108 protein-coding genes and 2 pseudogenes (1 of these 110 cut by a window edge) are annotated in these 112,165 nt (G+C 67.0%); 40 read left to right on the top strand and 70 right to left on the bottom strand.

The genetic code is table 11. The features are described 5' to 3' along the window. From CQW49_RS00550 to CQW49_RS00510, 9 genes are all read right to left on the bottom strand, one after another. A protein-coding gene (locus CQW49_RS00550; protein ID WP_003611171.1) for a F0F1 ATP synthase subunit alpha crosses the window boundary here: on the bottom strand, positions 1–397 show its 5' end (the start). It extends 1,127 nt beyond the left edge of the window; the window shows 397 of its 1,524 coding nt (coding positions 1–397); it begins with the start codon at positions 395–397; its stop codon lies beyond the left edge, outside the window. Continuing rightward, positions 387–1,133, bottom strand: a complete 747-nt coding sequence (locus CQW49_RS00545) for a F0F1 ATP synthase subunit delta (RefSeq protein ID WP_003611172.1) — start codon at positions 1,131–1,133, stop codon at positions 387–389. The genes CQW49_RS00550 and CQW49_RS00545 overlap by 11 nt, the downstream gene beginning before the upstream one ends. 13 nt (positions 1,134–1,146) lie before the next feature. Next, complete coding sequence (locus tag CQW49_RS00540; protein WP_003611173.1) at positions 1,147–1,392, bottom strand: F0F1 ATP synthase subunit C; 246 nt, start codon at positions 1,390–1,392, stop codon at positions 1,147–1,149. Between the two features lie 118 nt (positions 1,393–1,510). Further along, the gene (locus CQW49_RS00535) at positions 1,511–2,191 is read right to left on the bottom strand and encodes a F0F1 ATP synthase subunit A (protein WP_003611174.1); all 681 of its coding nucleotides are present in this window, start codon (positions 2,189–2,191) and stop codon (positions 1,511–1,513) included. Continuing rightward, positions 2,188–2,469 carry an N-ATPase subunit AtpR gene (locus tag CQW49_RS00530; RefSeq protein WP_003611176.1) on the bottom strand — a complete coding sequence of 94 codons (282 nt, stop codon included), beginning with the start codon at positions 2,467–2,469 and terminating at the stop codon, positions 2,188–2,190. Before CQW49_RS00530 ends, CQW49_RS00535 begins: the two co-directional genes overlap by 4 nt. Next, the gene (locus tag CQW49_RS00525) at positions 2,466–2,756 is read right to left on the bottom strand and encodes an AtpZ/AtpI family protein (protein ID WP_003611178.1); all 291 of its coding nucleotides are present in this window, start codon (positions 2,754–2,756) and stop codon (positions 2,466–2,468) included. The genes CQW49_RS00530 and CQW49_RS00525 overlap by 4 nt, the downstream gene beginning before the upstream one ends. Continuing rightward, positions 2,753–3,199, bottom strand: a complete 447-nt coding sequence (locus tag CQW49_RS00520; RefSeq protein ID WP_003611180.1) for a F0F1 ATP synthase subunit epsilon — start codon at positions 3,197–3,199, stop codon at positions 2,753–2,755. The genes CQW49_RS00525 and CQW49_RS00520 overlap by 4 nt, the downstream gene beginning before the upstream one ends. Then, positions 3,196–4,656, bottom strand: a complete 1,461-nt coding sequence (gene atpD, locus CQW49_RS00515; RefSeq protein WP_003611181.1) for a F0F1 ATP synthase subunit beta — start codon at positions 4,654–4,656, stop codon at positions 3,196–3,198. Before atpD (CQW49_RS00515) ends, CQW49_RS00520 begins: the two co-directional genes overlap by 4 nt. A gap of 49 nt (positions 4,657–4,705) precedes the next feature. Further along, positions 4,706–5,428 carry an SIMPL domain-containing protein gene (locus tag CQW49_RS00510; protein WP_003611183.1) on the bottom strand — a complete coding sequence of 241 codons (723 nt, stop codon included), beginning with the start codon at positions 5,426–5,428 and terminating at the stop codon, positions 4,706–4,708. A gap of 190 nt (positions 5,429–5,618) precedes the next feature. Here CQW49_RS00510 and CQW49_RS00505 point away from each other — a divergent pair, with 190 nt between their 5' ends. After that, complete coding sequence (locus CQW49_RS00505) at positions 5,619–5,852, top strand: hypothetical protein (RefSeq protein ID WP_003611185.1); 234 nt, start codon at positions 5,619–5,621, stop codon at positions 5,850–5,852. Between the two features lie 44 nt (positions 5,853–5,896). Then, a complete protein-coding gene (gene ung, locus CQW49_RS00500; RefSeq protein ID WP_003611187.1) occupies positions 5,897–6,565 on the top strand; it encodes a uracil-DNA glycosylase in 669 nt (222 codons plus the stop codon). Positions 6,566–6,600: 35 nt separating this feature from the next. Here the strand turns inward: ung and CQW49_RS25325 are convergent, their stop codons facing one another. From CQW49_RS25325 to CQW49_RS00435, 14 genes are all read right to left on the bottom strand, one after another. After that, the gene (locus CQW49_RS25325) at positions 6,601–6,900 is read right to left on the bottom strand and encodes an SGNH/GDSL hydrolase family protein (protein WP_244593393.1); all 300 of its coding nucleotides are present in this window, start codon (positions 6,898–6,900) and stop codon (positions 6,601–6,603) included. Continuing rightward, positions 6,897–7,397, bottom strand: a complete 501-nt coding sequence (locus tag CQW49_RS25320; RefSeq protein WP_244593392.1) for an SGNH/GDSL hydrolase family protein — start codon at positions 7,395–7,397, stop codon at positions 6,897–6,899. The genes CQW49_RS25325 and CQW49_RS25320 overlap by 4 nt, the downstream gene beginning before the upstream one ends. Then, a complete protein-coding gene (locus CQW49_RS00490) occupies positions 7,349–8,452 on the bottom strand; it encodes an OpgC family protein (RefSeq protein ID WP_003611190.1) in 1,104 nt (367 codons plus the stop codon). Before CQW49_RS00490 ends, CQW49_RS25320 begins: the two co-directional genes overlap by 49 nt. A gap of 153 nt (positions 8,453–8,605) precedes the next feature. Continuing rightward, a complete protein-coding gene (lpxB, locus tag CQW49_RS00485; protein WP_420845625.1) occupies positions 8,606–9,769 on the bottom strand; it encodes a lipid-A-disaccharide synthase in 1,164 nt (387 codons plus the stop codon). Positions 9,770–9,828: 59 nt separating this feature from the next. Beyond that, the gene (gene lpxA, locus CQW49_RS00480; RefSeq protein ID WP_003611194.1) at positions 9,829–10,638 is read right to left on the bottom strand and encodes an acyl-ACP--UDP-N-acetylglucosamine O-acyltransferase; all 810 of its coding nucleotides are present in this window, start codon (positions 10,636–10,638) and stop codon (positions 9,829–9,831) included. Positions 10,639–10,663: 25 nt separating this feature from the next. Further along, the gene (gene fabZ, locus CQW49_RS00475) at positions 10,664–11,122 is read right to left on the bottom strand and encodes a 3-hydroxyacyl-ACP dehydratase FabZ (RefSeq protein ID WP_003611195.1); all 459 of its coding nucleotides are present in this window, start codon (positions 11,120–11,122) and stop codon (positions 10,664–10,666) included. Positions 11,123–11,190: 68 nt separating this feature from the next. Then, positions 11,191–12,243 (bottom strand): UDP-3-O-(3-hydroxymyristoyl)glucosamine N-acyltransferase, encoded by a 1,053-nt coding sequence (gene lpxD, locus CQW49_RS00470; protein WP_003611196.1) that lies wholly within the window; start codon positions 12,241–12,243, stop codon positions 11,191–11,193. A gap of 165 nt (positions 12,244–12,408) precedes the next feature. After that, the gene (gene bamA / locus CQW49_RS00465; protein ID WP_003611197.1) at positions 12,409–14,898 is read right to left on the bottom strand and encodes an outer membrane protein assembly factor BamA; all 2,490 of its coding nucleotides are present in this window, start codon (positions 14,896–14,898) and stop codon (positions 12,409–12,411) included. Positions 14,899–15,262: 364 nt separating this feature from the next. Continuing rightward, positions 15,263–16,405 (bottom strand): RIP metalloprotease RseP, encoded by a 1,143-nt coding sequence (gene rseP, locus CQW49_RS00460; protein ID WP_003611198.1) that lies wholly within the window; start codon positions 16,403–16,405, stop codon positions 15,263–15,265. A gap of 79 nt (positions 16,406–16,484) precedes the next feature. Further along, a complete protein-coding gene (dxr, locus tag CQW49_RS00455) occupies positions 16,485–17,729 on the bottom strand; it encodes a 1-deoxy-D-xylulose-5-phosphate reductoisomerase (RefSeq protein WP_003611199.1) in 1,245 nt (414 codons plus the stop codon). 7 nt (positions 17,730–17,736) lie between these two features. Further along, positions 17,737–18,603, bottom strand: coding sequence for a phosphatidate cytidylyltransferase (locus CQW49_RS00450; RefSeq protein ID WP_003611200.1), 867 nt, complete (start codon positions 18,601–18,603; stop codon positions 17,737–17,739). Next, positions 18,600–19,379 carry an isoprenyl transferase gene (locus tag CQW49_RS00445; protein ID WP_003611202.1) on the bottom strand — a complete coding sequence of 260 codons (780 nt, stop codon included), beginning with the start codon at positions 19,377–19,379 and terminating at the stop codon, positions 18,600–18,602. Before CQW49_RS00445 ends, CQW49_RS00450 begins: the two co-directional genes overlap by 4 nt. A 117-nt stretch (positions 19,380–19,496) precedes the next feature. Continuing rightward, positions 19,497–20,057, bottom strand: a complete 561-nt coding sequence (frr, locus tag CQW49_RS00440) for a ribosome recycling factor (protein ID WP_003611204.1) — start codon at positions 20,055–20,057, stop codon at positions 19,497–19,499. A gap of 392 nt (positions 20,058–20,449) precedes the next feature. Next, positions 20,450–21,316 (bottom strand): heme-binding protein, encoded by an 867-nt coding sequence (locus tag CQW49_RS00435; RefSeq protein ID WP_003611206.1) that lies wholly within the window; start codon positions 21,314–21,316, stop codon positions 20,450–20,452. Positions 21,317–21,816: 500 nt separating this feature from the next. On the opposite strand from CQW49_RS00435, the gene gspG reads away from it, so the two are divergent. Together gspG and CQW49_RS00420 are read left to right on the top strand one after the other, a co-directional pair. Then, the gene (gene gspG / locus CQW49_RS00425) at positions 21,817–22,308 is read left to right on the top strand and encodes a type II secretion system major pseudopilin GspG (RefSeq protein WP_003611208.1); all 492 of its coding nucleotides are present in this window, start codon (positions 21,817–21,819) and stop codon (positions 22,306–22,308) included. A 17-nt stretch (positions 22,309–22,325) separates the two neighbouring features. Further along, entirely contained in the window at positions 22,326–23,273 is a 948-nt protein-coding gene (locus tag CQW49_RS00420; protein WP_003611210.1) for a type II secretion system minor pseudopilin, read from the top strand. 94 nt (positions 23,274–23,367) lie between these two features. On the opposite strand, the gene gspD is transcribed toward CQW49_RS00420, so the two are convergent. The 5 genes from gspD to CQW49_RS00395 all read right to left on the bottom strand — a co-directional run bounded on the left by gspD (position 23,368) and on the right by CQW49_RS00395 (position 29,237). Next, on the bottom strand, positions 23,368–25,725 hold the full coding sequence (gene gspD / locus CQW49_RS00415) for a type II secretion system secretin GspD (protein WP_003611212.1): 2,358 nt from the start codon (positions 25,723–25,725) through the stop codon (positions 23,368–23,370). Positions 25,726–25,821: 96 nt separating this feature from the next. Continuing rightward, entirely contained in the window at positions 25,822–26,529 is a 708-nt protein-coding gene (locus tag CQW49_RS00410) for a hypothetical protein (RefSeq protein WP_003611213.1), read from the bottom strand. Beyond that, the gene (gspM, locus tag CQW49_RS00405; protein WP_003611215.1) at positions 26,526–27,134 is read right to left on the bottom strand and encodes a type II secretion system protein GspM; all 609 of its coding nucleotides are present in this window, start codon (positions 27,132–27,134) and stop codon (positions 26,526–26,528) included. Before gspM ends, CQW49_RS00410 begins: the two co-directional genes overlap by 4 nt. 13 nt (positions 27,135–27,147) lie before the next feature. Continuing rightward, complete coding sequence (locus CQW49_RS00400) at positions 27,148–28,380, bottom strand: PilN domain-containing protein (protein ID WP_003611217.1); 1,233 nt, start codon at positions 28,378–28,380, stop codon at positions 27,148–27,150. Between the two features lie 212 nt (positions 28,381–28,592). Next, positions 28,593–29,237 carry a hypothetical protein gene (locus CQW49_RS00395; protein ID WP_003611219.1) on the bottom strand — a complete coding sequence of 215 codons (645 nt, stop codon included), beginning with the start codon at positions 29,235–29,237 and terminating at the stop codon, positions 28,593–28,595. 206 nt (positions 29,238–29,443) lie between these two features. Here CQW49_RS00395 and CQW49_RS00390 point away from each other — a divergent pair, with 206 nt between their 5' ends. The 5 genes from CQW49_RS00390 to CQW49_RS00370 are packed head-to-tail and all read left to right on the top strand — an operon-like array spanning position 29,444 to position 33,930. Then, on the top strand, positions 29,444–31,186 hold the full coding sequence (locus CQW49_RS00390; RefSeq protein WP_003611221.1) for a GspE/PulE family protein: 1,743 nt from the start codon (positions 29,444–29,446) through the stop codon (positions 31,184–31,186). Between the two features lie 3 nt (positions 31,187–31,189). Next, positions 31,190–32,407 (top strand): type II secretion system F family protein, encoded by a 1,218-nt coding sequence (locus tag CQW49_RS00385; protein ID WP_003611223.1) that lies wholly within the window; start codon positions 31,190–31,192, stop codon positions 32,405–32,407. Then, positions 32,404–32,868 (top strand): prepilin-type N-terminal cleavage/methylation domain-containing protein, encoded by a 465-nt coding sequence (locus CQW49_RS00380; protein WP_003611225.1) that lies wholly within the window; start codon positions 32,404–32,406, stop codon positions 32,866–32,868. Before CQW49_RS00385 ends, CQW49_RS00380 begins: the two co-directional genes overlap by 4 nt. Next, on the top strand, positions 32,853–33,305 hold the full coding sequence (locus CQW49_RS00375) for a type IV pilus modification PilV family protein (RefSeq protein ID WP_003611227.1): 453 nt from the start codon (positions 32,853–32,855) through the stop codon (positions 33,303–33,305). Before CQW49_RS00380 ends, CQW49_RS00375 begins: the two co-directional genes overlap by 16 nt. A 13-nt stretch (positions 33,306–33,318) precedes the next feature. Continuing rightward, positions 33,319–33,930 (top strand): PulJ/GspJ family protein, encoded by a 612-nt coding sequence (locus tag CQW49_RS00370; RefSeq protein WP_003611229.1) that lies wholly within the window; start codon positions 33,319–33,321, stop codon positions 33,928–33,930. 44 nt (positions 33,931–33,974) lie between these two features. On the opposite strand, the gene CQW49_RS00365 is transcribed toward CQW49_RS00370, so the two are convergent. The 9 genes from CQW49_RS00365 to CQW49_RS00325 all read right to left on the bottom strand — a co-directional run bounded on the left by CQW49_RS00365 (position 33,975) and on the right by CQW49_RS00325 (position 41,384). After that, complete coding sequence (locus CQW49_RS00365; RefSeq protein WP_024749413.1) at positions 33,975–34,586, bottom strand: prepilin peptidase; 612 nt, start codon at positions 34,584–34,586, stop codon at positions 33,975–33,977. A 9-nt stretch (positions 34,587–34,595) separates the two neighbouring features. Continuing rightward, complete coding sequence (locus CQW49_RS00360) at positions 34,596–34,973, bottom strand: hypothetical protein (protein WP_003611233.1); 378 nt, start codon at positions 34,971–34,973, stop codon at positions 34,596–34,598. Positions 34,974–35,268: 295 nt separating this feature from the next. Then, entirely contained in the window at positions 35,269–36,882 is a 1,614-nt protein-coding gene (cysN, locus tag CQW49_RS00355; RefSeq protein WP_003611234.1) for a sulfate adenylyltransferase subunit CysN, read from the bottom strand. After that, positions 36,882–37,799 carry a sulfate adenylyltransferase subunit CysD gene (gene cysD / locus CQW49_RS00350; RefSeq protein WP_003611235.1) on the bottom strand — a complete coding sequence of 306 codons (918 nt, stop codon included), beginning with the start codon at positions 37,797–37,799 and terminating at the stop codon, positions 36,882–36,884. Before cysD ends, cysN begins: the two co-directional genes overlap by 1 nt. Next, a complete protein-coding gene (locus CQW49_RS00345) occupies positions 37,796–38,545 on the bottom strand; it encodes a phosphoadenylyl-sulfate reductase (protein WP_003611237.1) in 750 nt (249 codons plus the stop codon). The genes cysD and CQW49_RS00345 overlap by 4 nt, the downstream gene beginning before the upstream one ends. After that, a complete protein-coding gene (locus CQW49_RS00340) occupies positions 38,542–39,042 on the bottom strand; it encodes a DUF934 domain-containing protein (protein ID WP_003611239.1) in 501 nt (166 codons plus the stop codon). Before CQW49_RS00340 ends, CQW49_RS00345 begins: the two co-directional genes overlap by 4 nt. After that, a complete protein-coding gene (locus CQW49_RS00335; RefSeq protein WP_003611240.1) occupies positions 39,026–40,750 on the bottom strand; it encodes a nitrite/sulfite reductase in 1,725 nt (574 codons plus the stop codon). Before CQW49_RS00335 ends, CQW49_RS00340 begins: the two co-directional genes overlap by 17 nt. Then, a complete protein-coding gene (locus CQW49_RS00330) occupies positions 40,747–41,070 on the bottom strand; it encodes a DUF2849 domain-containing protein (protein WP_003611241.1) in 324 nt (107 codons plus the stop codon). Before CQW49_RS00330 ends, CQW49_RS00335 begins: the two co-directional genes overlap by 4 nt. Further along, a complete protein-coding gene (locus tag CQW49_RS00325) occupies positions 41,070–41,384 on the bottom strand; it encodes a 2Fe-2S iron-sulfur cluster-binding family protein (protein ID WP_003611242.1) in 315 nt (104 codons plus the stop codon). The genes CQW49_RS00330 and CQW49_RS00325 overlap by 1 nt, the downstream gene beginning before the upstream one ends. A 252-nt stretch (positions 41,385–41,636) precedes the next feature. On the opposite strand from CQW49_RS00325, the gene CQW49_RS00320 reads away from it, so the two are divergent. Together CQW49_RS00320 and CQW49_RS00315 are read left to right on the top strand one after the other, a co-directional pair. Next, a complete protein-coding gene (locus tag CQW49_RS00320) occupies positions 41,637–42,461 on the top strand; it encodes a P-loop NTPase family protein (protein WP_003611243.1) in 825 nt (274 codons plus the stop codon). A 46-nt stretch (positions 42,462–42,507) separates the two neighbouring features. Continuing rightward, the gene (locus tag CQW49_RS00315; RefSeq protein ID WP_003611244.1) at positions 42,508–43,221 is read left to right on the top strand and encodes a hypothetical protein; all 714 of its coding nucleotides are present in this window, start codon (positions 42,508–42,510) and stop codon (positions 43,219–43,221) included. A gap of 213 nt (positions 43,222–43,434) precedes the next feature. On the opposite strand, the gene CQW49_RS00310 is transcribed toward CQW49_RS00315, so the two are convergent. The 6 genes and pseudogenes from CQW49_RS00310 to CQW49_RS00285 all read right to left on the bottom strand — a co-directional run bounded on the left by CQW49_RS00310 (position 43,435) and on the right by CQW49_RS00285 (position 49,073). Beyond that, a complete protein-coding gene (locus CQW49_RS00310; protein WP_003611245.1) occupies positions 43,435–43,833 on the bottom strand; it encodes a F0F1 ATP synthase subunit epsilon in 399 nt (132 codons plus the stop codon). Between the two features lie 30 nt (positions 43,834–43,863). Then, positions 43,864–45,279: pseudogene (gene atpD / locus CQW49_RS00305) on the bottom strand (F0F1 ATP synthase subunit beta); the annotation flags it as partial. Between the two features lie 52 nt (positions 45,280–45,331). Then, complete coding sequence (locus CQW49_RS00300) at positions 45,332–46,213, bottom strand: F0F1 ATP synthase subunit gamma (protein WP_003611247.1); 882 nt, start codon at positions 46,211–46,213, stop codon at positions 45,332–45,334. Between the two features lie 147 nt (positions 46,214–46,360). After that, the gene (atpA, locus tag CQW49_RS00295) at positions 46,361–47,890 is read right to left on the bottom strand and encodes a F0F1 ATP synthase subunit alpha (protein WP_003611249.1); all 1,530 of its coding nucleotides are present in this window, start codon (positions 47,888–47,890) and stop codon (positions 46,361–46,363) included. Further along, a complete protein-coding gene (locus tag CQW49_RS00290) occupies positions 47,890–48,453 on the bottom strand; it encodes a F0F1 ATP synthase subunit delta (RefSeq protein ID WP_003611251.1) in 564 nt (187 codons plus the stop codon). Before CQW49_RS00290 ends, atpA begins: the two co-directional genes overlap by 1 nt. A 263-nt stretch (positions 48,454–48,716) precedes the next feature. Continuing rightward, the gene (locus tag CQW49_RS00285; protein WP_003611252.1) at positions 48,717–49,073 is read right to left on the bottom strand and encodes a hypothetical protein; all 357 of its coding nucleotides are present in this window, start codon (positions 49,071–49,073) and stop codon (positions 48,717–48,719) included. Positions 49,074–49,240: 167 nt separating this feature from the next. On the opposite strand from CQW49_RS00285, the gene CQW49_RS00280 reads away from it, so the two are divergent. The 8 genes from CQW49_RS00280 (at position 49,241) to CQW49_RS00245 (ending at position 56,581) form a co-directional block, all read left to right on the top strand. After that, complete coding sequence (locus tag CQW49_RS00280; protein WP_003611253.1) at positions 49,241–50,122, top strand: S-methyl-5'-thioadenosine phosphorylase; 882 nt, start codon at positions 49,241–49,243, stop codon at positions 50,120–50,122. Between the two features lie 44 nt (positions 50,123–50,166). After that, positions 50,167–50,892 carry an SIMPL domain-containing protein gene (locus CQW49_RS00275; RefSeq protein WP_003611255.1) on the top strand — a complete coding sequence of 242 codons (726 nt, stop codon included), beginning with the start codon at positions 50,167–50,169 and terminating at the stop codon, positions 50,890–50,892. A 172-nt stretch (positions 50,893–51,064) separates the two neighbouring features. Next, positions 51,065–51,592 (top strand): adenine phosphoribosyltransferase, encoded by a 528-nt coding sequence (locus tag CQW49_RS00270; RefSeq protein WP_003611256.1) that lies wholly within the window; start codon positions 51,065–51,067, stop codon positions 51,590–51,592. Between the two features lie 146 nt (positions 51,593–51,738). After that, entirely contained in the window at positions 51,739–52,902 is a 1,164-nt protein-coding gene (locus CQW49_RS00265) for a L,D-transpeptidase family protein (RefSeq protein ID WP_003611257.1), read from the top strand. A gap of 84 nt (positions 52,903–52,986) precedes the next feature. Next, a complete protein-coding gene (locus CQW49_RS00260) occupies positions 52,987–53,307 on the top strand; it encodes a rhodanese-like domain-containing protein (RefSeq protein WP_003611258.1) in 321 nt (106 codons plus the stop codon). 495 nt (positions 53,308–53,802) lie between these two features. Next, a complete protein-coding gene (gene pdxR / locus CQW49_RS00255) occupies positions 53,803–55,311 on the top strand; it encodes a MocR-like pyridoxine biosynthesis transcription factor PdxR (protein ID WP_003611260.1) in 1,509 nt (502 codons plus the stop codon). Positions 55,312–55,338: 27 nt separating this feature from the next. Continuing rightward, positions 55,339–56,211: a serine O-acetyltransferase gene (cysE, locus tag CQW49_RS00250; protein WP_003611261.1), complete on the top strand. Its 873-nt coding sequence runs from the start codon at positions 55,339–55,341 to the stop codon at positions 56,209–56,211. A 16-nt stretch (positions 56,212–56,227) separates the two neighbouring features. After that, positions 56,228–56,581 (top strand): DUF2200 domain-containing protein, encoded by a 354-nt coding sequence (locus CQW49_RS00245; RefSeq protein ID WP_003611262.1) that lies wholly within the window; start codon positions 56,228–56,230, stop codon positions 56,579–56,581. Between the two features lie 308 nt (positions 56,582–56,889). Here the strand turns inward: CQW49_RS00245 and CQW49_RS00240 are convergent, their stop codons facing one another. The 3 genes from CQW49_RS00240 to dapF are packed head-to-tail and all read right to left on the bottom strand — an operon-like array spanning position 56,890 to position 59,287. Further along, the gene (locus CQW49_RS00240) at positions 56,890–57,189 is read right to left on the bottom strand and encodes a hypothetical protein (protein ID WP_003611264.1); all 300 of its coding nucleotides are present in this window, start codon (positions 57,187–57,189) and stop codon (positions 56,890–56,892) included. 32 nt (positions 57,190–57,221) lie between these two features. Next, positions 57,222–58,424 carry a MiaB/RimO family radical SAM methylthiotransferase gene (locus CQW49_RS00235; protein WP_003611266.1) on the bottom strand — a complete coding sequence of 401 codons (1,203 nt, stop codon included), beginning with the start codon at positions 58,422–58,424 and terminating at the stop codon, positions 57,222–57,224. Continuing rightward, a complete protein-coding gene (gene dapF, locus CQW49_RS00230) occupies positions 58,421–59,287 on the bottom strand; it encodes a diaminopimelate epimerase (protein ID WP_003611267.1) in 867 nt (288 codons plus the stop codon). The genes CQW49_RS00235 and dapF overlap by 4 nt, the downstream gene beginning before the upstream one ends. Positions 59,288–59,425: 138 nt before the next feature. Between dapF and CQW49_RS00225 the strand changes: the two genes are divergently transcribed. From CQW49_RS00225 to CQW49_RS00210, 4 genes are all read left to right on the top strand, one after another. Beyond that, a complete protein-coding gene (locus tag CQW49_RS00225) occupies positions 59,426–60,142 on the top strand; it encodes a GyrI-like domain-containing protein (protein ID WP_003611268.1) in 717 nt (238 codons plus the stop codon). A gap of 111 nt (positions 60,143–60,253) precedes the next feature. Then, complete coding sequence (locus tag CQW49_RS00220) at positions 60,254–60,955, top strand: TerC family protein (protein ID WP_003611269.1); 702 nt, start codon at positions 60,254–60,256, stop codon at positions 60,953–60,955. A 4-nt stretch (positions 60,956–60,959) separates the two neighbouring features. Beyond that, positions 60,960–61,787 carry an alpha/beta hydrolase gene (locus tag CQW49_RS00215; RefSeq protein WP_003611271.1) on the top strand — a complete coding sequence of 276 codons (828 nt, stop codon included), beginning with the start codon at positions 60,960–60,962 and terminating at the stop codon, positions 61,785–61,787. 154 nt (positions 61,788–61,941) lie between these two features. After that, on the top strand, positions 61,942–63,288 hold the full coding sequence (locus CQW49_RS00210; protein ID WP_024749416.1) for an IS4 family transposase: 1,347 nt from the start codon (positions 61,942–61,944) through the stop codon (positions 63,286–63,288). Positions 63,289–63,377: 89 nt separating this feature from the next. Here CQW49_RS00210 and CQW49_RS00205 read toward each other — a convergent pair whose 3' ends face one another. Next, positions 63,378–64,235 carry a tetratricopeptide repeat protein gene (locus tag CQW49_RS00205; RefSeq protein ID WP_003615424.1) on the bottom strand — a complete coding sequence of 286 codons (858 nt, stop codon included), beginning with the start codon at positions 64,233–64,235 and terminating at the stop codon, positions 63,378–63,380. Positions 64,236–64,322: 87 nt separating this feature from the next. After that, complete coding sequence (rpsU, locus tag CQW49_RS00200) at positions 64,323–64,562, bottom strand: 30S ribosomal protein S21 (protein ID WP_003615425.1); 240 nt, start codon at positions 64,560–64,562, stop codon at positions 64,323–64,325. A 292-nt stretch (positions 64,563–64,854) separates the two neighbouring features. On the opposite strand from rpsU, the gene CQW49_RS00195 reads away from it, so the two are divergent. Continuing rightward, positions 64,855–65,682, top strand: coding sequence for an RNA methyltransferase (locus CQW49_RS00195; RefSeq protein ID WP_003615427.1), 828 nt, complete (start codon positions 64,855–64,857; stop codon positions 65,680–65,682). Between the two features lie 20 nt (positions 65,683–65,702). Here CQW49_RS00195 and CQW49_RS00190 read toward each other — a convergent pair whose 3' ends face one another. Then, positions 65,703–66,743 (bottom strand): amino acid ABC transporter substrate-binding protein, encoded by a 1,041-nt coding sequence (locus tag CQW49_RS00190; protein WP_024749417.1) that lies wholly within the window; start codon positions 66,741–66,743, stop codon positions 65,703–65,705. 141 nt (positions 66,744–66,884) lie between these two features. Here CQW49_RS00190 and metC point away from each other — a divergent pair, with 141 nt between their 5' ends. The 3 genes from metC (at position 66,885) to CQW49_RS00175 (ending at position 68,759) form a co-directional block, all read left to right on the top strand. Further along, positions 66,885–68,057, top strand: a complete 1,173-nt coding sequence (metC, locus tag CQW49_RS00185) for a cystathionine beta-lyase (protein WP_003615430.1) — start codon at positions 66,885–66,887, stop codon at positions 68,055–68,057. 115 nt (positions 68,058–68,172) lie between these two features. After that, on the top strand, positions 68,173–68,442 hold the full coding sequence (locus tag CQW49_RS00180; protein ID WP_003615432.1) for a hypothetical protein: 270 nt from the start codon (positions 68,173–68,175) through the stop codon (positions 68,440–68,442). A 65-nt stretch (positions 68,443–68,507) separates the two neighbouring features. Further along, the gene (locus CQW49_RS00175; protein ID WP_338065191.1) at positions 68,508–68,759 is read left to right on the top strand and encodes a CCDC90 family protein; all 252 of its coding nucleotides are present in this window, start codon (positions 68,508–68,510) and stop codon (positions 68,757–68,759) included. 461 nt (positions 68,760–69,220) lie between these two features. Here the strand turns inward: CQW49_RS00175 and CQW49_RS00165 are convergent, their stop codons facing one another. The 9 genes and pseudogenes from CQW49_RS00165 to CQW49_RS00130 form a co-directional block, all read right to left on the bottom strand. Next, the gene (locus tag CQW49_RS00165) at positions 69,221–69,511 is read right to left on the bottom strand and encodes a hypothetical protein (protein WP_003615436.1); all 291 of its coding nucleotides are present in this window, start codon (positions 69,509–69,511) and stop codon (positions 69,221–69,223) included. Next, positions 69,508–69,843, bottom strand: coding sequence for a hypothetical protein (locus CQW49_RS00160; RefSeq protein ID WP_024749420.1), 336 nt, complete (start codon positions 69,841–69,843; stop codon positions 69,508–69,510). Before CQW49_RS00160 ends, CQW49_RS00165 begins: the two co-directional genes overlap by 4 nt. A gap of 24 nt (positions 69,844–69,867) precedes the next feature. Beyond that, positions 69,868–70,011, bottom strand: coding sequence for a TonB-dependent receptor plug domain-containing protein (locus CQW49_RS25995; protein ID WP_003615439.1), 144 nt, complete (start codon positions 70,009–70,011; stop codon positions 69,868–69,870). Between the two features lie 80 nt (positions 70,012–70,091). Further along, positions 70,092–70,199 (bottom strand): annotated as a pseudogene (locus CQW49_RS26240) (TonB-dependent receptor plug domain-containing protein); the annotation flags it as partial. Positions 70,200–70,661: 462 nt separating this feature from the next. After that, on the bottom strand, positions 70,662–71,957 hold the full coding sequence (locus CQW49_RS00150; RefSeq protein WP_040566318.1) for a glycosyltransferase family 4 protein: 1,296 nt from the start codon (positions 71,955–71,957) through the stop codon (positions 70,662–70,664). Further along, complete coding sequence (locus tag CQW49_RS00145) at positions 71,945–72,265, bottom strand: hypothetical protein (protein ID WP_003615443.1); 321 nt, start codon at positions 72,263–72,265, stop codon at positions 71,945–71,947. Before CQW49_RS00145 ends, CQW49_RS00150 begins: the two co-directional genes overlap by 13 nt. A gap of 101 nt (positions 72,266–72,366) precedes the next feature. Then, positions 72,367–73,419, bottom strand: a complete 1,053-nt coding sequence (gene hpnA, locus CQW49_RS00140) for a hopanoid-associated sugar epimerase (RefSeq protein WP_003615445.1) — start codon at positions 73,417–73,419, stop codon at positions 72,367–72,369. A 169-nt stretch (positions 73,420–73,588) separates the two neighbouring features. Beyond that, on the bottom strand, positions 73,589–74,317 hold the full coding sequence (locus tag CQW49_RS00135; RefSeq protein ID WP_244441268.1) for a CDP-alcohol phosphatidyltransferase family protein: 729 nt from the start codon (positions 74,315–74,317) through the stop codon (positions 73,589–73,591). Positions 74,318–74,683: 366 nt separating this feature from the next. After that, the gene (locus CQW49_RS00130) at positions 74,684–75,841 is read right to left on the bottom strand and encodes a polysaccharide biosynthesis/export family protein (RefSeq protein ID WP_003614431.1); all 1,158 of its coding nucleotides are present in this window, start codon (positions 75,839–75,841) and stop codon (positions 74,684–74,686) included. Between the two features lie 368 nt (positions 75,842–76,209). Here CQW49_RS00130 and CQW49_RS00125 point away from each other — a divergent pair, with 368 nt between their 5' ends. Continuing rightward, the gene (locus tag CQW49_RS00125; protein WP_003614432.1) at positions 76,210–76,881 is read left to right on the top strand and encodes a CDP-alcohol phosphatidyltransferase family protein; all 672 of its coding nucleotides are present in this window, start codon (positions 76,210–76,212) and stop codon (positions 76,879–76,881) included. Between the two features lie 195 nt (positions 76,882–77,076). After that, a complete protein-coding gene (locus CQW49_RS00120) occupies positions 77,077–78,183 on the top strand; it encodes a GGDEF domain-containing protein (protein WP_003614433.1) in 1,107 nt (368 codons plus the stop codon). Here CQW49_RS00120 and CQW49_RS00115 read toward each other — a convergent pair. Beyond that, positions 78,167–78,628 (bottom strand): VanZ family protein, encoded by a 462-nt coding sequence (locus tag CQW49_RS00115; RefSeq protein ID WP_003614434.1) that lies wholly within the window; start codon positions 78,626–78,628, stop codon positions 78,167–78,169. The two genes, CQW49_RS00120 and CQW49_RS00115, sit on opposite strands and share 17 nt — an antisense overlap. A 156-nt stretch (positions 78,629–78,784) precedes the next feature. Between CQW49_RS00115 and CQW49_RS00110 the strand changes: the two genes are divergently transcribed. Then, on the top strand, positions 78,785–79,636 hold the full coding sequence (locus CQW49_RS00110; protein ID WP_003614435.1) for a CmcJ/NvfI family oxidoreductase: 852 nt from the start codon (positions 78,785–78,787) through the stop codon (positions 79,634–79,636). A gap of 12 nt (positions 79,637–79,648) precedes the next feature. Then, the gene (locus CQW49_RS00105) at positions 79,649–80,341 is read left to right on the top strand and encodes an SDR family NAD(P)-dependent oxidoreductase (protein ID WP_003614436.1); all 693 of its coding nucleotides are present in this window, start codon (positions 79,649–79,651) and stop codon (positions 80,339–80,341) included. A 348-nt stretch (positions 80,342–80,689) separates the two neighbouring features. Here the strand turns inward: CQW49_RS00105 and CQW49_RS00100 are convergent, their stop codons facing one another. Both CQW49_RS00100 and CQW49_RS00090 read right to left on the bottom strand, forming a co-directional pair. After that, on the bottom strand, positions 80,690–81,742 hold the full coding sequence (locus tag CQW49_RS00100) for an acyltransferase family protein (protein WP_003614437.1): 1,053 nt from the start codon (positions 81,740–81,742) through the stop codon (positions 80,690–80,692). A gap of 643 nt (positions 81,743–82,385) precedes the next feature. Beyond that, positions 82,386–84,416, bottom strand: coding sequence for an NAD(+) synthase (locus CQW49_RS00090; RefSeq protein WP_003614438.1), 2,031 nt, complete (start codon positions 84,414–84,416; stop codon positions 82,386–82,388). A 225-nt stretch (positions 84,417–84,641) separates the two neighbouring features. Here CQW49_RS00090 and CQW49_RS00085 point away from each other — a divergent pair, with 225 nt between their 5' ends. Next, positions 84,642–85,391, top strand: coding sequence for a L,D-transpeptidase (locus tag CQW49_RS00085; RefSeq protein WP_003614440.1), 750 nt, complete (start codon positions 84,642–84,644; stop codon positions 85,389–85,391). A 41-nt stretch (positions 85,392–85,432) separates the two neighbouring features. On the opposite strand, the gene CQW49_RS00080 is transcribed toward CQW49_RS00085, so the two are convergent. Then, on the bottom strand, positions 85,433–85,687 hold the full coding sequence (locus CQW49_RS00080) for a phosphopantetheine-binding protein (RefSeq protein WP_003614441.1): 255 nt from the start codon (positions 85,685–85,687) through the stop codon (positions 85,433–85,435). A 176-nt stretch (positions 85,688–85,863) separates the two neighbouring features. On the opposite strand from CQW49_RS00080, the gene egtB reads away from it, so the two are divergent. Genes egtB through CQW49_RS00065 form a run of 3 tightly spaced genes read left to right on the top strand, consistent with a single transcriptional unit; the run spans position 85,864 to position 88,400 of the window. Beyond that, entirely contained in the window at positions 85,864–87,156 is a 1,293-nt protein-coding gene (gene egtB / locus CQW49_RS00075) for an ergothioneine biosynthesis protein EgtB (protein ID WP_003614442.1), read from the top strand. Next, positions 87,156–88,103 (top strand): L-histidine N(alpha)-methyltransferase, encoded by a 948-nt coding sequence (gene egtD, locus CQW49_RS00070; protein ID WP_003614443.1) that lies wholly within the window; start codon positions 87,156–87,158, stop codon positions 88,101–88,103. The genes egtB and egtD overlap by 1 nt, the downstream gene beginning before the upstream one ends. A gap of 51 nt (positions 88,104–88,154) precedes the next feature. After that, on the top strand, positions 88,155–88,400 hold the full coding sequence (locus tag CQW49_RS00065; protein WP_003614444.1) for a FitA-like ribbon-helix-helix domain-containing protein: 246 nt from the start codon (positions 88,155–88,157) through the stop codon (positions 88,398–88,400). Positions 88,401–88,590: 190 nt separating this feature from the next. Here the strand turns inward: CQW49_RS00065 and CQW49_RS00060 are convergent, their stop codons facing one another. From CQW49_RS00060 to petA, 3 genes are read right to left on the bottom strand one after another with little or no spacing between them, the layout of a single operon-like run. Next, positions 88,591–89,442, bottom strand: coding sequence for a cytochrome c1 (locus CQW49_RS00060; protein WP_024749425.1), 852 nt, complete (start codon positions 89,440–89,442; stop codon positions 88,591–88,593). 19 nt (positions 89,443–89,461) lie between these two features. Continuing rightward, a complete protein-coding gene (locus CQW49_RS00055; protein WP_003614446.1) occupies positions 89,462–90,715 on the bottom strand; it encodes a cytochrome b in 1,254 nt (417 codons plus the stop codon). A gap of 44 nt (positions 90,716–90,759) precedes the next feature. Continuing rightward, on the bottom strand, positions 90,760–91,278 hold the full coding sequence (gene petA, locus CQW49_RS00050; protein WP_003614447.1) for a ubiquinol-cytochrome c reductase iron-sulfur subunit: 519 nt from the start codon (positions 91,276–91,278) through the stop codon (positions 90,760–90,762). Between the two features lie 529 nt (positions 91,279–91,807). Between petA and CQW49_RS00045 the strand changes: the two genes are divergently transcribed. Then, entirely contained in the window at positions 91,808–92,713 is a 906-nt protein-coding gene (locus tag CQW49_RS00045) for a hypothetical protein (RefSeq protein ID WP_003614448.1), read from the top strand. 261 nt (positions 92,714–92,974) lie between these two features. Here the strand turns inward: CQW49_RS00045 and CQW49_RS00040 are convergent, their stop codons facing one another. Next, on the bottom strand, positions 92,975–93,373 hold the full coding sequence (locus CQW49_RS00040; RefSeq protein ID WP_003614449.1) for a YidH family protein: 399 nt from the start codon (positions 93,371–93,373) through the stop codon (positions 92,975–92,977). 143 nt (positions 93,374–93,516) lie between these two features. Here CQW49_RS00040 and CQW49_RS00035 point away from each other — a divergent pair, with 143 nt between their 5' ends. After that, on the top strand, positions 93,517–93,777 hold the full coding sequence (locus CQW49_RS00035) for a hypothetical protein (protein ID WP_003614452.1): 261 nt from the start codon (positions 93,517–93,519) through the stop codon (positions 93,775–93,777). 17 nt (positions 93,778–93,794) lie between these two features. On the opposite strand, the gene ada is transcribed toward CQW49_RS00035, so the two are convergent. The 3 genes from ada to CQW49_RS00025 all read right to left on the bottom strand — a co-directional run bounded on the left by ada (position 93,795) and on the right by CQW49_RS00025 (position 95,793). Further along, the gene (ada, locus tag CQW49_RS00030; protein WP_003614453.1) at positions 93,795–94,853 is read right to left on the bottom strand and encodes a bifunctional DNA-binding transcriptional regulator/O6-methylguanine-DNA methyltransferase Ada; all 1,059 of its coding nucleotides are present in this window, start codon (positions 94,851–94,853) and stop codon (positions 93,795–93,797) included. A 50-nt stretch (positions 94,854–94,903) separates the two neighbouring features. Further along, positions 94,904–95,026 carry a hypothetical protein gene (locus CQW49_RS25990; RefSeq protein WP_003614454.1) on the bottom strand — a complete coding sequence of 41 codons (123 nt, stop codon included), beginning with the start codon at positions 95,024–95,026 and terminating at the stop codon, positions 94,904–94,906. Positions 95,027–95,106: 80 nt separating this feature from the next. Continuing rightward, positions 95,107–95,793 (bottom strand): flavin reductase family protein, encoded by a 687-nt coding sequence (locus tag CQW49_RS00025; protein ID WP_003614455.1) that lies wholly within the window; start codon positions 95,791–95,793, stop codon positions 95,107–95,109. Positions 95,794–95,943: 150 nt separating this feature from the next. On the opposite strand from CQW49_RS00025, the gene CQW49_RS00020 reads away from it, so the two are divergent. The 3 genes from CQW49_RS00020 (at position 95,944) to CQW49_RS00010 (ending at position 110,580) form a co-directional block, all read left to right on the top strand. Then, positions 95,944–97,998 (top strand): M3 family metallopeptidase, encoded by a 2,055-nt coding sequence (locus CQW49_RS00020; RefSeq protein WP_003614456.1) that lies wholly within the window; start codon positions 95,944–95,946, stop codon positions 97,996–97,998. A 396-nt stretch (positions 97,999–98,394) separates the two neighbouring features. After that, positions 98,395–108,447 (top strand): beta strand repeat-containing protein, encoded by a 10,053-nt coding sequence (locus tag CQW49_RS00015; protein ID WP_099831717.1) that lies wholly within the window; start codon positions 98,395–98,397, stop codon positions 108,445–108,447. Between the two features lie 102 nt (positions 108,448–108,549). Continuing rightward, entirely contained in the window at positions 108,550–110,580 is a 2,031-nt protein-coding gene (locus CQW49_RS00010; RefSeq protein WP_003614545.1) for an O-linked N-acetylglucosamine transferase, SPINDLY family protein, read from the top strand. 91 nt (positions 110,581–110,671) lie between these two features. On the opposite strand, the gene dnaA is transcribed toward CQW49_RS00010, so the two are convergent. Continuing rightward, on the bottom strand, positions 110,672–112,165 hold the full coding sequence (gene dnaA / locus CQW49_RS00005) for a chromosomal replication initiator protein DnaA (protein WP_003614546.1): 1,494 nt from the start codon (positions 112,163–112,165) through the stop codon (positions 110,672–110,674).

The following is a 112,165-nucleotide window of genomic DNA, read 5'->3' as shown; positions in this document are numbered from 1 at the left end:
GCTCGACGGGATGAAAGGCCACGGCGGCGATCGGCTCGCCGCCGTCGAGCGGGCGGCCCAGCGGATCGACGACGCGCCCGAGCAGCCCCTCCCCGACCGGCGTGCGCGCCACCTCACCGGTCGCGAAAACGCGCGCGCCGGCTTCGATCGCGTCGCCCGGATCGAGCAGCACCACGGCGACCCGATCCGCCTCGAGCGCGCGCGCGAATCCGAGCTGGCCGGTCTCGAAACGCAGCAGCTCGTCGAGCGCGACCTGCGGCAGGCCGGAGACGAAGGCGATTCCATCGGCATAGCTCTCGACGCGTCCGACCGTCTCGACCTTGGGCCCGAGATCGATCCTCGCGACGGCCGCGCGGCCGCGCGCGAGCCATTCGGCGACGGCCGGCTCATCGCTCATTTTCCGGCTCCGTCAGCAAGGTCGCGGAGATTTGCTCGAGATCGGCGCGCAGGCTGTTGCGAATGCTGGTGTGGGCGTTCTCCAATTCGAGGCCGGCGAGCAATGTCGGATCAACGCGAAGCGCGAATTTCAGCGGGCGGCCCAGGGCGCTTTCGAGCCTGCCGCGGCATAGCGCGTCCTCCTCGGCGGTGAGCGGACGCGGCGCGGTCAGAGTGGGCTCGCCTCGCGCGGCGAAATCGGCGCGCGCGGCTTCCGGCAGGGCCGCGATCGCGTCCGCGAGGCCGTCGATGAAGCCGGCGACGCGGGACGAGGCCGGCAAACGTTCGAGCAGACGCCGCGCAATGTCGACGGCGAGCAGGCTCGCGCGCTCGGCTTCGGCGCGACGGGCCGATCGTTCCGCGCGCTCTATTTCCGCCCGCATGTCCGCTCGCATGCGATCGGCGTCGGCCTTGGCGGCCTCGAGCAGCTGGTCTCGCGCGTCCTTCGCCTCCGTCGTGGCGGCGTGGATCGTCGCCGCGCGATCGGCCGCCATCGCGTCGACGGCGGCGCGCGCCCGTTCCTCCAGAGTCAGGGCGGAGGCTTTGGCGGCGGCGGCGTCCTCCAGCAGCCGCCGGGCCGTCGCTTCGCGCTCGGCGAGGATCGATGCGATGGGGCGGAAAAGGAAGCGGGAAAGCAGCCAGATCAACACGAGGGCGTTGACGGTCTGCAAACCGAGCGTCCACCAGTCGATCTGCATGCCTGCGAACGCCCTATTTGACGAAAGGATTGGCGAAGAGAAGCAGAAGCGCGATCACGAGACAGTAGATCGCCATGGTCTCGATCATCGCGAGGCCGACGAAAAGGGTGCGCGACAGGACGCCGGCGGCCTCCGGCTGACGCGCGATCGCCTCCATGGCGGCCGCGACAGCCTTGCCTTCCGCAAGAGCGGGACCGATCGCTCCGAAGGATACGGCGACGGCGGCGGCGATCACGCTGATATATTGGATGTCGTCCATTCTTCCTCGCTCTCGTCTAGAGCGCTATCCGATCCGATTGGATCGGATAGCGCTCTAGAATTCTTTCGTTCGAGCGAATTCTGATCGATCGAACGACTCCGTTCGATCGGAAAGCGCTCTAGCCGCCCACCCGCGCGCCGTGCCCGTCGACCGCCGAGCCGATGAACACCATGGCGAGCGTCGCAAAAATGTAGGCCTGAACCGCTCCGGTCAGCAAATCGAGCGCCATCAGCGGAATCGGCACGAGCAAACCCGCCAGCGACAGAACGACGCCGATGACGAACACGCCGCTCATGATGTTCCCGAACAAGCGGACGATCAGAGAGAAGGTCCGCGTGACCTGCTCGACGAGATTGAGCGGAAACATGATGATGCTCGGCTCGGCGAATGTCGCGAGATAGCCGAGCGGACCGCGCGTGCGCAGGCCGTGATAGATGGTCGCGAAGAAGACGATCAGAGCCAGCGCCGCATCGGTTTCGAGCCGCGCCGTCGGCGGCTCCACGCCGGGAACGAGCGACGACCAATTGGCGACGAGCACGAAGAGGAAGATCGTTCCGATCACGGCGCGATAGGGGGCGGGATCCGCTCCGATCGTGTCTCTCATCTGGTCGTCGAGCGTCTCGACGAAAAGCTCGAGCGCGGATTGTCCGGTTCCCGGCTGCAGCGAAAGCCGCCGCGTTACGAGAAAGCTCGCGAGAACGAGCGCCGCCATCAGCGCCCAAGTGACGATGACGGGCTTGCTGACGGGCACGGGTCCGAGCTGAAAGCCGGGCTCGAGCGCGAGCGGCGAGGATTTCATTCGAGGCCCCCCAGACGACGCAGGACGATGCGGCGCGCCGCGAGCAGTCCCAGCGCGCCGCAGAGCAGAGCGAGGGCGCCGATCTTCGCGAGGGCCGCGAGCGCCGCCGCGAGCGCCGCGAAGCGCGCAATGAGCAAAAGGACGGCCTTCGGCGTCACGCCCTGCTCGAAGAGATCGACATTCCAACGCAAGGCCCAGAAATAAGCGAGGCCCGCGGCGAATCCCGCACCCGCGCCGAGGGCGAGCTGGAGAGCGAGCGCGGCGGCGGAAATGGTCATTGGCGCGACATCCATTTCCATGCGAGCCAGAGGCCGGCTCCGGCCCCGATCATGACGAGAGGCGCCGAGAAGAAGACGCCCATGTCGTACGTCTTATCCAGCCAGCGTCCGACGAACAGCCCCGCGAGCGCCGGCAGGACGATGGTCCAGCCGAGGACGCCGATCTGCCCCAGTCGGCGTCCGAGCGAGGGCTCGGCGTTCTCGCGCTGCATTTCGCGCCGCTCGGCGGCCAGCCGCGCCGCCTCCGCCATCGCATCGCGCTCCCGCTCGGGGCCGGCCACGTTCATGGCGCGTCCTTTCCGTCGCCGAGCAATTCCGAGGCGCCGGACGGACGCAGATAGCGGACGAGGCGACGCACGGCGCTGACATGCAGCCGCGTCTCCTCGACGCGCGCGCGCGCCGCCGCGTCCTTCTCCGCCGCGCGCGCGGCGCGCACCTCGGCGTCGAGCTTGCGCAGATCGCGACCGAGAAGTCCCTCGCGGCAGGCGACCGACACGCTCTCTCCGCCCCTGACGGTCAGCACGCCGCCTCGGATCGCGCAATAGCGCTCGGCGCCGTCGGCGGATCGCCAGCGCAGGACGGACGGCGGCAGCACCGTCAGCAGATCGGCGTGGCCCGGCAACAAGCCGAAACCGCCGCTCTCGTCCTCGGCGCGGACCGATCGCACGCCGGCTTCGTCGAGCAGCACGGCGTTCGGCGTGGTGATGGCGAGCCGCAACGCTCTGCTCACGGCCCGCCTCCCGTCGTCTCGGCGTCGATGCGCGCGGCGGCCTTCTCCTTTTGCTCCGCCTCGTCGATGGTCCCGACCATATAGAAGGAGCTCTCTCGCCAATCGTCGCAGGCGCCGGAGAGAATCGCGCGGCAGCCCGCGAGCGTGTCGGCGAGCGGCACCGAGCGGCCGGGCGCTCCGGTGAAGGCCTCGGTGACGGCGAAAGGCTGGGTCAGGAAGCGCTGAAGGCGCCGCGCGCGCCCGACGATCTTGCGGTCCTCGGCTGCGAGCTCCTCGACGCCGAGCAAGGCGATGACGTCCTGCAGCTCGAGATAATGCTCGATCACTCGGCGGACCTCCGTCGCGACTTCGGCATGCGCCTCGCCGACGACCAGAGGATCGAGCAGCACGGAGGAGGAAGCGATCGGATCGATCGCCGGATACATTCCCTCGGCCGCCATTTGGCGGGAGAGCACGATCATGCTGTCGATGTGGGTGGCGATCGTCGTCACCGCAGGATCGGTGAAATCATCCGCGGGAACATAGACCGCCTCGATCGCCGTCACGCCGACCCCGCCGACCGAGGCGATCCGCTCGTGCAGGGCCGCCACTTCGCTCGCCAGCGTCGGCTGATAGCCGACGCGCGACGGCGATCGTCCCAGCAGACCCGAGACTTCGGCCCCGGCCTGGACGAAGCGGAAGATATTGTCCATCAGCAGCAGCACGTTCTGGCGTTTCTCGTCGCGGAAATATTCTGCGATGGTGAGAGCGGCGAGCGGCGCCCGCCAGCGCGCGCCGGGGGGTTCGTTCATCTGGCCATACACCAGGACCGTGCGCTCGAGCACGCCGGAGCGGGCCATGTCGAGCAAAAGCTCATGGCCCTCGCGCGAACGCTCGCCGACGCCGGCGAACACCGATACGCCCCGATAGCCCGACACCATCGCGTGAATGAGCTCCATCACGAGCACGGTCTTGCCGACGCCGGCTCCGCCGAACATGGCGGCCTTGCCGCCCTGCGCGATCGGCGTCAGCAGGTCGATGATCTTGATCCCCGTCGCGAAAATCTCTCCGCCGCCCGGCCTCTGGGCCAGCGGCGGGGGCGCGCGATGGATCGGCCGGCGCGGCGCGTCCGCCGGCAGCGGCGGCCCATTGTCGCCGATCGCTCCCGTCACGTCGATCAGCCGTCCGAGCGTCGCGTCGCCGACCGGAATCGCGATCGGCCCACCAGTCGCCCTCACCCGGCGTCCGCGCGACAGGCCGACCGTCGATTGCAGAGCGATAGCCTGAACGCTGCTCCGGTCGAGGTGAGCCTGCACCTCGGCGTAGATTTCACGTCCGCCGCCGGCATCGACGAGCAAGGCGTCCTCGATCGCCGGCAATTCGCCCATCTCGAACCGCACGTCGATCACGGCGCCGCGAACGGCTAAGACCGTTCCGTGACGCGCCGCGCTCGCGTGAGAAGTAGCCGCCTCGTTCATTTGCACGCCGATCGAGCATTCTCGCCGATTGGTTGGAATCCCGCGCACTCTAGCGCGAAAGCGCCCATGTCGCCGACACCCTGGCGGTGAGCCGTCGCGCGCCGGGCCGAAGAGGCAGAAACGCCGCTCCACTCGCGGAGGCCGAAGGCTCGGCTCGGCCGTCGGCTTCTGTCGCCGCAGTCTCCTCCTGATGATCGATTTCGATGATACGGCCGAGCTTGCCGCCCACGGCCTCGACATAGTTTCTCGCCCGCTGTTCTGCATCTTTCACGGCCGCGATCCGCAGTCGTTCGAGGCGCGTCCTTTCGTCGCTGACGATGAATTCCACGCCGCGAACGTCGTTCGAGTCGGCGTCGATCGCGCGAGACAGCAAAGACGCGGCCTCATCGAGCGAAGCGACCGTCACGCTCAACTCGCTTCGCGCCCGAAACCCCTTGGAGACGCGCTTTCCACGCGCGCTGCGCGGCGCGGCCTCCTCCGTCGAGACCGACTGAAGCGTCGCCCCGACGACGCGAATGCCGTCGATCGGCACGCCTCGTCGGACGAGATCGTCAGAGACGGAGCGAGTCTTGCGCTCGTTCTCGGCCACGGCCTCGGTCGCGGTGGGCCGATCCGCGACAATGTCCAGGCGAAGGATGGCTCGGTCGGGAAGCGCCTCCTCCGAAGCCGCTCCCGTCACGGAAATATGGGGGAGAGTGTCCTTCAATGTCTCGGCCGAAGCGCTCGCGAGAAGGAGCGCGCTCGACAAGGCCGTAGCGAGTATTCGGGTCATCGACTTGCCTCGCTCGACGCCGCTGGCGGCGAAATCGCACGCTCCCGCTTCCGGCTTCCCTCGACTCGGCGCACCGAAGCCTCGGCGACTGGCGCAGCGTGGACTTTATCACGGCACATATCACCCGCAGCTTCACACAACGACGAAAAAGCAAGAGAATGTCGCTCGAGCGGCCCCCAGCGGAATTGTCATGGCGAAATCGGCGTGGATCTTTCTCGGCTCGTTCATCGGACTGGCGATCGGCGCCGCCGCGGCGGTCGCGTTCGCCGTCCTCGCCGCTCATCTCTTCGATATTTCACAAGCCGAGGGCGCTTATGCGATGGCCGTGGCGTTCTTCTACGCCCCGGCCGGCGCGATCGTCGGAGCAATCGCTGGCGCGGTCTGGGCCGCGTCGCGTCGCGTCGATAGACGCGCAGCGCAATAGCGCCGTCCTCGCTCCTTCCGCGCGCCCGTGATAGCCTCGCACGCATGAACAAGCCGGTTCGCCTGGACGAAAGCTGGAAAGCCCGCCTCACCGGCGAGCTCGACCAACCCTATTTCGCGGAGCTGCGCCGTTTCGTGCGTGCGGAATATGAGAGAGGTCCGGTGTATCCGCCGGCCAAGCAGATTTTTCGCGCCTTCGACGAATGCCCGTTCGACGCGGTCGAGGCGGTCATTCTCGGCCAGGACCCCTATCATGGCGCCGGGCAGGCCAACGGGCTCTGCTTCGCTGTCGAGCGCACGGTCGCGCCGCCGCCGTCATTGCAAAATATCTTCAAGGAGATCGAGAACGACCTCGGCCGCCCCGTGTCGCGCGATCCCGATCTCTCGCGCTGGGCGCGCCAGGGCGTGCTGCTGCTCAACGCCACTCTGACGGTGCGGGAGGGCGCCGCCGGCTCGCATCAGGGCAAGGGCTGGGAGCGCTTCACCGACGCCGCCGTCGCGGCGCTCTCGCGCGAGCGCGAGGGTATCGTGTTCCTACTCTGGGGCGCCTATGCGCGGCAGAAGGGAGCCGGCGTCGACCGCCGCCGCCATCTGGTGCTCGAATGCGCGCACCCCTCCCCGCTCTCGGCCCGCAACGGCTTCTTCGGCTGCCGGCACTTTTCCAAGGCGAACGCTTATCTCGAGGCGAGAGGCGCGGCGCCGATCGAGTGGTGAGGCAAGCCTGAAAGATGCGCGCGCCGAGGCGCGCGTCAGTTCGTCGGCGGACGCCGCTTGGCGAAGAGCCCGACGATCACCGCGCGGGCGATATGCTCGGCCATGCATTGATAGCCGAGATCGTTGAGGTGAAAATTGTCGCGCGCCATCAATTGCAGATTGGCGCGGTTCTGCGCGATGAAGCGCATCGCGTCGTAGCGGCGCACATAAGCGATGTTCTCCGCGGCGGCGACCCGCTGCAGCGCGTCGCGAATGGCGAAATATTCGCTGTCGCGCGAGAAGCGCGAGGAATATTGCAGGCCGACCAGAACCGTGTCGATCTCATTGTCCTTCAACCAGCGGATGTCGAGCGCACTGTCGCCTCGAACTCCTCCGGCGCGATGCGCACGAGCGCGTCATTGGTGCCGAGCTGCCAGAGCAGGAGATCGGGCTTCTCGACGGCAATCTCGCTCTTGATGCGCTCGGCGGTGACCGACGCGACCTCGCCCGACACGCCGCGATTGACGATCACCACGTCCACATTGGAGAGCGCACCCTCGAGGATCGCCTCGAGCTGCGCCGGATAGGTCTTCGCCTCAGAGGAAGCGCCGACGCCGGCGGTCGACGACGAGCCGATCGCCAGGACGCGCAGCCGGCCACGCCGCAGCGCCGCGGTCACATGCGGCAGCTGGGCGGGGGCGGCGATGTCGCCGGCGGGCGCCTCGCAGGCCGGCGACAGCGGCGGCGGCGTCACGGGGATGGCGCTCTCCTGCGCGCAGCCGGCCGCGACGCCTGCGCCGATCACTAGGCCGCAGAGGCTTTCGAGGATTTTACGCGCAATCTGTTTCGCCATTCAGAGGCCCATGCCACGGCGCCCAGGGAACCGACGCCGAAGATAACGATAGCGGCGTCGATGACAATACCGCTGCCGGAGACGAAGCGAATGATCTGCCCCGCGAGGCTGAGCAGCGAGCCGGCGCAGAACACATTGAGCGAGTTGCGTCCGAGCAGCGAGAGGAAATCGCAGCATCGCGGCGCCCATCGGGCGAATGTGGGGTAGAGGCCGGCGAAAAGAGCGACGAGAGCCAGGCTGTGCAGCAGCCGCGCCGGCGACAAATAGGTCTTGTCGAAGACGAAGAACAGCTTGGGCTCGGGCAAGTCGATCGGGTCCGGCGAAAAATGGAGGCGCGCCGCGATGACGCCGAATGTGAGAACGGGAATGGCGGCGAGGCGCAGCAGCCGCAGATTCCGGCGGGCGAATCCGCCGAGGCCGTCCGCGCCGGCGAGCAGAAAGCCGAGCACATAGATCATCTGCCAGCACAGTGGATCGAAGAACCACACGCCCTCGCTCGGCCAGGTGGAGAAATTGGCTCCGGAGACGAGCGCGCCCACATAGATCGCGAGAGCGACGAGCGGCAGAGCCTGCGGCGCATACCGATGCGCCAGCGCGATCAGCGGCGACACCAGCAGCAGCACGACGTAGAGCGGCAGAATGTTGAAGTAGCCGAGCTGATAGCTCAGTGTGACGAGCCCGATATGCGCGCGCACGGGATCGTAGAAAATGCTCGAGGCATTGTGCCAGTCGAGCAGAAAAGGCGCGTCGAGCCGAAAGGAGACGGCGGCGAGCAGCGCGATGGCCGCTTCTGTGATGGCGAGCTGCGCGACATAGACGGTGAAGGCGCGGCCCTCGAGCCGGAAGAACAGCCAGCGCGCCGAGAGGCTCGCGGCCGAGCCGTCGGTCAGCTTGCGCAGCCCCCATCCGGCCAGGAAGACGAAGAGCTCGGCCGAGTCGGAGAGCGACACATTGCGGAAGGTGAAGTGCTCGAAGAAGATCCCGGGGACATGATTGACGAAAATGGTGACGAGCGCGAAGCCCCGCCAAAAATCGATCTCGTTCGGCTCCCGCATGCGCTTTTCGGCGCTCTATTGTTTCTCTTGCCCGCCGGCGCGCGCGGCGCCGCCTCGCCGCTTCTGCGGCAAGCCCTTGCGCGCTACCCGAATCGGCCGCCCCGGCGAGGGTGACCCTGTGTGCGCCAATTGTCGATTTTTTGGCGACGCGAGTCATCGGGGCGCCACGCGCAAATGAGCGAGCACGCGCGCAGCCGCGGCGGCGCTCGGGCTCGGGCCGGCGGAGAGCACAAGCGCGCGCGCGCGCTCGAGGCCGCGGCGCTGGGCCTCGCGTTCCGCCCCGCCGCCCAGAAGCGGCGCCAGAGCCGCGGCCAGAGCCTGCGGCGTCGCCTGCTCTTGCAAGAACTCCGGCGCGATCCGCTCGCCGAGCACGAGATTGGGCAGAGCGAAACTGTCGACCCGAACCAGAAATTTCAGCAGCGCCTCGACCGCCGCCACCTTATAGGCGACAACCATGGGCGTTCCGGCCAGCGCCAGCTCCAGAGTGACGACGCCGGAAACCGCGAGCGCGGCGCGGGCGCGGCGGAACTCGGTGTATTTTTCCGCCTGGGTCGCGAGGCGCGGACGAATCGGCCACGACGCGAGCGCCGCATGGATGTCCGCCTCGACCTGCGGCACGACCGGCAGAACGACCTCGAAGGAGAAGCGGCGCGCCAGAATCGCCAGCGCCTCGCCGAAGACCGGCATGAGCCGCGCCACCTCGGCGCGGCGCGAGCCGGGCAGGACCAGAAGCAGCGGCGGCGACGCCTCTCTCCGCGTCTCCTCCTCGGCCGAGGGCGTCAGCTCGGCGAGCCGGTCGACGAGCGGATGGCCGACATAGGCGCAGGGCGGTCCGCCGAGCCGTCGGAACGCCGCCGGCTCGAAGGGCAGGACCGCCAGCGCCTCGTCGATATGAGTGCGCATGGCGCGCGCGCGCCAGGGCCGCCAGGCCCAGACCGTCGGCGCGACATAATCGATAATGGGAAGCTGCGGCCGCGCCCGCCTGACCCGCTGCGCCACGCGATGGGTGAAATCGGGCGCGTCGATCAGCACCAGAACATCCGGCGCTGCGGCCAGCACGGCGCGCGCGGTCTCCTCTATGCGTTGAATGAGCAGCGGCAGACGGCGCAGCACCGGAGCGAGGCCCATGACGGCGATGTCGCTCATCGCGAAGAGGCTCGCGAGCCCCTCCTCCGCCATCGCCTCGCCGCCGACGCCGCAGAAGCGGGCCGAGGGCTCGGCGGCGCGCAGCGCCCGCATCAGCAGCGCGCCGAGCAGATCGCCGGAGGGCTCGCCGGCAATGAGAAAGAACAGCGAGCCTGAAGGCTCGAGGTCCAGCAGCGCGCCCGGACCGCGAGCCTTCAGGCTCGCTCTTCGCGCCAGGCCCACATCCGCCACTAGCCCCTCCGCCGCGGCGCGCACAGCGGCCGCTCGCGCTCGGCGCGCAGAAAGGCGAGCACGGCCTCGACATCGGCGTCGTCCGAAAAATCGCGCGCGGCGCGCTCGATCCGCTCGGCGAGCACCCCCTGCTCCGGCGCCTCGTCCGAGAACAGCAGCCGAAACGCGGCGCGCAAGCGCGAGAGCCGCTCCTCGGCGAAGCCGCGGCGTTTCAGCCCGATGAGATTGAGGCCGAAGAGATGCGCGCGATTGCCGCCGGCGAGGCCGAAGGGCGCGAGATCGCCCTCGAGCCCCGAGAGCCCGCCGACATAAGCGTGAGCGCCGATGCGCACATTCTGATGCACGACGCTGGCGCCGCCGATCGCCGCATGATCGCCGATGCGCACATGGCCGCCGAGCAGCACCTGATTGGCGAGCACGACGCCGTCGCCGAGCCGGCAGTCGTGCCCGACATGCGCGTGAGCGAGAAAGGCGCAGCCGTCGCCGATCCTGGTCTCGCCGCCGCCGGCGGGCGTGCCGGCGTTGAGCGTCACACCTTCTCGGATCACGCAATCGGCGCCGACGACGAGCGCGCCGGCGGCGCCCTTGGCTTTCAAATCCTGCGCCGCCGCGCCGATCGCGGCGAAGGGATGGACGATGGTTCGCGCGCCGATGCGCGTGCGCCCGGCGACGACGACATGCGAGAGCAGCGTGACGCCCTCGGCGAGCTCGGCGCCGGCACAAATATAGCAGAATGGGCCGACCGCCACGCCGTCGCCGAGACGGGCGCCGCTCTCCACGATCGCTGTCGCGTGAACTCGCGCTTTCACATCATCCCGCCCATGACGCGCCGCCTCAATCGCCGAGCTTGGCGCTGACCTCGGCCTCGCAGACCAGCGCGCCATCGACGAGCGCTCGGCCAGAATACCAGACGATGTCTCGCCGCTGCGCCGTCTTGGTCATATGGAGTTCGACGCGGTCGCCGGGCTGCACGGGTCGGCGGAACTTGGCCTTGTCGATGGTGACGAAGAAGACGCTGCCCGGGCGCTCCCGCGCGCGCGCATTGAGCGCGATCGCGCCGGCCGTCTGCGCCATCGCCTCGATCAGCAGCACGCCCGGAAAGATCGGCCGCTCGGGAAAATGGCCCTGAAACTGCGGCTCGTTGACCGTCACATTCTTGACGCCGACGCCGAAACGGTCGCCGTCGACGTCGATGACGCGGTCGATCAGCAGAAAGGGATAGCGATGCGGCAGCAGCTGCATGATCCGCGCGATGTCGATCGTCGCGCCAGCGCGCGCTGTGGTGTCGTCCATTGATGTCCTCCCTGCGGGCGTCGGCGTCTTGCGGCCGACTTCGCCCGATCTCTCTTCGCGCGCGTCCCTCAGCACGGCGGCTCGCCGTCGCGCCGCGCCAGTCGGTCGAGCAGCAGCTCGCCGCGCAAATGGCGACGCACGGGCCGAGCGGGAACGCCGCTCAGCCGCGCCATCGACGGCGCGTCCCGTGTAACGCCGGACTTGGCCGCGATCCGCGCGCCTTCGCCGATCGTCAGATGGCCGCCGATCGCCGATTGGCCGCCGAGCGCGACGAAATCGCCGATCTCACAGGAACCGGCGAGGCCCGATTGCGCGACAATGACGCAGCCGCGCCCGATCACCACGTTGTGGCCGATCTGCACGAGATTGTCGATCTTCGTTCCCTCACCGATGATCGTGTCGCGCGTCGCGCCGCGGTCGATCGTCGTATTGGCGCCGATCTCCACATCGTCCTGGACGATGACGCGGCCGATTTGCGGCGATTTGACGTGGCCCTGGCGCGAGAGGACGAAGCCGAAGCCGTCCTGCCCGAGCCGTGCGCCCGGGTGGATGATGACGCGGTCGCCGATCAGCGCGCAGAGCAGGCTGGCGCCGGCGCCGATCGAGCAGCCGCGGCCGATACGCACATCGGGGCCGATCACCGCCTGCGGCCCGATGACGCTGCCCGCTCCGATCTCCGCGCGCGGTCCGATGACGGCGCCTGGATCGACGATGACGCCGGGCTCGAGCCGCGCCGACGGATGCACCACGGCGCCGGGCGAGACGCCCGACGAGGCGAACAGCGATTGCGGCCGCAGCGCCTCGGGGAACAGCGCCGCCATGATTCTGGCCATGGCCGCGTGCGGGTCCGACGCGATCAGCGCGGCGACGCCGGGCGGCAGAGCGGGAAGGTCGCGCGCGCGTAGAAGACAGGCGGTGGCGCGGCAGAGGCGCAGCCCCGCCGCATAGCGGGGCCGATCGTAGAAGGAGAGATCGCCGGCGTGCGCGCGATCGAGCGCGGCGACGCCGATGATGACCACTCCCTCCTCCGCGACCGGCGCCGCGAGCCGCGCGCCGCCGATCTCGGCGGCCTCCGCCAAGCTCAAAGGTCGGTCGAGACGGAAGAATCCGCCAGCGCTCATCATGCGGCCTCCCGAATGGGACGAAGACGCTCCGGATCGGCGGCGCGTCGGGCGCCCGCCTCCGCGCGCCATCCCACGAAGAAAATCCCCGGGCCGTCCCTCTCGGGCGCCCGGGGATCAGGATAAGTTTATCCCGCGCGAAGAGCGCGTGAAAGCGGCCTTCGGTCAGAAATTCGCGCCGCCGGAGAAGCGGAACCGCTGCGTGACGTCGCCATAGGCCTTGGACAGCACCACCGCATAGTCGAAGCGGATCGGGCCGAGCGGCGACTGCCACAGCGCCGAGGCGCCGACCGAGGAGCGGATCTGCGCCTGGTCGCCGGAGACGATGATGCAGGTGCCTTGGCCGTAGTTCGACGCCGCCGTGTAAGGATAGGTGCAGGTCGGGTTGTAGGAGCCGGTCAGCACTTGGCTGAAGTTGGTCCGCCCGTCATAGCCCCACAGCGTGCCGGCGTCGGCGAACAGGGCGCCGCGCAGGCCGATGTCCTTGGGCAGGCCCCAGATCGGGAACTGCACTTCGAGCGAGGCGCCGACATAATTCGTGCCGCCGAGCGAGTTGCCGTAAGTGCTGGTCCAGTTCGAGATGTCGCGCGGTCCGAGGCCGCCCGGCGCGAAGCCGCGCACCAAGGTCGGGCCGAGGTTGAAATTATCGACCACGCGGAACTTGTAGTCGCCGAGGCCGAACATGTTGCCGCCCTGCACGCGGGCGATGCCGACCACATCGTCGATAAACGGCAGCTCGTGGAAGTAGCGGATGTCAGCGGTCGTGCGCACATAGCGGCTGACGCCGCCGAGGCCCGCGACATCCTGCGACAGCTGGGCATGCACGCCGTTCTTCGGATTACGGATATTGTCGAGCGTGTTGTAGGACAGCGAGTAGCCGATCATCGAGGTGAGGCGCGAGCCCACCGTCTCCTTGATGGCGAGCGACGCCTCGCCATTGCTTTGACAATTGTAATAGAGGCTCACGTCGGACGGGGTCGGCGCGTAGATATAGCCGAAGCCCGGCGTGTAGCCCCAGATCGGATTTTGACAGTCGTTATAGGGACGGCTGCTGTCGTTGGGGATCGAGATGTGCGTGTTGTAGATCGAATAGCGCGGCGAGATGCTGATCTCGTCGGTGATCGGCACGCCGAGGCGCAGCGTGCCGCCGACCGAGGTCGTGTTGTAGTAGGAATAGTAATAGGCGTTCGAGGCCTTGGCGAAGAGGTCGAAACCCGCAGAGAGCCGCTGGTCGAGAAAATAGGGCTCGGTGAAGCTGAAGCTGACGCCGCGGGCGCGCTGACCGACCTCGACCGAGGCGCGCGCCGCCTGCCCCCTGCCCATGAAGTTGCTCTCCGACACCGAGACTTCGCCCATGAAGCCTTGCACGGTCGAATATCCGCCCGAGACGCCGAAATTGCCGGTCGCCTGATCCTCGACGTCGACATTGATGACGACGCGGTCGGAGGACGAGCCCGGCTCGTTGGTGACGCGCACCTTCTTGAAGAAGCCGAGGCCGTTGAGGCGACGCTCGGCGCGGTCGATCAGCACGCGATTATAGGCGTCGCCCTCGCCGATCTCGAACTCGCGGCGAATCACATAGTCGCGCGTGCGCGTGTTGCCGCGGATGTTGATGCGCTCGATGTAGACGCGCGGGCCCTCGTCGATGACGAAGCGGATGGCCACCGTCTGCGCCGCCGGATTGCGTTCGCCGCGCGGCCGCGCCTGCGAGAAGGCGTAGCCCTTCTTGGCGATCTCGCGCGTCAGCGCCTCGACCGTCTTCTCGACGGCGTCGCCATTATAGACGTCGCCGGCCTCGATGCGCAGATCGCCGCGCAGCGATTGCGGATCGATATCGGGCAGATGCGATTCGATGTCGACGGAAGAGACGCGATATTCCGGCCCCTCCTCGACGACGATGTTGACGATATAGCCGCCCTGCGCCGGATCGAACACGGCGTCGGAGCTGACGACATGGAAGTCGGCGTAGCCGTTCTTCAGATAGAAGCGGCGAACCAGCTCGAGGTCGGAAGCGATGCGGTCCGGATCATAGACGTCGCTCGTTTTCAGGAACGACAGGAAGTTCATCTCCGTCGTCTCCATCAGCTCGACGAGACGCCCGGTCGAATAGACATTGTTGCCGACGAATTTGATCTCCTTGACGCCGGTCTTCTCGCCTTCCTCGACGTTGAACACCACATCGATGCGGCCGTTCGGCAATTCGATGGTGCGATAGGTGATCTTCGCGCCGGCGCGGCCGGAGCGCTTGTAGATCTCGAGGAGGCGCGCGATGTCCTGATCGATGACGGCCTTGTTGAAGGAGCCGTGCGCGCGCGTGCGCACCTCAGAGGTCAGCGTGTCGGTCTTGACCTTGCTGTTGCCCTCGAAGACGACGCGATTGATGAGATTGCTCTCGGACACGTGGATCACCAGGCGACCATGCTCACGCGTCGCCGACACATTGGAGAACCGGCCGCTGTTGCGCAGCGCCTGCAGCCCTTGCTCGACATCTTCCGGGCTGGTGCCGGAGAAATAGGAGCGGATCATTTCCGCGTCGCCGCGCGTGTTGCCGACGACGACGATCTCCTCCGCAAAGGCGGGAGGGGACAGAACGAGGACGACCGCCATCGCGGCCAGAACACAGGAACGTTTCCAGAAAGCCTCGATGGACTGCATCATAAATCCTAAGTCCTCGTCGCCGCGTCTGCCGCCGGAAAGCGGCGCGGCTCACGTGCCGGGACGACGCACGCACGCCGCGCATCACGCCATCCGATCCGATCATCAACCTTCTACAAGGTTTACCGACTACTGCAAATCCCGATCATGTCACGGTCCTTCGATTTGTCCCGCAGGTGGCGAACAAGCCACAAATCATGGTGATCGCGGCGTTAACGACACGGGCCGCCCGACACGCGAAGGACCCCGGCGATGTCCGCCGGGGTCCTTCGATCGTCGTCAGAAAGATGGCGAAATCCAGTCGAATCGTCCCCCTTCGACAGAATCTCAGAAGTTTTCCTGATGCGATGAATACGCAGGCCGATCAGTTATCGCCCGCGCCGGTCAACTTGCGCAGGAGCCGCGCGACGTCGTTGTAGGTCGAAAACACCATCAGCGTCGTCACCATGGCGAGGCCCAGTCGGAACGCATATTCCTGCGTGCGTTCGGCGAGCGCGCGTCCCCGCGCCGCCTCTATCGCGTAGAACATCAGATGGCCGCCGTCGAGCAGCGGCACGGGCATCAGATTGAGCAGGCCGATCGAGATCGACAGGATCGCGATGAGGTTGAACAGCGGCGTCAGGCCGACCTTGTCGATCGCCTTGGCCATCTGGCCGGAGACCTGGGCGATGCCGATCGGGCCGGACAATTGGTCGGCGCCCTCGCGTCCGGCGATCAGCCCGCCGAGATATGCGCCGGTGCGCTCGACGATCATCCAGGTTTCGCCGGCGGCGAGCAGAACGGAGCGACCGAGGCCGAAGCGCTCCTCGCGCAGGTCGGCCGGATTATTGCTCGCCTGCAGGCCGAGCATGCCGACTCTCGTCTTGCCGAGCGCCGTCTCGATCTCGCGCAATTGCGGCGTCGCCGTCAAAGTCTCCTCACGCTCGGCGCGGCGCACCACTATGGTCAACGGCTTGCCGGTCGAGGTGGCGACGATCTCCTGCATGCGGGCGAAGCTATCGATCGGCTGATCGTCGATCGATAGGACGAGATCGCCGGGCTGGAAGCCGGCCTCGGCCGCGGCGCTCGCCGGCGTGACCGTGGCGACGCGCGGCGTCAGCACATTGCGTCCGACTGTCGCGAACAGGACGGTGAAGATGGCGAGCGCCAGGACGAAATTGGCGACCGGGCCGGCGAGCACGATGGCCATGCGCTTCCACACCGGCTGGGCGGCGAAGGCGACCTTGCGCTCTTCCTCCGGCATGGCCGCGATTCGCTCGGGATCGGGGACGCTCGCGCCATTGGCGTCGCCGTGGAACTTCACATAGCCGCCGAGCGGGATGGCGGCGACGCGCCAGCGCGTGCCGCGCCGGTCCTCGCGGCCCCAGAGCTCGGGGCCGAAGCCGATCGAGAAGGCGTCGATCTTGACGCCGCACCAGCGTCCGACCAGGAAATGGCCGAGCTCGTGGAAGAAGACCACGACGGTCAGCACGAAGATGAAGGGGACGATATAGGTGAGGATCGACATGACGAGGTCCAGCAAAGCGATACTCCCGGCAAACGCGTGACGGCACCAAGAGTTTCGCCCGTCCGGGCCGCCGTCTTGGTTACGTAAGCGTTAACATGCCCGAAGCCGCGGGCATCGCCAAGGCGGCCCGCGACCTTTCTCTGACGATATGGTCAATATCGAGCGCTTCTTCCACACTCCCCGGCTCGCGCGCCGTGCCGTCCTTGAGCGCGGCCTCGCAGGCGGCGGCCACATGGCGGTGGATTCCCTCGAAGCCGATGCGCCGCGACAGAAAGCCCTCGACGGCGATCTCATTGGCGGCGTTGAGCACGGTCGGCAGCCCCCCGCCCTCCCCGAGCGCGTCGAGCGCCAGCCGCAGCGCCGGAAAGCGCTCGAAATCCGGGCGCTCGAAGGTGAGCTGGCCGATCGCCGCGAGGTCGAGACGCCGCGCGGGCGTCGTCAGCCGATCGGGAAAAGCGAGGCAATGGGCGATCGGCACGCGCATGTCGGGAACGGCGAGCCCGGCCGTCACCGAGCCGTCGGAGAAGGAGACGAGGCCGTGGACGATCGACTGCGGATGCACCACCACATCGAGCCGCGCCGCCGGGACGCCGAACAAATGATGCGCCTCGATCAGCTCGAGGCCTTTGTTCATCATGCCGGCGCAGTCGATCGTGATCTTCGGACCCATGGCCCAATTGGGATGGGCGAGCGCCTGCTCCGGCGTCGCCTCGGCGATCGCCGTGCGGGTCCAGGTGCGGAACGGCCCGCCCGAGGCGGTCAGGGTCATGCGCTCGATGGTCGCCGGATCGGCCCCGCCCAGCGCCTGGAAGATGGCGTTGTGCTCGCTGTCCATCGGCAGCAGCCGGGCCCCGGCCTTCTCGGCCTCGCGCATGAAGGGCGCGCCGGCGCAGACGAGGCATTCCTTGTTGGCGAGGGCGACGTCGCGCCCGAGCCGCAGCGCCGCGTGGGTGGGAACGACGCCGGCGGCGCCGACGATGGCGCTGACGACGAGATCGGCCTCGCGCTCGGCGGCCTCGACCACGGCCGCAGGGCCGGCGCCTACCTCGATCCCGCTGCCGGAGAGCGCCTGCTTCAGAGCCCCGAGCGCATCGGGATCGGCGATGGCGGCGAACTCGGCCCGAACGGCGCGGGCGACGCGGGCCAGAGCCTCGACATCGCGGCCGCCGGCGACCGCCGCGACCTCGAAGCCGCGTGGATCGCGCTCCAGCAGGTCGACGGTCGAGCGGCCGATCGACCCCGTCGCGCCGAGCAGCACGATGCGCCGCGGGCGCGAGCGCCCGGCCGGAATGGAAAAATCGTCGCTTCGGATGCCTGTCGCCATGACGCGCCTACCAGATGAAAAGTCCAGCGGCCAGGGATTCCTGACCGCGCAATCCGCCGAGCAGCGCCGCGAAGGCGCTGGCGAAGATGAAGCCGTCGACGCGATCCATCACGCCGCCGTGGCCGGGGATGAGCCGGCTCGAATCCTTGACGCCGAAGCGGCGCTTGATCCACGACTCGAACAGATCGCCGAGCTGGGCCAGCGCCGCCGCGACCAGCCCCACCCCCAAGAGTTCGGGCGAGGCCGCCTGCGGCCAAGGGCCGAAAACGGCGAGCGCGAGGCCGAAAAACGCGCCGCTGACGAGGCCGACGATCGCGCCGGACCAGGTCTTGCCCGGCGAGACCTTCGGCCACAGCTTGGGGCCGCCGATCAGCCGGCCGCCGAAATAAGCCATCACATCGGCGCCCCAGACGACGGCGAACAGCCAGGCGATGGAGAGCGCGCCGAAATCGGGCGAGCGGCGCAGCACATTCGCCGACACCACCAGCGAGCCGGCGTAGACGAGGCCGAGCGGCGCCCAGAAGCGGCGCTCCGGCCCCGCCAGCACCGCGAACAAAATGGCGAAGGCGCCGAGCGAGGCGAGCGCCAGCGGCCCCGCTCCATGCGCCGCGAAGGCCGTGGCGGCGGCGAGCGAGGCGCCGCCGAGCGCGGTGCGCGCGAGACCGAGCGCGCCGCCGACGATCCCCTGCCACTCCCAGGACACGGCGAAAGCCGCCAGCAGCCAGAACAAAGCGAAGACGTCGCCGCCGAGATAGAGAGCGAGGACCGCCGTCGCGATCAACGCCGCCGCCGAAAGCAGGCGCGGACCGAGATCCCCGAATTTTCCGCTTCTGCCGCCCGCGAGGGCGGGGCCTGACCGCAGTGGTTCGCTCATGAAGCTGTCTTCGCACGCCTTCCGACTGGCGCGAGCCCGCCGAAGCGTCGGTCGCGATGCGCGTAATCGTCGATCGCCGCCTCGAAATCCGCCCGATCGAAATCGGGCCAATGCACCGGCACGAACAATAGCTCGGCATAGGCCGCCTGCCAGAGCATGAAGTTCGACAGGCGCTGCTCGCCGGAGGTGCGGATGATGAGATCCGGGTCCGGAATGCCGGCCGTGTCCAGCCGCGCCGAGATCGCATCGGCGTCGATATCGCCGGGCCGCAGCCGGCCGGCCGCGACCTCCTCGGCGAGCGCGCGCGCGGCCGCCGCGATCTCCTGACGCGCCCCATAATTGAAGGCGACGATCAAAGTCAGCCCGGTGTTGGCCGCCGTCGTCTCCTCCGCCTCGCGCAGCAGAGCCGCGATGTCGTCGGAAAGGTCGATGCGGTCGCCGATCACCCTCACCCGCACATTGTTGGAGCGCAGCTCGCCGATATCGTTGCGAATGAAGCGATGCAGCAGCGCGAGCAGGCTCTGGACCTCCTCGGGGGGGCGCGACCAGTTCTCGACGGAGAAGGAATAGACCGTGAGATAGTCGACGCCGAGCTCGATCGCAGCGCGCACCGTCTTGCGCAGCGCCTCGACGCCGCGCCTGTGCCCCTCGAAGCGGGGCAGTCCGCGCGCCGCCGCCCAGCGGCCGTTGCCGTCCATGATCAGCGCGACATGACGCGGCGCAGACCGCGGCGCGAGGGCCGCCGCGCCGAATTCGAGAACTCCGCCGTCTCCCATCGTTTCGATCCACACCATGGCTGTCGTGGAAAAAAAAATCACTACTACTCTCAACGCGAAACGCCCGCTCGCGCCGGTTCCCGGACAGGGTCCGGGGGACGCGGTCGCGATAAAATCTCAAACTTGCAGGATCTCTTTTTCTTTCTGCGCCAGCGCGGCGTCGATGTCGCGCACGGCCTCGTCGGTCGCCTTCTGCACCTCGGTCTCGTGACGCTTGGCGTCGTCCTCGGGCAGAGCGTGGTCCTTCTGCAGCTTCTTCAAAATATCGATGCCGTCGCGGCGCACATGACGCACCGAGACGCGCGCCTCCTCCGCATATTTATGCGCGACCTTGACGAGCTCCTTGCGGCGCTGCTCGTTGAGCTCGGGCGTGCGGATGCGCAGCACCTGGCCCTCGATCGTCGGCATGAGGCCGAGATTGGAATCGCGAATCGCCTTGTCGACGGCCGAGACGAGCCCCTTGTCCCACACCTGCACGGACAGCAGGCGCGGCTCCGGGACGCTGATCGTCGCGACCTGATTGAGCGGCGTGGATTGTCCATAGGCCTCGACATGGATCGGCTCGAGCAGTCCGGCCGAAGCGCGCCCGGTGCGCAGCCCCCCGAGCTCGTGCTTGAGCGTCGCCATCGCGCCCTGCATACGGCGTTTCAATTCGGGCAGATCGAAAGTCTGGCTCATGAGTAGGAATCGCCTGTCTGATCCGCCGTCGGTCGCGGGCGACGCCGCGCCGCCGGACAGCATCGCCTCCCATAGACCAAAACCGGCCCCAGGGGAAATCCCGCACCTCGCCGGCGCGGCGGTTTTTCGCCGCCGCGGCGACGCGAAAGAGCGGCGGGATCGGCTAGCCCTCTGCAATTCGAGGAGTTGGAGCCCCGCGCGCCGCGCATGTCAGGATATTCCCGCGGTAAGGTTCCGATCGGCCGGCGAGCGAGGGGCGCCGAATCGAAAAAGCGCGCCGCGACGATCGAGATGCGCGCCGAACGAGCGACGACGCGCGAGCGGCGCGGATGACGCGAAACGCCGCCGGGAGCGACCGAGGGGCGCGTCTCCCGGCGGCGGCGAAGCGAATATCAGTTCTGAACGACCGGAAGCCGATTGGCGAAGCCGGTCGAAACGGCGTTGCTGTTGCCGGCGCAAGGCGGATGGCCCCAGCCGCCCGCGCTCAGGCCCGTGCCGCCGGTGGGATTGGCGGCGATGTCGAAGACGATATTGTCGGGGCGCGTCGGGTCGCCTGAAACGCCGCCGACCGTGCCGAGGTGATCGAGGCCGAGATTGTTGCGCACGCGCCAGGCGATGAGATGGTCGGTGCAGGAAGTGTCGCCGCTGACGCCGACGCCGCCCGTCTTCACGCCGCCGGCGGCATAGAGGCCGAGGCCGCCGCCGAACACATTGACGCCGCCGATGACGAGGCCGATCATCGGATCATTATCCGAGCCGTAGGTCGCCGTGTCGGTGGGACCGACCGGGACGCCGCCGACGATCTTGTCGCCATAGGCCTCGGGGGCGGCGACGGGATTGCTCTCCTGCAGGCCGAACAGGCTTCCGCCGGGCTGAACCGCCGAATAGAGATTGGCGGTCGACAGAGCGAGCTTGCCCGTGGCGAGGCCCGTCGTCGAGCCGGAATCCGGCGTCAGCCCGAGGCTCAGCGACACCGCGGTGAAGGCCTTCTGCGCGGAAATCGCGCGACTGGCCAGCCATTGGCCCTGAATGGGATCGCCGCTCGAATTGGTGACGACGCACACGCGTCCATCCGGCGCGACGATCGTCGCCCACATGTTGAGACCGAGGCCGAGCTTGCCACGCGTGTCGTGGACAGCCTTCTTCAGAGCGAGCCGGAGCTGGGCGCGCGTGACATTGGGGCAGGCGGAATTCGCCGCATAGGCCCCAGTCGAGAACACACAGGCGGCGACCGCCGCGACCATCATCTTACGAAACATGAAAGCCCCTCCCCTGGGAATGACGATTTCGTTCCGCCATTCCGACAAGCGATGTCACTGTTGAAAAAAGTGCAACGAAATGTTGCTGGAGAAATCAATCATAACTCGGTCCCTCACGCAACTCGGCTCACCGCGCCGGACGATCGAATACGATCGCGCGGCGAATTCTGTGAGACACGCGCGCCGGTAGAAAGTTCATCGACGACAAGACGCGGCGTGAAGACGCGCCGTTTCGCGCCGACGATTATTTTGCAGCGCACGCTCTTATCGGCTTTGTCTCGACGCCGACGCGCACATCTCGGCGACGACCCCGTGGAGTCGATTTCTATGAAGCGCGTATGACGAAGCCACGATAAAATCTTCCGCCGCGCGCCGCTCCAGCGCCGGGTCGCGCCGCACGAAATGTTGATGTCGAGGCGCGACTGGTCCAAAATGCGCGCGCCTCGCATCGACCCCCGGTCGAGGCGACACGCCTCCACGATGACATTCGAGAGCATGACATGACGCGCAGCACCCGGCCCTTGTCGACCTCCATCGCCGCGCCCGCGCGCCTTCGCCGCGTGGCGCGAGCCTCCGACCGGCGCGCCGGCTTCACGCTCGTCGAAATGCTGGTGGTGCTGGCGATCATCGGATCGATCGTCGGCCTCGTCGGACCGCGCGTCCTCAACTATCTCTCCGAATCCAAGGTGAAGACCGCGCAAATTCAAATGGAGAACATCTCCAGCGCGCTCGATCTCTTCTATCTCGACACCGGCCGCTATCCCGCGACCGAAGAAGGGCTCGGCGCGCTGGCGCGCCGCCCGTCGGGAGTCTCGGTGTGGAACGGCCCCTATCTGAAATCGAACGGCGTCCCCAAAGATCCGTGGGGGCACGACTATCTCTATCGCGCTCCCGGTCAGAACGGCCCCTTCGACCTCGGCTCGCTCGGCCCCGAGGGACGACCGGGCGGCGCCGCGACGGTGACGCGCAATCGCGACTCCGCAGCGCGCTGAGAGCGGGCGGCGTTCGCGTGGCGCGCGCGCGCCGTTCCGCGCGACGAGGCTTCGCGCTTCTCGTCGTCATCTGGGGCGTCGGCGTCGTCACGATGCTGATCGTCTCCTTCATGACGACGGCGCGCTCGCGCCTGCAGGCGGCGTTCAACGGCGCCGGCGCGACGCAGACGCAGCTCCTCGCCGACGCGGCGAGCAATCTCGCGATCATGACGCTGTTGTCGGAACAGTCGTCGCCGGCGACGACGACGATCGAGCGTCCCCCGCATGACGGCGCGCCCGCCTTCTGCTCCCTCGCCGGCGCCGGCGTCGCGGTCGCGGTGGAGGACGAGGAAGGCAAGGTCGATCTCAACACCGCCTCGGAGCAGATGCTGAAAGCGATGATGATCGGCTTCGGCGTCGAATCCCGCGACGCCGACAAGATCACGCACGCCATCATCGATTTTCGCGAGCAGCCGTCCAACGACATCGAGGCCGGCTCCGGCGCGCCGTCCTATGCCGATCGGCCGTTCGGCCCGAAGCGCGCGCCATTTCAGACCGCGCTGGAGCTCGATCAAGTCGACGGCTTCGAGCCGGCGCTGACTCGCCGCCTGCTTCCCTTCGTCACCGTGCACTCGCGCAGCCCGACCATCGACACCAAGGTCGCGCCGCCCGCGCTCTTCGCCGCTCTCGCGAAATATCGCGCCGATGTCGTGCGCGACCTCGCCGCCCATCCCGACCCGAGCGCGATCGACCGCCGCGACCCGCGCTTTCCGACGGAATTCGCGCAGGAAGGCGCGCATGCCGGCGCTTATCTTGTCCATGTGGAGGTGTTGCAGGCGAGCGGTCACGCCAGCGCGGAGGACATTTTCGTCCGCATCGGCGCCGCCGGCGCCGAGCCTTTCACGATTCTCGAGCGGCGCCGCGGCGAATCGCGTGAGCGCGCAAAGCTGCGCGCGATGGTCGGCCGCGGCCTGCCGCCCTGCTGAGCGGCGCCGCGCTCTCAGAACGTTGGACCGGATAACGCGTAACATTCTTTCGTGCGAAAGCGATCGAACGATTCGGTTCGATCGGAAGGCGCTCCTAGCGGTCGTCGAGCAGCATTCGCCGCGCGGTGTTGTCCCAGCTGTGCGGCCGCACGATGGCCTTGGTGGAGATGTGCAGCATCTTGCGCTTGAACTCGTCGGTGATGTCGCGCGCCTCGGCCAGCGTGCGCACCACATGCGGCGTGATCATGATCAGCAGCTCGGTCTTGCCGGCGGAGTTGGTCTTGCTCTTGAAAGCGTTGCCGAATAGCGGAATGTCGCCGATGACCGGAATCTGACTGGAGCCGCGGGAACTCGAATCCTGGATCAAGCCGCCGAGCATCAGGGATTCGCTGTCATTGACGACCACCTGCGTCTTGACGCGCCGCTGCTTGATCGTCGGCGTCGTCGAGGTCGCGCTCGTTCCCGACGCGACATTGGAGACCTCCTGTTCGAGCTCCAGCATCACACGGCCGCTCTCGTTGATATGCGGCGTGATCGACAATATGACGCCCGTGTCGCGATAATTGACCGAATTGAACGTCGTCACGCCGCCATTGGTGTTGGCGCCCGTGAGCGTGGTGACCGGCACCTGATCGCCGACCTGCAGCACCGCCTGACGATTGTCGAGCACGGTGAGCGAGGGCGTCGAGATGATGTTGACATTGGTGATCTGGTTGAGCGCGCTCAAGGTGACTTGCGTATTGGCGGCGCGCACCGCGTAGGCGAAGCCGGGGAACGCCGCGCCCACCGCGGCGCCGAGAAGATTGTTGCCGAGCGTGTCATTGGCCGCGGGCGTGCCGGTGTCGCCGTCGGAGAAGGCGCCCATCGAAGCGTTTTTCTGCAGGAACCAGCGCACACCGAAAGAGAGATCGTCGTTCAGCGTCACTTCGGCGATGGTCGCCTCGATGAACACCTGATTGGGCAGCACGTCGAGCGTCTCCACGACCTTGAGCACCCGCTTGTAGTCCTCCGGCGTCGCCAGCACGACGATGGCGTTCTTCGCGTCGTCGACGGCAAATTTGTAGCGTCCGTCGTCGCTGACCGCCGAGTCCTGACCGGAGCCCGACTGCGAGCCATTCTGGTCGCTGGAGGAGGAGGAGCCGGCCGAGCCGAACTTCGAGGAGCTCGAGCTCGCCGAGCCGCTGGAGTTCCCGAGGCTGCTCGAGCCCGAGCCGAGCCCGCCGGATGAGCCGCTAGAGTTGGAGCTGGAACCCAGTGAGCCGAGCGCGCTCGACGATCCGCTGGAGCCGCTCGAGCCGAGGCCACTCTGCGAGAGGGCGCCGCCCAAGGACGCCGATGATTGGCCGAAGCGAGGCGAGGCGTCATTGCCCGAGGCGCCGTTGTCGCGCCCGAACATCGCGGAGAGCACGCGCACGAGCTCCTTGGCCGGTCGGTTCTGCACGCGATAGCTGAAGAATTGCTTCTCCGTGCTCTCGGCGCGCGCGTCGAGCCGCTCGATCCAGGCGCGCGCGCGGGAGAGATAGGCGCGCTGCGACGAGATCACCAGAATGGCGGCGAGATGCTTGTTGCCGACGAACTGGATCATTCCGTTCATCGGCCCTTCCTTCTCGGAGCCGAAGACCTTGCGCAAATCTTCCGACAGTGTGTCGGGATCGGCGCTGCGCACCGGAACCATCGCGAAGGACATGCCGCGCATGGCGTCCACATCGAAGATCGAGATCGCCTCCTCGAGCGCGGCGACCTCCTGCGCAGTTCCGCCCAGCGTCAGCATGCGGCGGCTCTCGTCGGCCTGCACGATGCCGCCGCGCTGGGAGATCGGCTCCAGCACGCGTTTCATCTCGGCGGCCGAGACATAGTGCAGCTGCACGACGCGCACGCCGCTGCCAATCTGCTCCGCGCGCGCCGCAGGCGCCGCGCCGACGGAGAGCCGCGCGCCCGAGGTCGCCGCCTGATCGGCCGGAACGATCTTATAGACGCCGTCGGTGTCGACGATCAACGCGCCGGCGACGCGCAACGACGATTGAAACAGATCGATCGCGGCGGCTTTTTTCACCGGCTTCGAGGTGTGGACCGTCACCTTGCCCTCGAGCCGGGGATCGACGACGTAATCGGCCCCGACGATATCGCCCAGCACCACTTTGGCGGCGTCGGAAATCGGCAGATTGACGAGATTGAGCGTGACGCCATCTTCGTCGGCGGCGTCATCCGCTTTCTTTCGCGCGCGCGAAGAGCCGACGAAACGCCCGCTCCCCAGAATTGTCTCCGCCCGCCCGGCGCGGCCGCCGAGCCGCAAACCGCTATGGCCGGAGCCGTGGCCGTTCTGCGCATCGCGGCGAACGTCATCGGGACGAAGGGGAGCGCGGCTCCATTCGGAAACCGGCGGGTCGCCGGCGCTATTGCAACCAGCGACGGCGACGGCGACACTCGTCAGCAGAACTCGACGGATAAACACGTTCACTCCGACTCAACTCGAGCAACGCCTCAAGCTACGCTGTCACTGAGGCACTATCATGATCGAAGGCGCGACGCCACTTCGCCCGCGCCGCTTTTACTCTCCCGTTTCGTTCACAGGCGGTCCTTTCAGCGGGCCGTGCAGCGCCGGCGGTTGTTTCTCCGGCGATGTCGGATCGGGTGGCGGTTCTTGTTCGGGGGGCTCGAGCGGCTCGGCGGCGACGGCCGGCTTCTCCGACCCATTCTCGGGAGCCCTCTGCGTGGCTCGGGAATAGAGCCGCAGACGCGAGGATTGGGCGCCGTCGGTGATCGTGACCTCGAAACGGTCGATCTCCTCGATCGTCCAGCCCTCGATCGACTCGCCCTGCTCCAGCCAGCGTCCGTCGGAACCGCCCGGACCGATCAAGAAGGCGCGCGACCGCTCGCCGACCTTGACGACGCCGCCGAGCGTGACGCCGCTCACCGAGGTCGCGGCCTGCGCGGCCGCATCGCCCTTGCGCGCATTGCGCGGCGGCGGCGCACGACGCGAGCGCCAGAAGATCGGTCGCGACATGGTGGCCCGCTCGTCGCCAGAAAGGCCGGCCCGCTCCTCGGGAGGAGCGAGCAGCTGCGGCGGGCGCCATTGGCTCTTGGGCTCCACCGCCGTCTCGGCGGAACCGACGACCGCGCCGATGGCGAAGGCCAGCGCCGCGAAATCCACCGCCGCGAGCAGCGCCAATCGCAGGGCCGAGAGCGGCGACAGGCCGAAGGCGTTGGCGGCGGCGCGCCAGCGCGTCGCGGCGAGCTCGGTGATGCGGCCTCTCATGAATGGTCCTTCGAGGCGCCGCCGAAAACGTCGAACTGACCTTCCAGCGTGTTGTCGCCGGCGCCCGCGGCGGCGCCTTCGGCCGGATCGCTCCACGCGCCCGACTGCTTGCGCACCGAGGCGGCGAGCACCAGCAGCAGCGGAGGATCGCTCTCGAGCGAGCGCGCGAGCTGGCTCAAGGCCTCGAGCGGCCCGGTCACGTCGAGCCGCGCGCCGACCAGCGATTGGCCGCTCACCACCTTGGCCGGCAGGGCCTGGAGCGAGACGACGGTCGCGCCGGCCTCTCCGGCGAGCGCTTTGAGGCGCGCCTGCAGATTGGCGTTGACGACGCCCTCGCTCTCTCCGGTCAAGAGCTCGCCGCGCGAATTGCTCTCCTCCACCTGCCGCGCATAATCCTTCACCGCCTGCTCCTGGGCGGCGATGGATTCATAGCCGGCGAGAGTGGCGCGACGCTCGGCGAGCGCCTGCGAGCCCTCGCCCAGCAGACCGAGCAGCGGCTCCACCGCCACCAGATAAACAACGAGGAGAAAGGCCAGATTGGCGCCGAGGAACAGCGCCCGTCGCTTCGTCTGCGGATCGAAGATCGCGGCGGCGTTCAGGGACATCGATCCGTTCCCGTCATTTCGAGCTGCGAATATTGGCTTGCAGCGAGAAGCTCTCGCGCTTCTCCACCGGATCGGGCGTGATCGGCGCAGTGAGCTTGGCGTCGGAGAACAGCGTCGAGCGATCGAGCAGCGCCGGCAGGCTCGCGGCCGAATCCGCAAAGCCGGTGAGCTCGATCGAGCGGCCGCCTTCGCGCCTTTCGGTGAGGCGCAGCTCGGCCGCATAGGCGCCGTCCGGCAGAATGCGCGAGACCTCCTCCCACACCTCGGCGAAGGTCGGATTTTTCGCGCGCTCCTCGCGCAGAGTGGCGAGCAGCCGGCTGTCGGTCGCAGCGCGGTCGGCGATCTGCCGCGCGCCCGCCGCGCGCGTCGACGCCGCCGTGATCGCCTCCTCGAGCGCCGCGGACTCCTCCTGCTGGCGCCAGACCGCGATTCCGATCCCGGCGGCGAACAACGTCACGGCGACGACCGCCGCCGCGAGCGCGATACGCCCCTCGAGATCGGGCCCCGCCGCCACGGCGACGCGCACCGGCATGGAGGGAGGCGGCGTCAGTTCGTCCTGCGGCCACCGCGGCTGCACGAGATCGACATCCTCGACTTGAAGACCCGAGCCCTCGATGGCGCGCGCCAGCAGATCGCGGCGCAGGATCCATTGCTCGACCGAGATTTTTTCGGCGCCGGTCGGCGAGGCGCCGGCGCGCGGCGCGATCACATGGCCATGCAGCACATCGGCGGGCCTGAACGGCGTCTTGCGCTCGAGCTCCATGCTCAGCAGGCGCGGCAGGTCGACGAGCGCAGCCGCCGGCGCGTCGAAACGACGAACGAAGAAGGCTTCGCGCGGCAGCTCCACGATGATCTTGGTCGCCGTGCGCTTCACCCCCCGCGCGGCGAGAACCGCATCGAGCGACGAAGCGGCGATCTCGTCGGGCGTGATCGGCGGCTCGGGCTCGTCGCCCTTGGCGGCGAGGAGATGCAGAGCGATCGGCGTCTCGCCGACGCGAAGCGCGAGGCGGCGCTCGCCGCGATCGAGCAGAAACATCAAGGTCGCCGGCGAGAACAGCGCGTAGAACTCGCCGCGCCACCACGCCCATAGGCGGGCCGCCGCTTCCGCGGTGGAGCCCTCGAACAGTTCCTTGCGCCAAATCGACGACGACATCGAGCCCTTTGCGCGCGCGGCGCGGATAGATTGGTTCGGCGCCGAGGCGCCCTCCGGCGCGCCGCGCTCGCAAGCGCCGCGCGCGAATGTCATTTGCGCCTATGAGCGTCGCCGACGCGCGCTTTCTCCATCCCCAGTGCTACAATTCGATGACGACGCCGCGCATTGCGCGCGCTCGACCCGGTGGTCTGCTTCATCGAAATCGACGAGCCTAGAGAGCGAGCCTTCAGGCTCGCTCTTTGCAACCCCGACGGATTGGCTCGAACAGACCACTAGCATGTCTCCGCTCCCGTCTCCAATGCGCGCTACTGAACGAAGGGCGCCGAGCGCAGGCGCTCGCGCCGCGCGCTCTCCGATTCTCGCGTCGCCGGCCGGGCCGGCTGCGGCGCCTCCACCTCGCCCTCCAGCCCATCGAGCGCGTCGGCGCTCGCGGTCTCGCGCAGGGGAGCGCCGATGCGAAAACGGCCCGTCGCCAGGATCGGCGTCCAGGATTCCGTCAAAGGCTCGATCAGCCGGGAGATGGGACGATTGGCGAACAGACGCGGCGTATCGACGCCGAGAACGGGCGCGGCCGCCCAATTGTTGTGTCCCCCGCCGATGATCTCGACGCCGAGCAGCGCCGCCCGGAAGGCGCCGTCGTCATCCTTCTCGCACAGGCGATAGCGCGCCTCGCAGCGGCCGCGCGAGGAGAAGGCCTCGGTCCGCGCCCGCACATCCGTCTGCGCATTGGTGAAGGCGATCCCGCATTCGCGCCGTCGGAAGATTCCCGAGGATGCGCAGGCGTGCGGAGTCGCGTACAGAAAGGTCCCGGCGGCTTCGGCAGGCGCCGACCCCGCCCATGCGGCGGCGGCGAGGGTCGCGAGCAGATGCGCGACGCCGGCGCCCTTGCGGACGCGTCCTGCGGCCTTTCCCTCGCCTGAAAAAGGCGATATGCGTCGCCTCGCACGCACTCCGCCACTCCTACTCGAAGACAAGCAGCGCAATTGCGCCCAACGATCCGCACGGTTACCATTCGCCGACCGGAAGCGCCAGTGAAAAGCTGCGCGCTGTGAGCAGCGGCCAGCATCGGCCGGCCTGTCTCTTTCGTTCGAGCGGATTCTGATCGATCGAGCGAGTCCGTTCGATCGGCAAGCGCTCCAGCCGAGAGTTCGTCTCAATGACACATGTCGATCCGTCGCCGCGGCAGGAGGTGGAGCAGAAAGGGGCCGATGCGCGCAGCGGCGCCTTTCTGCAGCAGTTCGGCGCCTATCTCGTGCAGGAGAAGGCGATCGACGAGCTCGCCCTGCAGCGCTCGCAACGCGCGGCGCGCCAGAGCGGCGAGCGCTTCGACCGCGTGCTCACCAAGCTCGGCCTCGTCTCCGAGAACGATCTTTCCGCCCATCTCGGCAAGTTCTTGGCGATTCCGGTGATCGCCCCCGCCGATCTGCCGGAGGAAGTGGCCCTCGCCGAGCAGATTCCGCAGAAGTTCCTGCGCGCAAACGGCATTCTGCCGCTCGCCGCCAATGAGAGCGCGCTCACTCTCGCCGTCACCGATCCGCTCGATCTCGGCCCGGTCGAGGCGCTCGCCTATTCGACCGGCCTCTCGATCGATCTGCGCATCGTCACCCCTGCCCTATTCGAGAAGGCCTGGGCCAGCCTCTATGGCCAGAAGGCCGAAGGCGTCGCGCTCGTCGACGACGACCGCGCGCACGACGCCAGCGATTACGACCTGCAGCGCCTGCGCGACATCGCCAATGAGGCGCCGGTCATTCGCCGCGTCAATCAGATCGTCGGCGACGCCATCGAGGCGCACGCCTCCGACATCCACATCGAGCCCGGGCTCGACGCCGTGCTGGTGCGCTATCGCATCGACGGCGTGCTGCGCACCTCGGACACTCTGCCGCCCGGCCTCAAGGCCGCCATCACCTCGCGCATAAAAATCATGGCGCGTCTCGACATCGCCGAGCGGCGCCTGCCGCAGGACGGACGCGTGAAGATGGCCGTGCGCGGCGTCGACATCGATTTTCGCGTGTCCACCATTCCGACGGCGCATGGCGAGAGCATCGTGCTGCGCATTCTCGACCGCAGCCAGGTGTCGCTCGATTTCGACGCGCTCGGCTTCGAGCCCGAGACGATCGCGACGCTGCGCCATCTAATGCATAATCCGAACGGCATCGTTTTGGTGACGGGCCCGACCGGCAGCGGCAAGACCACGACGCTCTACACGGCGCTGCGCGAGCTCTCCAATCCGGATGTGAAGGTCTTCACCGTCGAGGACCCGATCGAATATCAGCTCGCCGGCGTCAATCAGGTGCAGGTGCAGCCGGCAATCGGCATGGATTTTCCGGCGAGCCTGCGCGCCATGCTGCGCCAGGACCCGGACATCATCATGATCGGCGAGATTCGCGACGCCGCGACGGCGAAGATCGCCATTCAATCCTCGCTCACCGGCCATCTCGTCTTCTCGACCCTGCACACCAATAGCGCGGTCGGCTCGATCACCCGCCTCATCGACATGGGCGTCGAGCCTTATCTCATCGCCTCGACGGTGAAGGGCGTGCTGGCCCAGCGCCTCGTGCGGCGCCTCTGCCCGCATTGCGCCAAGCCGATGGATGCGCGCCGGCAATGGCGCGAGCGCCTCGCCGGCGAAGCTTTCGCGCATGGGCCCGATCGCCTCAGCGCGCCGGTCGGCTGCGGCCATTGCCGAAACTCCGGCTATTCCGGCCGCTCCACGATCGCCGAGCTGCTCATCCTCGACGAGCCGCTGCGCCGGCTCGTCTGCGAATCGGCGCCCGACGGCGTGATGGCGGCGGCGGCGAAGGAAGCGGGAATGATGACGATGTATCAATGCGGCATGGCCAAGGCCTGGCGCGGCGAGACCACGGTCGACGAAGTGCTGCGCGTCACACGAGTGGATTAGCCCATGTCGATGTTCAGCTATCGCGCCTATTCGGCCGAGGGCGATCTCGTCGAGGGCGAGATCGAGGCGCGCTCGCGCGAAGAGGCCGAGGAGCAGCTGTGGGGCCGCGGCGTCACGCCCTTCACCGTGCAGGAGAAGCGCGCCGCGACCAATTTCTCGCTCGGCGGCCTCTTCTCCAAATCCGGTCCGTCGGCGGCCGAGATCGCCTCCTTCACGCGCGAGTTCGCGACGCTCGAGGAAGCCGATCTGCCGCTCGACAACAGCCTGCGCATATTGGCGCAGCAGAGCGCCTCGCCCGCGGTCCGCGCGCTGGCGGAGGAGATCCTGCGCCGCGTCGTCGACGGCGCCTCGCTCTCCGACGCGCTGAACGCCCGCGCCGAGCTGTTCGGCGCCGATTATCTCAACATCATTCGCGCCGGCGAGACGATGGGCAATGTGGCGCAGTCGCTCATCGACATCGCCGACATGCTGGAGCGGCGCCTCGAGATGCGCGCGAAAATTCAGAGCGGTCTCGTCTATCCGGCGCTGCTGATCGTGCTCGCCATCGGCTCCACCGGCGTCGTCATCGGCACTCTGGTGCCGAGCATCGCGCCGATCTTCGCCGACAATGGCAAGCCCATGCCCAAGGGTTTGCAATTCATCATCGACCTGCAAGGCGCCTGGCCGCTGATCCTCGGCGGCGTCGTCGCGCTCGGCGCCGGCCTCTACGGCCTGAAGCGCTATGCGGCGGCCAATCCGCCGCTGCAGATCAAATTGGATCGCGCTCTGCTCGACCTCCCCTATGCCGGCGACATTATCGCGAAATTCCAAGCCGCGCGCTTCGCACGCACGCTCGGCGCCATGTCGCGCGCCGGCGTGCCGCTGCTGCAAGGCCTCGAGAGCGCGCGCGCGGTCGTCTCCAACGCGCATTTTCGCGCCGAGCTCGCCGGCGCCATCGAATCGGTGCGCAGCGGCGGCGCGCTCAGCTCGGCGCTGGAGCAGATCGACGCCTTTCCGCTCGCGGCGGCGCAGATGACGCGCATCGGCGAGGAGGTGGCCAAGCTCGACGAGCTGCTGCTGCGTCTCGCGACCATGTTCGAGCGCCAGACGCAGCGCGGCATCGAGCGCGCGGTCGGCCTCATTACGCCGATCCTCACCATTCTCATCGCCGCCGTCGTCGGCGGGCTGGTGATGACGGTGATGGACGCCGTGCTCGGGATCAACGAGCTGGCCGGCCAATGAGCCGCCGAGCGCCGACAGGCTCGAGCGCGCGCGCGGGATTTTCGCTGATCGAGATGCTCGCAGCGCTCGCCATACTCGCGCTCGTCGCCGGCCTCGCCACGCAGCTCGGCCGCCGCCCCTCCCCGCGCCTGCGCGTCGAGAGCGCGGCGCGCTCGCTCTGCGCGGCGCTGCGCCAGACGCGCATGCGCGCCATCGCCGCCAATGAGGAGATGGCGCTGACGGTCGATCTGCGCCGCAAAACCTTCTTCTCGCCCACCGTCGGGGAGAAGCCGCTGCCCAATGACGCGCAGATCAATCTCACCGTATCGGCGATCGAGCGTCGCAGCCGCGACAAGGCCGATTTCGCCTTTTATCCGAGCGGCGGCTCGTCGGGCGGCGAGATGTCGATCGCGCTCCCCGGCGTGCGCGCGCAGATCGCGGTGAACTGGCTGACCGGAGCGACGCGATGCGCCGTGTTCTGACGGCCTGCCTCGCGGGAATTGCGAGCCTGAAGGCTCGCCGCGGGCGCCGCGGCGGCTTCACCCTCATCGAATCCCTGGTCGCCTTCGTGATCCTCACTCTCGCCATGGGCGCGCTGATGCAGGGTCTCGGCGGCGGCGCGCGCAACGAGTCGCGCGGCGATTTCCTGCTGCGCGCAGCGCGGCAGGGCCGCTCGCAGCTCGAGGCGCTCGGAGCCGCGACGCCGCTCGCGGCGGGCGAAACCTCCGGCCGCTATGGCGATGGGCTCGTCTGGCGCCTCGTCGTCTCGCCCGTCCGCTCGGTCGCCGCGGCCGATGGCAATGGCCGCACCACCGCTTTTCTCGCGCGCCTCACCGTGCGGCGTCCCGGCGGCGCGCCCGGACAGGACCAGCTGACCTTGACGACGATCAAACTCGCCGTCGCCAAGCCCCGCCAATGAGGACTGACGGCACATGAAAATCGCGCGCCGGAGGGCCGGCTTCTCCTTGCTCGAGGTGCTGCTCGCGGTCACTCTGCTCGCGATGATCACCGCCGCGATTCTCGGCGGCCTGCATCTCGGCAAGCGCGCCTGGGAGACAGGCCGCGATTACGAGAGCGTCGGCGAGGTCGAGGAAGCGGCGAATGCGATCGCCGCCATTCTCGCGCGCGCCATTCCCCTCCCCGTGGCGCAGAACGATCAGGATCAGATGGTGACCATCCGCGGGAGCGGCGACCATCTGCGTCTCGTGACGGTCTATGAAGGCGGCGCGAGCTGGGCGGGGCTGATGCTGACGGAAATCGGGCTTTCCGGCCACGATCTCTCGATCTGGACCAATGTGTTTCGCGCGCAGAGCTGGCGCGGGTCGGAGCGCGGGCGGCCGGTCAAGGCGCTCGCCGGCGTCGAGACCTTCGAACTCTCCTATTTCGGCGCGGCTACGGCCGACGCGCCGCCGCGCTGGACCAATAGCTGGATCGACCAGCACACCGCGCCGCAGCTCATCGCCGTGAAGCTCGTCGCTCTACGCAATCGCAAGCGCATCGACGCATCCTTCACCGTCGCAATTCGCCAGCATCCGGATTCGTGACGTCGAAGGGCGAGCCCGAAGGCTCGCTCTCCAGAGCCCTCGCGTCAAGTCGAGCCGAGCTCGAACGGCCCGACGCACCAGGACATCCAAAACCCGAGCGCGAGATGCGGCCCGAAGGGAAAGGGCTCGCGCGCGTCGACGAGCGCGCGCCTTTCGAGAAGCACCGAGATCAGCGCCGAGCCGCAGGCGATGAGAAGGCAGCCGGGCAGCGCCGCGAGGCCGAGCCACAGTCCCGCGAGCGCGAACAGGCGGGAGTCCGCGGGACCGAGCCCGGCATGGCCGCGTAAACGCGCATAGACGAGATCGGCGCCGCGCAGCGCCGCATAGCCGGCGCCGGCCGCGGCGAGCCGGTCCAGAATGGCGCTCATCTCGAGAAAGGGCAGCAGGGCGACGCCCCACAGCAGAAGCGCCAGCAGCGGCCCATCGGGGATCAGCAGATAGCGCGCGTCGAACAGCGCGACGAGCGCGAGAGCGGCGAGCAGCGCCAACGTCGGCAGGCCCCACCAGCCGAGCGATCCGGCGTCGACGAGCAGCAGTCCCGCGCCGGCGAGCGCGATCCAGGCGACATGAGCGAGCGAGCGCCCGTCTCCCTGCGCGAGAAGGATCATGCGCGCGGGCGCGCCGAGCCGCGCGCAGCGGCGAAGCTGTCGCCGCATCGCCGCCGCTTACAGGTCCTCGTTGATGTCGCATCCATATTCGGAGACGGGGCGGAAGGCCTCGTCGGCGATGCGGTTCCAGCAACGTCCAATGCCGCCGGCGATGCGCCGATAGAGGAACACGCCGTTATATTCCTCGACGCGCTCGTCGCGGACGCCGCGACGGCCGAGATAGTTGAAATAGGAAATGGCGATGTCGCCGTGACAGCGATAGATGCGATACCGGTCCATCAGTACGACGGCGCGATTGTCCTGCGCCTCGCCGACGCAGAAGGAATAATGCTGGAGCGCGTGCGGGTCCATGCTCACATCGGCGCGCGCCGGGCGCGCGGGGCCGGACGCGGCCATGAGAACCAGACCGAGCCCGAACAATGTTCCACCGCGCATGCGACCCACTCCGCTCTGTCGATGAGCGGCAACTTAGCCGACGCGGCTTTTTCAGGCAATGTAGATCGCCTGGAAACCAGACCCATCGGGTAAACGACTAAATCCCCAACCCACGCCCTGAGAAGCCCGCGAAGCGGGCCTCTCGAAGGGCGGCGACGGGGAGAAACCTAAAGATTTCGCCCCACCGCCGCCCTTCGAGACGCCGCCTGCGGCGGCTCCTCGAGGACGAGGGTCGCGGATCTTATCCTTCACCCGATTGACCTGTCGGCGCGAGCCTTCCCGCTCGCGCGCGATCTTACAGGCCTGCGTCATCCGTCGGCTTCATGCCGAGGCGAAAGCGCGTCCACACTCTCTCATGCAGATAATAGAGCCCGATCTTGCAGACGATCTCGGTTCCGGTGATCGCCGCCGAGACGCGCAAATCCTCGGTGAAGGCGAAAGCCGCGCCGAAAGTGATGAGGCTGCCCGGCACGCGCCAGGACAGCGCCTTGACGAGGCTGCGCAGCGGCGTCGGGCCCGCCAGGCGCGGCGGCGTCGGCACGCCCTCCATCGAGGCATAGCTCGCCTCGACGCCATTGCGCGCGCCGCGTTCGGCCCAGGCCGAATGGCGCACCATGCCGACGGCGACCGTCTCATTGGTCACGCGATCGATGAGGATGAAGCCGCCGGTCTCGCGATTCTCCTCGTAAGGATCGCAGACGACGGCGGTGTCGAGCGCGAGCTCCGCCTCGCCGATCTCATTGAAGGCGAGCGTCGCGCCCGTGGCGGCCGGCTCGGCGAGCCCGCTCTCGATACGGATGTGCGAGGACACGGTCTTCACCGCGGCTGGCGTCGTCTTCGCGCCGAGCTTCAACAGATAGCTCTTGTCGAGCGCGAGCGGCTCGCGCACTAGCCATAACAGCTTGGCCGAGAGACGATCGCCGATCTTGGCCGGCGAGACCGGCGACACCAGCATGTCGCCGCGCGAGACGTCGATCTCCTCGGTCAGCGTCAGCGTCACCGACTGGCCGGCGACCGCATGAGCGAGATCGCCATCCGCGGTGACGATGCGCGCGATGCGCGTGTCGCGTCCGGTCGGCAGAATGCGGACGATGTCGCCCGGCATCACATTGCCGCCGGCGATGAAACCGGAGAAGCCGCGGAAGTCGTGGCTCGGCCGATTCACCCATTGCACGGGGAAGCGAAACGGCAGCACGCGCGCATTGTCGTCGAGCGCGACGCTCTCGAGATAGCCGAGCAGCGGCGGCCCCTGATACCAGCCCATCTTGTCGCTGGCGCGCACGAGATTGTCGCCGTCCTTGGCGACGAGCGGAATGAGCGTGATCGACAGAAAGCGCAAGGGTGCGGCGAAGGCGCGGAAGTCGCGCTCGATCGCGTCGAAGATCTCCTGCGAATAGGCGACGAGATCCATCTTGTTGACGGCGACGACGACATGGCGCACGCCGAGCATCGAGACGATCATGCTGTGTCGGCGCGTCTGATCGAGTAGGCCCTTGCGCGCGTCGACCAGCAGCACGGCGAGCTCCGCGGTCGAGGCGCCGGTCGCCATATTGCGCGTATATTGCTCATGGCCGGGCGTGTCGGCGACGATGAACTTGCGCTTTTGCGTTGCGAAATAGCGATAGGCGACATCGATGGTGATGCCCTGCTCGCGCTCGGCGGCGAGGCCGTCGACCAGCAGAGCGAAATCGAGATCGTCGCCCTGCGTTCCATGCTTCTTCGAATCGCGCTCGAGCGCCGCGATGAGATCGTCGGGCGCGAGATCGGCGTCATAGAGCAGCCGACCGATCAGCGTCGATTTTCCATCGTCGACCGATCCGCAGGTGATGAAGCGCAGCAGCGGCTTGTCCGCAGGCGAAGGCCCGCCGGTCGAGCGCGGCGGCGAAGGCGAAGCGAGGCCGCCATGCATCAAAAATATCCCTCCTGCTTCTTCTGCTCCATCGAGGAGGAGCCGTCATGATCGATGACGCGTCCCTGACGCTCGGAGGAGCGGCTCGCGCGCATTTCGGCGATGATCTCCTCGAGCGTCGCCGCCGCGCTCTCTATGGCGCCGGTCAGCGGATAGCAGCCGAGGGTGCGGAACCGAACCATTCTCTGCTGAATCGTCTCGCCCTCGCGGAGCTTCAACCGCTCGTCGTCGACCATGATCAGCATGCCGTCGCGCTCGATGACGGGCCGCTCCTTCGCAAAATAGAGCGGCACCACATCAATGCCTTCACGTGCGATATAATCCCACACATCCGCCTCGGTCCAATTGGAGAGCGGAAACACGCGCAGGCTCTCGCCCGGACCTTTGCGCGCATTGTAGAGCCGCCAGAACTCGGGCCGCTGCGCCTTGGGGTCCCAGCGATGCTGGGCGTTGCGGAAGGAGAGCACGCGCTCCTTGGCGCGGGATTTTTCTTCGTCGCGCCGCGCGCCGCCGAAGGCCGCGTCGAACTTCCATTTGTCCAGCGCCTGCTTCAACGCGTCGGTCTTCATGATCTGCGTATGCAACTGCGATCCATGCACGGTCGGATCGATGTTCATCTCGCGCCCTTGCGGGTTCGTGTAGACGAGCAGCTCGAGCCCGGTCTCCGCCGCGCGCCGATCGCGAAAAGCGATCATCTCGCGAAACTTCCAGGTCGTGTCGACATGCAGCAGCGGGAAAGGCGGCTTCGACGGATAGAAGGCCTTCATCGCGAGATGAAGCATCACCGCCGAATCCTTGCCGATCGAATAGAGCATCACCGGCCGCTCGCATTCGGCGACCACCTCGCGCATGATATGGATGCTCTCGGCCTCGAGCTTGTCGAGATGGCCGAGAGTCTTGACCGACGGCGCGTTCATCGCTCCCCCTCCGGCGCCGAGCCGCGCGTGAGGCGGCCGTCGGGCCCGACATGCAGCCCGCATTCCTTCTTCTGGTCCTCTTCCCACCACCAGCGGCCGGCGCGCTCGCTCTCGCCGGGCTCGAGCGCGCGCGTGCAGGGCGCGCAGCCGATGGAGAGAAAGCCCTTCGCATGCAGCGCGTTCACCGGCACGCTGAATTCCTCGATCTTCTCGACGATGATCTCGCGCGTGTAATCGGCGAGCGGATTGAGCTTCACCAGCTTGCGCGCGGCGTCGAGCTCGGCGAGTCGTACGCCCTCGCGCGCCTGCGATTGATCGGCGCGCAGGCCCGTGACCCAGGCCGAGGCGCCGGCGAGCAGGCGGCCGAGCGGCTCGACCTTGCGAATCTCGCAGCACGCCTTACGATGCTCGACCGAGCGATAAAAGGCGTTGATGCCGTGCTCGGCGACGAAATCTGCGAGCGGCTCCGGCTGTGGATAGACGGGGCGGATGTGGCGCGCATAGCGCGCCTCGGTGCGCTCCCACAGCTCGACCGTCTCCTCGAACAAGCGGCCGGTGTCGATGGTCACGACATCGATCTCGAGGCCCTGCGTGAAGATCGAATGGGTGACGAGCTGATCCTCTATGCCGAAGCTGGTGGTGAAGACCATGCGGCCCGGAATGACCTCGCGCGCCAGCTTCAGCCGATGATCGAGATCGAGCGCGGCGAGGCGCGGCTGCAGAATTTCGACGATGGACGGCTTCATGCCGCGCCCTTTCTGCGTCGCTCGAGGATCGACGCCCCGCCGGCATGGCCGCGTTGATAGGAGAGGCTGCGGGCGCGCAACGCCTTCGCCCAATTGGCTTCGCCATGGCGCGCCGCGAGATCGTCCGGTATCTCGATCCGATCCACGCCACAGCCGATCGCATGCAGATATTGATCCGGCGTCAATCGCCCGCTCGCGCGCAATTCGCCAGAAAATCCCGCGCGCCGCAACAGGCGCGCGAGCGAGAAGCCGCGCCCGTCGGTGAAGGCGGGAAAGGCGATGTCGATAAGCGCCAGCCGCGCCAGAAACGGCGCGAGCGCCTGCGGATCGATCGTATTGGCGACATAGACGCCGACACCCGAGAGCCGCGCCTCGGCCAGCGCCGCAGCGACACGCTCCAGCGAGACGATCACCTTGCCCGCGGCGGGAAGCGATTCCTCATCGGCGAGACGACGCCAGTCGTCGGCGATGAAAGCGCCGTCAGATACCAGAGCCATCCTCGCCCTCCCGGCGCGCCGATTCCTTGAAACGCTTATGGCCGATGCGCCGACATGTGTCGATGAAGCGCTCGGCCTCTTGCCGCTCGGCGAGATAGAGCTCGACGAGATTTTCGATCACGTCGGGAACCTCCTCCGCCGAGACGCCGGGGCCGATCAGCTCGCCGATCGCAGCGTCGAGCGTCGGATCGCCGCCGAGCGTGATCTGATAGGATTCGACGCCCTTTTTCTCGAGGCCGAGAATGCCGATCGCGCCGACGTGATGATGGCCGCAGGCGTTGATGCAGCCGGAGATTTTTATACCCAGCGGACCAATCTGGCGTTGGCGCTCGAGGTCGGAGAAGCGCTTCGAGATCGCCTGCGCGATCGGAATGGAGCGCGCCGTCGCCAGCGCGCAATAATCGAGTCCGGGACAAGAAATGATGTCGCTGACGAGCCCGGCGTTGGCGGTGGCGAGGCCGGCCGCGTCGAGATCGCGCCACAGCGCGAGGAGATCGTCCTTCTTCACATGCGGAAGAATAATGTTCTGCTCATGGCTGACGCGCAGCTCGCCGAATCCGTAAGTATCGGCGGCGTCCGCCAGCGCGCGCATCTGCGCCGATGTGGCGTCGCCTGGAATGCCGCCGATCGGCTTCAGCGACACAGTGACGATCGCATAGCCGGCCTGCCGATGCGGCGCGACATTGACCGCAGCGAAAGCGGCGAAGGCGGCGCTCTCGGCCTTGGCCTTCTCGAGCGCCTCGGAGCGCTCGGGCAGATCCTCATAAGGCGGCGTTCCGAAGAAACCGGCGACGCGCGCGAATTCCTCGCCGTCATAGGCGAAGGGCGCGCGATCCATCGCGGCGAATTCCGCCTCCACTTGAGCGCGGATTTCGTCGATCCCGGTCTCATGCACGAGGATCTTGATGCGCGCCTTATATTTGTTGTCGCGCCGGCCGAAGCGATTGTAGACGCGCAGGACCGCCTCGAGAAAGGCCAGCAGATCGGCGCGCGGCAAAAATTCGCGCAGCACCTTGCCGATGAAGGGCGTGCGGCCGAGCCCGCCGCCGACGATCACCTCATAGCCGATCTCGCCGGCGTCGTTCGTCACGATGCGCAGCCCGATGTCATGCACCTTCACCGCGGCGCGATCATGCTCGGCGCCGGTGACGGCGATCTTGAACTTGCGCGGCAGGAAGCTGAACTCGGCGTGAGCGCTCGACCATTGACGCAGAAACTCCGCGGTGGCGCGCGGATCCTCGATCTCGTCGGCGGCCACGCCGGCGAAATGATCGGCGGTCACATTGCGGATGCAATTTCCCGATGTCTGAATGGCGTGCATGTCGACATCGGCGAGCGCCTCGAGAATATCGGGAACATCGACGAGCTTGGGCCAGTTGTACTGCAGATTCTGCCGCGTGGTGAAATGGCCATAGCCCTTGTCCCAGCGGTCGGCGATTTCGGCGAGACGGCGCATCTGCCGCGAAGTCAGCGTGCCATAGGGGATGGCGACGCGCAGCATATAGGCGTGCAGCTGCAAATAGAGCCCGTTCATCAGGCGGAACGGACGAAACTCCTCCTCGGTGAGCGCGCCGGCGAGACGACGCTCCACCTGCCCGCGGAACTCGGCGACCCGCTCGCGCACGAAGGCGCGGTCGTGCTCGTCATAGGCGTAGCCGATCGGCGCGGCGTTGGGGCGCGGCGGCAGAGTCGGATCATGCGCGGTCATCTGCCGTCTCCCTCGCTGCGCGCCGCCTGCTTGCCGAGATCGGGCCGCACGCTCGGCCCCACGAATCGGAATTTCTCACGAAAGTGCAAGGGCGTCGGCGTCCCATCCGCGACGGCGACATCGACGAGGTAGAAGTCGACGACGCGATTGGCGGCGGCCTCCGCCTTGGCGACAGCCTCCAAAGCGGCCGCCTCGGCGCCGTCATAAGCAATTTTCGCGCTCGCGACGTCGCGCTCCCAGCCCGAGGCGCCGAGCACGACCACATCGCCCAGCGAGAGATCGCTCGCGACGAGAATTTGCGGATGACGATGCGCGGCCATCACGCCTCCTTCACGAGAGTGAGTCTCAGCCCGTCGAGCTCGTCGGACCAGATGATTTGGCAGGAGAGCCGCGATGTGTCGTGCAGGAAGGGAAGCTCGTCGAGCTTCTCGAGCTCGTCGTCGCGCGGCGGCGGCACTTTGTCCGCCCATTGCGGATCGAGCACGATATGACAAGCGGCGCAGGTCACGGAGCCGCCGCAGCAACCCTCCATGCCCATGCCGTAGTCGCGCAAAATCTCCATCAACCGCCAGCCCTCGACGGGCTCGAGATCGTGAACGACGCCGTCGGCGTCTTCGACCCGTATCACGCTCATCCCCTTCTCCGCGCCTGTCTCGCGGACGCCCGAATGAAATTCGCGGTCTACTTAGCCGTCGGCGCGCGAATGTCAATTCACTTTAGAATGAAGGCGCCCGTCACGAAACTACATTATTATACTGTTGTTTTGTCGCGATCGCTTCCGGCGCACGCGCGGCGAGAAAAGGCTCGGCGCATGCAAATCATAAATGCTAGAAGGTTCAGGTTGCTCCAGCCCGGACCCGGGCGTCGTCGCTATAGGTGCTAGGCCATGGCTCAAAGACCATCCAGAGACGCGAAGCGTGACGAGAGAAGCCTTTCCGCACGGGAGAAGGCGCCGCCAGCGCTCGCCGGACAGAGGGTGAGGCCCGCGGTCATCCTCGTCGGCGCCGACAAGGGCGGCGTGGGCAAGACCACGATCGCGCGCGCGCTGCTCGACTATCTCGCCGCCAACAACGTGCTGACGCGCGCCTTCGACACGGAGACGCCGCGCGGCACGCTTCGCCGCTTCCATCCCGATCTCACCACCATCGTCGATCTCACCTCGACCTCCGATCAAATGCGGATCATCGACACGCTGGGCACGGCGGAGGTCAAGGTCAGCGTGATCGACATTCGCGCCGGCGGGCTCGAGCCGGCGCTGCTGGCGTTGCAGGACACCGGCTTTCTCGACGCGGTGCGAGAGGGCGAGGTCACCTTCATCCTGTTTCATGTCCTCGGCTCCTCCATCGCCTCGCTCGACGAGATCGCCGAGATCGCGCCCTATGTCGAGGATGCGGACTATTTCCTCGTCAAGAACCATGTCAACGACACCACCTTTTTCGAATGGGACCCGGTGACGCACCGCCGCTATTTCGACAAGGTGCAGACGGCCGGGGAGATCACGATTCCCAAGCTGAACGAATTGTCCTACGAGCAGGTCGAGCTCGCCGGCACGCCCTTCTCGACCTTCGTCTCCAATCGAACGGCCGAGGGCGATCCCGCCGATCACTCTTTCGTGCTGCGCGGCTATGTCCGCACCTGGCAGAACAAGATCGCCGAGGAATTCGATCGCATCCGCCTTCTGGAGTTGATCTCCGGCAAGGACGGGCGCTGATTGCAAGGCGACGCGCGGCGGAGCGCGGCGCGACGAGAGTGGAGAGATGAGACGACGCAGCTTCGTGTTCGTCGCCTGTTCGCCGCATCCTCGCACGGGCGTTTCGACGACCGCGAGGCTGCTGACGGACTTCCATCTCTCGCGCCATGCGCCGGTCGAAGGATTCGACACCGATCCGCACGCCTCCCGCTATGCGGATCTGTTTCCGGCGCAAGTGCGCATCATCGACGCGACCGAGATCAAGGGACAGATCTCGCTGTTCGATCGGCTGCTCGTCAATGACGAGACCCCAAAGATCATCGATGTGTGGTCGCGCAGCTATGATCGGTTTTTCGCGACCGTGCGGGAGATCGGCTTCGTCGAGGAGGCGCGCCGCAACGACGTCGAGCCGGTGCTGCTGTTTCACGCCGATCCTACCGAGGCGGGCCTCGCGCGCGCCTTCGCGCTGCGTGCGGCTTTCAGCGACGTGCCGATGATCGTCGTCCATAATGAGGGCGCTTCGCCGCTCGGCGTCGGCGCGCAGGAAATTCTCGCGCATTATCCGGCGTCGCGGAAATTCGTCATCGCGCCGCTCGACGCCGCCATCGCGCGCGCGCTCGAGACGCCGGCGCTGTCATTGAGCGGATTTCTGGTCGCGCCGCCGCCCGACATGTCGATCGTCGTGCGCGCCGCTCTGAAGGCCTGGTTGGCGCCGATCTTCACGCAATTCCGCAGCTTCGAGCTACGGCAGCAATTGAATGGGGCGGAATTCTTGAAATAAAGGGCGGGACGTCGACGAAGGGCTCTCCTTACTCCCACTCGTGGGAGAAGGTGGCCCGGCGAAGCCGGGTCGGATGAGGGTCCGCCCAACTGCGCCTGCCTCGAAAGTGACATTCGACTCGCAAAATCGTAGGCGCCCTCATCCGACCCTCGCTGACGCGAGGGCCACCTTCTCCCGCAGAGCGGGAGAAGGAGAGAACGTCCAAATTCTAGCTTACAGCCCCAGAGCCGCTTTCAGCTCTTTCAGCTGATCCAGCTTCTCGGCCGCGAGGCGGCGCGCCTCGTCGGTCTTGGCGTCGGCGACATCCTCGCCAGCGTTCTTGATATCCGCGTCGATCTTTGCGGCGTCGAGCTCGGCCACCGGAATCGCATATTCGGCGAGAATGGTGAAACCGCTCAGCCCGACATCGGCGAAACCGCCGCGCACGAACAGCCGATCCTTCTTGCCGGCGTCGTCGATCTCGACGACGCCCGGCTTCAGCACCGTCATCAACGGCGCATGATCTTTCAACACGGTGAACTGGCCGTCGGCGCCGGGCGCGACGACCGCCTCGACCTCTCCCGCGAAGAGAAGCTTCTCGGGAGAGACGAGCTCGAAGTGGAACGTGGCCATGGCGGCGTCCTGCCCCTGTCAGTTGTCAGATCAAGCCGCTTCCTTGGCGAGCTTGGCGGCCTTCTCGACAGCCTCCTCGATGGTGCCGACCATGTAGAAGGCGGCCTCCGGGAGATGGTCGTACTGGCCCTCGACGAGGCCCTTGAAGCCCTTGATGGTGTCCGCGAGCGCGACCAGCTTGCCCGGCGCGCCGGTGAACACTTCGGCGACGTGGAAGGGCTGCGACAGGAAGCGCTCGATCTTGCGGGCGCGCGCCACCGTCAGCTTGTCCTCTTCCGAGAGCTCGTCCATGCCCAGAATGGCGATGATGTCCTGCAGCGACTTATAGCGCTGCAGCGTCGACTGCACCTTGCGGGCGACGTCGTAATGCTCCTCGCCGACGATCGCCGGCGACAGCATGCGCGAGGTCGAGTCGAGCGGATCGACCGCCGGATAAATGCCCTTCTCGGCGATGGCGCGGTTGAGCACCGTCGTCGCGTCGAGATGGGCGAAGGAGGCGGCCGGCGCCGGGTCAGTCAGATCGTCGGCCGGCACGTAAATGGCCTGCACCGAGGTGATCGAGCCTTTGGTCGTCGTGGTGATGCGCTCCTGCAGCGCGCCCATGTCGGTGGCGAGCGTCGGCTGATAGCCCACCGCCGAAGGAATGCGGCCGAGCAGAGCCGAAACTTCCGAGCCCGCCTGGGTGAAGCGGAAGATGTTGTCGACGAAGAACAGCACGTCCTGGCCCTTGTCGCGGAAGTCCTCGGCGACGGTGAGGCCGGTCAGAGCGACGCGGGCGCGGGCTCCCGGGGGCTCGTTCATCTGGCCATAGACCAGCGCGGCCTTGGAGCCGGCGGCGGAGCCGTTCTCGGGCTTCTTGTTGACGCCGCCCTCGATCATCTCGTGATAGAGGTCGTTGCCCTCACGCGTGCGCTCGCCGACGCCGGCGAAGACGGAATAGCCGCCGTGCGCCTTGGCGATATTGTTGATGAGCTCCATGATGATGACGGTCTTGCCGACGCCCGCGCCGCCGAACAGGCCGATCTTGCCGCCCTTGGCGTAAGGCGCGAGCAGGTCGACGACCTTGATGCCCGTCTCGAGGATCTGCGCCTCGGTCGCCTGCTCGGCGTAGGACGGCGCCGGCTGATGGATGGCGCGGCGCGCCGTCGTCTGGATCGGGCCCGCCTCGTCGACCGGCTCGCCGATCACATTGATGATGCGGCCGAGCATCTCGTCGCCGACCGGAACCGAGATCGGCGCGCCGGTGTCGGTCACCGCCTGGCCGCGCACGAGTCCTTCGGTCGAGTCCATGGCGATGGTGCGCACGGAATTCTCGCCGAGGTGCTGCGCGACTTCGAGCACGAGGCGCGCGCCCTGATTGGTGGTCTCCAGCGCGTTCAGGATTTCCGGCAGGTGATCGTCGAACTTCACGTCGACGACAGCGCCGATCACCTGCGTGATGTGACCCGTGCTCGTGGGGGTAGCCATTGTCTCGTCCTCTCGACTGTTGTTCTCGACGTCAGAGCGCCTCGGCGCCCGAGATGATCTCGATGAGTTCCTTGGTGATGATCGCCTGGCGCGAACGATTGTAGAGCGTCGTCTGCTTTTTGATCATGTCGCCGGCGTTGCGCGTGGCGTTGTCCATCGCGCTCATGCGCGCGCCCTGCTCGGACGCGGCGTTCTCGAGCAATGCGCGGAAAATCTGCACCGATATGTTGCGCGGCAGCAGAACGGTCAGAATCTCGTCCTGGCCGGGCTCATATTCATAGGACGGCTGCGGACCGCTCGTCGCCGCCAGATTCTCATTCGTCGGAATCTGCGCCGGAATGAGCTGCAGCGCCGTCGGGATCTGCTGAATCACCGATTTGAACTGCGAGAAGAACAGCGTCGCGACGTCGAACTCGCCGCTCTCGAACAATTCGATCACCTTGCGGCCGATCGCGTCGCCGCTGTCGAAGCCGATCTGGCGCAGGCCGCGCAGCTCGACGAGCTCGATGATGTTTTTCTCATAATTGCGGCGGAGCTGATCATAGCCCTTCTTGCCGACGCAGAGTATCTTGACCGTCTTGCCCTGCCCCTGCAGACGGTTGATGTGCTCACGAGCGAGACGCACGATCGAGGAGTTGAACGCGCCGCAGAGTCCGCGCTCGGCGGTGGCGACGATCAGGAGATGCGTCTCGTCGCGGCCATTGCCGGTGAGCAGCAGCGGCGCCCCTGAGGCGACGCCGCCGGCAAGATTGGCCAGCACCTTCTCGATGCGTTCCGCATAGGGCCGCGCCGCCTCGGCGGCGGCCTGGGCGCGGCGCAGCTTGGCGGCCGCGACCATTTGCATGGCCTTGGTGATCTTCTGCGTCGCCTTGACGGAAGATATGCGGTTTCGAAGATCCTTCAACGAGGGCATGAGAGAACCCGTCTCATTGCGACCAGAACGACGCCGTCATTGCGAGGAGCCGAGCGACGAAGCAACCGACGAGTCGCCTCGCGGCTCAGGATTGCTTCGCTTCGCTCGCAATGACGGGCCAATGTTTCCGGTCCTAGGTTGCGGCGCTCAGGCGAAGGATTTGGAGAAGGCGTCGAGGACGCTCTTCAGCTCGGCCGCCGTGGCGTCCGGCAAATCCTTCGTCGTGCGGATCGACTCGAGGATATGCGCATATTGCGTGCGCAGCAGGCTCAGCAGACCATCCTCGAAGGCGCGCACGCGGCCGACCGGCAGCGGATCGAGATAGCCGTTGACGCCGGCGTAGATCACGCAGGTCTGCTCTTCCATCTTCAGCGGCGAGAACTGCGGCTGCTTGAGCAGCTCGGTGAGCCGCGCGCCGCGGTTGAGCAGGCGCTGCGTCACCGCGTCGAGATCGGAGCCGAACTGCGCGAAGGCGGCCATCTCGCGATACTGAGCGAGCTCGCCCTTGATCTTGCCGGCGACCTTCTTCGTCGCCTTGGTCTGCGCGGCGGAGCCGACGCGCGACACCGAGAGGCCGACGTTCACCGCCGGACGAACACCCTGATAGAAGAGGTCCGTCTCGAGGAAGATCTGGCCGTCGGTGATCGAGATCACATTGGTCGGGATATAGGCCGACACGTCGTTGGCCTGCGTCTCGATGACCGGCAGAGCAGTCAGCGAGCCGGCGCCGCGATCGTCGTTGAGCTTGGCGGCGCGCTCGAGCAGACGGGAGTGCAGATAGAACACGTCGCCCGGATAGGCCTCGCGTCCGGGGGGACGGCGCAGCAGCAGCGACATCTGGCGATAGGCGACGGCCTGCTTGGAAAGGTCGTCATAGACGATCACGGCGTGCAGGCCGTTGTCGCGGAAATACTCGCCCATGGCGCAGCCGGCGAAGGGCGCGAGGAACTGCATCGGCGCCGGATCGGAGGCCGTGGCGGCGATGACGATCGAATAATCGAGAGCGCCGCGCTCCTCCAGCACCTTCACGAATTGCGCGACGGTCGAGCGCTTCTGGCCCACGGCGACATAGACGCAGTAGAGCTTGGCCTTCTCGTCGTCGCCGTCGTTCAGCGACTTCTGGTTCAGGATGGTGTCGAGCGCCACCGCGGTCTTGCCGGTCTGGCGGTCGCCGATGATCAGCTCGCGCTGGCCGCGGCCGATCGGGATCAGCGCGTCGATGGCCTTGAGGCCGGTCGCCATCGGCTCATGCACCGACTTGCGCGGAATAATGCCGGGCGCCTTCACGTCCACGCGCGAGCGCGACTCGTAGAACACCGGACCCTTGCCGTCGATCGGATTGCCGAGCGCGTCCACGACGCGGCCGAGCAGCCCTTTGCCGACCGGAACGTCGACGATCGCGCCCGTGCGCTTGACGGTCTGGCCTTCCTTGATGTCGCGGTCGGAGCCGAAGATCACGACGCCGACATTGTCGCTCTCGAGGTTGAGCGCCATTCCAGTGACGCCGTTCTCGAACTGCACCATCTCGCCGGCCTGGACATTGTCGAGGCCGTAGACGCGGGCGATGCCGTCGCCGACGGAGAGGACCTGACCGACCTCGGTGACTTCGGCCTCATTGCCGAAATTAGCGATCTCGTTCTTGAGGATCGCGGAAATCTCTGCGGCGCGGATAGCCATCAGCCGACCTCTTTCATGCGTGTGCGAATGGAATTGAGCTTGGTCTTCAGCGAGGCGTCGACCATGCGGGAGCCGAGCTTGACGACGAGTCCGCCGATGATCGACGGATCGACCTTCACGTCGAGATCCACGGTCTTGCCGCCGGTGACGCCGGCGAGCGCCTCGCGCAGCGCGCTCTCGTGATGATCGGCGAGCGGCGCCGCGACCGTCACCTCGGCGCGCACGAGCCCCTTGGAGGCGTCGTGCAGCTTCTTATAGGCGACGATCATGTCGGGGAGGACGAACAGGCGGCGCTTGGAGGCGACGAGCCGGATGAAATTGGCGGCGATGCCGGAGATCTCGGCGCCGGCGAGAACGGGGCCGAGGGCCTTGATCTGAGTCTCGGCGGAGAACACCGGGCTCTTCACGAGGCGCTTCAGATCGGCGCTCTCCTCGATCAGCGCGCCGAAACCGGCGAGCGCCGCGGCGACCTCGTCGGCCGAGCCCTGCTCCGTCGCGAGATCGAACAGGGCCGACGCATATCGGCCCGCTACTCCGGATAGATCGTCTCCGCCTGAAGCCACTTCAGTCTCGCTCTCGGATCGACGTTGCTCGAGGCTTCTCGCGCGCGTTGCGCGCGATACGGTGGCGTCCCGCAATGGCCTCGAGCAACTTGATTATCGGGGGAAGGAGCAAAGGCGGCGACGCCAGAGCTCCAAAGGCGCCCGTCCCCTAACACGGACCATTTTGCAGCGCAACCCTGCGGCGACCGCAGCGCGAGCAGTTTCCAAGACCGCCTAAAAAAGCGCCATCCGGCGACTCTCGGCGCGGAGCCGGGCGCACCGGCTCACGGCAACGCCTTCAGTTCCAAATTCATGCGCGAATGCAGCCGATACAGCTTCAGGAGCTGCTGAACACGCTCCGACCCGCAGCCGTTTCTTGCAATGTCGGCTTTGACATTCTGCCGCACACCGTCGACGACGAGCTCCACGCGCTTCGTCAGTTCATTGTCCGCGAGCAGCGGGTTACGCTCCTTTAGCGCTATCGCCGCCCGCAACGAGACGCCCTGCATCGTCGTTAAAAACTGCGTCTCGGTCGCCGGATCGACGCCGTCGCAATCGAGCGCGGCGACGCGGCTCGCGAGAAAATTCTGCCAAATCCGCACGATATCGAATTGCCCCGGACAAAGGCTCGCGGACCCCATGAGAACGATCGCGAACGAGAGGAAAGTCCGATGAGGGAAGCACCGGCGATGGAGACGTCGACAAATCATAGCGAAAGAACCATTCGTAATCTCGTGGCGTTCAGGTAAACTGAAACGAGGTCCGCGACAAGGCGCGGATAGCGGGACGAGCGAAAGAGGCTTTCTGTATGACGCGCGCAGTGGTCGGCATCATCGGAGGATCGGGCGTCTATCATTTGCCCGGGCTGCGCAACATTCGCGAGGAGCGGGTCGCGACCCCCTGGGGCGATCCGTCCGACGCGCTGCATTTCGGCGAGGTCGGCGAGACGCCGGTGGTCTTCCTGCCGCGCCATGGACGCGGCCATGTGCTGTCGCCGTCGGGCATCAATTACCGCGCCAATATCTTCGCGCTGAAGCAGGCGGGGGTCACCGATCTCGTCTCGGTCTCGGCCTGCGGCTCGTTCAAGTCGGAGCTCTATCCGGGCCTGTTCGTACTGCCGGATCAATTCGTCGACCGCACCTTCGGCCGGCAATCCTCCTTCTTCGGCAATGGCTGCGTCGCGCATGTGTCGATGGCGCATCCGGTCGCGCCTCTGCTGGCGGCGCGGATCGCCGCCGCGGCGGAGGCGGAGAGCATCGGCGTCGTGAAGGGCGGAACCTATGTGTGCATGGAGGGTCCGCAATTCTCGTCCTATGCGGAATCGTTGAGCTACAAGGGCGCGGGCTATGACGTGATCGGCATGACGGCAATGCCGGAAGCCAAGCTCGCGCGCGAGGCCGAGCTCTCCTACGCGACCATCGCCATGGTGACCGATTTCGATTGCTGGCATCCCGAGCATGACGACGTCGATGTGGCGGCCGTGATCGCGGTGGTGCGCTCCAACGCCGACAAGGCCAGCCGTCTGCTGGCGCGGCTGCTCGCCGATTTCCCAAAAGCGCACGAGCCCTGCCCCATCGGCTCGGATCGCGCGCTCGACACCGCCATTCTCACAGCGCCGGAGGCGCGCGATCCGCAGCTCCTCGCCAAGCTCGGCGTCATTCTCGCGCGCGCCGGCGGCGCCCCGAAATGACGCCGCGCTCCTGCGCGAGCCTCGCTCGAACTCGGGAGATCGTCGTGCGAACCGTCCCATTGCTCGCCGGCCTGATGCTGGCGGCGCCGGCGCTCGCGCAGAGCGGCAAGCCGCTGCGCGATTATCCCGTGGTCGAGGTCGCCGGAACGGCGGTCGAGCATGTGGAGCCCGATCGCGCCGACGTCACGCTCGGCGTCTTCGCCGAGAAGCCGACGGCGGCGGAAGCGACCGCCGCGCTGGCGCGCCAGTCCACGGGGCTGATGCAGCAGATCGACGCCACCGGAATCGCGCGCAAGGATATGCGGACGACCAGCGTCGATGTGACGCCGATCTACGCCGAGGCGCGCGAGCCGAAGACGCAGATCGTCAAGCAGACGCTCACCGGCTTTCGCGCCTCGACCCGGCTCGTCGTCGCCACCGGCGACATCGAGCATGTGGGCGAGCTGGTCGCCAAGCTCCTCGCCACCCACGCCAATCAGCTCGAGGGCGTAGAGTTTCGCATCAGCGACCGCGCCGAGCGCGAGGATGCGCTGCTCGGCAAGGCCGTCGCCAATGCGCAGAAGCGCGCGCGGCTGCTCGCCGAAGGCGCCGCGATGAAGCTCGGAGAGCTCGTCGAGATCGACGCCGGGCAGAGCGCGCCGATGGCCTATGCGTCCGCCAAATCGGCTCGCGGCATGGCGGCGGAAGCCGCAGCCTCCGTCGCCATTCGGCCGGGAGAAGAGCGCCTCGAGGCGCATGTGCGCACGCTCTGGCGCCTGCTGCCGAAGTAGCGTCAGGTGCAATATTCGTAGAAGCGCCGGAGACATACCGGTTTGTCCGATAATGGCGCAGTTGCAGCTAGCGGACAAGCTAGCCGCAGACCGCCTGCGATGGGCGAAGGATGCGCTTTCGCTCGGAATGCGGTAAGGAGAGGCTGAACAAACCATCAGCGAGCATTCCGACATGCCTCTCGCCTCCGCGATCCGCACCATTCCCGACTATCCCAAGCCCGGCATCATGTTCCGCGACATCACGACGCTGCTCGGCGACGCCAGAGCGTTCCGCCGCGCCGTGGACGAATTGGTGCAGCCCTGGGCCGGAACCAAGATCGACAAGGTGGCGGGCATGGAGGCGCGCGGATTCATTCTGGGCGGCGCCGTGGCGCATCAATTGTCGGCTGGCTTCGTGCCGGTGCGCAAGAAGGGCAAGCTGCCGCACACGACCGTTCGCATCGCCTATTCGCTCGAATACGGAGTCGACGAGATGGAGGTGCACGAGGACGCCGTCGTCAAGGGCGAGCGCGTCATTCTCGTCGACGATCTCATCGCCACCGGCGGCACGGCGGAGGGCGCGATCAAGCTGCTGCAGCAGATCGGCGCCGAGGTCGTCGCCGCCTGCTTCGTGATCGACCTGCCCGATCTCGGCGGCGCCAAGAAGATCGAAGCGCTCGGCGTGCCGGTGCGCAAGCTCGTCTCCTTCGAGGGCCATTGACGCGGGAGAGCGCTTTCCGATCGAACGGAATTCGCTCGAACGAAAGAGCGCTGGGGCGATTCACCGCCCCGCATTAGCCTTTTGTTTGCCTTGTTCGGGTTCTGTAATGGCTCGTCTCGCTCGCGTTCCGTCGTAAACGGGTTCCCATGAGGACCAGCAAGCCGCGCTTCTTTCTGCTGGCCGCCGCTCTGTCGTTCGGCCTCGTCGAAGCGTGCATGTTCGCGGCCCTCGCCTGGAACGCGCCGACCGCGGACACAGGCGTCGCCGTCGTCCCGCGATCATCGCCAGAGACTGCGCTCGCGACGTCTCGCCTCGTCGGCGCGCCCGCTGGCGCCCTGTTGCAGAATCTCGCATCGCGGCGGCCGACGCCCACGCCCCTCGAGCAGCCGCAAACGGCCGTCGCCGCGCTCGCCCGCGTCGATGCGCCCACCGACGTCGCCGCGCCTCTGCCGCCGCCTCGCCCTATGGAATATGCGTCACTGGGCGCCATAGAGGTCATCGCGCCGGAGCCGCCCCTGCGTCCGCGCGAATTCGGCCCGGCCAGCTCCGCTCCGTTCGCCGAAGCCGCGCCGCCGCAAGAGGCGGCCGCCGCGCCGGCGCCGACGATCTCGCTCGCGTCGCTGCTGCCGACGAGCGATTCGCCGGGGCCGCTGCAACGTCGCGAGGACGGCAATTTTCGCCTCGGCGCCGCCGCCTATGTGCGCATCTTCAAGAAAGAGGGCGAGCTCGAATTATGGCTGAAGCGGGACGGCCGCTATTCGCTCTACAAAACCTATCCGATCTGCAAATGGTCCGGCCGCCTCGGACCGAAGCTGCGCTCCGGCGATTATCAGTCGCCGGAAGGATTCTACAGCGTCTCGGCGCGCCAGCTCCATCCGAGCTCGGCCTATCATCGCGCCTTCAACATCGGCTTTCCCAACGCCTATGATCGGCAGAACGGCCGCACCGGCGGCGCGCTGATGGTGCATGGCGCGTGCAAGTCTGTCGGCTGCTTCGCCATGACCGACAAGGTCATCGAGGAAATCTACGGCGTCGTCGAGGCGGCGCTGCGCGCAGGCCAGCACGAGGTGCCGGTGCATATTTTTCCGTTCCGCATGACCGAAGAGGCGCTCGCCAAGGAGACGCGCGGCGACTGGAGCACCTTCTGGGCGGTTCCGCCGGAATATCAGCAATGGACGGCCTTCTGGCAAAATCTGAAGGAGGGCTATGATCTCTTCGAGCGCACGGGCGAGCCGCCGACCGCCTATGCCTGCGGCGCGCGCTACGGCTTCGCGGCGGACGGCGCCTGCACGCGCATCGCCGGCTGGTGAGAGCGAGCCTTCGCGCGGCGCCACGGCGCGGCGCTTGCATCGAATCCCTCGCGCGAAACATTGCGTTCGCGAGGAGGAGACGAAATGACCAATGGAGTTCCGGGGACCATCGACCACGAGGATTTCGTCCGCGTCGTGGAGGACCGGTCCTGTCACATCATCGATGTGCGCGAGCCGAACGAATATGCCGCCGGCCATATTCCCGGCGCCGAGAACAAGCCGCTATCGCGCTTCTCGCCGGACGCCGATCTGCCGCGCGGCGAGCCCATCGTTCTCGTCTGCCAGGCCGGCGGCCGCTCGGCCAAGGCGCTGAAGGCGGCGCAGGACGCCGGCTTTTCCGACATTCGTCATTACGCGCCGGGCACCGGCGGATGGCGCAGCCGCGGCGGCGCTCTCGACATGTGACGCGAGGCTGTTGTTTTCGAAATCTCCGAAGCGCGAGCCTGAAAGCTCGCGATCCAAGCGCACGACCCTGGACCGCGAGCCTTCAGGCTCGCATCTCTCCGCGAACAAGCGTCCGACGGGATCGCCGAAGTCGACGGCGGTTCCCGATCCGCCGCCATCCGGCGTCGCCGTCGGACGCGAGCTTTCCCCCTCGCGAGGGAAACAGCTTTCAGCGGAACAATTGCGTCAAGGAATGCATCAGGATCAAAAAGAATCCGAGCACTCCGCCAATTCCGAACAACGCTTTCGCGACCGAGTTGCTTTTCGTCTGCATGATCGACGTTCCTTCCGATAGCGAGGGCCATCGACGCAGAGCCTATCGGAGCGGCGCAGGCCGAAAACCGCCAACACCGCGATTGTGAAGGGTCCAGCCCCTCTCTTGACATCTCCGCCCCGGCCGATCGAAGCTCGCAGCGGCCCTGCGACAACAACGAAAAGCCGAAACGGAGGGGTCCAATGTTGCGTCCTTGGACGTTCCAACTGACCGAACGGATCGATGCGCGCCGTGGCGCGCCGCTCTATCTGCAGATCGTCCACGCGCTGATTCACGAGATCGAGCGCGGACGCCTCGTCCCCGGCGCGCCGCTGCCGAGCAGCCGCGAGCTCGCGGCCTCGCTCGGCGTCAATCGCAAGACCATCGTGCTCGCCTATGACGATCTCGTCGCGCAGGGCTGGTTCTCGACCGACCGCACGCGCGGCACTTTCGTCTCTGCGCAGCTGCCCGAGACCAAGCCCGGCAAGGCCGCGCGCACGGACATGCGCTGCGCCGAATTCGACTTTCGCGCGCCGCCGGAGCCGCGGCTCGTCTTCGCCGGACAAGACCGCGTCGTCATCGACGACGGACTGCCCGACCCGCGCCTCTTCTCGGTCGAGACACTGCTGCATGCGCATCGCGAAGCGGGACGACGCGCCGCGCGCTCGGGCGGGCTCGGCTATGGCGATCCGCGCGGCGCGCTCGAGCTGCGACGCATGATCTCCGAGATGCTGGCGACGCATCGCGGCATCGTCGTCGGCGAGGACGAGATTTGCGTGACGCGCGGCAGCCAGATGGGCATTTTCCTCGCCGCGCGCATTCTGCTCTCTCCCGGCGACGCCGTTCTGGTCGAAGGTCTGTCCTACGCATCGGCGCGCGACGCTTTCGCCGCCGCGGGCGCCGAGGTGATCGGCGTCGGGCTCGACGCCGAAGGGCTGAATGTCGACGATGTCGAGCGCGAATGCGCGCGGCGCAATGTGCGCGCCGTCTATGTGACGCCGCATCACCAGTTTCCGACCACGGTCTCGCTCACTCCGGAGCGGCGGCTGAAGCTGTTGCAGATCGCGGCGAAGCATCGCTTCGCCATCATCGAGGACGATTACGATCACGAGTTTCACTTCGAGCGGCAGCCGCTGCTGCCGATGGCGAGCTATGCGCCCGGACGCACGATCTATGTCGGCTCCATGTCGAAGCTGCTGCTGCCGGGGCTGCGCGTCGGCTATATCGCCGCGCCGCAGGAGGTCGCGCGCGCCATCGCCAATGTCGCGGCGACGATCGACCGCCAGGGCAATGCGCTGACCGAGCTCGCCGTCGCCGAGCTGATCCGCTCCGGCGAGTTGCGGCGCCATGTGCGCAAGGCGCGGCAGATCTATGCACGCCGGCGCGACGCCTTCGGCGCCTCGCTGCGCCGCGTCTTCGGCGCCCGCGTCGATTATTCGGTTCCGGACGGCGGCCTCGCCTATTGGGCGACCTTTCCCGATGCGGCGACGCTCGACGCGCTCGAGGCGAGCGCCGCGGACAATGGCGTGCGCATGCTGCCCTCGACCTCCTTCGCCGCGCCGCAGCAGACGGGCCGCGGCCTGCGCCTCGGCTTCGGCAGCCTCGACGAAGCGGAGGCCGCGCGCGCCCTCTCGCGCCTCGCCGGCGCGCTCGGCGAGGAGTCCGCCGGGCGGGCCGAGCTGGACGAAGCCGCCGCGAGGCGCCACATATGAGCCGCCTCTTCGCGACTGAGGATCCGCATGGACGCCACTACTGAGCCCGCCGACCGCGACGAACCGCGCATGCCTGCGGATGCGCGCGCGCTCGTCGCCGGCGACGCGCTATGGGCCCATGTCCGGCAAGAGGCGGAGGCGATGGCCCGCGATGCGGCGCTGGCCAGCCTCGTCGTCGCATCCGTGCTCAATCGCCGGTCCTTCGAGGATGCGGTTATCCACCGCGTCGCCTCGCGCCTCGGCAATGGCGCCGTCCCCGCCGATATCATCGTCGACGCCTTCGCTCGTGCGCTCGATGACGATCCGTCGATCGGCGCCGCCTTCCGCGCCGACGTCAAGGCGATCGTCGAACGTGATCCGGCCTGCAGGCGCTTCATCGAGCCCCTGCTCTTCTTCAAGGGATTTCACGCCATCGCGACGCATCGCCTCGCGCATCGTCTGTGGACGAAGGGACAGACCGACTTCGCGCTCTATCTGCAGAGCCGCTCCTCCGACGCTTTTCAGACCGACATTCATCCCGCCGCGCGCTTCGGCCGCGGCGTGTTTCTCGATCATGCGACCGGACTCGTCGTCGGCGCCACGGCGGTGGTGGAGGACGATGTCTCCATCCTGCAGAACGTCACGCTCGGCGGCACCGGCAAGGAGAGCGGCGATCGTCATCCGAAGGTGAGACATGGCGTCATGATCGGCGCCGGCGCGACGATTCTCGGCAATATCGAGGTCGGCGCCTGCTCGCGCATCGCGGCGGGCTCCGTGGTGCTGCGCCCCGTGCCGCGCAATGTCACCGTCGCCGGCGTGCCGGCGAGCGTCATCGGCGCCGCCGGCTGCGCCGAGCCGGCGCGCGACATGGATCAGCTGCTGAGCCGGCTGTCTTATGATTCGTTCAGCTATTCGATTTGACGGCGACGAGAAGCCTATGGCGAAGCACCGGATCTATACGACGAGCTTTGCGAGCGTTTATCCACTCTATGTCGCCAAAGCGGAGAAAAAAGGACGCACCAAGGCCGAGGTCGATCAGATCATCTCCTGGCTGACGGGCTATAGTGCGCAAGAGCTGCTCGCCCAATTGGAGCAGCGGACCGACTTCGAGACGTTTTTCGCGCAGGCGCCGCATATGAATCCCGCGCGCGCTTCGATCACGGGCGTCGTCTGCGGCGTCCGCGTTGAAAAGGTCGAGGAGCCGACCATGCGAGAGATTCGCTATTTGGACAAGCTGATCGACGAATTGGCGCGGGGCAAGGCGATGGATAAAATTCTGCGGACGAATTGATTGCCGGCCATCCTATTTCTACTGCGTCAAACGCAGTATCTTTTTGATGCATCCCAGCGAAAATGGGGCTCGTCATTGCGAGCGAAGCGAAGCAATCCAGAGCCGTGAGGCGACATCTTCCGATATTTCGCGGCGGCTCTGGATTGCTTCGTCGCTTCGCTCCTCGCAATGACGCTCCCCCGATGTTCATGGGCTTGTAATGACGCAGTAGAACTATTCACACCCCTCGAACAGCGAGCCTTCAGGCTCGCTGTTCGCGCGCGTCGGATGACGTGAGCCGACGCCGCGCCCTGCGCATGTCGACCTCTTCAATCGCGCTCGGGCTTGCCGCGGCCGACGCGCGCCGCGAGCTCCGAAAACGGGACGTCTTTCCCGACCGCGCCCCCCGCGAGAGCGACGCGCAGGAAGCGGGCGGGGAAACAGATCGCGTCGATATTGGCGTCGCGCAGCTCGCGCGGGCGGTTGGGATCGCAAGCGAGACGCGTCTCGACGCCGGCGAGCAGAGCGTCGATCTCTTCGGGCTGCATCAGTCCTTTGTCGCGCAAGGCGCCGAACAGCGCCGTGAGCGTTGCATAGAGTCCCTCGAGCTGAAGATTGGCTGTGTTCATGATCGCCTCACACCGTCGTCGCCGATGAGAGGCTAACCTCGATCGCTGGGATTCGATCCATAGCGAAACGCGAAATCTCCCCGAGCCGGCGCGCCGATCAGCGCCCGGCCGTCGTGGCCGGTCGCGATCATGTCGAGCATCAGGCCCGGCTCCGCTCCGGGCGTGCGCATCGGCGTAAAATCCACGGCGCGAGCGAGGCCGCCGCGCTCGGTCAGGACGCGCAGCCGCTTGCCGCGCTGCGCCTCGAGATGACGCGTGAGCGCCGCATCGCCCGCGGCGCGCAGCCGCGCCGCGCGCGCCTTCACCGTCGCGCCGTCGACCTGCGGCATGCGCGCCGCCGGCGTCCCCGGTCGCGGCGAGAACGGGAAGACGTGCAGATGCGTGAGCCCGCATTCCTCGACGAGATCGAGCGTGCGCGCGAACATGTCTTCCGTCTCGGTCGGAAAGCCGGCGATGAAATCGGCGCCGAGCACGATGTCGGGCCGTGCGTCGCGCATCTCGGCGCAAAAGTGAATGGCGTCGGCGCGCGAATGGCGCCGCTTCATTCGCTTCAAGGTGAGATCGTCGCCCGACTGCAACGATAAATGCAGATGCGGCGCGAGCCGCGGCTCCTCGCCCATCAGATCGAGCAGATCGGCGTCGGTCTCGATACAGTCGATCGAGGAGAGGCGCAGACGCTCGAGCTGCGGCGTCGCGCGCAAAATTTCGCGCGCGAGGGCGCCGAGCGTGACGTCCTCATGACGATAGCTGGTGAGATCGACGCCGGTGAGCACGATCTCGCGCCGCCCCACGGCGACGAGCCGCCGCGCCTCGGCGATCACATCAGCGGGCGCGGCGGAGCGCGAGGGCCCTCGTCCGAACGGAATGACGCAGAAGGAGCAGCGATGATCGCAGCCGTTCTGCACGGCGAGAAAGGCGCGCGTCTGCCCTTCCGAAGCGCTGCGCGCGAGCGGCGCGTCCTGCGCCTCGCCGAGCACGCGCGTCACGCCCGCCATCGTCGCAAAGCTCGCCGGATCGATGCGCGCCGCGCAACCGGCGACGACAATCTCGGCCGACGGCCGCTCGCGATGCAGACGGCGGATCGCCTGCCGCGCCTGACGCGTCGCCTCGGCCGTCACCGCGCAGGTGTTGACGATGACGAGATCCCCGCCCTTTACGCGCGCGTCGCTCAGCAGCGACTGCGAATCGACGACATTGAGCCGGCAGCCGAAGGTGACGACCTCGACCGCGCTCAACGCTCTTGCTCGCTGAAGATGCGTGGATCGAGCCGCGTCACGAATTCGAGCTCGACCGGGCCGGTCATCATCACATGATCATCGGCGCCCCAATCGATGTCGAGATCGCCGCCGGGGAGCCGCACCCGCGCCTCTCGCCCGCTGAGACCAGCGCGCGACGCCGCGACCAGAGTCGCGCAGGCGGCCGAGCCGCAGGCTTTGGTGACGCCGGTACCGCGCTCCCAGACGCGCAGCGCGATCTCGCCCGGAGCGAGCACGCTGGCGAAGGAGACGTTCACGCGCTCGGGAAACAACGGATGAGTTTCGATGGGCGGGCCCAACGCTTCGAGAGCGATCGCCGCCGGGTCCTCGACGAAGAACACCGCATGCGGATTGCCCATGTTCACCGCCGAGAAGAACTCCGGCGCGCCGATGACGGCGGGCGCCAGCGCCACGCGCGCCGTGTCGGCGCCTTCGCCGGCCAGCGGAATCGCGCGCCAGTCGAGCCTCGGCGCCCCCATATCGACCGAGAACAGCGTCTCGCCCCGGCGCCAGCTGCGAATCGGCCCGGCGTCGGTCTCCAGCAGCAGCGCGTCGCCCTCCCCCTTCTCACCGAGGACGAAAGCGACGCAGCGCGTGCCATTGCCGCAGGCGCCCGAGCGTGAGCCGTCATTGTTGTAGATGCGCATGAAGGCGTTGGCGCCCGCCGCGCGCGGCTCATGCAGCGTCATCAGCTGGTCGAAGCGCAGCCCCGACGCCCGGGCGATGGCGCGCGCCTCGGCCGCCGTGACCTCGTGGCTGGCCCCGCGCAGATCGAGCACCAGAATCTCATTGCCGGCGCCGTTCATGCGGTGGATCGGCCGGTCGGAGAGCGGACTGGTCATGATGACGTTCATTTCCTGTTGCAGGAGTATATAGAAGAATCGACCGCGACGCGCCAAGGCCGTCGCCCCCGGCGTCGGCGCCTTTCGCGCCTGCGCCTCGGGCCAGGCCAGAGCTTTTCAAAAAAGGAGTGTAGTTTCATGCAGATGCTGAAAGGCCTCTGGGGTTGGCTCGCCGCGCTCGTCGCCATTGTCGTGGTCGGCGGCTATATCGCAACGCAAAAATTCGCCGGCGATTCGCCCGTCGTCGCGCCCGCGCAGGTGGCGCAGGCGCCGTCCGCCGCAGCTCCCGCCACGCCCGAGAGCCCGCTGGCGCCGACGCCCAAGCTCGATCTCGACGCGCCCGCCGCGCAGGAGACCGTCGAGCCGCCGATCGAATCGCCCGTCGATCCGATCGCCGGCCAGGCGATCGACATTCCGGCGCGTCCGGTGGCGCGGCTGCGCGGACAGGGGACCTGGACCGACGGGCTGAAGACGCTGGGCGAGGCCGTGGCCAAAACGAAGGCCGCGGCCGAGAAAGCGGGACTGAAGGCGGACGGCCGCCCGCTCGTCGCCTTCACCGAGACCGATGACAATGGCTTCCATTTCGAGGCGATGCTGCCGCTCGCCAAAGCGCCGGAGGGCAAGCCCAAGCTCGACAGCGGCGTCGAGATCGGCGCCTCGCCCGCCGGCAAGGCGCTGAAGTTCCAGCATCGCGGCCCCTATGCCGAGATCGATTCGACCTATGAAGCGATCACCGCCTTTCTCGACGAGAAGGGCCTCGACACGAAAAACCTGTTCGTCGAGGAATATCTCACCGATCTGCAGACGAGCGACGACGATGGCCTCGAGGTCGACATCTATGTCTTCCTGAAGTGAGAATCGGCGGACGCCGCCAGCCGGCGTTCCGCTTTTGCTGGCCTGCGGCCGGCGATCGTCTATGATCGCGCGCGATCGCGCCCCGCGCGCGCTGCTTGGATATAAAAACCGATGAATGGCGAGTTCACCGCCGGTTTCGAAATCTTCGAGATCATCTGGATCGACCTCCTGCTTTCCGGCGACAACGCCGTCCTGATCGCCCTCGCCTGCCATAAGCTGCCACCGGCCAAGCGGCGCTGGGGCGTCGCGCTCGGCGCCGCGGGCGGCGTGCTGCTGCGCGTCGCATTCGCCTTCGTCGTCATTCAGATGATGGGCCTGCCGGCGCTGAAGGCGCTCGGCGGCGTGCTGCTGCTCGGCGTCGCTATCAAGCTGCTCATCGACGAGACGGAGCACAACGTCGCCGCCAAGGAGGATCTCTGGGGCGCCGTCGCCGCCATCGTCATGGCCGATGCGGTGATGTCGCTCGACAATGTCATCGCCATCGCCGGCGCGGCGCGCGGCTCCATGCCGTTGATCATTTTCGGCCTCGCCGTCTCCGTGCCGATCGTGGTGTTCGGCGCGGGGCTGCTGATGCAGGCGCTGTCGCGCTTTCCCATTCTCGTCTGGTTCGGCGCCGGCCTGCTCGGCTGGATCGCCGGCGAATTGATCGTCACCGATCCCGTCTGGGAGCGCTTCGGCTGGACCGTCCCCGAGCATCTCGACCTCGCTTCGTCGATCGCCGGAGCCGCGCTGGTGCTCGCCGCCGGCTGGATCGCCTTGCGTCTAGAGGAGCGCGCCGAGGCGCGGAGCAAGGCGCAGGGCGGAGAACAATGACCGCATGCTGGCGCTGAAGGCGACCGCTGTCCTGCTCGTCGCCGCCTATCTGGCGGCGACGGCGGCGCTCGCGCTGTTTCAGCGCCGCCTGCAATATCTTCCCGATTCGCGCCATGTCACGCCGATCGAAGCCGGGCTCGACGGCGTCGACGAACTGCGTCTTTCCACCGAGGACGGCGAGACTCTCGTCGCCTGGGCCGCCCCGCCGCGCGAGGGGCGGCCGTTCCTCCTCTATTTCCACGGCAACGCCGGCGCGCTGATCGACCGCATTCCGCGTTTTCGCGGCTTCATCGAGCGCGGCTATGGCTTTCTCGCCGTCGCCTATCGCGGCTATGGCGGCTCCACCGGCGCGCCGACTCAGGACGGGCTGATGCGCGACGCCGACGCCGCCTATCGCGCGGCGCTCGCCCGCGGCGCCGATGCGCGGCGGCTGGTGCTGATCGGCGAATCGCTCGGCTCTGGCGTCGCCACGGCGCTGGCGGCGACCCATGAATCCGCGGCGCTCGTGCTCGACTCGCCGTTCTCCTCGGCCGTCGACGTCGCCGAGGCGCGCTATGGGCTGATCCCGGTGCGCTGGCTGATGGCGGACCAGTTCCGCTCCGATCTCGCCATCCGCGAGGTGCGCGTGCCGCTGCTGATCGCCCATGGCGACAAGGATGCGGTCGTGCCGATCGCGCTCGGCCGGCGGCTGTTCGATCTCGCCAACGAGCCGAAGAGCTTCATCCTCGCTCCCGGAGCCGGCCATCTCGTGCTCGGACGCGAGGAGATTTACCCCCGCCTCTTCGCCTGGATCGATGCGACGCTGGACGCGACGCAGACAGTGGAGCGGTAAGACGGCAGGCTCCGTTGGCTCGCGCAAACGTCGGACAAAGATGACGGCGTCCGCCGCCGCCTCTCCCCGCAGGCCTACGGAGTTCACGGAAGCGATTCCCAAAGCGTTGCATTTGCGCTTCACAGGTCCGAGCGAATCGGATCGGAGGCGGGTCATGGGGTTTGGGGTCGGCGACATTCGTGTCGAGCGCAGCGGCGACTGGCTGATGGAGCAGATCGCGGCGACGGGGTCGCTGACCTTGCGTAAGGTCGGGGCCTCGCGCAGCGGCGAGATGCGCGCCCATCGCTTCCTGTCGTCCGGCTTCGCCTCGGTCGAGGCGATCATGGAGACGCTGGGCGCGCGCACCGCGGAGCGCTGCGCCGGTCGCCGGGTGGTGGCCGCACAGGATACGAGCGAGATCAATTTCGCCGGCCGCTCGGCCAAGCGTCGCGGCCTGGGGCCCGCCGGCAATGGATGCGATCCTGGCTTCTTCATCCATCCGGTGCTGGCCATAGACGCCGATGACGAGGCCGTAGTCGGCCTCGTCGACGCGCGGATCTGGACGCGTCCGCAGACGAAGGCGCCGGCGCGGCGCGGCCGCGCTTTCGAGGACAAGGAATCGGCGCGCTGGCTCGAAGGCTGCGCGAGCGCCGCAGAGCAGCTCGGCGCGGCCGCCGAAGTCACCGTCGTCGGCGACCGCGAGAGCGACATCTTCCAGCTTTTCGCGCGGCGTCCCGAGGGCGTCCATCTCGTCGTGCGCGCCGCCCAGGATCGCCGTATCGAAGGCGGCTCTCTCTTCGAGGCGGCCGCCGCGGCCGCGCCGCTGACGACGACAATGACCAAGGTCGCGCCGCGCGGGCCGGGCGACAAAGGGCGCCTCGCCAGGGTCGAGCTGCGCGCGGTCCGCGTCCGCCTCCTCGCCCCGGCCTCCCTCTCCGCGAAGGAAAAGACGGGCGCGCCGGCTGTCGAGCTGACGCTGGTGGAGGCGCGCGAGATCGAGCCGCCGGAAGGCGTCGCTTCGCTGCTGTGGCGGCTCCTGACCACCCATGCGGCCGAAACCGCCGAACAGGCGCGCGAGATCGTGCGTTGCTATCGCTTGCGCTGGCGGATCGAGCAATTGTTCCGCACCCTCAAAAGCGACGGGCTCGCGCTCGAGGACAGCCAGATCGTCGACGCCGAGCGGTTGATGCGGCTCTCGGCGGTGGCCCTCGGAGCGGCGGCTCGCATCATTCAACTGGTCGACGCGCGCGACGGCGGCCCGCGCTCCTGTGGCGACGTCGTCGACGAGGCCCTGGTCGAGCCGCTCGAGGCGATCGGCAAGACCTTGGAGGGCAAGACGGAACGGCAGAAGAACCCGCATGAGAAGGGCTCGCTCGCATGGCTCGCTTGGATCACAGCCCGTTTGGGAGGCTGGAACTGCTACTACAAGCCGCCCGGCCCCAAGACGATGCGAGACGGATGGAACCGCCTCGCCTCCATGCTCGCCGGATACGCCATCGCAACAGCCAAAGCGTTTCCGTGAATCCCGTAGCCCCGCAGGCGGGGAGAGGGGCGGCAAGCGCCGTTGGCTCTGCGCGAAAACCTCGGAAAAAGGCGACGGCGTCCGCCGCCTCAGCCCCGCCCGCCCTGCTTGGCGACGGGTTGGTTCGGATCGATCGACAGCGCGCGCTGATAAGATTCCGCGGCCTTGGCGCGATTGCCTTGGCGATCATAGGCGAGGCCGAGCCAAGCCCAGGCCGGCGCGCTCTTGTTGTCGACATTGAGCGCGGCGTTGAAATCCTCGATCGCCTTGTCGTATTTGCCGAGGGCGACGAGGCTCTCGCCACGCGCCTGATAAGGCGCTGCGGCGAAGGGATCGCGATCGATGGCGTTGTCGAAATCCGTCACCGCGCGGAGATTGTCGCCGCGCTTCTGATGGATCAGCCCGCGCGCGTGAAACGCCTGTGCGCTCTCGGGATTGAGACGGATCGCCGCATCGAGATCGATCAGCGCCTCGTCGAGATTGCCTTGCGCGCGCAGAAGATTGGCGCGGCCGATATAGGCCGGGGCGTGATTGGGGCTTACAGTGATGGCGCGGTCGAAATCGAGCCGCGCCTGATCGCTGCGGCCGATCTGCCGGAAGGCCAGCGCGCGATTGGTGAAGGCGGCGGCGCTATTGGGGTCGGACTGGATCGCCTGCGAGAAATCGGCGATCGCCTCCTGGAACTGGCCGACCTTGGCGTGGGCGACGCCCCGCGTGTTGAACGCCTCGGCGCTCGGATTGCGGCGAATCACCTCGGACAGCGATTCGATATTGGCCGAGGCGGCTTTCGGATCGCCGACTTCGGTCTCGGCGAAGCCGCGACCCGGCGGACGCAGCATGCCAGCGGTCTCGCAGCCGGCGAGCAGAAGCAGCGCCAGACCTGCGCCGAGGCGACGCAGCGTCTCCGGAGACATCCGGCGAACCGCCGGCGCGAGCGGCAATTCCATTCCGTTCCTCCCGGAGCCGAGACGAAACGCGCGTGTTGCGCTGACGATGTCGGCAGGGCCGCGAGGACGGCCGGGCCGAACGAGAACTCAGCGGCCGCCGGCGGCCGGCTTGGCCTTGACGGGCAGCAGGCCTTCGCGCTGCAGCTTCTTGCGGGCGAGCTTGCGAGCGCGGCGCACCGCCTCGGCCTTCTCGCGCGCCCGCTTCTCCGAGGGCTTCTCATAATGGCCGCGGAGCTTCATCTCGCGGAAAATGCCTTCGCGCTGCATCTTCTTCTTCAGCGCCTTGAGAGCCTGATCGACATTATTGTCGCGGACGAGAACTTGCACGAAGCGATCCTGTTTCTAGGGACGCGGCGGCCCCGGTTGGAGTGCGTTTGGCGGCTATAACGCGGGAGTGATAATAGCCCATCGGGCGCTAACGGAGCGCCTGATCCGTAGGAAAAGCGGGATAACAGAGTCGCCGGGGATTGTCCACCGCGGGCGGCTCGGGAAAAACCGAATCCGCCGAGAGGCGCGCGCGAATGGGCGAGGCTCCGCGCCGTTCGTGTTATGGGGCGAGACGTAGACGCAAGCGCCCGGGAGGCTGCTCCCCGCGCGAAGCTGTGAAGAGAGGACATCCTTGACCGGCGCCGGAACCGACCATACGAGGCCCAAGATCGAGGGCGGCCCCACGATCGTGCTGGTGCGCCCGCAGCTCGCCGTGAACATCGGCATGTGCGCGCGCGCCATGGCCAATTTCGGCCTTTCGGACCTGCGCCTCGTCGCCCCGCGCGAGGGCTGGCCGACGCGCGATCCAGTCTATCGCGAGGCCTCCTATTCCGCCGCCGCCGGCGCAGCCTTTCTGCTCGACAGCGCCAAGCTCTATGAGACGGCGCGGGAGGCGATCGCCGATCTTACCTTCGTCTACGCCGCCACCGCGCGCGAGCGCGGCCAGATGAAGCCGGTGACCACCCCGGCCGCCGCTCTGCCGCAGACCGTGGCGCGAATCGCCGCCGGCGAGCGCCATGGCGTGATATTCGGCCCCGAGCGCACCGGTCTCGACAATGACGAGGTCGCGCTCGCCGATTCGATTCTCACCTTTCCGGTCAATCCCGCCTATGCGTCGCTCAATCTGGCGCAGGCGGTGCTGCTCACCGGCTATGAATGGTTCCGCGCCGCTCATGGCGACGCCATTCCCTTCGACAACAGCGAGCGCTCGCCGCCGGCGACACGTGAGATGACCCTCTCTTTCTTCGATTTTCTCGAGCGTGAGCTCGATGAGCGACAGTTTTTTCGTCCCGAGACCAAGAAGCCGGTGATGTCGCGCAATTTGCGCAACATGTTTCATCGCATGGGCTTGACCGAACAAGATGTTCGCACGCTCCGGGGCATGGTGGTCCGCCTCATCGAAGGCCCGCGCCGCGAGCCCAAGAAGGCGAGCCGGCGCAATCCTTCCGAGCCCGAGTAGCGCGGCGACGGAAAGCCCCCTCATCGCACCGGCGGCGCATACATCAGACCGCCCTCGGTCCACAGCGCGTTGAGGCGGCGGTCGAGACCGAGCGGCGAGCCATGGCCGAGATTGCGCTCGAAGACCTCGCCGTAATTGCCGACATGCTTGACGATGCGATAGGCCCAGTCGGGCTCGAGGCCGAAGCCTTCGACGCGCCCGCCCTCGACGCCGAGCAGGCGGCGCGTGCGCGGATCGGCCGATTTCAGCGCCTCGTCGACATTGGTCGAGGCGACGCCGAGCTCCTCGGCGTCGAGCATGGCGAAATAGGTCCAGCGCACGACGTCGAACCATTGCGCGTCGCCCTGGCGCACGATCGGCCCGAGCGGCTCCTTGTCGATGAGCTCGGCGAGGATCGCGTGCCGGTCCGGCGCCTCGAGCCGCGCGCGCTCGGCCGCGAGCGTCGACAGATCCGCGGTCAGCGCGTCGCACTGGCCCTGCGCATAGGCTTCCGCCGCCTCCTCGAAGCTCGGAAACAGCCGCGGCTCGACCGGCTTATCGCTGGCGCGCCGGCCGTCGACGAGATCGAGCTCGAAGGATGTGCCCTGCTGGACGCAGATCGACAGCCCCGCAAGATCGCGCCGCGACTGGGCGGCGCGCTTGCGGGCGGTGAGAAAGCCCTGCCCGTCGAAGAAGAGCGTCGCCACAAAGGCGACCCCCTGCCCGGCGTCGCGCGCCAGCGTCCAGGCGGCGCCATGCGCGAGAAGATCGACCTCGCCCGTCTGTAGCGCTTTCAGCCGCTCCTTCGGCGTCAGCGCGACGATCGAGGCGCGAGACGGATCGTCGAAGATCGCCGCCGCCACGGCGCGGCAGAAGTCGACGTCGAGCCCGCTCCACTCGCCTTTCTCGTCCTGTCGGGCGAAGCCGGGCTGGCCGGCGCCGACGCCGCAGAGCAGACGGCCGCGCTCGGTCACCTGCCCCAACGTCGCGGCGCGGACAGCGAGGCCGGAGGCGCGCGCCGGCGCGAGAGGAAGGAGCAGCGCGAACATCGCCGCGACGAGACAGGACAAGCGGGCAAGCATCCACATATCTCTCATTTCCGCTCCTCGCGGCGGAACGCTCGAAACCCGCTATATTGCGAGCGAATAGAGTCGACTCCGCTCGACGATGAAAGGCCCGGGTTTGCGAACATGAGCGAGACTAACGAGGAATCAAGGCGAAAAATGCGAAGCCGCACGCGGCTCGCCCATGCCGGGCGCAAGCCCTCGGAGCAGTTCGGCTTCGTGAACACGCCGATCTACCGCGGCTCGACCGTGCTGTTCCCCGACACGGCGGCGCTGCTGGCCAATCGCGGCGCCTATACCTACGCCACCAAGGGCACGCCGACGATCCGGGCGCTCGAGGAGGGCTGGAGCGAAGTCTCCGGCGCCGCGGACGCCGTCGCCGTCCCCTCCGGCCTCGCCGCGATCAATCTGGCGCTGCTGACCGCGGTGAAGGCGGGCGACCACATCCTCGTGACCGATTCCTGCTATCTGCCGGCGCGCATCTTCTGCGACGACGTGCTGAAGCGGCTCGGCGTCGAGACCACCTATTACGATCCGCGCATCGGCGCCGACATCGCGAGCCTGATGCGGCCGAGCACATCCGCCGTGCTGACCGAATCGCCCGGCTCGCAGAGCCTCGAGGTGCAGGACATACCGGCCATCGCCGCCGCCGCGCATGAGCGCGGCGCCTGCATCATTCTCGACAACACCTGGGCGACGCCGCTGTTCTTCCCGCCGCATGAGCACGGCGTCGATCTCGCCATAGAGGCCGGCACCAAATATCTCTCCGGCCATTCCGATCTCCTGCTCGGCCTCGTCTCGGCCAATGCGAAATGGGCGCGGCGCCTGCGCGCGACCTATGACGCGCTCGCCATCTGCCCGGGGCCCGAGGACGTCTTCCTGGCGCTGCGCGGCCTGCGCACGATGGAGCTGCGCCTGCGCGAGGCGGAGCGCGCCGGACTCGACCTCGCGCGCTGGCTCGCCGCGCGCGAGGAGGTTGCGCGCGTCATTCATCCGGCATTGCAGACACATCCGGATCATGCGTTGTGGAAGCGCGATTTCTCCGGCTCGACCGGGCTGTTCTCGATCGTGCTGAAGCCGGTCTCGCAGAACGCGCTGGCGGCGATGCTCGACGGGCTGGAGCTGTTCGGCCTCGGCTATTCCTGGGGCGGCTATGAGAGCCTGGTGCTGCCCTTCGATTGCGAGAGCTATCGCACCGCGACGCGCTGGGCGCCGGAAGGTCCGGCGCTGCGCTTCTCGGTCGGGCTCGAGGATCTCGATGACCTGAAGGAGGATCTCGAAGCCGGCTTCGCGCGTCTGCGCGAGACGAGCGGAAATGGCGGAAAAGACTAAAAAACGACAGAGCTTCCGTTACGTAGTTCCCCCCGATTTCGTCTGCGACGAAATGTCCGTAAGGATAGCCCCGAACGCAGCGGGTCCAGGGGAAGCGTTCCGGGGAGAGTGCATCATGGCTCATCAATCGAGCGCGGTGGGCAGAGCGCCCACTTCGAAGGAGGCGCGAACGCCGCCCTCGCGGCGCCACGACGCGCTGCTCGCCTCCTATCTGCTGGGGCTCAAGCATGGGCCGGCGGCGGTTCGCGATCTCATCGTCGCCGATCTCGACGGCTTCCTCGACCTCGGCGCGACGCGCCGCGCAGCGGATCAGCTTCTGGTGCTCCACGCTTTTCTGGCGCGCTATCCGGAGGCCGCGCGGGGCGTGCGGGCGGTTGAGGCGTGATGGACTTTTGAGGCGCGCTCCGCCATATTCGGGCTATGAGCGCGCTCCTTTTCGATACTCTCCGTTTGTCCCGCACGCTGCGGGACAAAGGGCATTTCACCACCGAGCAGGCCGAGACGCTCGCCGAAGCGCTGGGGGAAGCGGGGCAGGACGATCTCGCCACCAAAGCGGATCTGGCGAGACTCGAAGGCAAGCTCGAGGCGAAGCTCGCCGAGGCCAAGGCTGATATTCTCAAATGGGTCGTCGGCGCGATCGGCTTTCAGACCTTGGTGATCCTCGGCGCGTTGGTGTCGCTCGCGCGTATTTTCGCGAAGTGAGGAGCGCGCATCGACGAATGAGCGCGCGAAAGCCGAAAGCGAGCATTGGACCTTCGCCGCTCCGCCGACCATGAGCGGCCCTACTCTTCGACACGCTTCGATCGTCCCGCATGCTGCGGGACAAGGGACGCTTCAGCTCCAAGCAGGCGGAAACGCTCGCCGAGGCGCTGGGCGAGGCCATGCAGGGCGGTCTCGTATCAAGGCGGATGTGGTCACGATCGAGGCGGACTCGGGAAAGCTCAGGGCCGAACTGAAATCCAGCATCTCCGAGGCCAAGACCGATATTTTGAAATGGGTCGTCGGCGCGGTCGGCTTTCAGACCATCCTGATCTTCGCGGGCGGATCTCGCTCGCGCGCGTTTTCGCGAAGTGAGATCTGCGCCGGCGCTCCCGGAGACGGAAAGCACGTATACAGGTCGACGGCCCACGCTCGGCGGGCCGTCGCGACAGCGGCAAATTTCGTCAGAATGTCACGCGCGCAGAGCCCATGAATCTCCTCGGCGAGCCGAACATCAGATTGCCGAGGCCGTCGCTGTTCACGAAATACGTAGCTCGCCATGCCGCCGACGCCTGATAGAGCGCATCGCGGAAATGTTCGGCCACCACGCCACGGGGAAGCACGCCCGCGGCGCTCGCCGTTCCGAACGGGAAGTTTTCATTGTTGCTGCCGCCGTTGAGGAAATTTGCGGAGAATCGGTGCCGCAACGTCCAGCTCTCGTCGAAAGCATGAGACAGGGCATAGCCGAATCTCACTTCCTCGACGCTCGCGCGAGGCGCGTCATAGAGGTTGGTGGAGCGGGACAGGTTGGAATCCGAGGCGGACTGCCGAAGACCGGAATTCCATTGATGAACGGATCGCGGGTGTTCAGATAATGAAAATCGAAGGTGATCTGGGTGGCCGCGTCGATCTCCCATCGCAGCTTGGGGGCAATGAACACGCGCTCATTCTGGGCGAAGTCGATGAAGGAGCCGGCGTTTTCATATGCCATATCGAATCGATAAAAGAGCCCATCGCCGGCGCTGACCGGACCGCCGAAATCGAGCGTGGTCCGATAGAATGCGAATGAGCCGATCTGCTGTTCCACGGCGTGAAAAGACTGCACGAGCGGCTACTTGGTCACGAGATTGACGAGCGCGCCGGGCTCGATGCGCCCATAGAGGATCGACGCCGGTCCCTTGAGCACCTCGACATGGTCGACATCGGCGAGATCATTGGACGAGGTGACCGTGCCGAACGCTTTAGGCTGGAGCACGCCGTTACGATAGATCCTGTCGGCCTTGAACCACGAATGAGGAAATTATCCGCGGAGGCTCCATAGCTGCCGCCAGACGGCAGCGTATAGACGCCGCTCACATTCTCCAGCGCCTTGTCGAGGCGCACCGCCTGCTGATCCTGCAACACCTGTTGCGGAACGACCTGGATGGAAATAGGCGTCTCCATGACAGGCGTGCTGGTCTTGGTCTCGGTGCTCGCATTCGGGTGGCGATAGGCCTTCGGATCGGACGCGCCGCCGGGGTCGCCGGGCGCGTCTGTTCTCGCTTCCGCCCCCACATCGATCGGCGGCAGCGCTTCGGCTCCCGCGTCGCTGCGCACGCCGTCGTTCTGCGCCAATATGATCGACACCGCGTTCTCGTCCGGCCCTCCGAAGCGATAGGTCAGCCCCGTGATGGCCGCCGCGAGCTTGCGCGCGCGACGCTCATGATCGATGCGCTCGTCGGCGGACGCGTCGCCGCTCGGCCGCTCGCCGATCAGCGCGTCGAAACGCAGATATTTGGTCTCGGTCTTACGTCTGCGGGCGAAGTCGCGCGTCAGATTGGCGGCGCTCCGGCGATCCCGACGCGGGCATGAAGCCTAATGGCGTGCTTCAGCCGATTTGGCCGGGCAGAAAGAACGAGCCTTCATTCACAGCCCGGCGATGAAATCGTCGACCGTTCGCAAAAATCCGGCGACCTCCCGGCGTGGAAATTCCGCCAGCCGCACCATCGCCTCCGCCCTCCGGCACGAACCCGGCTCGCAATAGGCGAGAATGGCGTCGCGCCAGCCGAGACCGTCCAGCGGATCGACATAGTCCAGCGAATCGTCAGCGATCTCGCGGAATGTCTCTATGTCGGAGGCGATCACCGGCGCGCCGCAGGCCGCCGCCTCGGCCACCGGCAGGCCGAAGCCCTCGCCGAAGGAGGGAGCGAGCGCCGCTGTCGCGCCGGCGAGCAGGCTGCGCAAGGCCGGCGTCGACAGGCCGGAGGCCTCGATCACATGGGGGCGCAGCGCCGCGCAGCGCTCCAGAAGGTCGAGCACATTCTCATTATGCCAACCGCGCTTGCCGACTAGCACCAGCTTCGGCGACGCCGGGCCGAGGCGCTCGGCGAGATCGCGCCAGACGCCGAGCAGCGTCATATGATTCTTGCGCGGCTCGATCGTCCCGCAGCAGACGAAATAGGCGCGGCCCGCGAGACGCGGATCGGCCGGCGGGCCGTTCAGAAAAACCGGCGCGACCGGCAGGCCGGCGAGACAGAGCGGCAGATCCGCCCTGCCCTGCTCGGCCGCGAAGGCGCGCACGCGCCGCGCCACCGCCTCCGACCCCACGATGACGCCGGCGGCGAGGCTCACAATGTTGCGCATGGCGCGCAAATGCTTGCCCTGCTCGGCGGGACGAAAGAACTCCGGCGCGTCGAGCGGCAGCAGATCATGGACGAAGAAGACGGACTTCACATCCGGCCGCCCGCGCAGCCAGCGAATGTGCCAGTCCTTGTCGAGCGGGAACTGGCTGGCGTTGACATAGACGGCGCCCTGCGGCGCCTGCCGCGTCGCGCGACCGAGCCGGAACGCCCAGCGCCGCATGGCGCGCCAGTTTTCCCCCACCACATCCAATCCGGAGCGCTTCACCCGCGCGGCGCCGCCCGTCGAAGGCGGCGCGTCGAAGGCGCGGATCAGCGCCTCGAACACCGGATCGGCGCCTGGATCGACGAGCTCGTTCCAAAACGTCTCTATATCGACGAGCGTGCCGAACGCGTCGGCGGCGTGGGCGAGACGCGGCCCGAGCGCGGCGCAGGCGAGCGCGACATTCGCATTGTCCGGCCCTTCGAGAAAATGCCGCGCCAGAGCGAAATCGACCCTGTCGATGCCATTGGGGGTGCGGTTGAGCGCGCGCGTCACGAGGCGCGTGACATCATAGACCGCCGCCGCGGTCAACGCCGGCACCGGTCGCCGAAGCGCTTGCAGCGCCAGCCGTCGATCACATCATTCGATTGCGCCACCGCGCGCTCGGTCTCATGGGCGAGACATTCGCGATAGCGGAACACCAGAGCGACATAGGCCTCGATCTCGGCGTCGCAGGATGGGGCCGCTTTGGCGGCGAGGGCGCAGGCAGGAGGCTGCGGCGTGACGCAGAGCGTGAAGCCGGGCGAAGCCTGCGGCAGGGCCGGCGTCGGCCATGCGGCGAGGACCGCGAGGACGCAAGCGCGAGCCGCCGCGGGCGGAACGCGCCGCGCGCTCCGAACCAAAAACATGATCGCTCTCTAGCCGAACAACAGATGACGCGAGCATTGCCCTTTCGCCGCGCGTCATGCAAGAGCCGCCTGCGCTCACGCTATCGGCGCCGTGCGTCGTCTTATTTGCGCAGCGCGCCATCATGGGCTCCGCGCGCCTCGCCGAGCATGCGCGGCTCCGTCCTGGCGCCCGCGCGAAACCAGTCGACCGCGTCGGCGAGCGCCTGACGATAGGGACGTGGACGATAGCCGAGCTCGCGCGCGGCCTTGCCGTGATCGAAGAACATGGTCGTCGCCGAGAGGCGCAAGCTCTCGACATTGAGGAAGGGCTCGTGGCCGATGACGCGGGCGAGCGCTTCATTGGCGTGGGCGAGCGGCACCAGGGGCCAGCGTGGCAAACGCACGCGCGGCGGCCGCCGGCCGGAGAGGCGCGCCACCTCTCCGAGCAAGGTCGAGAGAGCGAGATTGTCGCCGCCGAGAATATAACGCTCGCCGATGCGCCCGTGCTGCAGCGCAGAGAGATGGCCGGCAGCGACATCGGCGACATGGACGACGGCGAGACCGGTGTCGACATAGGCGGGCATGTTGCCGCGCATCGCCTCCACGATGATGCGCCCGGTCGGCGTCGGGCGCACATCGCCCGGGCCGAGCGGAGCCGAGGGATTGACGATGACCGCGGGCAGTCTATCTCGCTCGATCATCTCCTCGACCAGCCGCTCCGAGAGCAGCTTGCTGCGCTTATAGGGACCGAGCCGCGCGTCGCAGGCGAGTCGGCGCGTCTCGTCGCAAAGCCCCTGCGCATCGGGCGCGAGCGTCGCGACGCTGCTCGTATGCACGATCCGCTCGACGCCGGCGCGTAGCGCCTCCTCCATCACGAGGCGCGTTCCTTCGACATTGGTGTGAAGAATGGTCTGCGGATCGCGCGCCCAAAGGCGATAATCGGCCGCGACATGAAAAACATAGCGCGCGCCGGCCATCGCCCTGCGCAGGCTGTCGCGATCGGTCACATCGCCTTCGACGATCTCGAATTGTGCGCGCAAATTGGTCTTCGGGCTGCTGCGCCGGACCAGAGCGCGCACCGCAAAGCCCTGCTCGAGCAACAGGGAGGCGACGGCGCCGCCGATGAACCCGCTCGCCCCCGTCACGAGGGCGATGTCGCGACTGTCGCTTCTCATGCCGAAAACGCCGTGATGCTCGCTTGGGCGACGCCCGCCGCGCCGGCCCTTCAGCCGACGAACTGGCGCTCGCAATCGAAAAAACAAGGCGGGGGGCCAGCGACCAGAGGCGCCCGCTGTTCCGGCCCGAGGCTCAGAAATAAGTGAGCGTGAACGCTGCTGCAACAGCCTATCGCAGCGATGCGCCCTGGAGCTGCGGGGCCGGCTCGGCGGCGGGTGGCGGCGGCAGGGTCTGCGGCTCGGCCGTCTCGCGCCGGCGCGGCGCCGGCAGGCGATGGACCGTCGCGCTCGCGCCGACGTCCTCCTCCGCCTCCATCTTCGCGAGATCGCGGCGAACCATCAGCACGAACAAAGTGAAGGCGACGGCCGACAGGCCGCCCACCGACACGTCGATCCAGGCGAACCGCAGGATTCGCGCCTCGATCAGGCCGGGGCCGGCCCAGTGCGCGATCAGCGCCCACACCGCCACCAGAATCCGGAACTCCGTCGCTCCCATGCCGCCGTAGGACAGGCGATGCACCCCCTCCGTCGCCACGCGGAGATAGGTGTAGGAGCTCATCAGCAGATAGAGCGACAGCACGAACAGCGCCGACGGCATGGTGAAAAAAGGCGACGCCCCGAGCCCCACTACGATCAGGCTCATCGCGATCAGATCGCTCGAATGATCCAGAAGGAAGCCGTAGCGAGGCCGCTCGATCGACCGGTGCCGCGCCAGCGACCCGTCCAGCGAATCGCCGAACCAGTTCGTCGCCAGCCCCGCCACCACCAGCGCCAGGAACCACGCCGACCAATGGCACAGCAGAAACCCCGCCCCCGTCGCCGCCGCTCCCAGCAGCCCGACCGCCGTCAGCTGGTCCGGCAGCACCCAGGTCGGAAGGCGCTGAACGATTGCGCCCAAGAGCCGTCGCTCGCAAGTCGCCAGCACGCTCGTGTTCAATCGATCCGCCAAGAAGCCCCCTCGACAATTGTGAAGCGCTCGGCGCCTCGCGACCAGGCTCCGGGGCGGCCCCGCGCCTCGCGACGCGGCATCGCCCCATTTCCGACGCCAGGCGTTCCACGCGCCTCATTCGGCGCTGAACTCGGATGAACCGAACCCGAACTTCTCACACACCGCAGCCGATCGGAACGTTGTCGCGCCTCGGTCCCGCGAGTCCCTCGAATCGCACGTCCGTTTGCGGCGCCGCAGCATTCGGCCACCTTCAGCTTGCCTGCGCCGCTCCGCCACGTCAACCGATTATCGCCGCCCCTGCGACGGTTTTCGGCCTTATTTGAGCCGCGACTGAACCAGAACCCCCTGGATCGCCGGCTGCGTCAGCATCGACACCAATTTCAGCACCTTGCCCGCCTCCGTCAGACCGGCGTTCGAAACGAACAGAATGTCCTTGTCACGCATCGCGAAGCGGCGCGCCGCGAACATCGCCTTCGGGTCCCGCATGTCGAGATGATAGGCCACAGGAACTTGCGCCCGCGCGGCCAGAACCGGCGTTGTCGTCGGATATTGCGACACGATCCCGCTCGGCTCGTAGCGCAGCACGAACAGGGCCGCCGGATCGGCCCGCTGGTCCTCGATCCCGCCGGCCTTGCCGATCGCCTCCTCCAGCGTCAGGCTGCGCGCGCCAAACTCCAGCACCGAGTTCGACCCCGTCGCCCCCGCCACGGTGAAGGTCTGCGGCGTATGCTCCACCGTCACCACATCGCCCGGCCGCACATAGATATTTTCCCGCGGCGTCGCCAGGATAGCGCCGACAGGCACCCGCGCCGTGCGGTCGCCGCGCGTCAGGCTGACGAAGGTCTCGTGCACCGGCGTCTTGAACCCGCCGGCCGAGGCGATCACATCCATCACCTTGTCGCCCCGCAGCGTCAGCGGCACGCGCGCGCTCTGCGACACCTCGCCGGTCACCGTCACCATGTTCGACACATTGTGCGTCACAGTCACCAGCGCCTGCGGCTCGATCGACTTGCCGCGCAGCTGCTCGACAATGATCGCCTCCACCTCCTGCTGGCTGCGGCCGGCGACCTGGATGCGCCCGGCGTAGGGCACGGTCACCGATCCGTCGCGCCCTACTGTCTGCTCGGGGATCGTCGCCGAGCGCGAACCCGGGCTCGAGGCCCCGCCGGAGGAGAACAGACCGCCGCCCGCCGCCTCCCAGACCGTGATCTGCAGCGCGTCGCCGACGCCGATCGGCTGCGTCGCCGGCGCACGATGGTCGCCGAAGGAGCCGCGCAGCGACGGCTCCCGCCGCCGCCCCAGCACCTCGAGCGAAAATTCGTCGATCTCCACCCCGACGAAGGACGGCGTCGCCGAGGCCGCCGCCTCGACCATCGAATCACCCGACGGCCCGCTGCCCGGAATCACCGAGCAGCCCGCAATGAGCGCCGCCCCGCAAAAAACCGCAAACCGCTGAATATGCTTCGAATCCACTGCCACCTCGACTTGCGGTGCCCCCGTACGGCGACCTAGGGGCCGCCCGCGCCGGCCACAAACTGAGGCATAGATCAGGGCGAAGGCAAGGCCGCGCCGGAACATCGCCGAAATAATTCCGCCAATGTGACGCAATCGCATCACCTATGGTTAACGTTCTCGCGGCGTCCCGGCGCCGCCTGGTCCTGGCGGAGCCGCCGCAGGCGGCGGCGGCTCCGTCAGGACGAGGGTCAGGTCTATAGTCCTTCACCCGATCGGCCTGCGTCAGGCGTGCGGCGAGGCTTGCGCCTCGGGGCCCTTTTGAGGCAAAATAGGCGTCGGCAGACTCTAAAACTCCCGAGACGAGAGCAACCGGAGCTTCTCCAGACATGACGAGCGCTCGGAATAGATCGCAGCATCACCAGAGCTTCCTGGCTCCTGGCGAGCAGAAGCTCGTGCGCGCGATCATCGCAGAGATGCCGCAGCGGGTCACGCCTCTGTTCCTGACCAAGCTCGGCCTTTTCGGCTCCATTGTCGCCGCCACCGCCCTCATCGGCTGCCGCTGGTCGCTTCTGTGGCTGCCGCTCGTGCCCGTCGGCGTGTTCGTCAACTGGTTCGGCATTGCGCTGGACGGGCCGCTCGCCGTCCAGCGCGGCGAGGCGCGCCCACGGCTCGGCCTCGTCGAGCACACTTATGATCTGTTCTCACAAATCCTGATCATCGTCGCCTTCGGCCTGTCGCCCTTCCTCACCATCGAAGCGGCCTTCATCGTTCTGATCTGCTATCTACTGTTCTCGGCCTACACTTATATCCGCGCGATCGCCCGGCACGTTCAACAAATGGCCTATATCGGAATGGGCGCGACCGAGTTTCGCATTCTGATGGTGGTCTGGGCCTTCACCGCCCATTTCCTCGGGATCGACGCCACAATGGACGAAGGCGTGTCGAGCCTCGACGCCGCCATCGCCATTCTCGCGGTCATCGCGGTCTGTGGCCTCGCCTTCAAAGCCTTTTCCGACGCGCGTCGCGTCGCCATGGACGAGAACGGCCACGGCGTGTAGGGGCTCGACGGGCGAGCCTCGGCGCTGCGCCTTTCGGGAATTTTGTCACGAACGGGATAGACGCGAGCGCCGCGTAAGGGAAAATACGCCCAGCGCTCGCCGATTCGCTTTGCGTCGAATCGGCGTGACCCGCGCATTGCGCGGCGGACAGGATTTGCGAGAGCCCCCTCGCGCGCTCGAACGATGAGACGAAAGATGAGGCTGAGTTGGAGATTTGCGATATGGGCCGCCGTCGCCGTCGTCGTCGCGCTGTCCGGCGCCTGCGTCGCGAGCCGACTCGGGATGTTGGCCCCTGCGGATCTCGCCTCCCTGTGGTCCTGGTCGCTCGACTCCTGGGAGAGCACCGATGTCTCCCCTTCCGGCGAGACGCTGCGGATCGTGCATGAACCGCTCGCCCTCGCCCGCAATCTCGCCATCGCCTCCTTCGGCTTCGTCGGGCTGGCGCTGAGCGCGCCTCGCCTCCTCGAATTGTTCGGCCGCGCCTCCAACGAGACCGGCGGCGGGGCCGGGATGGGCCGCATCCACTCGGCGCGCAAGCAGCTCGACGGCGAGCTCGATACGATCTTGACGCTGGTGCGCGCCCATCTCGAGAGCAACCAGACCTATTCCGCAGCCCTGCGCAAAGGCCATAATGAAATCGTCTCGCCGGCGGCGAGTCCGGATCAGGTTCGCGCCGCCATCATTCTTCTGATCGCCGAAAATCAGAAGATGCTGCGCGAGACCGAAGAATACGCCCGCAGCCTCGACGACTCGCGCCGCCAGATCGACGAGTTGCGCGCCACTCTGGCGGAAACGCAGGAGCTCAACGTCCGCGACTCGCTCACGCAGGTCTATACGCGGCGCTATTTCGACACGACGCTGGAGCGCGTGGTGCGCGAGGCGGGCGGAAGCGGCGGCGAGCTCAGCCTGATCATGGCCGACATCGATCATTTCAAAAAGATCAACGACACGCACGGCCATCCGATCGGCGACGAGGTGCTGAAGAATTTCGCCCGCACCATGACCAGCCATGTCGAGACGAAGGACACGGTCGCCCGCTACGGCGGAGAAGAATTCGCGATCATCCTGCCGGCGACCGGAGCGGCGCAGGCCCGTCTTCTGGCGGAGCGCATCCGCAGCGAGTTCGAGACCAAGAAATGGGCGATCAAAGGCGGCCGGCCGATCGGGCGCATCACCGCCTCCTTCGGGGTCGCGCGGCTGCAGCCCGGGGAAGGGCCCGCCGGCCTGATCCAGCGCGCCGACGCCAAGCTCTATGTGTCGAAATCGGGCGGTCGCAACCGCGTCTCTACCGACGAATCATAAGCCCGCTGCGATGTGCGGCGGCGCGGACCAGCGCCATGAGCCCGGCGCCCGCCGCCAGTCCCACACAGAGCCCCGTGAAGCTCGCCAGAGCGTCGATGAGCCGCGGTCCGCGATCGGGAACGAGAGTCTGCAGCAGCTCGAACCCCGCGGCGCCGAGCGCGAAAGGCAAGGCCGCCAGCAGACGCGCGCGCGCTGTGCGACACGCGACCGCGATCGTCGCGCCGGCGATCCCATAGGCCAGCGCATGCTCGATCTGGCCGGACGGCAGCGCATGCGGACGATCCGCGCCGGGCACGAGCGACAGCACCATGATCCCGGTGAATTCGAGCGCCACGCCGAGGGCGGCGAGATTCACCAGCAGCGCGGACAGGCGCGCCACGCGCCCGCCCGCCTCCGCACCGGAGCCGAGGGACGGCGCGAGCTCGGGCGCATTGGTCGAGGTCATGTCTTCCTCCTGCTTCGGGCCGGGCGTTCGGCCTTGCAATTGGGTTTGGCCGATCCACGCGGCAAATGTTCGGCGCCGACTGCATTGAAACATTCTATACGAATGGTAGACTTCATCGGCCGCAGCGCGCCGGCCGCGCGCAGATTGGACCGAGCCATGGACGCGATCGAGCTCGGCGAGACGCGCGACGGCGCGACCTTCGCCGATCTTTTCTTCCTGAAGCCGACGGGACACAAGCCCGTTTCCTTCACCTTCGAGCCGCCGCCGGGGACGCCGCGGCAGAGCGGCGACTATGAGCCCCGCCGGACCCGCATCGTCGACGCGCGGCGCGCCGGACTCGCGGCGTCGCTCGATCGCGAAGGCTTTGCGCTCGTCGAGGCGCCGACGACGGTCGATGATTTTTGGGACGAGCGCCGGCTGCGCGCCGACTATTATCCCGAAACAGAAGCGCTGCTGAAAGGCGCGATCGGCGCGCGCGCCGTTCATATCTTCGATCATACGCTGCGGCGCCGCGTCCGGGGGCGGCTCGGCTTCCGCCGCTCGGTCGAGGGGTTCCCGCGCGAGCCGGTGGCCCGCGCCCATGTCGACCAGACCGTCGCCTCCGGCCCGAAGCGTCTGCGCGAGATCCTCGGGGCGCAGGCCGGCGCGTTCGCGCGCGGGCGCTACGCCGTCATCAATGTCTGGCGGCCGCTGTTCGGCCCGGTCGAGGACGCGCCGCTCGCCGTCTGCGACGCCGGCAGCGTGCGGGCGGACGATCTCCACGCCTGCGATCTCGTGTTTCGCGACCGTGTGGGCGAAACCTATGCGCTGGCTTTTTCATCCGAGCAGCGCTGGTTCTATTATCCGCGCATGCGCAAAGCCGAGGTCCTGCTGCTCAAATGCTATGATTCGCGGGCGGATGTGGCGCGGTTTTCGCCTCATACGGCGTTCGACGATCCGGCGACGCCGAGCGACGCCCGTCCGCGCGAGAGCATAGAGCTGCGCTGCTTCGTCTCGCTGCCGGACTGACCGAGGACTCCCATGAACGATATCCCCTATCGCGCCGCCCTCATCATCGGCGCCGGCCCCGGCGTCGGCGCGTCGCTGGCGCGGCGCTTCTCCGCCGCCGGGCTGAAGGTCGCCATCGCCGCGCGCAGCGCGCCGAGCCTCGCGGCCATCGCGGCCGAGACCGGCGCCGACGCCTTCGCCGCCGACGCCACCGACCCGACCTCGGTCGAAAAACTCTTCGCGGCCGCCGAGGCGAAGCTCGGGGAGATCGACGTCGTCGTTTATAACGTCGGCGCGCGCATTCGCGGGCCACTCGCCGAGCTCGATCCGGAGGCGGTGCGGCAGGCGTTCGAGATCAACGCTTTCGGCGGCTTTCTCGCCGCGCGCGAGGCGGCCAGGCGCTTCGGCCCGCGCGGTCGCGGGGCGCTCTTCTTCACCGGCGCGACCGCGAGCCTCAAGGGCTATGCGATCTCGGCGCCTTTCGCCATGGGCAAATTCGCGCTGCGGGCGCTCGCCGAGAGCGCGGCGCGCGAGCTGGGGCCGAAAGGCGTGCATGTGGCGCACATCGTCGTCGACGGCGTCATCCGCGCGCCGGGCCAGAGCGACGCCATCGACGCGACGCTGCATCCGGATGACATCGCCGACGCCTATGTCGATCTGCTGCGCCAGAAGCGCAGCGCCTGGTCCTTCGAGGTGACGGTGCGGCCCTGGGTGGAGAAATTCTGACCGCCGAGGGACCGGACGACCGACAGAATTGTCAAAAATCCGTCAACCGTGTGCGTTGGCGCGACAAAATGTCGCGAACAGCACAAAAGAGTGCTACACTCCCTGCGTCGACCCGGGGCGAAGGTCCGCTGTGCGGTCGTTCGGCCCCCCATAACGACGAAAAATGGGGAATGCGCTCATGAACACGATCACGGCTATTCTTTCGATCGTCGCGACCTGCGCCGCCGTCACGGCGGCGATCACGGCTTTCGCGAATCTCTGAACGTAGCGTCGATCAGAGGGCTGCAGGAGTATCGCAGCCCCGCCCCAAAATGTCCTCGCCGACGCGCCATGCGGCGTCGGCGAGGACTACGCCACCCCGGAGCGTTCGATGGCGGAGACCGCCCGAGCGGTTCCCGCGCGCCCAGAGTTAGACACACGTAATTTTCGTCTCGACGTCAGGGCCGGCCTTTCGACGAGTTTATAGCTCGCGTAGCTCAATACTGTCGATGCCATGAAAACGCAGCCTATCAGCAATATACCAGAAAAACATTTGAAATCATCTGAATTCAAAGGCGAATATGTTAGAATTATACCAATAATTAATATGTGATTTAAGAAAACACCATAACTCAAATCGCCTGCGACGCTCTCAAACCTTGAGCTATAGTCTATATATTTCAAGATATAGACAGCCGGAATCCCGATGACAACACCAAGCAATGTAGAGCGCCTTATCGTTTCCAGATAATCGTTATCGAGCGCGATCGCAGAATAATAGTAAGATATAAAAAGCAATATTGCCGCAATAATTGCGATAAAAGCCGGAATGCAATTAATATATTTGTTTTCTGATTTCTCAATCCAACTACCACAAATGAAAATAAACATTGTCCCTGGCAGCAATCGATAGCCCCATCTGTCAAAGTTCAAGACCGTCGTATATGCGAGCAGAAATATCGCAAACGAAACCGCCGCTGTCAGCAGCCGCAAACGCAACAGTAGGATAAATGGAAAAATCAGGTAGAACGTAGCTTCTAAACCTAATGACCACGCCTGCGGCACGAGTTTATCAGCGTGCGGGTATATATTCAGCGGAATAATTGAGAATTGCACGACAGCCCGACTCGTAGATGGCGCGAACTTCATCCAAGGATGCCGAAGCTCGAACGCAACCGCTCCGATCAGAGTTAATAGTGCATACAAATAAAACTGCGGCGCGATGCGAGCAAACCTGTCCAGATAAAAATAACCAATCGAGCTCAATGACATATAATATTTTCTAATCAACGCACTCATTACAAATCCACTTAATAATAAAAAAGACACGACAGCGACAACTCCCAAATTAAAGCCATAAACGTTAGTGCCTGCATGGCTATAAACGACGAGGTATGCCAAAAAAAGTCGGTAGAAGCCCATGCTCGCGTTTCCATAGGTTACCGACGAGCTGCTAACCGAGCCACCACGGAAGAGGTCGCTTTGCGTTTTGACTTCCGTAATCTGCTACGAATCCCAAGGAGCAGCCGCGCCATGAAAAGAGGCTAGTTTAGCCAGCGAAAATGTGACGAGATCCGAATGCGTCTTAAAGCGACGTGGCGGACGAAGCAATTCGTATCGGCCGCTCCTTCCGGAGCAACGGATCGCTGGAGCCTTATCCGATCCGATTGGATCGGATAAGGCTCCAGCATTCTTACGTGTGAGCGAATTCTGGCCGATCGAACGATTCCGTTCGATCGGACACGCTCTAGACTAGTACCCACTATCGCTGATTTGTGAGGCTGCCGATGACTCGGCGATACGGCCGATCGGACGGACCTCGGCTGCACGACCGGCACGGCGTCGAAGTGGCGCGTGCGTTACGCGAAGGAGCGGCTCGCCGGCTTTTCCGAGGTCGGCAAGCGCGGCGCCGAGTGCAAATACGGCGAAGCGACGGACCGCCGAGCCCTGGCGCTGCTCGATGCGCCGCCGCCCGCAAGCTACGCCTTCGGGGTATTAGAGCTGGTCGTGCAGCTTCCCTCGAAGGAAGAGCTATGCTTATTCGATCGCAACGGACCGCAGTTCGCTACGGAATCTCCTCCAAATCCGCGAGCCACGCATTCGCGCTCGCGTCGCTCGGGGCGCGCCAGTCGCCGCGTGGGGATAGCGAGCCGCCGGAGCTGACCTTCGGACCATTGGGCAGAGCGCTGCGCTTGAACTGGCTGGTCGCGAAGAAGCGCCGCGCGAACACGCCGAGCCAATGTTTGATCGCGTCGAGATCATAGGCGCGACGCTTGTCCTGCGGAATATCGCTCGGCCAGTGGCCGGCGGCGGCGTCGCTCCAAGCGTGAAAGGCGAGGAAGGCCGTCTTCGAGGGCGTGAAGCCGTAGCGCGTCGTATAGAACAAATTAAAATCCTGCAGCGCGTAAGGCCCGACGACATCCTCGGTGCGCTGCGTCGTCTCGCCGGGCACCAGTTCCGGTGAAATTTCGGTGTCGAGAATATCGCGCAGCACCGGCGCCGTCGCGGCGCCGAAATGCGCGTCGCGCGCACACCAGCGAATGAGATGCTGGATCAGCGTCTTCGGCACCGAGGCGTTGACATTGTAATGCGACATCTGATCGCCGACGCCATAGGTGCACCAGCCGAGCGCGATCTCGGAGAGATCGCCGGTGCCGAGCACGATGGCGTCGTGACGATTGGCGAGACGGAACAGCAGCGAAGTGCGCGCGCCGGCTTGCACATTCTCATAGGTCACATCATAGAGCGCTTCGCCCCGCGCCGCGGGATGGCCGATATCGTCCAGCATCTGCCGGCAGGCGGGGCCGACGTCGATCTCTTCGGCGCTGACGCCGAGCGCGCGCATCAGCCGCCAGGCGTTGGCCTTGGTGCGATCCGTGGTGGCGAAGGCCGGCAGAGTATAGGCGAGAATGTTCGTGCGCGGCAGGCCGAGCGCGTCGAAGGCGGCGACGGCGACGAGCAGCGCATGAGTGGAATCGAGCCCGCCCGAGACCCCGATGACGATGCGGTCGATCTTCGCCGCCTGCAGGCGCTGGCGCAGGCCGTGCGACTGAATATTGAAGGCTTCGAAGCAGAGCTCGGCGAGCCGCGCCTCATCGTCGGGCACGAAGGGAAAGCGCGCCACCTCACGCAGCAGGCCGAGATTCTTGTCGCGCGGCGCCTCGAGATCGAAGAGCACGCGGCGAAAGCGCGTCGCGGCTTCGACATCGGCGCAATCGCCGAAGCTGCCCTGGCGCATGCGCTCGGCCTCGAGCCGGCCGATGTCGAGATCGGCGAAGATGAGCTGCGGCGTTTCGGCGAAGCGCTCGGCCGACGCGAGCCGCGCGCCATTCTCATAGATCATCGCCTCGCCGTCCCAGGAGAGATCGGTGGTCGATTCCCCCTGCCCCGCCGCCGAATAGAGATAAGCGGAAAGGCAGCGCGCCGAATGACCGGCGCAAAGGCTCGCGCGATAATCGGATTTTCCGACGATGGCGTCGCTGGCCGAGAGATTGAGCAGCACGGTCGCGCCGGCGAGCGCGGCGCGGGTCGAAGGCGGGATCGGAACCCACACATCCTCGCAAATCTCCGCATGGATGACGAGGCCGGCGAAATCGCGCGCCTCCAGCAGCACGTCGGAGCCGAAGGGCGCGAGGCGCCCGGCGATGTCGATCTCCTCGCCGGCGATGGAAGCGCCGGAGGCGAAATGGCGCTTCTCGTAGAATTCGCGATAATTGGGCAGATAGACTTTGGGCGTGACCGCGAGAATCTCGCCGCGCCGCGCGAGCACGGCGCAATTATAGAGACGCGAGCGCCAGCGCAATGGCGCGCCGACCGCGAGGATCGGATGCAGCGCGCGGCTCGCCTCGAGGAGCTCGCCGAGCGCGGCCTCGACGGCGGCGAGCAGCGCGTCCTGATGCAAAAGATCGTCGATCGCATAAGAGCTGATCCCGAGCTCGGGAAACAGCACGATGGACGCGCCGCGGGCGTCGGCCTCGCGCGCCATCTCTATCGTGCGCGCGACATTGAAGGCCGGATCGGCGACGCGCGTGCGCGGTCCGCCGACCGCGACGCGGACGAAGCCATGACTATGGAGCGAGAAGAACGGGTGAGTCATGAGGAGATTATAGGCCGGCGGCGGCGGCGGCAGAAGACGAGCGGTCGCGCAAAGAGCGAGCCTGAAGGCTCACGGTCCAGGGCCGCGCTTGGACCGCGAGCCTTCGGGCTCGCTCTTTCACCCCTGCCAAATCGGCAGAAGACGCGCGCACTGCTTCGGCGCGGCTGTCCGTTTTTCGCCGCCTTCGTCGTAGAAGAAGGAAACCGTCTTCGATCGGGGGAGAATATGTCGTTGCGTCGTCCTCTCGTTCTCGGCCTCGCCGCTCTGGCGCTGACCGCAGCTCCGGCTCTCGCTCAGTCTTTCTGGCCCGACGATCGGCGTAGCTACTATGACCCCTGGGACGACGACCGCGAGGATGTGGCGCCACAGCGCCGCCGCGATCCCGGGCGCGAGGACGAGCGCGAACGCCGCCCCGGCCGCTCCGGCGCCGCAGGTGAGAACGGCGCGAAGGTCGCGGCCCTGCCGCCGGACGCCGATCCCAATTATTCGACTCCCGTCGATTATGACGATCAGATCAATATGCGCCAGACACGGCGCCGCTTCGTCGACGATCGCACCGGCGAGGCGCCGGGCACTCTGACCATCGACACGCGCGCGCGGCGGCTGCTGCTGTCGCTCGAGGACGGGCGCGCGGTGGAATATGCGATCGGCGTCGGCCGCACCGGCTTCGCCTGGAAGGGCGAGGCGCAGATCGGCCGCAAGGCCTTCTGGCCCGGCTGGACGCCGCCGCCGGAAATGCTGGAGCGCCGTCCCGATCTGCCGCCGCATATGGACGGTGGGCTCGAGAATCCGCTGGGAGCGCGGGCGCTCTATCTCTTTCAGGGCAATAAGGACACTCTGTTCCGCATCCATGGCACCAATGAGCCGCAGAGCATCGGCCATGCGGTGTCCTCGGGATGCATTCGCATGCTCAACGCCGATGTGATCGATCTCTATCAGCGCGTCGCCAAGGGCGCGCGCGTCGTGGTGCGGTAGGAAAGAATGCGCGCCTTCTGGGTCGCTTCACGCCGCCGCCATCACGCGGCCTGCAGCCGGCCGGCGTCGGCCTGCAGCGCGCCGAGCAGCGAAGCGATCATGCCGATGGTCGCCATGCTACGGCGGTTCAGCATCGACTTCGGGAATTCGACATCGAGCCGGCGCTCGAGCTCCAGCATCACCTGAATGGCCGCGAAGGGCGACAGCCCGGCGGCGTAGAGATCGGCGTCGAGCGCGAGGCTCGCGACGCTGAGATGGCCCTTGTCCTCGATGGCGCTGCAGATGGTCTCGATCATGACGGCGGCTCCCCAAATCCCTGGTCCCTGCCCGCATCGGCGAGCGTTGAAACCCTAGCCGGGAGCGCTCCCGCCTTCTGTGCGCCGCCGCACATGCGGATTGCCGCGGCGCAGCGCCCGCCTATATGCGCCCTCGACGACGGCGCCCGGGCCGTCGCTTTTTTTAAGGGACCGCCATGGCCGAACCGGCTCCCGCTCCGCCGACGCCTCGAGCGCGGCCCGAAGAGGACGACCTACTCGCGCGCTACGCCGCGACGCGCGACCTGACGCTGGAGCTCTCCTGGCCGCTCGGGCCGGAGGACATGGTCGCCCAGGCGATCGACGAGGCGAGCCCGACCAAATGGCATCTCGCCCACACCAGCTGGTTTTTCGAAACCTTCGTCCTTTCGCCCTTTCTTCCCGGCTATCGCCTCTTCGATCCGGCCTTCGGCTTTTGCTTCAACTCCTATTACGAGGCTGCGGGACCGCGTCAGCCGCGGCCGAAGCGCGGCCTGCTGACGCGCCCGACGCTCGACCGCGTGCTGGCCTTTCGCCGCCATGTGGACGACGCCGTCGCGAGGCTCTTGGAGCAAGGGGCGGACGAGGAGGCGACACGCCGCATCGAGCTCGGACTGCACCACGAGCAGCAGCATCAAGAGCTGCTGCTCACCGACATTCTGGCGCTCTTCGCCGCCAATCCGCTGCGGCCCGCCTATCGCCCCGCGCGGCCGCGCCTCGCCGGCGGCGCGCCGGAGCCGCTGCTCTGGCTCGCCTTCGCCGGCGGCGTCACGCCGATCGGCCATGGCGGCCCGGGCTTCTGCTACGACAATGAAACGCCGCGCCATGAGGCGCTGGTCGCGCCCTTCGCCCTCGCCGACCGGCCGGTGGCCAATGCCGAATGGCTCGAATTCATTGCCGACGGCGGCTATGAGACCGCGACCCTCTGGCTCTCCGACGGATGGGATCGGGCGCGGAGCGAGGAGTGGCGCGCGCCAGCCTATTGGGAGCGGAGAGACGGCGAATGGCTGGCGATGACGCTCGAAGGCCTCGCCCCGCCCGCGCCCGACGCGCCGGTCGCGCATATCAGCTTCTATGAGGCCGACGCCTTCGCCCGCTGGGCCGGCAAGCGCCTGCCGACCGAATATGAATGGGAATTGGCGGCGGCCTCGGCGCCTGTCGCCGGCAATCTGCTCGCCAGCGGGGCGCTGCGCCCGCAGGCGCCGGCCGCGCCCTTCCGCCGCCGCCCGCGGCAGATGTTCGGCGATGTGTGGGAATGGACGGCGAGCGCCCATCTCCCCTATCCCGGCTACCGTCCGCCGCCCGGCGCGATCGGCGAGTACAACGCCAAATTCATGTGCGACCAGCATGTGCTGCGCGGCGGCTCCTGCCTCACGCCGGCCGGCCATGTTCGGCCGAGCTATCGCAATTTCCTCTACGCTCGCCAGCGCTGGCAATGTTCCGGCCTGCGCCTCGCCGCGGAGCCGCGCTGATGGAAAACGCTTTCGCCAGCACTTGGCCAGAAGGCTTCGCCGCCGATGTGCTCGACGGCCTGTCCCGGCCGAGCAAGCGACTCTCCTGCCGCTATTTCTATGACGCGGAGGGCAGCAGCCTGTTCGACGAGATCACGCGCCTGCCCGATTATTATCCGACGCGCGCCGAGACCGCGATTCTCGAGGCCCATGCGGCGGAGATCCTCGACGGCGCTGGGGAAGAGACGACGCTGGTCGAGTTCGGCTCGGGCTCCTGCCGCAAGACCGAGATCCTGCTGGAGCGCGGCGACGGACTCGCCGCTTACGCGCCGATCGATATTTGCGCCGCCGCGCTGGAGGAGGCGCGCGCGCGTCTGGCGCGCCGCTTTCCCGATCTGCGCGTGCTGCCGATCGTCGCCGATTTCTCCGCGTCTTTCGCTTTGCCGCGCGAGATCGCCCGCGGGCGCGTCGTCGGCTTCTTCCCGGGATCGACGATCGGCAATTTCACGCCGGCCGAGGCCAGCCTTCTGCTCGCCGCGATCCGGCGGGCGCTCGGACCGGGCGGCCGGCTCGTCATCGGCGTCGATCTGAAGAAGGACCCGGCGCGGCTGCTCGCCGCCTATAATGATCCGCGCGGCGTCACCGCCGCCTTCAACCTCAATCTGCTGGCGCGCATCAATCGCGAGCTCGGCGGCGGCTTCGATCTCGACGGCTTTGGCCATCAGGCGATCTATGACGCGGCCGAGGGGCGGATCGAGATGCGCCTCGTGAGCCGCCGATGGCAGCAGGCCGAGGCCGCCGGCCGGGCCTTCGGCTTTCGCCGCGGCGAGGCCATCCACACGGAAAACTCCTACAAATACGCCGTCGACGAGTTCCGTGCGACGGCCCGCGCCGCCGGCTGGTCGCCGCGGCGGGTGTGGACCGACGAGGCGGCGCTGTTCAGCGTCCACGAGCTGCTGTCGGCTTGACGGGAGGACGCCCCTCTCTATGACATCGTCGATATCAGGAGTGTTCTCGGCTTGGCTCAGCTGCTCGTTCGCGATCTCGCCGACCATGTCGAGCTCGCGCTTCAACGCCGCGCTCGACAGAATGGGCGCAACATGGAAGAGGAAGCGCGGCGCATCCACGAAGCGGCGGTCGAAACCTCCGAGTGCGGAGACGTCGGCTGGGCGTCCCGCATCGCCGCGCAATTCACGGCGATCGGCTTCACAGACGAAGAAGCGGCGGCGCTAGAGCTGCGCGGCTCACTCGCTCGACCGGCCTAATTCTACTACATCACGAGAAGCCGCAACGGGGCAGGTCATTGCGAGGAGCGAAGCCACGAGCCAACAAAGAGGCCGCCCCGCTGCTCTAGATTGCTTCGCTCCGCTCGCAATGACGGCCCTTGCTTCCGTTGGCTCACGGTCACAGAGCGCATCCGCCTTCACGTGAAGGACGGATGCGCTCGCGGCGTTATCAGTGCGCCTTCTCCCAAATCTTCCGCTTGGTGAAATACACCAAGGTCGACAGCACGATCAGGAACAGCACGACGCGCAGGCCGATCTCCTTGCGGGCGTCGAGATGCGGCTCGGCCGTCCACATCAGAAAGGCGCTCACGTCCTTGGAATACTGGTCGAGCGTCTGCGGCGCGCCGTCGTCATAGGTCACGGCGCCGTCGGAGAGCGGCGGCGGCATGCCGATGCGATGGCCGGGCATATAGGCGTTGTAATATTGTCCGGCCGGCAGCTCGACTCCCCCCGGCGCGTCCTCATAGCCGTTCAGCAGCGCGACGATATAGTCGACGCCGTGCTCCTGATAGGAGAAGCCCGGCAGAGCGTCGGCGAGGAACTGCGGAAAGCCGCGCGAAAAGCCGCGCGCCTTGGCCAGCACCGACATATCCGGCGGATAGGCGCCGCTGAAGGCCGCCCGCGCCGCCTGCTCATTGGGGAAAGGCGGCGGAAGATGATCGCTGAGCCGTCCCGGACGCTCGAAATATTCGCCCGTGTCGTTGGGGCCGTCCTTGATCTTGTAGCTCTCGGCGAGCGCCTTCGCCTCGGCCTCGGAAAACTCCGGTCCGCCCTTCTCGGCGAGATTGCGGAAGGCGAGCCGATGGATCGAGTGGCAGCTGGAGCAGACCTCCTTGTAGACCTTGAAGCCGCGCTTCAATTGCGCGGCGTCATAGCGGCCGAACGCGCCGGCGAAGCTCCATTGCTGGAGTGGCGGCTTGGGCTGCGAATGCGCGTCCGACGCGAGCGCGGGCAGCGACGCGCCGAGCACGAGGCTCATCGAAAGGCCGAAGGCCGACCGGCGAATCATCGATACGATCATGGTCGAATTCCCGCGCGCGTCACGCATTAACGCCCTCCCCGGATCGAGCGACGCCATTGGCCATCGACGCCGCGATCGACTCGGGCGCCGGCAAGGTCTTCTCGAATTTGCCGAGCAGCGGCAGCACCACGATGAAGTAGAGGAAGTAGCAGACGGTCAGAATGCGCGCCGCGAGCAGATAGACGCCTTCCGCCGGCTGCGCGCCGAGATAGCCGAGACCGACCGACACCGCGACGAAGGCCCAGAAAAACTTCTTGAACGTCGGCCGATAGACGCCGGAGCGCACTTTCGACGTGTCGAGCCAGGGCAGCGCCGCGACGATCAGGATCGAGCCGAAGAGCGCGATGACGCCGACGAGCTTGCTCGGGATCGCGCGCAGGATCGCGTAGAAGGGCAGGAAATACCATTCCGGCACGATATGCGGCGGCGTCACCAGCGGATTGGCCTCGATGTAATTGTCGGGATGGCCCGTGTAATTCGGCACGAAGAAGGTGAGCCAGGCGTAGAGCGCGAAGAAGATCGCCACGCCGACCATATCCTTCATCGTCGCATAGGGCGTGAAGGGCAAGGTCTCCTTCTCGACGTCCTTCACCTCGACGCCGGTCGGGTTGTTCTGCCCGGTGACATGCAGAGCCCAGACATGCAGCCCGACCACCGCGACGATGACGAAGGGCAACAGGTAATGCAGCGCGAAGAAGCGGTTCAGCGTGGCGTTGTCGACCGAATAGCCGCCGAGCAGCCAAGTGGTGATAGCGTTGCCGACCACGGGAATGGCGGTGAAGAGATTGGTGATGACCGTCGCCGCCCAGAAGGACATCTGTCCCCAGGGCAGCACATAGCCCAGAAATCCGGTCGCCATCATCAGCATGAAGATCACGACGCCGAGGATCCACAAGACCTCGCGCGGCTCCTTGTAGGAGCCGTAATACATGCCACGGAAGATGTGGATATAGACTGCGAGGAAGAACATCGAGGCGCCGTTGGCGTGCGCATAGCGCAGCGCCCAGCCCCAATTCACGTCGCGCATGATGTGCTCGACCGAATCGAAGGCCAGCGTCGTCTCCGGCGTGTAATGCATGGTCAGCACCACGCCGGTCACGATCTGGGCGATGAGCATGAACGACAGGATCGCGCCGAAGGTCCAGAGATAGTTGAGATTCTTCGGCACCGGATAGGCGACGAAGGACTCGTGGATGAAGCCGAGAATCGGCAGGCGCCGCTCCAGCCAGCGCGCAAAGCCGCTCTTCGGCTTGTAAGTCGAATGTCCACTCATGAGGGTCGTCTCGTTAAGTCTGCAGGGACGGGACCGCGCGCCGCTCAGCCGATCTTGATCTTCGTGTCGGTGAGGAAAGCGTATTGCGGCACTTCGAGATTGCTGGGGGCGGGACCGCTGCGGATGCGCCCCGAAGTGTCGTAGGTCGAGCCGTGGCAGGGGCAGAACCAGCCGTTGAACTCGCCTTCATGGCCGGTGGGAATGCAGCCGAGATGCGTGCAGACACCGACGACGACGAGCCATTCGGGCTTCTGCACGCGCGCCGAATCGGGCTGCGGATCCGGCAGCTCGGCGAGATTCACATTCTGCGCCGCCTCGATCTCCTGCTTGGTGCGGCGGCGCACGAAGACGGGCTTGCCGCGCCATTTGACGGTCACGATCTGCCCGAGCGCGATGGCGGAGATGTCGAGCTCGGTCGACGCCAGCGCCAGAGTGGATGCGTCGGGATTCATCTGCGCGATCAGCGGCCAGACCGCTGCGCCGGCGGCGACCGCCGCGCCCGCGCCGGTGGCGAGGAACAAGATGTCCCGGCGGTGCGGCTCCGCCTTTGTCGCATTGCTCACTTCAACAACCTCTCTCGCGAGTTCGACCCCGGCGACTGCTCACGGGGACGCTGACGTCTCGGAAGCGCCAATAGATACAAGTCTATTCGCGCGTTGCGCGCCTGTTCCTCGAGCAGTCTGCCCTCGACTGCGGGCGCAGGGGCTCCAAGGGCTCCGGCGGCAGTCGCGATCACTGGCGTGGATCACGACGCTTGTCCACAAACGGCTCCCGGGAAATTTTGTCAACCGCAGGAATCGCCAGCGATGCGCGGCTGTCCCGCCCCTCGCGTCGCCGGCCGGTCGAAATGAAAACACGGCCTCGCGCTGCGACGACACGCCGCGGAACGCGTCCGCAATCTCGGCGCGATTGTCCGGCTTCCTAGGCGCCGGGCGCCCATGAAAACAGCAGCTTGGTCACCCCACTGCGACGCTCTGCGCAATTTCCACAATCGCGGGCCGGGAGCCGTCGGCGCTAGCGTTCGCGTCATGGCCCGCCACCCGCCTCGGCAGGCGGCGAGAGACCGAAAACGCGCGAAGCGGAGAAACCGCCATGGGCAGCTACATCGCTCATACGAGGCGCAAGCTCAAACCGTCCAAGGCCGATAGCGCGGCCGACGTCGACCGCGAGATGATCGCGCGCCGCGAGCGCGAGCTCGCCGAGAGGCGCGAGCTGCAGCGCGCCGCCGAAGAGCGCGCCCGCGCGGAAAAAGCGGCGCGGGCCATGATGCGGGCGGTCGAGAAGCGCCTCACGCCCGCCGAGCCCGACACCTCCGGGCGCCGCCGCACCGCCGTGCGCGCGGCCGGCATCATGCTGATCTCGGCGACCGGCGGCATGCGCACCGAGAGCGTCGCGCTGCATCGCCTGCCGGGCAGCGCCGGCTCCGAGCTGTGGCGCGCCGACGTGCGCTTCGAGACCGAGAAGGGCGTCACCCATTTCATCAATGATCCCGGCTCGCCGTCCGATCTCGACGCCCTGCATGCGATGCGCGCGCTGGCGCCGCGAATCGCCGAGACCCTGTTCATGGGGCCGCCCTATGACGATGCGATCGACCGCAATAATCTCGTCACCGCGCAGCGCCTCGCCGAATCTTTCATGCACAAGTCGCATTACACCGCCTCGCTCGGCGCGTCGGAGAAGCGTGAGCTGCACGAATCGATCTTGGACCAGCTGCATCAGGTCGCGGCGATGCGGCTTCGCCATTTGAGCGGCGAGCTCGAGCGCCTCGTCGGCGCTTTGATGCACAAGACCCGTCTGTCGCGGTCGGAGCTCAACGCTCTTCTCGCATCCATCTATGACGGTTACGAGGAGTTCCGTCGCTCCGAGGCGCGGCTCGCCCCGCCCTCCCCCGCCCCGCGCCTCACCGCGGAGCAGCCGGCCGAGCCCGAGCGTTCCTTCGAGGAGGAGCAATCCTTCGAGGAGGAGCGCCCCGCGGCGACGGGCACGCACGGCTTCTAGCTCGACGGCGTCACATAATCGCAAATGCCCGATAGAAAAATCTTTTGACGCGTCCCAACGAAATGGGGCTCGTCATTGCGAGCGAAGCGAAGCAATCCTTCAGCCGTGAGGCGGCGTCTTCCGACATTTCGCGGCGGCTCTCGATTGCTTCGCCGCTTCGCTCCTCGCAATGATGCCCCCGATGGTCGCGGGTTTGTTGTGAAACAGTCGAACGAGAGCCTTATCCGAACCGATTTGGTCGATCGGGAAGCGCTCTGACCCTCAGCCCATCGCCAGAAAGGCGCCGAAGCCGGCGACGACGAGAAGCAGAGCCGCGAGAGCGATCAGCTCGATCCGCCCGACGCTCGCTTTGTGAGTCTGCTCGTCGTCGAGCAGGCGTCGCGTATGGATGAAGCGCCAAGTGGCGATGGCGATGAGCCCGATGCCGCCGAGCACCAGCACGCCGCCGCCATCGCGCGCGAGCGGCCCTGAGAGGCGCTCCAGCCTGCGCTCGACGAGCGCGCCGGCGGCGCCCTCGAGAATGATGGAGCCGCCGATCGTCAACACGAATAGATTGAATTTCTCGATCACGAAGCCGAGCGCCATCACCGCTATGCCGGTGCGCACCCAGGCGAGATAGGTTCGTTCATTGGCGGCGTGATCCGTGTAGTCGCGAATCATCTCGGCTCCCCTTCCGGCGAATTTTTCGCATTCTTTCCCCGCGAAGCATGCCCCTCCGCGCAGGATCGACCGCGACGCATCTCGCCTTATATGCGCGCCCGAGGGCTCGTCTTCACGGCGAGCGCAGCGCCGGGGCGCGAGACATGAAAAAAATTATTGCCGCCATTCTGATCCTGGCCGCGCCGGCGACGACCGCCGCGGCCGAGCCGAGCTGCCGCCAGGACGACGACACCGGCAAATCCCTGTGCGTCGCCGGCGTGCTCTTCCGCTGCGCCTGCCGCGAGATTTCGGGCGCGACCGTCTGCAGCTGGGACAACGCCGCCTCGGCCTGCTCGGCGCTGACGGCGACGGAGGATGCGCGGCCGAGCGTCGTCGGCGGGATCGTCGCGCCGCGGGAGCGCTAGTCCGCCGCCGCACCGGGTCACTTTTTTTCTCGCTCGAGGAGCTTGCGCTTGCGTTCCGCGCCCCAGCGATAGCCGGACAGCTCGCCATCGCTGCGCAGGACGCGGTGGCAGGGAATCGCCACGGCGATCTTATTGGCCGCGCAGGCGGCCGCGACGGCGCGAGCGGCCTTCGGCGCGCCGATGCGTCGCGCGAGTTCGGCATAGCTGATCGTGGCGCCGAACGGAATGGCGCGCAACGCCGTCCACACGCGATGCTGGAACGCGGTTCCGCGAATGTCGAGCGGCAGGTCCATGCCGATTTCCGGCTGTTCGACGAAGGCGACGACCTGCGCCGCCAGGCGTTCGAATCCAGGATCGCCGCCGAGTAGAGTCGCACGAGGAAAACGGTCCTGCAGAGCCCGAACGAGAGCGTCCCGCTGATCGCTCAGGAACACGGCGCAGACGCCCTTCGCGCTCGCCGCGACCAATATGCAGCCGAAGGAACAGTCGCCGACCGCGAATCGGATCTCGGCGTCGACGCCGCCGAGTCGAAAGGCGCTCGGCGTCATGCCGAGCGCGTGCGGCGCCTCCGCATAGAAGCGCCCACTGGAATTGAAGCCCGCGTCATAGATGGCTTCGGTGACGGATCGGCTCGCCGACAGCCGGTCCCGGAGGCGCGCGCGCCGGTGAGCGAGCGCATAAGCCTTCGGAGTCACGCCGGTGAGCGCTTTGAACAGCCGATGAAAATGCGAAGGGCCGAGGCCGACGCTGCGCGCCAGCGCGTCGAGCGACGGGGCCGTCTGCGCCGCCTCGATGAGCCGGCAGGCGCGCTCGATCAGCGCCGCCTGCCGCGCCTCGAGGGGCGCATCGTTCGGACGGCAGCGCTGGCAGGGTCGAAAACCGGCCGCCTCGGCCTCGGCGCCGGAGGCGTAAAAGCGCACATTGGCGCGATTCGGCCGCCGCGCCGCGCAGGACGGCCGGCAATAGACGCCGGTCGTCATCACCGCATAGACGAAGCCGCCATCCGCCGCAGCGTCACGATCGACGACGCTCGCCCAGTGACACTCATTCACGATCCGCGCGGCGTCTACAGGCATGAGAACCTCTACTCCTCTGCGATGCAGGCTGACGCGGCCGCAGGCAATGATCATAGCGCCGCCAGCCCGACCCGCAGCGCCACGATCGTGAACGGCGGCAGCGCCGTCACGGCGACGCCGATGAAAAGAAATGTTCCCTCCACCGAATGGACAGCGCTACGAGCATGCTCCATTCTGCGGATCCATAGCCTTTCCTGCCGACATCGCGCCCTCTCCCTCGCATGCGCGGAAAACGACTGGCGAGGAGCCGACCTCAGAAAATCCCGGCGGTCGACGACGCCCGTTCGCCGGCGAGGCTTCGATAGAGCTCCTCGGAAATTTCCCCGAGGCGCGAGGCGTGGACCTCGCCGACGGCGAGGCCGTAAAATCTCTGAAAGCTCATGATCAGCGGACGCCATCTGTCGGGATCGATCCGGTTCGCGTGGCCGTCCATGAGAATGTCCGGCCGTATATGCACGCGCAGAATGCGAAGCTCGAACGCGCGGAACGGGCCTTTGCGCGGACCATCGTCGCCGAGGCCGTGGCTCGCCGCGACGGCCGCCTCCATCTGCACTGGGCACTCCAGGATGCGCGGCGCCGAGACGATTTCGGACGGCGTCCGGGTGAGCCCGGCGATCTCGAATTTTCTCGGCTCATGGCGATACCCCCGCGCCAGCTTGGCGTCCGGAACCGGCGAAGAGCCGGTGGTGCGCGCCAGCCGGTCGACCGCCGCGACCTCGTCGACGGAAGGCAAATTCAACACACATTCGCCAGCGCGGAGGAGATTCTCCGTCGTTTTCGACGAAGCGTCGAGCCCGATCACGCATCGCCAGCCGAGCCAGAAGGCGGAGGACATCGGCGCGATATTGTCTCCGCCCTCTGCATTCACCGTGCTGATCAGGACCACCGGAGTTCCGAAATAGAGAATCGACGGCTCCGTTCTGATATGTTCTACGCTCATCAGGCTCATCCCCGGTGTTGCTGGATCGCGCGCAGCTTCGCCCGTCGCGTATGTCGGCGCACTCCGATTCTTGCTTTCAAATCAGAACAGCTTCGCTGGCGCGCCGCTTGCTTCCTCGATATGTTGCGCAGCGACGATCGAGGGAACCGCATGACCACCGCCAATCCGTTGCTCGACGCGACAGTCGCGCCTTTCGGCCTGCCTGCTTTCGGCGCGATCGACAGCGCCCATTTCCGTCCCGCCTTCGAGGCGGCCATGGCCGAGAACAGCGCCGAGATCGAGCGCATCGCAACCGATCCGCGAACGCCCGATTTCGACAATACGATCGCCGCGCTCGAGCGATCCGGCCGACGGCTGCGCGATGTCGGCGCCGTATTCTGGAATCTCGCCGCCACCGATTCGACCCCCGAGCTGCAGGCTGTGGAGCGCGAGGCGTCCGGCGCTCTCGCCCGCCACGAGACCGAAATCCTGCTGAACGCCGCTTTGTTCGCGCGCGTCGACGCGCTGTTTTCGAGACGCGAATCGCTCGCCCTCTCGCCCGAGCAGGCGCGCGTGCTGGAGCTCATTCATACGCGCTTCCTGCGCGCGGGCGCCCGGCTCGACGAATCGGCGCGCGCGCGGATGACGGCGATCAGCGAGCGCCTCGCCAATCTCACCACGACATTCGCGCAGAACGTCCTCGCCGACGAGGCCGCTTATGTGCTGCTGCTCGAGAAGAGCGACCTCGACGGCCTCTCGGAGGATTTTCGCGCGGCGGCGGCGGAGGTCGCGCGTGAGCGCGGCGCGCCGGGCAAATATGGCGTGACGCTGGCCCGCTCCAATCTCGAGACCTTTCTGCAGAGCTCGACGCGGCGCGATCTGCGCGAAGCCGCCTTCCGCGCTTTCGCCGGCCGCGGCGAATCGGGCGGCGACACCGACAATCGCGCCGTCATCGCCGAAATTCTGCGCTTGCGCGAGGAGCGGGCGAAGCTGCTCGGCTTCGACAATTTCGCCGCCTATAAGCTCGACGACACGATGGCCAAGACGCCCGCGGCGGTGCGCGAGCTCCTGGACCGGGTCTGGGAGCCGGCGCTCGCGGCCGCCAAGGCGGAGCGCGACGAGCTGCAGGCGCTGGCCCAGCGCGTGGGCGACAATCTCGACATCGCCGCCTGGGACTGGCGCTTCTACGCCGAGCGGCTGCGCGAGGAGCACTACGCCCTCGATCAGACGGCGCTGCGCCCCTATTTCTCGCTGGATGCGATGATCGCCGCCGCCTTCCATGTGGCGGAGCGTCTGTTCGGCCTGCGCTTCGTCGAGGTCCACGGGCTCGAGCTCTATCATCCGAGCGTGCGCGTGTTCGACGTCCGCGACGCCGGCGGCGCGCATGTGGCGCTGTTCCTCGGCGATTATTTCGCGCGGCCCTCCAAGCGCGGCGGCGCCTGGATGTCGGAGTTCCGCGGCCAGGAGCGGCTCGACGACGATGTGCGGCCGATCGTCGTCAATGTGATGAATTTCGCCAAGGCGCCGGAGGGCGAGACGACGCTGCTCAGCCTCGATGACGCCCGCACTTTGTTCCACGAGTTCGGCCATGCGCTGCACGGCATGCTGTCCGATGTGACCTATCCCTCCATCGCCGGCACCAGCGTCGCACGCGATTTCGTCGAATTGCCCTCGCAGCTCTATGAGCATTGGCTGCTCGAGCCGCAGATTCTACGCGAGTTCGCCCGCCACGCCGCGACCGGCGAGCCCATGCCGGAGGACATGCTCGAGCGCATCGCCCGTTCGCGGCACTTCAACCAGGGCTTCGCCAGCGTCGAGTTCTGCGCCTCGGCCTATGTCGATCTCGACTTGCACGAGCGCGGCGCCGGCAGAGATTTCGACGCCGGCGTCTTCGAGCGCGAGAGCCTCGCGCGCATCTCCATGCCGCAGGAGATCGTGATGCGGCACCGCACGCCGCATTTCACCCATGTCTTCGCCGGGGACGGCTATTCGGCCGGCTATTACTCCTATCTCTGGGCCGAGACGCTCGACGCCGACGCATTCGAGGCGTTCGTCGAGACCGGCGACGTCTTCGCGCCGCAGGTCGCCGCCAAGCTGCGCGAGCATGTCTACGCCGCCGGCGGGCGCCAGGATCCCGCGAGCGCCTATCTCGCTTTTCGCGGACGCATGCCGAGCGTCGAGCCGCTGCTGCGGCAGCGCGGCTTCAGCGCTTCGCGCGACGCCTGAAGCTCGCGCCACCCTGCCAGAGGCGGAAAATGTTTCCGATCGGTTAGGCGTTCGTTAAGACGTTCATGCGAATTGTAACCAAGCGAAGCCCCTAGACGGCGGCTTCGCATCCGCGCCAAGGGACAGATGATCTGTCCGCAGCCGGCCCAGACGGGACCGCCGAGGCATAGCGCCTGCGGCCCTCCCCGTCCGAGGACCGGTCTGACGCGTCGATGTTTTCACACCGCCACAACTAACGCCACTGCGCCACGCGCCGAGCGAAGAGCCCGCGCGTGATCGCTCGGAGGCGCGTCTACGCCCGATAAACCCGGCCGAACGGCGAGGCGCCGTCCGGCTCGGGTCAAACCGAACGCCTCGTCAGCTTTCATCCGTACACGCTTTTCTGCGGAGCGCCCGATGACCTCGATTATCTCTTCCCTCACCGCCACTCAGGTTGCCGGGCTCACCACCACCGTCATCGCAAATCTGACGACGACGGATATAGCCGCTCTGTCGACGACCCAGGCCGCAGCGCTGAAAGCGACGCAGCTCAACGCGCTCAGCACCACCGAGTTTCAGTATTTCGCGACGACGCAGATCGCGGCCCTGACCGCAAACGCGATTTCGGGCCTCTCGCTCTCGCAGATCGAAAATCTCACCGAAACGGAGACCGGCGCGCTGACCACGGCGCAAATCTCCGCGCTGTCGGCGACGCAGATCGGCGGGCTGAGCTCGACCGAGCTCGAAGGATGGTCGACCACTCAGCTCAGCGCCCTCACCTCCAAGCAAATAGGCGGGCTGACGACGACCGCGATCAGCAATCTGTCGACGACGCAGATCGGCTCGCTCTCGCAAACGCAATTGAGCGGCTTGACGAGCACTCAGCTCAATGCTCTGAGCACCGACGATCTCATCGCCATCACCATCTCGAACCTCACGACCTCGCAGATCGGCAAGCTCGACGGAACGGCCGTCGCCAATCTCAGCGACACGCAGGTCGCGGCTCTGACCTCGTCGCAGATCGGCTCTCTGACCACCCTCGGCTTCGACGCGCTTTCCACGACCGACGTCCAGGGCCTCTCCACCACACAGCTCACCGGCCTCACCGCCACCCAGATCGGCAAGCTCTCCACCACCGCGCTCTCCGATCTCTCGACGACGCAGGTCGGCCAGCTGACCGCGACCCAGGTCAAGGGCCTCACCACCACTCAGCTCAACACCATCGGCGCGACCTTCCTCGACGCCATCGACGCCACGAGCCTCTCCACCAGCCAGGTCGCCGGCCTCGACGCCACCGCCATCGGCAATCTCACCACCACCCAGGTCGCCGCGCTCTCCTCCGCACAGATCGGCGCGCTCTCCACCGGCGGCTTCGACGCCCTCTCCACCACAGAGGTCGAGGCGCTCTCCACCACACAGCTCACCGGCCTCACCGCCACCCAGATCGGCAAGCTCTCCACCACCGCCCTCTCCGATCTCTCCACCACTCAGGTCGGCCAGCTGACCGCGACCCAGGTCAAGGGCCTCACCACCACTCAGCTCAACACCATCGGCGCGACCTTCCTCGACGCCATCGACGCCACGACCCTGACCACCAGCCAGGTCGCCGGCCTCGACGCCACCGCCATCGGCAATCTCACCACCACTCAGGTCGCCGCGCTCTCCTCCGCCCAGATCGGCGCGCTCAGCACCGCCGGCTTCGACGCCCTCTCCACCACAGAGGTCGAGGCGCTCTCCACCACACAGCTCACCGGCCTCACCGCCACCCAGATCGGCAAGCTCTCCACCACCGCGCTCTCCGATCTCTCCACCACGCAGGTCGGCCAGCTGACCGCGACCCAGGTCAAGGGCCTCACCACCACCCAGCTCAACACCATCGGCGCGACCTTCCTCGACGCCATCGACGCCACGAGCCTCTCCACCAGCCAGGTCGCCGGCCTCGACGCCACCGCCATCGGCAATCTCACCACCACTCAGGTCGCCGCGCTCTCCTCGGCGCAGATCGGCGCGCTCAGCACCGGCGGCTTCGACGCCCTCTCCACCACCGAGGTCGAGGCGCTCTCCACCACACAGATCGCCGGCCTCACCGCCACCCAGATCGGCAAGCTCTCCACAACCGCCCTCTCCGATCTCTCCACCACTCAGGTCGGCCAGCTGACCGCGACCCAGGTCAAGGGCCTCACCACCACTCAGCTCAACACCATCGGCGCGACCTTCCTCGACGCCATCGACGCCACGAGCCTCTCCACCAGCCAGGTCGCCGGACTCGACGCCACCGCCATCGGCAATCTCACCACCACTCAGGTCGCCGCGCTCTCCTCCGCACAGATCGGCGCGCTCTCCACCGGCGGCTTCGACGCCCTCTCCACCACAGAGGTGCAGGCGCTCTCCACCACACAGCTCACCGGCCTCACCGCCACCCAGATCGGCAAGCTCTCCACCACCGCCCTCTCCGATCTCTCCACCACTCAGGTCGGCCAGCTGACCGCGACCCAGGTCAAGGGCCTCACCACCACTCAGCTCAACACCATCGGCGCGACCTTCCTCGACGCCATCGACGCCACGACCCTGACCACCAGCCAGGTCGCCGGCCTCGACGCCACCGCTATCGGCAATCTCACCACCACCCAGGTCGCCGCGCTCTCCTCCGCACAGATCGGCGCGCTCTCCACCGGCGGCTTCGACGCCCTCTCCACCACAGAGGTCGAGGCGCTCTCCACCACACAGCTCGCCGGCCTCACCGCCACCCAGATCGGCAAGCTCTCCACCACCGCCCTCTCCGATCTCTCGACGACGCAGGTCGGCCAGCTGACCGCGACCCAGGTCAAGGGCCTCACCACCACTCAGCTCAACACCATCGGCGCGACCTTCCTCGACGCCATCGACGCCACGACCCTCTCCACCAGCCAGGTCGCCGGACTCGACGCCACCGCCATCGGCAATCTCACCACCACTCAGGTCGCCGCGCTCTCCTCGGCTCAGATCGGCGCGCTCAGCACCGCCGGCTTCGACGCCCTCTCCACCACAGAGGTGCAGGCGCTCTCCACCACACAGCTCACCGGCCTCACCGCCACCCAGATCGGCAAGCTCTCCACAACCGCCCTCTCCGATCTCTCGACGACGCAGGTCGGCCAGCTGACCGCGACCCAGGTCAAGGGCCTCACCACCACTCAGCTCAACACCATCGACGCGACCTTCCTCGACGCCATCGACGCCACGACCCTCTCCACCAGCCAGGTCGCCGGCCTCGACGCCACCGCTATCGGCAATCTCACCACCACCCAGGTCGCCGCGCTCTCCTCCGCACAGATCGGCGCGCTCTCCACCGGCGGCTTCGACGCCCTCTCCACCACAGAGGTCGAGGCGCTCTCCACCACACAGCTCGCCGGCCTCACCGCCACCCAGATCGGCAAGCTCTCCACCACCGCCCTCTCCGATCTCTCGACGACGCAGGTCGGCCAGCTGACCGCGACCCAGGTCAAGGGCCTCACCACCACTCAGCTCAACACCATCGGCGCGACCTTCCTCGACGCCATCGACGCCACGACCCTCTCCACCAGCCAGGTCGCCGGCCTCGACGCCACCGCTATCGGCAATCTCACCACCACCCAGGTCGCCGCGCTCTCCTCCGCACAGATCGGCGCGCTCTCCACCGGCGGCTTCGACGCCCTCTCCACCACAGAGGTCGAGGCGCTCTCCACCACACAGCTCACCGGCCTCACCGCCACCCAGATCGGCAAGCTCTCCACCACCGCCCTCTCCGATCTCTCGACGACGCAGGTCGGCCAGCTGACCGCGACCCAGGTCAAGGGCCTCACCACCACTCAGCTCAACACCATCGGCGCGACCTTCCTCGACGCCATCGACGCCACGACCCTCTCCACCAGCCAGGTCGCCGGCCTCGACGCCACCGCTATCGGCAATCTCACCACCACTCAGGTCGCCGCGCTCTCCTCGGCGCAGATCGGCGCGCTCAGCACCGGCGGCTTCGACGCCCTCTCCACCACCGAGGTCGAGGCGCTCTCCACCACACAGATCGCCGGCCTCACCGCCACCCAGATCGGCAAGCTCTCCACAACCGCCCTCTCCGATCTCTCCACCACTCAGGTCGGCCAGCTGACCGCGACCCAGGTCAAGGGCCTCACCACCACTCAGCTCAACACCATCGGCGCGACCTTCCTCGACGCCATCGACGCCACGAGCCTCTCCACCAGCCAGGTCGCCGGACTCGACGCCACCGCCATCGGCAATCTCACCACCACTCAGGTCGCCGCGCTCTCCTCCGCACAGATCGGCGCGCTCTCCACCGGCGGCTTCGACGCCCTCTCCACCACAGAGGTGCAGGCGCTCTCCACCACACAGCTCACCGGCCTCACCGCCACCCAGATCGGCAAGCTCTCCACCACCGCCCTCTCCGATCTCTCCACCACTCAGGTCGGCCAGCTGACCGCGACCCAGGTCAAGGGCCTCACCACCACTCAGCTCAACACCATCGGCGCGACCTTCCTCGACGCCATCGACGCCACGAGCCTCTCCACCAGCCAAATCGCCGGCCTCGACGCCACCGCTATCGGCAATCTCACCACCACTCAGGTCGCCGCTCTCTCCTCGGCTCAGATCGGCGCGCTCTCCACCGGCGGCTTCGACGCCCTCTCCACCACAGAGGTCGAGGCGCTCTCCACCACACAGCTCACCGGCCTCACCGCCACCCAGATCGGCAAGCTCTCCACCACCGCCCTCTCCGATCTCTCGACGACGCAGGTCGGCCAGCTGACCGCGACCCAGGTCAAGGGCCTCACCACCACTCAGCTCAACACCATCGGCGCGACCTTCCTCGACGCCATCGACGCCACGAGCCTCTCCACCAGCCAGGTCGCCGGCCTCGACGCCACCGCCATCGGCAATCTCACCACCACTCAGGTCGCCGCGCTCTCCTCCGCCCAGATCGGCGCGCTCAGCACCGCCGGCTTCGACGCCCTCTCCACCACAGAGGTCGAGGCGCTCTCCACCACACAGCTCACCGGCCTCACCGCCACCCAGATCGGCAAGCTCTCCACCACCGCGCTCTCCGATCTCTCCACCACGCAGGTCGGCCAGCTGACCGCGACCCAGGTCAAGGGCCTCACCACCACCCAGCTCAACACCATCGGCGCGACCTTCCTCGACGCCATCGACGCCACGAGCCTCTCCACCAGCCAGGTCGCCGGCCTCGACGCCACCGCCATCGGCAATCTCACCACCACTCAGGTCGCCGCGCTCTCCTCGGCGCAGATCGGCGCGCTCAGCACCGGCGGCTTCGACGCCCTCTCCACCACCGAGGTCGAGGCGCTCTCCACCACACAGATCGCCGGCCTCACCGCCACCCAGATCGGCAAGCTCTCCACAACCGCCCTCTCCGATCTCTCCACCACTCAGGTCGGCCAGCTGACCGCGACCCAGGTCAAGGGCCTCACCACCACTCAGCTCAACACCATCGGCGCGACCTTCCTCGACGCCATCGACGCCACGAGCCTCTCCACCAGCCAGGTCGCCGGACTCGACGCCACCGCCATCGGCAATCTCACCACCACTCAGGTCGCCGCGCTCTCCTCCGCACAGATCGGCGCGCTCTCCACCGGCGGCTTCGACGCCCTCTCCACCACAGAGGTGCAGGCGCTCTCCACCACACAGCTCACCGGCCTCACCGCCACCCAGATCGGCAAGCTCTCCACCACCGCCCTCTCCGATCTCTCCACCACTCAGGTCGGCCAGCTGACCGCGACCCAGGTCAAGGGCCTCACCACCACTCAGCTCAACACCATCGGCGCGACCTTCCTCGACGCCATCGACGCCACGACCCTGACCACCAGCCAGGTCGCCGGCCTCGACGCCACCGCTATCGGCAATCTCACCACCACCCAGGTCGCCGCGCTCTCCTCCGCACAGATCGGCGCGCTCTCCACCGGCGGCTTCGACGCCCTCTCCACCACAGAGGTCGAGGCGCTCTCCACCACACAGCTCGCCGGCCTCACCGCCACCCAGATCGGCAAGCTCTCCACCACCGCCCTCTCCGATCTCTCGACGACGCAGGTCGGCCAGCTGACCGCGACCCAGGTCAAGGGCCTCACCACCACTCAGCTCAACACCATCGGCGCGACCTTCCTCGACGCCATCGACGCCACGACCCTCTCCACCAGCCAGGTCGCCGGACTCGACGCCACCGCCATCGGCAATCTCACCACCACTCAGGTCGCCGCGCTCTCCTCGGCTCAGATCGGCGCGCTCAGCACCGCCGGCTTCGACGCCCTCTCCACCACAGAGGTGCAGGCGCTCTCCACCACACAGCTCACCGGCCTCACCGCCACCCAGATCGGCAAGCTCTCCACAACCGCCCTCTCCGATCTCTCGACGACGCAGGTCGGCCAGCTGACCGCGACCCAGGTCAAGGGCCTCACCACCACTCAGCTCAACACCATCGACGCGACCTTCCTCGACGCCATCGACGCCACGACCCTCTCCACCAGCCAGGTCGCCGGCCTCGACGCCACCGCTATCGGCAATCTCACCACCACCCAGGTCGCCGCGCTCTCCTCCGCACAGATCGGCGCGCTCTCCACCGGCGGCTTCGACGCCCTCTCCACCACAGAGGTCGAGGCGCTCTCCACCACACAGCTCGCCGGCCTCACCGCCACCCAGATCGGCAAGCTCTCCACCACCGCCCTCTCCGATCTCTCGACGACGCAGGTCGGCCAGCTGACCGCGACCCAGGTCAAGGGCCTCACCACCACTCAGCTCAACACCATCGGCGCGACCTTCCTCGACGCCATCGACGCCACGAGCCTCTCCACCAGCCAGGTCGCCGGCCTCGACGCCACCGCTATCGGCAATCTCACCACCACCCAGGTCGCCGCGCTCTCCTCCGCCCAGATCGGCGCGCTCAGCACCGGCGGCTTCGACGCCCTCTCCACCGCCGAGGTGCAGGCGCTCTCCACCACACAGCTCACCGGCCTCACCGCCACCCAGATCGGCAAGCTCTCCACCACCGCGCTCTCCGATCTCTCCACCACTCAGGTCGGCCAGCTGACCGCGACCCAGGTCAAGGGCCTCACCACCACTCAGCTCAACACCATCGGCGCGACCTTCCTCGACGCCATCGACGCCACGACCCTGACCACCAGCCAGGTCGCCGGCCTCGACGCCACCGCCATCGGCAATCTCACCACCACCCAGGTCGCCGCGCTCTCCTCGGCGCAGATCGGCGCGCTCTCCACCGGCGGCTTCGACGCGCTCTCCACCACAGAGGTCGAGGCGCTCTCCACCACACAGCTCACCGGCCTCACCGCCACCCAGATCGGCAAGCTCTCCACCACCGCCCTCTCCGATCTCTCGACGACGCAGGTCGGCCAGCTGACCGCGACCCAGGTCAAGGGCCTCACCACCACTCAGCTCAACACCATCGGCGCGACCTTCCTCGACGCCATCGACGCCACGAGCCTCTCCACCAGCCAGGTCGCCGGCCTCGACGCCACCGCTATCGGCAATCTCACCACCACCCAGGTCGCCGCGCTCTCCTCCGCCCAGATCGGCGCGCTCAGCACCGGCGGCTTCGACGCCCTCTCCACCGCCGAGGTGCAGGCGCTCTCCACCACACAGCTCACCGGCCTCACCGCCACCCAGATCGGCAAGCTCTCCACAACCGCGCTCTCCGATCTCTCCACCACTCAGGTCGGCCAGCTGACCGCGACCCAGGTCAAGGGCCTCACCACCACTCAGCTCAACACCATCGGCGCGACCTTCCTCGACGCCATCGACGCCACGACCCTGACCACCAGCCAGGTCGCCGGCCTCGACGCCACCGCCATCGGCAATCTCACCACCACCCAGGTCGCCGCGCTCTCCTCGGCGCAGATCGGCGCGCTCTCCACCGGCGGCTTCGACGCCCTCTCCACCACCGAGGTCGAGGCGCTCTCCACCACACAGCTCACCGGCCTCACCGCCACCCAGATCGGCAAGCTCTCCACCACCGCGCTCAGCGATCTCTCGACGACGCAGGTCGGCCAGCTGACCGCGACGCAGGTCAAGGGCCTCACCACCACTCAGCTCAACACCATCGGCGCGACCTTCCTCGACGCGCTCGACGCCACGAGCCTGACCACCAGCCAGGTCGCCGGCCTCGACGCCACCGCCATCGGCAATCTCACCACCACTCAGGTCGCCGCGCTCTCCTCCGCTCAGATCGGCGCGCTCTCCACCGGCGGCTTCGACGCCCTCTCCACCACCGAGGTCGAGGCGCTCTCCACCACACAGCTCGCCGGCCTCACCGCCACCCAGATCGGCAAGCTCTCCACCACCGCGCTCTCCGATCTCTCGACGACGCAGGTCGGCCAGCTGACCGCGACGCAGGTCAAGGGCCTCACCACCACTCAGCTCAACACCATCGGCGCGACCTTCCTCGACGCGCTCGACGCCACGACCCTGACCACCAGCCAGGTCGCCGGCCTCGACGCCACCGCCATCGGCAATCTCACCACCACCCAGGTCGCCGCGCTCTCCTCCGCTCAGATCGGCGCGCTCAGCACCGGCGGCTTCGACGCCCTCTCCACCACAGAGGTCGAGGCGCTCTCCACCACACAGCTCACCGGCCTCACCGCCACCCAGATCGGCAAGCTCTCCACCACCGCCCTCTCCGATCTCTCGACGACGCAGGTCGGCCAGCTGACCGCGACCCAGGTCAAGGGCCTCACCACCACTCAGCTCAACACCATCGGCGCGACCTTCCTCGACGCCATCGACGCCACGACCCTCTCCACCAGCCAGGTCGCCGGCCTCGACGCCACCGCTATCGGCAATCTCACCACCACCCAGGTCGCCGCGCTCTCCTCCGCCCAGATCGGCGCGCTCAGCACCGGCGGCTTCGACGCCCTCTCCACCGCCGAGGTGCAGGCGCTCTCCACCACACAGATCGCCGGCCTCACCGCCACCCAGATCGGCAAGCTCTCCACCACCGCGCTCTCCGATCTCTCCACCACGCAGGTCGGCCAGCTGACCGCGACCCAGGTCAAGGGCCTCACCACCACTCAGCTCAACACCATCGGCGCGACCTTCCTCGACGCCATCGACGCCACGAGCCTCTCCACCAGCCAGGTCGCCGGCCTCGACGCCACCGCCATCGGCAATCTCACCACCACTCAGGTCGCCGCGCTCTCCTCGGCGCAGATCGGCGCGCTCAGCACCGGCGGCTTCGACGCCCTCTCCACCACCGAGGTCGAGGCGCTCTCCACCACACAGCTTACCGGCCTCACCGCCACCCAGATCGGCAAGCTCTCCACCACCGCGCTCTCCGATCTCTCGACGACGCAGGTCGGCCAGCTGACCGCGACCCAGGTCAAGGGCCTCACCACCACTCAGCTCAACACCATCGGCGCGACCTTCCTCGACGCCATCGACGCCACGACCCTCTCCACCAGCCAGGTCGCCGGCCTCGACGCCACCGCCATCGGCAATCTCACCACCACTCAGGTCGCCGCGCTCTCCTCGGCGCAGATCGGCGCGCTCAGCACCGGCGGCTTCGACGCCCTCTCCACCACCGAGGTCGAGGCGCTCTCCACCACACAGCTTACCGGCCTCACCGCCACCCAGATCGGCAAGCTCTCCACCACCGCGCTCTCCGATCTCTCGACGACGCAGGTCGGCCAGCTGACCGCGACCCAGGTCAAGGGCCTCACCACCACTCAGCTCAACACCATCGGCGCGACCTTCCTCGACGCCATCGACGCCACGACCCTCTCCACCAGCCAGGTCGCCGGCCTCGACGCCACCGCCATCGGCAATCTCACCACCACTCAGGTCGCCGCGCTCTCCTCCGCACAGATCGGCGCGCTCTCCACCGGCGGCTTCGACGCCCTCTCCACCGCCGAGGTGCAGGCGCTCTCCACCACACAGCTCACCGGCCTCACCGCCACCCAGATCGGCAAGCTCTCCACCACCGCGCTCTCCGATCTCTCCACCACTCAGGTCGGCCAGCTGACCGCGACGCAAATCCATGGATTGACGTCCACTCAGCTCAATGCGTTCGATGCGGCCGAACTCGACGCCATCGATGTGAGCTACTTTGCGACCTCGCAGATCGCCGGCCTCGACGCCACCGCGATCGACAATCTCACGACGACGCAGATCGGCGCGCTGTCGGCGGCGCAGATCGGAGCGATCGCCTCGAGCGCGATCAATTCGCTGACGACGACCGAGCTCAATGCGCTCACCTCGACGCAGGCGGCGGCGCTGACGAGCTCTCAGATCGGCGCGTTGACGACGACCAACTTCACGTCGCTGACCACCGACAGCCTCTCGGCGCTCACCACCACCGCGATCGCCGGGCTGACGACGGACGATATCTCCGCGCTCACCACCACCCAGGGCAGCGCATTCACGACACCCCAGATTCAGGCAATGTCCGTGGATCAAGTTGTGGCGCTCGTCACTCTCCTCAGCTGATGACGGAACAGCGGCGAGCCGCGTGGCGACACGCGTCCTCAAAGACCGGCGTCGCGGCCTCTCCGGACCGCGCGCCGTCAGCCTCGCCGAATGGACGTCGACATGCCCAACCAGCCGAATGGATCGGAGCCCGCGTTCGCCCTCTTCAAAACGTCTATCGAGAAAGCCACCGCGCAGACCCTGTCTCTCGCAGAGCTGTTCGATGCGGCCGCTCGGCTGAAGGCGGCGCGCCAGGAGCGCTTCGTCGCCGAGCTCTATAAGACCTGGATCGCCTTCAACTCCGACCATCCGCTGATCTACGCCGCTTATTTCAACTATGCCTCCGCCCTCGGCGACTCCGGCGACCGCCCGGGCGGGATCAATGCGCTGCGCGAGGCGCTGCGCGTGAAGAGCGACTTCCATCCCGCCCATATCAATCTCGGCCGGCTGCTCGAGGACAGCGGCCAGGCCGGGAAGGGCGTCGCGCAATGGATGGTGTGCGTCGAGCAGCTCGGCGCGATCACCGGCGATTCGGTCTCCCACAAGCTCAGCGCGCTGCAGCAGATCGGCCGCGTGCTCGAGGGCCATGACAAGGACGAATCGGCCGAGGACGCGCTGCGTCAGAGCCTCGAGATCGACCCCCGCCAGACCGAGGTGGCCCAGCACTGGATCGCGCTGCGGCAGCGACAATGCGAATGGCCCGTGCTCGCCGCCACGGAGCGCGTCAGCCGCAAGCATCTTCTCGACGGCATTTCGTCTCTGTCGCTGGCCAATCTCGCCGACGATCCCATGTTTCAGCTCGCCAAGGCCTATCGCTACAACAGGCGCTCCATCGGCCGCATTCCCCCGCTGCCGCGCGAGGAGCCGCCGCGCCGCCGCCCCGGCGAGCGGCTCAGAATCGGCTATGTCTCATCGGATCTGCGTGAGCATGCGGTCGGCTTCGCCATGACCGATGTGATGGAGACGCACGACCGCGCCCATTTCGAGATCCACGCCTATTATTGCGGAATCGCCCGCACCGACCCGACGCGCGAGCGCATTGCCGCGGCGGTCGATCGCTGGACCGAGATCAACGGCATGAGCGACGAAGAGGCGGCGCGGAAGATCGCCGATGACGGCGTTCACATCCTCATCGATCTCAACGGCTACACCAAGGATGCGCGAACCAAGATGTTCGCCATGCGGCCGGCGCCGATCGTCGTGAACTGGTTCGGCTTTCCTGGAACCATGGGCACGCCCTACCATCATTATGTGATCGCCGATTCCATCATCGTCCCCGAGGACGCGGAGATCTATTATTCCGAGAAGGTGCTGCGCCTCCCCTGCTACCAGCCCAACGACCGCAAGCGCGTCGTCGCCGCCGAGCGACCCTCGCGCCAGGAGGCGGGACTGCCGGAGAGCGCCTTCGTCTTCTGCTCGCTCAACGGCATGCAGAAGCTCACCGCGCTCACCTTCGACCGCTGGATGACGATCCTCGCCGCGGTTCCGGACAGCGTGCTGTGGCTGCTCACCGGGACGCAGGCGACCAATGAGCGCATACGCGCCGCCGCATCGGCGCGCGGGGTGGCGCCGGAGCGCATCGTCTTCGCGCAGAAGATGCCCAATCCACGCCATCTCGCGCGCTACCCGCTCGCCGATCTCTTCCTCGACAATTTCCCCTATGGCGCCCATACGACGGCCGCCGACTCGCTGTGGATGGGCGTTCCGATCCTCACCTTTCCGGGTCGCAGCTTCGCCTCGCGCGTCTGCGCCAGCCTCGTGCGCGCGGCAGGCGTCGAGGAACTCGTCTGCGCCGATGCGGAGGATTATGTCGCGCGCGCCATCGAGCTCGGCCGAAATCCGCGACAGCTCGCGGCCATTCGCGACAAGCTCGTCGCCGGACGCGATCGATGCGCGCTGTTCGACACGCCCGCGCTCGTCGGCCATCTCGAAAATCTCTATCGCGAGATGTGGCGCGACTATGAGGCCGGCGCGCTGCCGCGCCCCGATCTGCGCAATCTCGACCTCTATCACGAGATCGGCCTCGAGCTCGATCACGAGCGGCTGGAGCTTCTCGACGACAACGCCTATCGCGCGCTCTATCTCGACAAGCTCGCGCAATGGGATCGAGCCGAGCCGATCGCGCCGGACGAGCGGTTCTGGCGCGCCCGCTGACGCGTGAGCTGCGAGCCTGAAGGCTCGCGGTCCAAAGGGCGGCCGCTGGACCGCGAGCCTTCAGGCTCGCTCTTCCCCAGCGCCGCCTCGCCTATTCCGCGAGAATGCGCTTCAACAGCTCGATCACCTCGGCGAGGCTCCTGTCCTTGGCGGCGAGCTCCTCGACCTTGCGCACGGCGTGCAGCACGGTCGTGTGATCGCGCCCGCCGAAACGACGCCCGATCTCGGGCAGCGAGCGCAGCGTCAGCACCTTGGACAGATACATGGCGATCTGTCGCGGGCGGACGACATTGGCGGTGCGGCGCGAAGAGAGAATGTCGGCGCGGGAGATATTGTAATGGCTGGCGACGAGCTTCTGGATGTCGTCGATCTTCACGCGCTTGGGCTCGTGATTGCGCACGAGATCGCGAATGGCGTTCTCCGCCGTCTCGACGCAGAGCGGCGCGCCGTTCAGCGTCGAATGGGCGAGCAGGCGGTTCACCGCGCCTTCGAGGTCGCGGCCATTGGTCACGATCGTCTTGGCGACATAGGAAACCACCGCGGGCGGCACGTGGAAGCTCGGCTGCGCCTCCTGCGCCGCGGCGATGCGCGCCTCGAGAATCTTTACGCGCAGCTCTTCGTCCAGCGGGCCGATGTCGACGCAGAGCCCGCCCTTGAAGCGCGAGAGCACGCGCTCGTCCAATGTCTCGAGGTCGGAGGGCGGACGGTCGGCGGCGACGACCACCTGCTTGCCGTCGTCGATCAGCGCGTTGAGCGTGTGGCAGAACTCCTGCTGAATCGATTTGCCCTGCAGGAACTGCACATCGTCGATGATCAGCACGTCGATGTTGCGCAGCTTCTCCTTGAACGCCATCGATGTCTGCGCGGTGAGCGCGGACACGAAGCCGCTCATGAATTTCTCCGCGGTCAGATAGATCACGCGGCGCCGGTTGTCATTGGCGGCGCGCGCCACCGCCTGCAGCAGATGCGTCTTGCCGAGGCCGACGGCGGCATGAGTGTAGAGCGGATTGAACAGCGGATGATCGCCGGCGCGCGCATCGGCGACGCGGCAAGCGGCGGCATAGGCGAGCTGATTGGACGGACCGACCAGAAAGGTCGAGAAGGACAAGCGTCGGTCGAGCGGCGAGCCGTTGAAATGATCGCCCTCGACGCGCGGCGCCGCGCGCCCGCTGCTTCGCACATGCGGCTCGGGCTTCTCCACGATCACGGGCGCCGGGGGCGCTTCCACGGCGCTCCTCTCGGCCGTCGGCGCGACCACCGCGGCGTCGGCGTCGCGCGCCCGAGCGCGGCGAGAGGGAGAGCGCACGTCGATGACGACGCGATCGGTTCCCGCAAATTCGGCGCAAAGCCGCGTCTTGATGCGATCTGCGTAATGCGACTGAATCCAGCTCTTCAGGAATTTCGTCGGCACGGTGAGGAGAAGCGCGCCATCTTTCACCGTCTCCAGCTCGAGCCGCGCGAACCAGGAATTATAGACCGCGTCGCCGAGCTCGGCGCGCAGCCGGCCCCGCACCCTCTCCCACTTCTGCCGATCGGCGCTCGACAATTCGCTGGAAGACGGCTGATGATCGCTTTGTTCGGGCAT

The sequence above is a fragment of the Methylosinus trichosporium OB3b genome, assembly GCF_002752655.1.
GTDB lineage: Bacteria > Pseudomonadota > Alphaproteobacteria > Rhizobiales > Beijerinckiaceae > Methylosinus > Methylosinus trichosporium.
Note: the sequence above shows the minus strand (reverse complement) of the source record. Positions and strands in the feature narration are given on the sequence as shown.

Excerpts from the sequence above, each read along its gene's own strand:
- atpA (WP_003611249.1), bottom strand. The coding sequence starts at position 47,890 with ATGGCTATCCGCGCCGCAGAGATTTCCGCGATCCTCAAGAACGAGATC.
- CQW49_RS00245 (WP_003611262.1), top strand. The coding sequence starts at position 56,228 with ATGGCGAAGCACCGGATCTATACGACGAGCTTTGCGAGCGTTTATCCA.
- cysD (WP_003611235.1), bottom strand. The coding sequence starts at position 37,799 with ATGAACGCGCCGTCGGTCAAGACTCTCGGCCATCTCGACAAGCTCGAG.
- CQW49_RS00490 (WP_003611190.1), bottom strand. The coding sequence starts at position 8,452 with ATGCGGGAGCCGAACGAGATCGATTTTTGGCGGGGCTTCGCGCTCGTC.
- cysN (WP_003611234.1), bottom strand. The coding sequence starts at position 36,882 with ATGCATGGCGGCCTCGCTTCGCCTTCGCCGCCGCGCTCGACCGGCGGG.
- CQW49_RS00310 (WP_003611245.1), bottom strand. The coding sequence starts at position 43,833 with ATGGCCACGTTCCACTTCGAGCTCGTCTCTCCCGAGAAGCTTCTCTTC.
- egtB (WP_003614442.1), top strand. The coding sequence starts at position 85,864 with ATGGCCGAACCGGCTCCCGCTCCGCCGACGCCTCGAGCGCGGCCCGAA.
- CQW49_RS00270 (WP_003611256.1), top strand. The coding sequence starts at position 51,065 with ATGCCTCTCGCCTCCGCGATCCGCACCATTCCCGACTATCCCAAGCCC.
- gspM (WP_003611215.1), bottom strand. The coding sequence starts at position 27,134 with ATGTCCCTGAACGCCGCCGCGATCTTCGATCCGCAGACGAAGCGACGG.
- gspG (WP_003611208.1), top strand. The coding sequence starts at position 21,817 with ATGACGCGCAGCACCCGGCCCTTGTCGACCTCCATCGCCGCGCCCGCG.
- CQW49_RS00370 (WP_003611229.1), top strand. The coding sequence starts at position 33,319 with ATGAAAATCGCGCGCCGGAGGGCCGGCTTCTCCTTGCTCGAGGTGCTG.
- CQW49_RS00060 (WP_024749425.1), bottom strand. The coding sequence starts at position 89,442 with ATGATCGTATCGATGATTCGCCGGTCGGCCTTCGGCCTTTCGATGAGC.
- pdxR (WP_003611260.1), top strand. The coding sequence starts at position 53,803 with ATGTTGCGTCCTTGGACGTTCCAACTGACCGAACGGATCGATGCGCGC.
- CQW49_RS00445 (WP_003611202.1), bottom strand. The coding sequence starts at position 19,379 with ATGGGAGACGGCGGAGTTCTCGAATTCGGCGCGGCGGCCCTCGCGCCG.
- CQW49_RS00190 (WP_024749417.1), bottom strand. The coding sequence starts at position 66,743 with ATGCTTGCCCGCTTGTCCTGTCTCGTCGCGGCGATGTTCGCGCTGCTC.
- CQW49_RS00015 (WP_099831717.1), top strand. The coding sequence starts at position 98,395 with ATGACCTCGATTATCTCTTCCCTCACCGCCACTCAGGTTGCCGGGCTC.
- CQW49_RS00265 (WP_003611257.1), top strand. The coding sequence starts at position 51,739 with ATGAGGACCAGCAAGCCGCGCTTCTTTCTGCTGGCCGCCGCTCTGTCG.
- CQW49_RS25990 (WP_003614454.1), bottom strand. The coding sequence starts at position 95,026 with ATGGAGCATGCTCGTAGCGCTGTCCATTCGGTGGAGGGAACATTTCTT.
- dapF (WP_003611267.1), bottom strand. The coding sequence starts at position 59,287 with ATGACCAGTCCGCTCTCCGACCGGCCGATCCACCGCATGAACGGCGCC.
- CQW49_RS00100 (WP_003614437.1), bottom strand. The coding sequence starts at position 81,742 with ATGGGCTTCTACCGACTTTTTTTGGCATACCTCGTCGTTTATAGCCAT.
- CQW49_RS00215 (WP_003611271.1), top strand. The coding sequence starts at position 60,960 with ATGCTGGCGCTGAAGGCGACCGCTGTCCTGCTCGTCGCCGCCTATCTG.
- CQW49_RS00505 (WP_003611185.1), top strand. The coding sequence starts at position 5,619 with ATGGCGAAATCGGCGTGGATCTTTCTCGGCTCGTTCATCGGACTGGCG.
- CQW49_RS00145 (WP_003615443.1), bottom strand. The coding sequence starts at position 72,265 with ATGTTTTTGGTTCGGAGCGCGCGGCGCGTTCCGCCCGCGGCGGCTCGC.
- CQW49_RS00020 (WP_003614456.1), top strand. The coding sequence starts at position 95,944 with ATGACCACCGCCAATCCGTTGCTCGACGCGACAGTCGCGCCTTTCGGC.
- CQW49_RS00115 (WP_003614434.1), bottom strand. The coding sequence starts at position 78,628 with ATGACCTCGACCAATGCGCCCGAGCTCGCGCCGTCCCTCGGCTCCGGT.
- CQW49_RS00080 (WP_003614441.1), bottom strand. The coding sequence starts at position 85,687 with ATGATCGAGACCATCTGCAGCGCCATCGAGGACAAGGGCCATCTCAGC.
- CQW49_RS00365 (WP_024749413.1), bottom strand. The coding sequence starts at position 34,586 with ATGCGGCGACAGCTTCGCCGCTGCGCGCGGCTCGGCGCGCCCGCGCGC.
- cysE (WP_003611261.1), top strand. The coding sequence starts at position 55,339 with ATGGACGCCACTACTGAGCCCGCCGACCGCGACGAACCGCGCATGCCT.
- frr (WP_003611204.1), bottom strand. The coding sequence starts at position 20,057 with ATGAGCCAGACTTTCGATCTGCCCGAATTGAAACGCCGTATGCAGGGC.
- CQW49_RS00330 (WP_003611241.1), bottom strand. The coding sequence starts at position 41,070 with ATGGCCGCGCATCGTCATCCGCAAATTCTCGTCGCGAGCGATCTCTCG.
- CQW49_RS00435 (WP_003611206.1), bottom strand. The coding sequence starts at position 21,316 with ATGTTTCGTAAGATGATGGTCGCGGCGGTCGCCGCCTGTGTGTTCTCG.
- lpxD (WP_003611196.1), bottom strand. The coding sequence starts at position 12,243 with ATGAGCGCTGGCGGATTCTTCCGTCTCGACCGACCTTTGAGCTTGGCG.
- CQW49_RS00335 (WP_003611240.1), bottom strand. The coding sequence starts at position 40,750 with ATGACCGCGCATGATCCGACTCTGCCGCCGCGCCCCAACGCCGCGCCG.
- CQW49_RS00315 (WP_003611244.1), top strand. The coding sequence starts at position 42,508 with ATGAGACGACGCAGCTTCGTGTTCGTCGCCTGTTCGCCGCATCCTCGC.
- CQW49_RS00280 (WP_003611253.1), top strand. The coding sequence starts at position 49,241 with ATGACGCGCGCAGTGGTCGGCATCATCGGAGGATCGGGCGTCTATCAT.
- fabZ (WP_003611195.1), bottom strand. The coding sequence starts at position 11,122 with ATGGACGACACCACAGCGCGCGCTGGCGCGACGATCGACATCGCGCGG.
- ada (WP_003614453.1), bottom strand. The coding sequence starts at position 94,853 with ATGCCTGTAGACGCCGCGCGGATCGTGAATGAGTGTCACTGGGCGAGC.
- egtD (WP_003614443.1), top strand. The coding sequence starts at position 87,156 with ATGGAAAACGCTTTCGCCAGCACTTGGCCAGAAGGCTTCGCCGCCGAT.
- CQW49_RS25320 (WP_244593392.1), bottom strand. The coding sequence starts at position 7,397 with ATGGCGAAACAGATTGCGCGTAAAATCCTCGAAAGCCTCTGCGGCCTA.
- CQW49_RS00210 (WP_024749416.1), top strand. The coding sequence starts at position 61,942 with ATGGGGTTTGGGGTCGGCGACATTCGTGTCGAGCGCAGCGGCGACTGG.
- CQW49_RS00240 (WP_003611264.1), bottom strand. The coding sequence starts at position 57,189 with ATGAACACAGCCAATCTTCAGCTCGAGGGACTCTATGCAACGCTCACG.
- CQW49_RS00260 (WP_003611258.1), top strand. The coding sequence starts at position 52,987 with ATGACCAATGGAGTTCCGGGGACCATCGACCACGAGGATTTCGTCCGC.
- ung (WP_003611187.1), top strand. The coding sequence starts at position 5,897 with ATGAACAAGCCGGTTCGCCTGGACGAAAGCTGGAAAGCCCGCCTCACC.
- CQW49_RS00325 (WP_003611242.1), bottom strand. The coding sequence starts at position 41,384 with ATGAGCGTGATACGGGTCGAAGACGCCGACGGCGTCGTTCACGATCTC.
- CQW49_RS00035 (WP_003614452.1), top strand. The coding sequence starts at position 93,517 with ATGAAAAAAATTATTGCCGCCATTCTGATCCTGGCCGCGCCGGCGACG.
- CQW49_RS00300 (WP_003611247.1), bottom strand. The coding sequence starts at position 46,213 with ATGCCCTCGTTGAAGGATCTTCGAAACCGCATATCTTCCGTCAAGGCG.
- CQW49_RS00545 (WP_003611172.1), bottom strand. The coding sequence starts at position 1,133 with ATGCAGATCGACTGGTGGACGCTCGGTTTGCAGACCGTCAACGCCCTC.
- CQW49_RS00400 (WP_003611217.1), bottom strand. The coding sequence starts at position 28,380 with ATGACATTCGCGCGCGGCGCTTGCGAGCGCGGCGCGCCGGAGGGCGCC.
- CQW49_RS00525 (WP_003611178.1), bottom strand. The coding sequence starts at position 2,756 with ATGAACGTGGCCGGCCCCGAGCGGGAGCGCGATGCGATGGCGGAGGCG.
- CQW49_RS00360 (WP_003611233.1), bottom strand. The coding sequence starts at position 34,973 with ATGCGCGGTGGAACATTGTTCGGGCTCGGTCTGGTTCTCATGGCCGCG.
- CQW49_RS00105 (WP_003614436.1), top strand. The coding sequence starts at position 79,649 with ATGAACGATATCCCCTATCGCGCCGCCCTCATCATCGGCGCCGGCCCC.
- CQW49_RS00110 (WP_003614435.1), top strand. The coding sequence starts at position 78,785 with ATGGACGCGATCGAGCTCGGCGAGACGCGCGACGGCGCGACCTTCGCC.
- CQW49_RS00220 (WP_003611269.1), top strand. The coding sequence starts at position 60,254 with ATGAATGGCGAGTTCACCGCCGGTTTCGAAATCTTCGAGATCATCTGG.
- CQW49_RS00390 (WP_003611221.1), top strand. The coding sequence starts at position 29,444 with ATGACACATGTCGATCCGTCGCCGCGGCAGGAGGTGGAGCAGAAAGGG.
- bamA (WP_003611197.1), bottom strand. The coding sequence starts at position 14,898 with ATGCAGTCCATCGAGGCTTTCTGGAAACGTTCCTGTGTTCTGGCCGCG.
- CQW49_RS00320 (WP_003611243.1), top strand. The coding sequence starts at position 41,637 with ATGGCTCAAAGACCATCCAGAGACGCGAAGCGTGACGAGAGAAGCCTT.
- CQW49_RS00530 (WP_003611176.1), bottom strand. The coding sequence starts at position 2,469 with ATGACCATTTCCGCCGCCGCGCTCGCTCTCCAGCTCGCCCTCGGCGCG.
- CQW49_RS00205 (WP_003615424.1), bottom strand. The coding sequence starts at position 64,235 with ATGGAATTGCCGCTCGCGCCGGCGGTTCGCCGGATGTCTCCGGAGACG.
- metC (WP_003615430.1), top strand. The coding sequence starts at position 66,885 with ATGCGAAGCCGCACGCGGCTCGCCCATGCCGGGCGCAAGCCCTCGGAG.
- CQW49_RS00120 (WP_003614433.1), top strand. The coding sequence starts at position 77,077 with ATGAGGCTGAGTTGGAGATTTGCGATATGGGCCGCCGTCGCCGTCGTC.
- CQW49_RS00225 (WP_003611268.1), top strand. The coding sequence starts at position 59,426 with ATGCAGATGCTGAAAGGCCTCTGGGGTTGGCTCGCCGCGCTCGTCGCC.
- rseP (WP_003611198.1), bottom strand. The coding sequence starts at position 16,405 with ATGTCGATCCTCACCTATATCGTCCCCTTCATCTTCGTGCTGACCGTC.
- CQW49_RS00385 (WP_003611223.1), top strand. The coding sequence starts at position 31,190 with ATGTCGATGTTCAGCTATCGCGCCTATTCGGCCGAGGGCGATCTCGTC.
- CQW49_RS00125 (WP_003614432.1), top strand. The coding sequence starts at position 76,210 with ATGACGAGCGCTCGGAATAGATCGCAGCATCACCAGAGCTTCCTGGCT.
- dnaA (WP_003614546.1), bottom strand. The coding sequence starts at position 112,165 with ATGCCCGAACAAAGCGATCATCAGCCGTCTTCCAGCGAATTGTCGAGC.
- CQW49_RS00090 (WP_003614438.1), bottom strand. The coding sequence starts at position 84,416 with ATGACTCACCCGTTCTTCTCGCTCCATAGTCATGGCTTCGTCCGCGTC.
- CQW49_RS00345 (WP_003611237.1), bottom strand. The coding sequence starts at position 38,545 with ATGAAGCCGTCCATCGTCGAAATTCTGCAGCCGCGCCTCGCCGCGCTC.
- hpnA (WP_003615445.1), bottom strand. The coding sequence starts at position 73,419 with ATGAGAAGCGACAGTCGCGACATCGCCCTCGTGACGGGGGCGAGCGGG.
- CQW49_RS00450 (WP_003611200.1), bottom strand. The coding sequence starts at position 18,603 with ATGAGCGAACCACTGCGGTCAGGCCCCGCCCTCGCGGGCGGCAGAAGC.
- CQW49_RS00040 (WP_003614449.1), bottom strand. The coding sequence starts at position 93,373 with ATGATTCGCGACTACACGGATCACGCCGCCAATGAACGAACCTATCTC.
- CQW49_RS00340 (WP_003611239.1), bottom strand. The coding sequence starts at position 39,042 with ATGGCTCTGGTATCTGACGGCGCTTTCATCGCCGACGACTGGCGTCGT.
- CQW49_RS00010 (WP_003614545.1), top strand. The coding sequence starts at position 108,550 with ATGCCCAACCAGCCGAATGGATCGGAGCCCGCGTTCGCCCTCTTCAAA.
- CQW49_RS00085 (WP_003614440.1), top strand. The coding sequence starts at position 84,642 with ATGTCGTTGCGTCGTCCTCTCGTTCTCGGCCTCGCCGCTCTGGCGCTG.
- CQW49_RS00375 (WP_003611227.1), top strand. The coding sequence starts at position 32,853 with ATGCGCCGTGTTCTGACGGCCTGCCTCGCGGGAATTGCGAGCCTGAAG.
- dxr (WP_003611199.1), bottom strand. The coding sequence starts at position 17,729 with ATGGCGACAGGCATCCGAAGCGACGATTTTTCCATTCCGGCCGGGCGC.
- CQW49_RS00535 (WP_003611174.1), bottom strand. The coding sequence starts at position 2,191 with ATGAAATCCTCGCCGCTCGCGCTCGAGCCCGGCTTTCAGCTCGGACCC.
- CQW49_RS00055 (WP_003614446.1), bottom strand. The coding sequence starts at position 90,715 with ATGAGTGGACATTCGACTTACAAGCCGAAGAGCGGCTTTGCGCGCTGG.
- CQW49_RS00380 (WP_003611225.1), top strand. The coding sequence starts at position 32,404 with ATGAGCCGCCGAGCGCCGACAGGCTCGAGCGCGCGCGCGGGATTTTCG.
- CQW49_RS00410 (WP_003611213.1), bottom strand. The coding sequence starts at position 26,529 with ATGAGAGGCCGCATCACCGAGCTCGCCGCGACGCGCTGGCGCGCCGCC.
- atpD (WP_003611181.1), bottom strand. The coding sequence starts at position 4,656 with ATGAACGAGGCGGCTACTTCTCACGCGAGCGCGGCGCGTCACGGAACG.
- CQW49_RS00025 (WP_003614455.1), bottom strand. The coding sequence starts at position 95,793 with ATGAGCGTAGAACATATCAGAACGGAGCCGTCGATTCTCTATTTCGGA.
- CQW49_RS00540 (WP_003611173.1), bottom strand. The coding sequence starts at position 1,392 with ATGGACGACATCCAATATATCAGCGTGATCGCCGCCGCCGTCGCCGTA.
- CQW49_RS00510 (WP_003611183.1), bottom strand. The coding sequence starts at position 5,428 with ATGACCCGAATACTCGCTACGGCCTTGTCGAGCGCGCTCCTTCTCGCG.
- CQW49_RS00045 (WP_003614448.1), top strand. The coding sequence starts at position 91,808 with ATGGGCAGCTACATCGCTCATACGAGGCGCAAGCTCAAACCGTCCAAG.
- CQW49_RS00180 (WP_003615432.1), top strand. The coding sequence starts at position 68,173 with ATGGCTCATCAATCGAGCGCGGTGGGCAGAGCGCCCACTTCGAAGGAG.
- CQW49_RS00285 (WP_003611252.1), bottom strand. The coding sequence starts at position 49,073 with ATGGGGTCCGCGAGCCTTTGTCCGGGGCAATTCGATATCGTGCGGATT.